The organism is Acidimicrobiia bacterium (assembly GCA_035651955.1).
Lineage (GTDB): Bacteria > Actinomycetota > Acidimicrobiia > IMCC26256 > JAMXLJ01 > JAMXLJ01.
The window spans coordinates 1-82314 of the sequence record DASRES010000077.1 but is presented as its reverse complement, the minus strand read 5'-3'; the positions used below and the strand labels follow the sequence as shown (position 1 = coordinate 82314).

The following is an 82314-nucleotide window of genomic DNA, read 5'->3' as shown; positions in this document are numbered from 1 at the left end:
GCTTGGTGCTCGCCCACGGTTCGCGGTGGTCGAACTCGATGCGGGTCCGGGTGCAGCCCTCGACGCTGCAACAGGGTGACTGCCACAGGAGCGCGATCTTCTGGGCGACCTTCGGCCCGCGGCCGAGATGGGTCACGTTGGCGACGTCGTCGCCTTTGGTGACGACGAGCTTGAGGACGCTCTCGCCCAGCAGGTCGCGTGCCGTGGGGATCGGGACGGGTCCGAGCCCGGCGACCTCGCACAGCTCGTCACCCTCGACCCGGCCGCGCAACAGCGCCTGGTAGTCGACCCGGAGGATCGACAGGTACGACGGGCAGCGGTGCCCCTTCTTCGGGTTCTCGTCGGCTCGCCGGTCGTGGTCCCGGAACACGCGGACGAACGCGTCGAACGCGTACGCCTCACGCTCCTCACGCCGACCTTCCCGGCGGGCGTTGGTGAACTCCTCGTTCACGAGGCGCTCCAGCACGCGAGCCACATGGCTGCCGTCGCGCACCGTGCCGGTCGCGTTGAAGTGCCAGCGGCCTTCCTCGTCGGTCCACGACCGGGCCCGCCGCTCCTCGTGCATGCGCCGTTCGGTCTCCTCGGGGTCCGGGTCCGCCTTGGCGCGCTCGCGGGCCGCCTCCTGGCGCAGCGCCGCGACCGTCGAGCTCCTCGCCGTGTCCAGCAGGCGCCGTTCCGCGGCGGCGTTGCCGTTCGCGCCCGCGGCGACGAGCGCGGCCTGCGCGGGTGAGATCTCACCCCTGCGCATCGCGGTCTCGGTCGCCGGATGCGCGTCGAGCCGCTTGGACAGCGCGAGCTGCCGCTTCGCCGCGCCGCGCGTGGTGCCTGACTGCTTCGCCATCCCCTCGGCGGTGTCGCGATGGCCGCGCTGGCGCCACGCGGCGGCTTCTTCGACGCGCTGGGCGAGCAGCGTCTTGGCGTTCGCGGCGAGCCGTTCGATCCTCTCGAACGCGTTCCACATCGGCTCCGCATCCGCGAGCGCGGCCGCGTCCGGCGCACCAACGCGGCGACTCGATCCCGTTCCGCCCGCACCTCCGCCACGCCAGCATGCATTCAGTATGAACGAGGGGTGTGTCACTGAACGCCGTGCGAGCGGCGAAGAGGGCGAGAATTCTCTGCTTCTCGTCAGCGCATCCGCGCCATGCTTGCTCTCGTGCACGACGAATCGCTCGCGAGGATCTGCACCGATCTCGACGCGACGACCCGGGCGGTGGCTGGCACTGCTCTTCACACCCGCGCCCGGGTTCGAAGCGGGGCTGGTCGCGAGTTCGCCTCGACGTCGACGGGAGCTTCGTCGGCGAGGTCGGCCTGCCGCTTCCGCGGGATGACGAGCGCGCGCTGGTCGCGCTCGTCGACAAGCTCTGCGAGGAGTGGCTCGACGAGGACGTCGTCTGGGGGTGGCTGGCCGATGTGCCCCGACCACCCGAACCACCCGCTGCGCGCGGACCTGGACCGTGACGGGCGCGCCACCTGGTTCTGCCCGCGTGGCCGGCCCGTCGCTCCGGTCGGAAGTCTCGGCGCCGTCGGCGGGTAGCGGTCCGAGCGGTTGTGCGTCGCTCGTTGTCGTAGAGCGACATTGAGCGACGCACAAAGCGGTAACGACGAGCGCGATGCTCGCTACGCGGGGCGCAGCTCGTTCAGCTCGCGGGTGTTGTCGCGCATGATGAGGCGGCGCGTGTCGTCGTCGAAGTCCTTGAGCTCACGGACGTAGTCGAGCGGCTCGGGCATGCCCTCGATGTGCGGCCAGTCCGACCCGAAGATGACGCGGTCGGCCCCCATCAGCTCGACCGTCTCGTACGGGTCGTCCTCCCAGAACGGGTTGATCCAGATGTTGCGTCGGAACGTCTCGACCGGGTCCTCGGGGAAGAACCCGGGGATCTTGCGCGACACCGAGTGCAGCTTGCGGAACAGGTCGGGCAGGAACTCCGAGCCGTTCTCGACCGACGCGACGCGCACGTTCGGGAAGCGCGTGAACAGGCGGTCGAAGATCAGCGACGCGAGGAAGTCGTAGATCGCGCGCTCGATCGCGAGCATCTTGATCGACGGCCGGCCGCTGCCGCCGAAGGTCGCGGAGAACCCGTCACGCGCGTAGCCCTGCGACGAGTAACCGCTGTCCCCCGCGTGCACCACGACGGTGATGCCCGTCTCGTTCACGCGCGACCAGAACGGATCGAACCACGGGTCGGCCGGCGGCAGCTGCCCGAAGACCGTCGTCGGCGCCGCGGGCCGCATGCACACGACGCGCGCACCACGTTCCAGCGCCCAGTCGAGCTCGCGCACCGCCGCGTTGACGTCGGCGAGCGAGATGTACGGCGCGGCGAAGATCCGGTCCCGGTACGCGAAGCCCCAGTCCTCCTCGACCCACTGGTTGAACGAGCGGAAGACGAGTGCGACCGCCTCCGGGTCCTCCTTCAGCAGCTCCTCGTAGAGGATCCCCAGCGTCGGGAAGAGCCAGATCTGCGCGACGCCCTGCTCGTCCATCACCGCGAGCCGCGCGTCGCGGTCGCGGTACTCGGGCCGGATCGGCTCGCGCTCGCGCAGGAACTCGAGCGGGTTGCGGCCGTCGGGGTTGCCCCGGAAGTAGTCGTGCATCGCGCCGGCCTTGGCGATGGGATCGAAGGTCGGGTTGACGACGGCGTGGGACACCCGCCCCGCGACGACGTGGTACTTGCGCCCGTCGATCTCGGCCCACTGCACGGTGCGGGGCCCGAGCGCGGGGTCGAGGTGACGGGTGAACGCGTCGAGGGCCTCGTAGTAGTGGTTGTCGGCGTCGAACGCCGCGTAGCCGAGCTCGCCGGACATCGGTCGTCGCTCCCTCTCGTGCCGATCGCGGACCTTCCAGCGTAAGCGCGCGTCACACGACCGGACCTCAAGACGCGCCCCGCCGGAACCGATGCAACGACGGCTGGTTCGGCGAGGGAGGGCCCCGGGTGGCGCGACGTTGGCTGGTCGTCGGTTCGTTGGCGGCCGTCCTCGGCCTCGTCATGGTCGTCAGCCCCGTCGCGACGACGAACGGGCCGTCACGACCGCCCACGACCGAGTCGCGTGTCGCGCTCGCCGCGCAGGCGGTCGGCGGCGGCTGGCGCGCCGACGCGGACGTCCACGCCGACCTCGTCGGCGTGAAGTGGTCGGGCGACCCGCACGCGCAGTTCACGGTCTCGACCCGCGACACGCACGGTCGCTGGTCGGCACCCGCGCCGCTCGACACGGTCGACACCGGCCCCGATCCCGGCACCGCGGAGGCCGCGCACGCCGTGACCAACGCGACCGAGCCGGTCTGGGTGCGCGGCTCGACCGGCGTGCGCGTGCAGCTCGCGAGCGGCGGTGCGACGCACGTCGACCTGCACACGGTGGACGCACCGAACCCGACGCACCCGTCGTCCAGCGCGGACGCCGCGGTCGCGTACCCCGGCATCATCTCGCGCGCGCAATGGGGCGCCGACGAGAGCCTTCGCTACCGCAACTGCAACGGCGCGCCGCAGTACAGCGATCGTCTGCGCTTTGCCGTCGTGCACCACACCGCCGACGGCAACACGTACTCGCCCGCCGACAGCTTCTCGATCGTGCGCGGCATCTACACGTACTCGGTCGTCACGCTCGGGTACTGCGACATGATGTACAACTTCCTCGTCGACAAGTACGGCCAGATCTTCGAGGGCCGTTACGGCGGGGTCGACAAGCCCGTCCTCGGTGCGCACGCGATCGGGTTCAACACCGAGAGCGTCGGCATCGCGATGATCGGCAACTACATGACGACGCAGCCGTCGGCCGTCGCGGTCGACGCGCTCGAGCGTCTCATCGCGTGGAAGTTCTGGGTCGACCACGTCGACCCGCGCGCGCCCGTCGCGTACACGACGTCCGGCAACGACAAGTTCGCCGCGGGCACGACCGTCACGATCCCGACGATCGTCGGTCACCGCGACACCTGGTTCACGGCATGTCCCGGTGACGACCTCTACGCGTTGCTGCCCGCGATCCGCGCGAGCGTCACGTCGCGGGTGAGCGACTCGCCGCCCGTCTTCCCCAGCTGGGTTCCGCAGTCGGGTGCGGCGCGCCTGCTCGCGCTCGACGCGTGGGGCGGGCTCTATCCCGCGGGCGGCCAGGCCGCGGTCACGCCGACCGGCTACTGGCCCGGGTGGGGCATGGCACGTGGCGCCGCGGAGCTGCCCGGCGGCGCCGGCGGGTACGTGCTCGACGGCTACGGCGCGCTGCACCCGTACGGTGCCGCGCCCCCGCTCAGGACGACGGGCTACTGGCCCGGCTGGGACATCGCGCGTGATGTCGCGCTGCTCCCGGGCGGGGCGGGCGGCTACGTGCTCGACGGGTTCGGCGGGCTGCACCCGTTCGGGAGCGCGCCCGCGGTCGCGGTCTCGGGCTACTGGCCGGGCTGGGACATCGCGCGGCGGCTCGTCGTCCTCCCGAGCGGGACCGGCGGCTACGTGCTCGACGGCTGGGGCTCGTTGCACCGGTTCGGCACGGCGCCCGCGCTCGCGACGCACGGCTACTGGCCGGGCTGGGACATCGCGCGCGACGTCGCGGTGCGCCCCGGCACGAGCTTCGTGTACGTGCTCGACGGCTTCGGCGGCATCTGGCCCGCGACCGGCGCGCCCGCCGTCCCGGCGCCCTACTTCGGGCGTGACGCCGCGCGCGGCCTCGTGTTGACGAGCGCCGGCGGCGGCTACGCGTTGCGCGACGACGGTGGGATCGCGGCGTTCGGCGGCGCGCCCGCGGTCCTCCAGGCGCAGTCGGTGCTGTCACCGCCCAACGCGGTCGCGCTCACGACGGGCTGAGGCGCCGCGGTTCTCGGAAGCGTCAGCCACAACATGTGTGCATGACGCTTCACAGAACGGTCGGGTGGTGGGCGGTCGAGAGCTCCACGAACGCGCGTGCCGCGGGTGACAGCGGGCCGGGCCGGTGCAGCAGCCCGATCGTGCGCGTCACGGCCGGCGTCAACGGGGCGACGACCGCGCCTTGGTCCGCGGCGACGCGCGCGAGTGGTGCGGGCAGGAGCGCGACGCCCGCGCCCGCGAGGACGAGCGGCACGATCGCCTCGCGCTGGTTCGTCTCCACCGCGACCGTCGGCTCGACGCGCCGCGACCGCAGCGCGTCCTCCAGCAGGTCGCGCGTCGAGGTGCCAGGCGGCGACGTGACGATCGGCGTGTCGCGGAAGCGTGTGACGGGGAACCGGTCGCGCACGTCGGTCCCCGGCGGGCACACCGCGAGGAGCTCCTGGCGGTGCAGGCGGACGGTCTGCAGCTCGGCGCGGCGCGCGGGAAGGTCCGCGAGCCCGAGCTCGCACCGGCCGTCGGCGACCATGTCCGCGACCGCGCCTGCGTCCTCGGGGTCGGCGACGCGCACGCTCACCCCGGGGTGCGCGACCCGGAAGCGGCCGACGAGCGGCGCGAGTGGATCGGCCGCGAGCGTCGGCAGCGAGACGAGGTCGAGCGTGCCCGCCGTCATGCCGGCAACGGCGGCGACGGCCTCCTCGAGCGACGCGACCTCGCGCAGGACCCGACGCGCCGGCCCGACGAAGGCCTCTCCCGCCTCGGTCAGCACGACCCGGCGGCCCGCCCGCTCGAACAGCGACACGCCCAGCTCGGCCTCGAGGCGCCGGACGCCCTGTGACAGGGACGGCTGGGCAACGTGGAGCGCGGTGGCGGCCCGGGTGAACCCGCGGTGGTCGACGACCGCGAGCACGTACTCGACCTGGCGCAGATCCATAGGTGAGGACTATGCCATACCGAGGAACAATGTCTTGGACGAATCGGTTGGCGAGGCGTTCACTGGACCGGTGAGCATCGGTGGTCTCGCCCTCGTCGTGCTGGTCGGCCTCGGTGTCGGCTTCCTCGGCGGCCTGTTCGGCAAGGGCGGGTCGGCGGTCGGCACGCCCCTGCTCGCGGCCGTCGGGGTCTCGGCGATCGCAGCCGTCGCCTCCCCCCTGCCCGCGACGATCCCGGGCACGCTGCTCGCAGCGCGCGAATACGCGCGCCACGATCTCGTCGACCGGCGCATCGTCCGCTGGGGCCTCGCGCTCGGCCTACCCGCGACCGTCGTCGGCGCCTACGTCACGCGGTTCACGGGCGGCGGCCCGCTCCTCGTCGCGACCGAGGTCCTCCTCGTCGTCCTCGGCCTCCGCTTCCTGCTCGTGCCGGGCGAGCCGACCGAGGTCGCCGAGCCACGTGCCCACGAGACGCTCTGGCTGTGCGCGGTCGCGCTGATCGTCGGGTTCGTCTCCGGTCTCCTCGCCAACAGCGGCGGGTTCCTTCTCGCGCCGTTGTTCGTCGCGGTGCTCCGCCGCCCGCTGAAGGTCGCGTTCGCGACGTCGCTCGTCGTCGCGTGCGGCCTCGCGGTCCCCGGCACGCTCGTCCACATGGCGTTGGGGCACGTCGACTGGTCCGTGACCGCCGCGTTCGCGATCGGGTCGATCCCCGGTGCGACCACCGGCGCGCGGGTCGCGCTCCGCACCCACGCGGCCGTGCTCGAGCGCGTCTACGGCGGCTCGCTCGCGCTCCTCGGCATCGTCTTCCTGGTCACGGGCGTCTGACTCCCGGACCGCCCGCGTACGATGCAGGTGCATCGCTGCGCCCTTCCGGGCGTGACGGCCTCGAAGGGAGCGACGGATGGCGGGCGACGACCGCGATCGCAAGCGCGACGACGACGACTTCCCGACGCTCCACGAGGACGAGCGCGACCCGTCGTTCGACAAGTACCGCGTCGCCGCGCCCGAGGGCCCACCCCCCGAAGGGCAGCGCAGCAAGGACGACCTCGAGGCGCAGACGCTGGGCGGCCGTCCGAGGCTCGACGGCCGGGACACGCTGCGCGAGGACGAGCGCGATCCCGCGTACGACCGCATGCCGGTCGAGAACCCGGACGCGCCGCCGCCCGATCGAGACCGCGCCGGGGACTGAGGCCTCCGTCCGGCGCGCCGTTCAGGCGGCGTCGGCCTGGACCTCGAAGGGCAGGAACCAGCGGGCCGGGTTGAGGTTGCGCACCTCGAACGACGCGAGCAGCCGGTCGGGGTCGTCGCAGTCGGCGAGCCGCTCGTCGAACAGGAGCAGCACGTCCTCGTCGACGAGCGCCTCCTCGAGGAACGTGAAGTCGCCGTCGTAGGGCGTTTCGGGCAGCCGGCGGTACGCGTCGGACGTGCGCCAGAAGCCGTGGCTCACGAAGACGTGGGCCCAGGCCAGCATGAGGTGGAGAGCCATCGTCTCGCCCGTGCACTCGGGCGGCGTCGTCCCGCGGCCGGCGGCGAGCAGCTCCCGGTACGCGTCGAAGCACGCCGAGAAGCGCGCGACCCACGCGGGCTGCAGGTACCGCAGGACGATGGGCGGGAGCTCGACCTGACCGGCGACCGCGTCGGCCAGCTCGGCCTCGTCGTCGTCCGCTCGCTCGAGCACCTCCCGCATGGCCGCGAGGTAGTGCGACGCCGCCGCCCACAGGGCGTACGCGCGCCGGGGCGGCAGGAGCGCGAGCTGCGCGCATCCCGCGCACCGCACCCACCCGAGGCCGGCGGCCTCGTCCAGTTCGCCGTCGCACGCGTCGACGTCCGGCGGCTCGCCGTCGTAGCCGTGCAGCGGGCACGGCGGGTACCGGCGGGCGAAGTCCGGGACGCCGGCGCCGAAGATCGTCGCCATCACGTTCCCTCGTGTCTGTCGGGGTCCTCCGTGACCCCCACGGGAACATCGGAGCGATCGGGCGCCGGTGAAGGCTTTGCGCGCACCGGTGTTCAGGGCAGCAGGGCCGCCTCGTTAGGCTTCTCCGACACATCGGCGGCCGCACGGCCGAGGGCACCTGGGGGACCCGATGCGCGGGATCACTCACACCGCGGCTCGTTCGCGCCGGGCGTCGGCCGGTGTGGTCGTGCTCGCGCTGTTCGTGCTCGCACTCAGCGCGTGCGACTGGACGATGTTCCACTCGGACTCCACCCAGTCGGGCGTGGGGGTCGACCCCGGGTTCACCGTCGCCCAGGCCGCGAACCTGAAGGTGCTCTGGCGCTACCACCCGGGGTGGAGCATCTACTCGACGCCCGTCACCTACCAGGGCCGCGTCTACCTCGGCGGCGGTGACGGCACGCTCTACTCGGTCGACGGCACGACCGGGACGGTGCAGTGGTCACGCGCGTACGGGACGATCCCCGACCACGGCTGCGGCTCGCCGGCCGGGTTCGTGTCCTCGCCCGCGGTGCGCGCCGACGCGAACGGGAACCCGTTCGTCTACGTCTCCACTCCGCAGGGAACCCTCCAGGAGCTCGACGGCACGAACGGGAACGTGGTGTGGACTGCACCCGTCTTCACGCCGGGCTACTTCGGGACCAACGGCGTGAGCGACTACTTCCCGTGGAGCAGCCCGATCGTCCGCAACGGGATCGTCTACATCGGGGTGTCGTCGAACTGCGACCGGCCGTTCGTGCGCGGGGCGCTCATGTCGTTCGACGCCGTTACGGGCGCGCCGATCGCGACGCTGTACACGATGCCGACCGGGACTGACCCGAACTACGCGTCGCGCGACCCGAAGCCGCCGACGACCAACTGGGTCGGTGCGGGGATCTGGACGTCCCCCGCGGTCGACGACCACTTCGTGTACGTGACGACGGGGTCGACGTACGACGACACCGACACCGCGCACCCGCCGACCGACACGAACCAGTTCGACCAGTACTCGGTCTTGAAGCTCGACGCCAAGACGCTCCAGGTCGTCGGGAAGTTCGCGGTGCCGCAGCCGCAGAGCGTCAACGACCCCGACTGGGGATCGACGCCGACCCTGTTCACCGCGACGATCGGCGGTCAGACCGTGCCGATGGTCGGCGCGTGCAACAAGGACGGTCACTACTACGCGCTACGGGCCGACACCATGCGTCCGGTGTGGTCCGTGTCGGTGGGCGTCGGGACGCCCGCGGGCCAGCAGGCCTGCCTCACGAGCGCGATCTGGGACGGCGCGCACCTGTTCGTCACGAGCAACCAGACGACCGTCGGCGGCAGGTGGACGAGCTCGACGACCACGTCGCCGCAGGGATACTCGTGGCCGACCTGGACGGCATCGGGCGGCACGACCGCGAACGCCGCGGTCCGCATGCTCGATCCCGCGACCGGCATCTCGACCGCGACGAACGCGCCGCTGTGGGAGAGCGCGATCCAACAGCTCGTGCTCGGCTCGTGCTCGATGAACGGCCAGAAGACGCTCATCGCGTGCCAGACCATGGACTGGTCCGACACCTGGAACCGGACGGTCGTCATCGACGCGTCGAACGGGAACCACGTCAACGAGCTGCAGGACGGGACGGGCAACTGGGCCGGCTTCTCGAGCCCGATCTGGGCCGACGGGAAGCTGATCGTCTGCGACTTCGACGCGATGCGCGCGTACGTGCCCGCGTAGCCGGGTAGGACGTCTCCCGTCGAGCACGGGGGTGACTCAATGGGGCTTCGTGGTCGCGCGTTCGCCGTCGCGTGCGCGCTCGTCTCGTCGTTCGCGCTGATCGCCGTCGCCGCGGCACCGGCCGGCGCGACCTCCTACCCGGTGCCGTACGACTTCGGCGCCGGGATCCTCGCCGAGACGCTGCACCCGGGCTCGTCGCCGCCGGGATCGAACGACTGGACATGCCGGCCGAGCGCGGCGCACCCCTATCCCGTCGTGCTCGTCCACGGGACGTTCGGCGACATGACGGACAGCTGGCAGGCGCTGTCCCCACTGCTGAAGAACGCGGGCTACTGCGTCTTCGCGCTGAACTACGGCGGCGCGCCGGGCAACCCGATCCAGGCGACGGGTGACATCCCGACGTCGGCCGCGCAGCTCGGCGCGTTCGTGTCCCAGGTGCTTGCCGCGACGGGCGCGCCGCAGGTCGACCTGGTCGGGCACTCGCAGGGCGGGATGATGCCGCGCTGGTACATCAAGTTCGACGGCGGCAACCGGACGGTGCACGCGCTCGTCGGGCTCGCGCCGAGCAACCACGGCACGACGCTCGACGGCCTCGCCACGCTCGCGAACGCGTTCCCGGGCGGATCGTCGTTCCTCGGCGCGCAGTGCACCGCGTGCGCCCAGCAGATCGCGGGATCGTCGTTCCTGCAGACGCTCAACGCCGGCGGCGACACGGTGCCGGGGCCGCGCTACACCGTCATCGAGACCGAGTACGACGAGGTCGTCACGCCGTACACGTCCGCGTTCCTGACCGGGCCGGCGGTCACGAACGTCACGCTGCAACACCAGTGCCCCACGGACTTCGGCGAGCACCTCGCGATCATCTACGACGAGGTCGCGTTGCACGACGTGCTGAACGCGCTCGATCCTGCGCACGCGACCCCGCCGCCGTGCGTGCTGGTGCTCCCGGGCGTCGGTGGTTGATCCGGCGCTCGGAGGTCAGCCGGTCAAGGTGCTCGACGACGACGAGCCCGAGGCCGGCGCGCTGAGGTCGTAGAGCGTGACGCCACCGACGGTCCGGGCGGTGAAGTTCTGCTCGACCCACGAGGTGATCTGGCTCGCGACGTCGGACGTGCCGCCGGCGCCGCCGAAGCCGCCCCGGAAGCCCCTGCCACCGAAACCGCCGCCACCGACGAAGTAGTGGATCTTGCCCGCGCGGACGTACTGCTCGAACTGGGCGAGCGTCGGCGCGGGATCGGTGCCGTTGAACCCGCCGATCGCCATCACCGGCTTGCCCGTCGCGAGCTGGTAGCCCGACGCGCGGTTCGAGCCGATCGCCGCGGCGACCCACCTGTACCGGCTCGCGTCCTGCTCCAGCAGCGAACGGACCTCACTGCTGACGGTGCTGCCGTCGAGCAGGCCTCCGAGGCCGCCGGCCCCGCCGCGCCGGAACCCCTGGCCGCCACCGAAGCCCGGGAACGCGCGCCCGCCGGGGTTCCCGCCGCCGAGGCCGCCGAGGCCGCCGCCGACGCCGGGTGGCAGGGCCGGGAGCGCCTGCCCGCCGCCGTTCCCGGCCTGTCCCCCGCCCGGCAACCCGCCCCGTGCGACGAACCCCGGGCGGAACCCGCCACCCGGCCCGAAGCCGGCGGCACTCGCCGGGCCGGCGGACGGGATCGCGCCGGCGTGGGGCGTGTTCACCGTCTCGAGCGTGTAGGCGATCGGCGCCGCGAGCGCGGCGACGATCGCGACCGACGCGACCGCGCCGCGCAGGTGGCGTGACAGGAGCGGCCACGCGAGGACCACGGCCGCGGCGCCGATGCCGAGGACGAGCACGAAGCCGCGCAGCTCGGGGTGCCACGTCGGCGTGCGGTGCAGCAGCGCGGCGGCCCACACGACGGTGACGACGAGCGCGAGCGCGAGCAGCGCGCGCGCCGCGATGTGGTCGCGGTGCCGCCATGCGACCGCGACACCGATGCCGACGAGCGCGCCGATCGCGGGCGCCAGCGCGACCGTGTAGTACGGATGGATGATCCCCTGGCCGAAGCTGATGGCCGCGCCGGTCACGAGCAGCCACCCGCCCCACACCAGCAACGACGCGCGCGTCCGGTCGGTACGCGCGCGGCGCCACGTGTACGCGAGGCCGGCCGCGAGCAGGATCAGCGCGGCGGGCAGCAACCACGACGCGTCGCCGCCGAACTGCGCGTTGAAGAGACGGCCCCATCCCGTCGGGCCCCACCGCCCGCCGGCCTGACCGAAGCCGCCGACGCTGCCCGACTCGTTGCCGCTGAGCCGGCCGAAGCCGTTGTAACCGAAGATCAGGTCGAAGATGCTGTTGTTGCTCGACCCGCCGACGTACGGGCGCATGGACGCCGGTGTGAGCGCGACGGCGGCCACCCACCACCCCGCCGACACGAGGAGCGCGACGCCCGCGATCGCGAGCTGACGGACGCGCCGCCACAGCGTCCCGGGCGCGGCGACGAGGTACGCGAGACCGAAGCCGGGCACGACGAGCAGTGCCTGCAGCATCTTGGCGAGGAACGCGAACCCCACGAACACGCCGACGAGCACGACCCAGCGCATCGAGCCGTGCTCGATCGCGCGCACGGTCGCGTACGCGGCGAGCGTCAGCAGGAGGACGAGCAGCGCGTCGGGGTTGTTGAACCGGAACATCAGCGCCGCGACGGGCGTCGCCGCCAGCACCGCGCCGGCGAGGAGTCCCGCGAACGGCGTCGACCAGCGGCGCACCGCGAGGTACAGCACGCCCACCGCCGCGACGCCCTCGAGCGCCTGCGGGACGAGGATGCTCCACGAGCTCACGCCGAAGATGCGCGCCGAGATCTCCATCGGCCAGAGGAACGCGGGCGACTTGTCGACGGTGATGAAGTTCGCGGCGTCCGACGAGCCGAAGAAGAACGCCTTCCAGCTCTTCGTCCCCGCCTGCACCGCGGCCGAGTAGAAGCTGTTCGCCCAGCCCGACGCACCCAGTCCCCAGACGTAGAGGACGGTGGTGGTGAGCAGCAGCGCGAGCAACGCGGGACGCACCCACGCGGGGTCGTCGGGCCGGCCACGCACGAACGCGGGCAGGTTGCGTCCGTGCGTGTCGACCGCGGACGGGTTCGCCGCCGACTCGCCTTCGGGCTCCGGCTCGGGCGGGACGGACCAGGTGTCGGGCGGTGCCGTCGTCGTCATCCGACCACCGCCCGCACGAGGCTCACGACCCCGTAGGCCGCGCAGGCCGTCACGCCGATCCGCACCGCGAGCGCCGACGCGTACCGCAGACGCGAACGCCGGGCGGGCGCGTGACGCGCGCACCCGCCCGGCGCCAGCGCTCCCGGGGGGAGGGATCCTTCGCCGCGCGCGAAGCGGCGCAGCATGCGGACGACGCCGCGCACGTCGCCCATCGCGGTCGGGACGATCGCGACGCTGGAGTGCGCGTCGTCGACCCAGTCGACCGGCAGCTCGGAGACGCGCAGCCCGTTGTGCGCCGCGAGCAGCAGCAGCTCGGTGTCGAAGAACCACTCGTCGTCGTGCACGAGGGGCAACAGCGCCTGCGCGACGTCCGTGCGCACCGCCTTGAACCCGCACTGGGCGTCGACGACCGGCGTGCGCGTGACGAGCCGCAACAGCGCGTTGTAGGTACGCGAGACGATCTCGCGGCGCGGTCCCCGCTCGACGTGCGCGCCCTGCGCGAGCCGTGACCCGACCGCGACGTCGCTGTGACCCGTCAGCACGGACGCGACGAGCGGCAACAGTGCGTCCAGGTCGGTGGACAGGTCGACGTCCGTGTACGCGACCGTGCGCGCCGCGCTCGCGCCCCATGCCGCGCGCAGCGCGCGTCCTCGGCCCTTCTCGTCGAGGTGCAGCGCGCGCACGCCGTCGAGCTCGGAGGCGAGCCGGCACGCGATCGGCCACGTGCGGTCGCGGCTCGCGTTGTCGACGATCGTGACGACCCACGACAGCGGGAAGCTGCGGGTCAGGTAGCGGTGGAGCCGCCGGACGGAGCATTCGAGGTCGCGTTGCTCGTCGTGGACGGGGACCACGAGCTCGACGTCGGGGATGGCCGTGGCGACGGCGGGTCGGTCGTCGGCGGTCGGGACCGGGACGGTGGCCGCCGATGTGGTCGTGGTCATGCCGGGCAGCGTGACGGACCGACCTGAAGCGGCCCTGAGCGGAGCCCAAGACGTCCCTGAGACTCCCCACGCCCTCGTTCCGTGAAGGCGGGATCGAGCGGTGGCGTCAGACGAGATGCGTCTCGGGGAGGGAGCGCAGCGTGCCGTCGCTCTCCAGCTCGCGGACCGCGGCGACGGGGTCGGCGTCCGCGAAGAGGCGGCGGTCCGAGTAGTCGGTCTCGCCCGCGGTGCCGTCGACGACCCACCAGGACGCCTCGAGCGCGATGCCGTTCGGGTCCGTGAAGTAGATCGACCGGATGAAGCCGTGGTCGACGACATCGGTGACCTCGCAGTGCGCGGCCTTCAGGCGCCGTTGCAGCGCATGCAACGCCTCCTCGTCCGCGACGTCCAGCGAGAGATGGTCGAACTGCGCGGCGCGCGCGTCAGGGATGCCCGCCGGCTTGGCGAACGGCGTCGCGGGCGCGTTCGTGTACTCGAAGAACGCGATCGTGTTCTTCGAGCCGATCTGGAAGAAGTAGTGACGGAACTGCGGATGCCCGATCGTCGCGACGAGCCGCGCGCCGAGCACGCCGTGGTAGAAGCGCACGGTCGCGTCCATGTCGTTCGTGACGAGCGCGAGGTGGTTCACGCCCCGCCACGTGACGTTCGGGACGGTCGAGTCGTTCGTCGCCATGCGAGGCCCCCTTCGACGCGCGAGCCTCCAGGCTACCGGTCGCCGGTGTCAGCGGCTCGTGGTCGTCGGCGCAGCCGTCGTCGCGGTCGTGGAGCTCGTGCTCGACCGCGCCGTCGTCGACGTCGTCGGCGTGCGCGCCTCCACCTGGCCCTGGCCGTTCTTCACGACCCAGCGGCCGTAGCGTGCCGCGACCTCCACCTTCGCGGCGGCCATCCGCTTCACGAGCGCCTGCATGCCCTGCGGGCTCTGCTCGACGAGGTCGACCCGGATCTCGTCTGCGACGGAGGCCAGCGGCACTGCGGTCCGCACGTTGTCGACCTTGATGACGTGCCAGCCGTACTGCGTGTGGACGGGCGCCGAGACCTTCCCGACCGGGGTCGCGTTCGCCGCCGCGGTGAACGTCGCGTCGAGCTGCTGGTTGTCGATGCACCCGAGCGCGCCACCGCGCGATGCCGACGCCGTGTCCGTGGACTCCTTCTGCGCGAGCTGGCTGAAGTTCGCGCCCGCGGCGAGCTGCGCTTCCACCTGCTGGGCGGCCTGCTGCGTGGCCACGAGGATGTGCGACACGAGCCGTCCCGACGGACAGTTCTGCGCGAGCGACTGCTCGTAGTCGGCCTGGACGTCGGCGTCGGTGGGCTTCTTCGCGTGCGTGCGCACGATGGCGGGGACGTTGGCGTAGCGCGCCAGCACTTCGTCCCGGAACCACTTCGGGAACGCCGCGAACACGCTCGCGTCGCCGAAGTACCCGTCGGCCCACGTCTGGGCGGCGGCCCGGTCGTCGCTCGTGACGTGCACGTGCTCGCGCGCGACGGCCTGCGCGGCGACCTCCGTCTCGACCACTGCGGTCATCCACGTCGCGTCGATCGTGGCCGACGCGCCGGGCGCGGCGAGCTGTGACTGCAGCTGCGGGTTGGCGCGGATCGCACCGAGCTCGCGGTCGACCGTCTTCTGCGAGACCGGCTGGCCGTCGACCGTGACCGCCGCTGCCTCGCTCGCCGAGCACGCGGCCGCCGCGAACAGGACGAGCGCGACCGCGGCGGCGAGCAGCGCACGCGCGACGGGGCGCGCGCGAGCGGTGCGGAACGTCGATGCCATGGAGGGCAGCATCGCGCGGCCGCCCGTGGCGGCAACGTCGCCTCCGTCGGGCGCGCCGCGCCGCGGCGGGCGGGTCAGTCGGCGGACAGCGAGGCGATCGTCAAGCCGAGCGCGGGACCGAACAGGACCACGGTCGACGCGACCCACGACACGACGACGGTGCGGTCGAGGCGCCGCGCCGTGCGCGGGTGGCGCGCCTCGAAGTCGCGACGGCCGACCACCAACAGGGCACCGAGCCCGACCAACCATCCGGTGAACGCGACGACCGCCGCGATCACGGCTGCGAGCGTCAGCGACGACGCTGCCAACATCTGCTGCTCCTCCTCGACGCGGCGTGACGGGTGGCGCGCGCGCACCCGGCCGGGACTTGCATGGAGACGCTCAGGCTAGCGGTGATGCGATCACGCGCCGGTGCCGACCGGATCCGCCGTGAACGACTCGACCGGTACCGGCCGGCCCGTGAGGTAGCCCTGGACGTGGTCGCACCCGAGCGCGCGCACGAGCGCGAGCTGCTCCGCGGTCTCGATCCCTTCGGCCACCACGACCGTGCCGAGCGCGTGCGCGGTGCCGACGACGAGCTCGAGGATCTGCGTCGCGGCGGGGTTCCCGTCCGCGGCGACGATGAGCGAGCGGTCGATCTTGATGATGTCGGCAGGCAGGTGCCGCAGGTGGGCGAGGGACGTGTAGCCGGTGCCGAAGTCGTCGATCGCGATGCGGACACCGAGGGCGCGGAGCCGTCCGAGATGGTCGGCCGCCAGCGCGAAGTCGTCGACGAGCGCGGTCTCGGTGATCTCGACGACGAGGCGCGACGGGTCGACACCCCGTTCGCGCAGCGCGCGCTGCACGTCGTCGACGACGGTCAGGCTCGTCAGGTGACGGCCCGACAGGTTCACCGAGACGTGGAACGCGTCGTGCCCACCGGGCTCGTGCGCGCCCCACGACGCGAGCTGCTCGCACGCGCGCTGCAGCGCCCAGCGGCCGATGTCGATCACGAGGTCGCTGGTCTCCGCGATCGGGATGAACGACCCGGGCGGGACGAGCTCGCCGTCGGGACGCTGCCAGCGCACGAGCGCCTCCGCGCCGACACGCAGGCACGCGGTCGTCACGACGGGCTGGTAGTGCAGGACGAGCTCGCCGTTGGCGAGCGCGGCGCGGACCTGGTCCTCGACGTCGGCGCAGCGGACGAGCTCGGTGAGCATCGCGTCGTCGAACCACCCCACGCGCCCGCTGCCGCTCGCGCTCGCGAGCTCGGCGGCGAGCCCGGCGTCGCGCAGGAGCGCGTCGGGGTCCGCGGTGCAGTCGACGCCGAGCGCGACACCGACGCACGCACTCACGCGCGTCACCGCCGCGCCGAGTGCCACCGGCTCGCGGACGACGTCGAGCAGCCGCGTCGCGAGGTGCTCGACGTCGCGCGGGTCGTCGATCCCCTCGCTGACGACCGCGAGCTCGTCGCCGCCGACGCGGGCCACGACGTCCCCGGCGCGCACTGCTGCGAGGATCCGCTCGGCGACGACGCACAGCGTGCGGTCGCCCGCGTCGTGGCCGTAGCGGTCGCTGACGCGCTTCACCCCGTCGACGTGGACGTGGAGCACCGCGACACCCCGTCCGGCGCGGCGGCACCGGGCGACCGCATGCGCGATCACGCCGAGGGCGCTCGTCCGGTTGGGGAGGCCGGTGAGCGCGTCGTGGGTCGCCTCGAACGCCAGTCGACGGGCGAGCTCCTCGCGCTCCTCCATCGAGTGCGAGAGCCGCGCGACCGACGCGTGGAGCAGCGCGCCGAGCCGGCCCGGGACGGGCTGCGCGAGCGTCTCGTCGTCGAAGCGACCTTCGGACAGCGCGCCGACCTGCGACTCGACGAGGCGCAGGTTCGCGACGACCTCGTCCATGGTGGCCGACACCGCGACCAGCTCGCGCGGACCGCGCCCGGACGGAGGCGTACCGGACAGGTCCCCCTCGCTCACGCGCGTCGCGCGGTTCGCGAGCTCGAGGAGCGGGCGCCCGATGGAGCGCGCGACCGCGACCGCGAGCGCGAACGCGAGGACGACGAGCGCGCCGGCGACCCCCACCGTCAAGCGGAGGTTCGCGATCGCGTCGTCGTACAACCGCGCCGCTTCGGTGCGGGCCTGGCCGGCGACCTGCTCGGTCAGCCCGTCGTAGAGGTCGAGACGGCGCATCCCGTCGGTGAAGATCTGACCCAGCCGGGCGAGGTCGAAGCTCGGCAGGTCCGGCGGCGCGAGCGACGCGAGGAGGTCGGCCTCGGCCGCGGTGCGCGTCGACGCGGGATCGTGCGCCGCCGCGTGCCAACGCGCGAGCACCGGCTTCGTCGCGAGGCCGTCGATCCCGGTCTCGGCGGCGTTCAGGATGCCGATCCCCTCGCGCAGGTACGCGAGCGACGCGGCACGGTCCTTCGGGGCGCTCGGCGCGAGGAGCCGCCCGAACGCGTCGAGCTGCACACCGACGCCGATCGCGGCCTGGTCGGCGCGGCGGAGGACGGTCAGGTCGCGGCGGAGCGCGACGGACGAGGCGTCGCCGAACGACGCGTCGTCGGCGTCCTGGAGCGCCGCCGTCGACGCGTTCGTCACGTCGGTCTGGATCGACGACATGCCCGCGAGGAGCGCGTCGACGTCGCCCGGATCCCGGTCGAGGTGGGCCCGCAGCGCGCGGAGACGGGCGAACGTCGTGGTCAGCCGGCCGGGGTCGCGCAACGTGCGGACGAGGCGGTCCAGTGTCCGGCGGTCGCGATCGCGGCGGGCGACGAGGTCCGTGTGGAAGAGGTGGCTCATCACGTCCGCCCCGACGCCGTACTGGCTGCCGGTCGCGAGCACACCGGCGGCGAACGCCTCGTCGGCGAGCGTGATCCGCAGCTCGAGCAGGTCCGACGCGCGAGTCACTCGCTGCTCGACCTCGTGGGCGCGTGACGCCATGACCGCGCGCTCGTACGCCTCGTACCCCCCGAACAGCGCCAGGCCGAGCGCGGGGACGAGCACGAGCGCGACGAGCCGCGTGCGGACGCGCGACGGTCGGCGGCGAGGTGTGATACCGGCCACGGCGCAATGATCGGCGGGCCGCGCAGGCGGGCAAGTGATTCGTGACGCGAGCATGACGTGGGTCACGGCGTCACCGGCGCGCGCGTTCCGCTCGAGCGGGCGGGACGACGCGCCGATGAACACGGTCATGAGCGAGGCGGTGGTGACGGGCGACACGACGACGGGGACCACGAACGGCACGACCGCACCGGGGACCGCGGGCGGCGGCGGGGTCACGGGGTTCCTGCGTGACGCCGGCGTCCTCCTCGTCGGCCCGGTGCTGTGGCTGGTGTCGACGGTGGTCTTCGTCCTCGTGCACGGCGCGCACGGCTGGGAGCACCAGGCGCTGCGCAACGGCCTGATGTACGGCGTCGGCGTCGGTGGGCTCGTCGCCGCGATCGGTCACACCGTGTTCGCCGACCAGGTCGCCGAGTCGATCGGCTGGCCGACGCACAGCGGGTTCCAGTTCGAGGTCGCGATGGCGAACCTCGGCCTCGGGGTCCTCGGCATGTGGTGCGAGTTCACGCACAGTCGCAGCTTCTGGCTGGCGACCATCGTCATGACCACCGTGTACCTCGTCGGCGCGGCGGCCGGGCACGTCCGCGACATGGTCGTGGAGCACAACTTCTCGGTGAACAACGCCGGCTTCATCTTCTACTGGGACTGGATGATGCCGGCGGCGCTGATCGCCCTGTACGCCGCCACGCGCTGAGCTCACTTCCCCCGCATGCGCCGCCGGGCGACCTCTGCCTGAGCCGTCGGCGCGCGCGTTGTCCCCGGTGCGGAGACCGCATACCGTGCAGAAGGGGCACGGCCCGGGGTCGGCCGGCTCCACGGGCAGCGCGGCGAGGGTACGTAACCAGGCACGCCGGACGCGCCGGCTGCGGCGCGGGCAGGACAGCACGGCTTCCTGTGGGCGAGGGGGAAGCATGGTCGCCGACGACCAGGACGTCGCCGCAACGGACCACGGCCGCACGCCGTGACGGGGCTGCCCACGCTGCCTCGCCCGGCATTGCGCGCCGGGCGCCGGGACGTCGTCGTGGTCGCGGCGTTGGTCCTGTGCGTCTTCACGCCGCTGCTGGTCGCGCTCGACGTCCCCGCGACCGTCCGCGGCCCGGTGGGCGTGGGCTTCTTCCTCGTCGTACCCGGCCTCGCGCTGACGTCGTTGCTCCGCCTCGAGGACCCCGTCACCGAGATGGGCCTCGTGTTCGGCGTCGGGCTCGCGCTGCTGACGCTCGGCGCGGAGGTCATGGTCAACCTCCGCACCTGGAACCCGGCTGTCGCGACGGACGTGGTCGCCGCGCTGAGCTTCGTCGCGCTGGGCGGCGTCCTCGTGTCGCGGGTGCGGCGGACCGCCGGGTCGGTGCATCCGGGGCCGGGCAGCACAACATCCGGCGACGTGGGCCGTGGCGACGCGCCCGCATTGCGGCCGACCGGCGCGTCGCGGGTGCACGACGACACCCGCGACGCGGTGGTCGGGAACCTCGCGCGCAGCGCCGAGCCGCAGCCCGCGCTCGCGGCGGTGTCGCCGTCGCCACCTGAGGGTCCGGCCCGGCGTCTGGACGCGGAGCTCGTCGTGCACACCGTGCTGCTCGCGGACGCCGCCGTCCTCTGGGCGGCGTCGCTCGGCCGCATGCACGTCGGTGGCGAGTCGGGCGTCGGCCTCGTGTCGGCGCTGCCGTGGACCTACTTCCTCGCGCTCGCGACGCTCGCCGTCGGGTTCGGATGGGCGATCGCATCACGACGCGACGACGGTCACAACACGCTCGTCCTCGCCGCGTACACGGTGCTGCTCGTGCTCGTCCTCCACGCGACGACTGCCGCGCTCTATCCCGAGCCGCGCTACGCGTGGGTGTACAAGCATCTCGGCGTCATCCGGTACATCTCCGTGCACGGCAGCGTGGACCGGGACGTCGACATCTACCAGAACTGGCCCGGGTTCTTCGCGCTCGCCGCGTGGTTCAGCCGCGTGACGGGGTGGAGCCCGATCTCGTTCGCGGCATGGGCGCAACCCGCGTTCGAGCTGCTGAACGTGGCGGCGTTGGTGTTCTGCTTCCGCGGCCTCACCCGTGACCGGCGCGTCATCTGGTGCGCGGTGTGGATCTTCCTCGCCGCGAACTGGCTCGGGCAGGACTACCTCTCGCCACAGGCCTTCGCGTTCTTCGAAGGGATGATCGTCGTCGGCATCGTGCTGCGCTGCGCGCGGCGGGACTGGGCGGCGACGACGCGCGCCGGGCAGCGATGGGCGCGCGCCGCGGACTGGGGGTTCGCCCGTCTCCACGGCGCGACGTCGACCCGCGCGCGCTTCGGCGCGCCGCTCGGTCCGCCCGCCGCGCTCCTCTGCGGCGCGCTCTGCTTCGCCGCGGTCGTCGTCAGCCACCAGCTGACCCCGTTCGTGATCGTGGTGCTCGTCGCCGTGCTCGTCGCGCTGCGCCAGGCCCGGCCGGTCTGGCTCCCGCTCGTGATGCTCGCGGCGACGTTCGCGTGGCTCGCCTTCGCGTGGCCGTTCGTGTCGAACCACTTCGCGCTGTTCAACCCGGGCGCCGTGTCCACCGCGCACCCGTCCGGGTTCCGCGCCGGCCACGCGCTACCCGGCGTCCACGTGGTCGACCTCGCGAAGGTCGCGCTCGTCGCGGGCGTCGTCGTGCTCGCCGCGGTCGGGCTCCTGCTCCGCATGCGCGAGCGGCGGGCCGATCTCACGGTCGCCGCACTCGCCGCCGCGCCGATCGTGCCGGCCGCGTTGCAGTCGTACGGCGGCGAGGGCTGGCTGCGGGCGCTCCTCTTCGCGCTCCCCTGGTTGGCGTTCCTCGCCGCGCCCGTCTGCCTGCGCCTCCCACGCGCGACGGGCCTGCGCGCGTCGTGGTCGCGGCTCGCGTCCGTGACTGTCATCAGCGCGGTGCTCCTCCCGCTGCTGCTGTTCGCGTACTTCGGGCAGGAGACGGTCGACTACATGAGCCGGTCCGACGTCGCGGTGAACCGGTGGTACCTGCAGCACGCCCCGGACGGGTCGGTCGTCGCGTTCGTGGCGGGCAACTCGCCGGCCCGCCTCGACGCCCGGTACGCCGCCATGTCCGTCGGCGACGGCGCGACGACCGTGACGGACCTGCCCGGCATGGACGGCCGGACGTTCCGGACCGCCGATCTCGCGCGCATCGTCGACATGTTGTCCTCGCAACGCGGCACCGCGCGGTACCTCGTGTCGAGCCCGAGCCAGACTCGATTCCTCGCGTACTACGGGATCGTCCCCGACGGGTGGGTCCGACAGCTGGACGACGCGCTCGCGTTCTCGCCGCGCTTCAAGCTGGTGGCCCGCGACGGTGACGCACTCGTGTACCAGCTCGTCCCGGGACCGCGTTCGTGACGACGAGCCGGCAGACACCGATGCGCGCCGTGCTGCGACGCGCGCATCTTCGCGTCGCGGGGTCGCGGTTCGGGCGCGTGTGCGACGTGCGCGTGGTCGCGCGCGTCACGGACACGCTGTACACGATGACGGTCGAGGACGTGCTGGCGATGCTCGACGCGCTCGCGGCGGCCGGCGTGCACGCGTGGCTCGCGGGCGGCTGGGGTGTGGACGCGCTGCTCGGTCGCCAGACGCGCCCGCACACCGACCTCGACCTCATGGTGGACGACGCGCCGGCGACGGTCGCCGCCGCGACGCGCGCGCTCGTCGCGGGCGGGCTGCGCCGCGTGACCGAGCGCCCGGCCAGCGGGCCGATGCCCGCTCACGTGCTGTTCGCCGACCTCACCGGCCGCAGTGTCGACCTCCTCGCCGTCGCGAGCGCCGATGACGCGCTTGCGCCCGTCACCGGCGTGCTCGCGGGCCGTCCGGTGCCGTGCCTGCCCGCGCCCGCGCAGGTGCGGCTCCACCAGGGGATCCCGCTCTCCCGAGCGGCGCGCGCGGACATCGCCGCGCTCATGCGGGCCCCGGCTCCTGGAACCGGATTGCCCGCTTCACCGCCGTCCGCAGCGCGCGATCGACACGGCTGATCGGCAGGCGCTCGTACCGGTAGTCGGCATAGTCGTGCGGGGTCGCGCCGAACTGCTCCTTGAAGCGCGCCAGCGAGCTCGACGCGCCGGACTCGCCCATGTGGTACGCCGACGCCCCGCTCGCTGCCGCGGCGCGGATCTCGTGCCAGTGCAACGCGTAGTTCGCGTAGCAGCGTGCGGCCGTCTCCTTGTGCATCGCGCCGTGCGTGTAGTGCGCGTTCGGCCCGGTGAGGACGATCGTCCCCGCGACCGGCTCGCCCTGCCACGACGCGAGCGAGACGCGGCACCGCCCCGAGAGCGCGTCCACCGTCCGCTGCCACGCGCCCACCGAGTCACGACGCGCGCGCCAACGTGCCATCCACGCGGGCTCGTGACCACCGCGCGCCCAGCGCTCGCGCGACTCGTCGAGCAGCTCGAAGAACGCGGGCAGCAGCGCACCCGAGCAGTCGGTCTCGATGTGGACCTCGGCGCGCTCGGCGCGCCGCACACCGCGCCGGCCGTTCCCGGGCATGCGGGCCCACAGCGCGTCGACACCGTCGCGCAGGTCGACGACGTGCGCGCGCCGGCGGGTACGGGCCCAGCCCGGCGGGCAGGCACGCTCCCAGTGCTCGCCCTGCAGCGGATTGGGCCAGATGGCGAGGGCGAGGAGACCACCGGTGGTGGCCGCGAGGTCGGCGACGATCGCCGCGACGACGTCCGCGGTGGTCCCACCCTCGGCGACGACGCCGCCGAACCCGTACGTCGCCGGGTACGAGCCCTCGACGCCCGCGAACCGGGGGAAGCGCCGGTCGCGCACGAGCGGGAGCACCGCGAGCCGGCCTGTACCCGTCTCGTAGAGCCGGCTCGCGTCCACGAGATGGGCGGGCAGCGTGCCGAGCCACTCGGGCGTCTGGCTCGGCATCGCCTGCGGATCGGCGGACGCGACGCGCGCCCAGACGTCGCGTGGGACGGGCGTGGTGACGAACCGCACGCGCGAGCTCTACCCGAACCGGCGCCGGACGGGATCCGTGAACCGGTGCAGCGCGTCTCGCACATCCCCCGCGCGCGCCGCGGCGCGCGACTCGATGGCGAGCTCGAGCTTGCGGTGCTCGACCGCGCCGAACCGGCGCTTGAAGTGCTCGAGCGACTCGACGCCACTGGACTCGCCCATGTCGTACCAGCGGCACCCGATCGCACACGCGTGCTCGATCATCCGGCACTGCAGCAGCTCGTTCGCGCGCGTCCGCCGAACCGCGTCGCGGTCGCTCGCACCACGGAAGTACATCGCGTGCTCCCCGTTCGCCACCTCGATCGTCGCGGCGATGACGCGGCCTTCGTGGCGCGCGATCCAGGTCCGCCACCGGTCACCGAGGTGCGTGGCCAGCGCGGCGAGCTTCCGGCGCGGGTCGCGCCGCATCCCGAGCGCGCGGATCAACCGCCGGGGCAGGTGCCGTCGGTCGGCGCGCTCGTCGAGCCAGCGGAGATACACGTCGTAGAACAGCTCGATCCCCCGGGCGGACGGCTCGCACACGACCTCGACACCGGCACGCTCGGCGCGGCGCACCTTGGCGCGCATCGAGCTGTCGAGGATCTTGGACCAGAAGTGGTCGAAGCCCTCGGCGAGGTCGACGACGTGCGTGACACGCTCCTCGAGGCGCACCGACAGGTCCGCGCCGTGCGACGACACCGCTGCACGCCAGGCGTCGGCCCGCATCGGGTCGGCCGTCACGCTGACCCGCGCGAGGCCGAGACCGGCGAGATCGGCGAGGCACGCGGCGACGTCCTCCGGGCGCTCGGGCTCGCGCCCGAGGAAGCCGCCCGCACCCCATCCGTGAGGCATCGACGCCGCGACGGGCGCGACGCGGTGGCGCGCGAGGGGCAGCACGAGCAGCCGTCCGTCCGGTGCACGGTAGAGACGGCTCGCGTCGCGGTACGGCGCGGCCGTGCACAGCGCCCGCATCCACGCCGGTGTCTGGAACACACGTGCGTAGCGGTTCGTGTCGACGAGCGAGCACCACACGTCCCGGGGGACCGCGCTCGCGACCGCGTAGCCCGACGGATCCGCCGCGCTGGTTCCCGTGAGCGGGACGAGCCCCGTCGCATCCATGCGAACCCCCCGAGCGATCGGCGCGGCGATGCTAGCGACGGCCCCCGGCCGAGGTGCCGTCGGTAGCCTGTGCCGCGGGATGAGGCTCGGCTGGCGCACGCCGGTTGCGGAGCGGATGGGGGCATGGCGCGGTGCCTTCACCGACCCGCTGTACCGCACGGCCTACAGCCTCATGGCGAACACCGTGCTGACGGCGGTCCTCGGTGTCGCGTTCTGGCTCGCCGCCGCGCGGCTGTTCTCGCGCAACGAGGTGGGACAGGACAGCGCGCTGATCAGCGCCATGATGGGCATCTCGGTCTTCTGCCAGCTGAACCTCAACAACGCGCTGACCCGGTTCCTGCCGGTGACACGGCGGTACACGGCCGGGATCGTCGGGCTCGCGTACGGGGCCAGCGCGCTCGTCTCGCTCGCGGTCGCGGTCGGGTTCGTGGTGCTCGTGCCCCGCTGGTCGTCGCAACTGCGCTTCCTCGCGCACGACCACGTGCTCGCGGCCGCGTTCTGCATCGTGCTGCCGTTGTGGGCCGTCTTCACCCTGCAGGACAGCGCGCTGACGGCGCTGCGCCGGGCGCCGTGGGTCGCGGTCGAGAACACGGTGTTCGGCGTCCTCAAGCTCGCCGCGCTCCCGGTGCTCCTCGCCCTCGGGACCGGCCACGGGATCTTCCTCGGGTGGACCGCGCCGCTCGTGCTCATCGTCGCCGTCGTCAACCTCCTCCTGTTCGCGCGGGTCGTACCGGTGCACCTGCGTGCCGCGCCCGACCGCGCCGCGAACGCGGACGCGATCGAACGTCCCGCGCTCGCGCGCTTCCTCGCGCTCGACTATCTCGCGTGGGCGCTGAGCAACGGCTTCGCGTACCTCCTGCCGCTGCTCGTCGTCGCGATGCTCGGGAGCCGCACGAACGCGTCGTTCTACATCGCGTACACCGTGAGCGCGTCGCTCAACATGTTGTTCCTCAACGCGGCGACCTCGCTCACGGTCGAGGGCGCGATGGCGGAGCAGCAGCTGGCCGAGTTGACGCGCCGCCTCGTCCGCAAGATGCTGCCGTTGCTGCTCGCGGGCGTCATCGTGTTGACCCTCGCCGCGCCGCTCGTGCTGCTGCCGTTCGGCGGCTCGTACGCGCGCCAGGGCGCGACCGTGCTGCGCCTGCTCGCCGTCGCGACGTTGTTCCGCTCCGTCGTCATCCTCTACTCGGCGGTCGCGCGCGTACGCGGCAGCGGCGGGCGCATCCTCGTGGCGAACGTCGCGCTCGTCGCGCTGCTCGTCGTCGCGACCGTCGCGTTCGGCGAGCGCTACGGGCTCACCGGGATCGGCGTCGGGTGGCTCGGCGCGCACGTCGTCGTCGCGGTGGCGCTCCTGCCGTCGCTCTCACGCCTCCTGCGCCAGTCGGCGGCCCCCGCGTTCAGCGCCGCCGGTACGCCACGACCCAGTCGATCTGCATCGTGACCCGCCGGGGGGTCCGCGCGTCCGGGCACGGCTGGTCCGGGTCGCCGCACGTGCCGGCCTGCGTCTGCGCGTCCAGCTCCATCGGCGTCGCGGGCACGCCGCTCGAGCGCACCACGGCCCACGTCCGGCCGTCGAGCGTGTAGGCGACGCGTCCCGGTGTCCACTCGACCCCGGCGACGTGCCAACGCGTGAAGTCGGCGTCCACGCTGCGCTGGATCTGGCGGCCCGAGCCGTAGTGCAGCGTCGCGGAGACGTGGTCGCGGTTCCCGCCGCCGTTCTCGGCGAAGTCGATCTCGGCGCCGGAGCTGGTGTCGTACGACGGCCACAGCAGCAGGATCGCCTGGACGCCGTCGCCGCGGTCGACGCGGAAGCGCACGAGGTACTTGCCGTAGGTCTGGCGCAGCCCGTGCGCGCTCGACATTCCCCCGGACACCCACCGGTTGCCGAAGCGGCGATCGCGATACGTCTCGAGGTTCGCGACGCCGTCGCGTACGACGACGTGCGACGGATCCCACCACCCGCCCGGGTCGCCCCCGGGCTCGCCCTCGTACGCACCCCATCTCGCGGTGTCGAGCGACCGACCGGTGAAGTCGTCGGCGAGCACGCGACGCCAGCCCGGCGGGTCGTCGCGCGGCATCGCGCGCGACGGTGGCGACGTGCGGAGCACGGACCACGCACCGAGCGCGACCGCGACCGCGGCGACCACCGCGATCGCTGCGGCCACCCGCCGGCGCGCCCGTTCGCGTCGCGCCTTGCGGCGCGCGTCGCCGCGCGGCCGGCGGCGGCGGTCCGTGCGTGGTCGGCGGCGGGGCCCGTGGTGACCGCCGGCAGGCCGCCGCGCCGGGAGGATCGTCTCGGGTGACTCGATGGGCGCGAACCCGCCGTCAGCGTCACCGTCGGGTCCGACCGACGAGCCGTTGCCTCGGTGCCACGGCCCGGGCGCGTCGCGACGGTCGCGCGTGGTCTCGCGGTCGGTCACGGAGCCGGGCGGGACGTCATACCGGTGTCCGGGCGAACGTACCGGAGCCGTCCAGGTCGTGCCGCGCGCGAATGACACACGGTGACCAGCCGATCGCGCTCAAGGCGCACACCGTCGCCGGTCGACACACGAACGACCGCCCGTCGACCGAAGCGAGCCCATGCCCCTGCCCGCGCGCCCGCGCCGTCAACTTCTCGGCTGTGTCGCCCTGCTGGTCCTCGTCGGCGCGTGCGCGGCGTGGTCGCCGGCCTCACCGGCGAGGAAGCCCGTGAGCGGGCCGTCGCCGGCACCGTCGGGCGAGACGATGCCCGGCGACGCGGGTCCCGGTTGGCGACGCGTCTTCGCCGACGACTTCACCGTCACGGTGCCGACCGGCAGCTTCCCCGCCGCGGTGGCGACCCGGTGGACGGCGTACCGCGACGGGTGGACCGACACGTCGGGCAACGGGACGTACACGCCGTCGAGCGTGCTGAGCCAGCACGACGGGGTGCTGGACTACTTCGTCCACACCGAGCACGGTGTCCACATGGTGTCGGCCCCGCTGCCGATCGTCCCGGGCGCGCCCGGACCCGAGGGCGGTCTGGTCGCGGGCCGGTACACGGTGCGGTTCCGTTCGGACGTCCTTCCGGGGTACAAGACGGCGTGGCTCCTGTGGCCCGACTCCGAGCGCTGGCCGACCGACGGCGAGATCGACTTCCCGGAGGCGCGCCTGGACGGCGCGGACACGACCACCGCGTTCATGCACCGCCAGGGGGGTTCGGGTCAGGACGCGTACGACTCCGGCATCGTCGAGGCAGGGACGGGATGGCACACGGCGACGATCGAGTGGATCCCGGGCTCGTGCCGGTTCACGCTCGACGGCCGGGTCCTCGGGACCTCCACCGCGCAGGTCCCCGACACGCCGATGCACCTCGTCCTGCAGACGGAGACGTACACGTCGGGTCCGCCGCCGTCGGACGCGGTCGCAGGCCACGTGCTCGTCGACTGGGTGACGGTGGACGTCCCCGCGAGCTGATCGCGCGGTCGCGGCACTGCGCTCGTGAAGGATGCGCGCGGTCGTGACGCGCGCCGACGCGCGAGAGCGGCACACGCGTGACCTCCGGGGCGGCCGCGAGCGCGAGCTCGTGCTCGTCACCACGCCCGCGCCGCGCGACGTCTGGCGTGCCGTGCTCGCGAGCGATCCCACCGCGATGCCGTCGCAGACGCCGGAGTGGCTCGACTGCGTGTGCGCCGCGGGTCCGTGGACGGACGCGAGCCGGCTGTACGAACGGGCCGGGGACCGGCCGGTCGTGCTGCCCGCGGTCCGTCGGGAATGGGCGCATGGTGCGCTGACGGTCGAGGCGTCGCTGCCCGCGGGGTGGGGACCGGGCGGCCCGCTGGCGCCCGGCGGTGCGGACGTCGACGACGTGGCCCTGGTCGCCGACGACGTCGCGCGGGTCGCGGCGTCGGGCGTGCTCGTGGCGAGCGTCCGCCCCGCGTTCGGCGCTGCCGCGACGTGGCGGGCGGCGCGCGTCGACGGGCTGGCGGTCGTGCCGCGCGTCGTGCACGTGCTCGACCTGGAGGGTGGCATCGACCAGGTGTGGGCGGAGCGCTTCACACCCCAGACGTGCCAGAGCCTGCGTCGCGCCGCCCGGCGCGCGGAGGACGCCGGTGTGACGATCGAGCGGGGGAACTCACCGCAGCTCGTCGACGAGCTCTACGACGTCTACCTCCGCTGGCTCGACGCGAGCGCGCGCCGGCGCGGCCTGCCGCGGTGGCTGGTACGCCAGGGCGGGATGCACGCCGATCCGCTGCGCAAGTTCCAGCTCGTCGCGCGCGCGCTCGGCGACGCGTGCACCGTGTACGTCGCGCGCGTCGGCGGCGTCGCCGCCGCGGCCGACCTCTGTGTGCGCCAGGGCGCGATCGCGATGGGGTGGCGTGGGATGAGCGACCGCGCGCTCGCCGGATCACTTCGGCTCAACGAGCTCCTGCACGAGCAGTCGATCCGCGACGCATGCGAGGCCGGGTGCCGGTGGTTCGACATGGGCGAGTCCGGGGGCGTCGACTCGCTCGTGAGCTTCAAGATTCGCCTGGGCGGCCGACCCTGCGCGCTGGCCGAGTACCGCGCGGAGCGCGTGCCGATCAGCGCGCTGCGCCGCATGGCGGCTCGAGAACGCGCGCGCGTCGAGTCCCTGCTCGCACGGGCGACGCCGACCCGCGGACGTACGACTCACGCCGGGTAGACGTCGATCTCCGTCGCCTTGAGCGACAGCCACACGCGCTCGCCCGGGCGGAGCGCGAGCGCGCGCACCGATGCCGCGGTCACCTCGGCGACGACGGGCAACGGCGCGGCGACGCGGACGCGCGCGCGGTCGCCGAGAGGCTCGACGGCGTCGATGGTGCCGGGCCACACGTTGCGCGGCGTGCCGGCCGGGCGCTCGCGGTGGAGCGCGACCGCGCGCGGTGCGACGACCGCGAGCACGTCGCCACGCGCGGCTGCCGCGGTCGTCAACGTGACGTCGTGGTCGCGCAGCACGACGCCGGTCCCGGTCGCGCGACCGCGATAGAGGTTCGTCCCGACGAGGCGCGCGACATACTCAGTTCGCGGGCGCGCCGTGATCTCGTCGGGCGTGCCGTGCTGCACGACGCGGCCGTCCTCGACGACGACGAGACGCTCGGCGAGGGTCATGGCCTCGAGCGCGTCGTGGGTCACGAGGATCCGCACGCCCGGGAACGTCGCGAGATGCCGCGCCAGGTCACGCCGCAGCGTGGTCGCCGTCGCTACGTCTGCCGCGGCGAGCGGTTCGTCGAGGAGCAACAGCGCGGGTTCGGTCACGAGCGCGCGCGCCAGCGCGACTCGTTGTGCCTGACCGCCCGACAGCTCGGCGGGCCGCGCGGCGGCGCGGTCCGCGAGCCCGACCCGCTCCAGCCACTCCCCCGCGCGCCGGCGTGCCTCCGCGCGGCGCGCGCCGCGGGCGCGCAGTCCGAACGCCACGTTGTCGAGCGCGCTCAGGTGCGGGAACAACAGGTACCGCTGGAACACGACGCCGACCGGCCGCGTCTCGGCGGGCACGAAGAGGTCGCGTCCCGGATCGTCGAGCACGACGTCGTCGAGCGTGACGTGCCCGTGGTCGAGCGCGACGAGCCCGGCCAGCGCACGGAGCAGCGTCGTCTTGCCGGCACCGTTCGGGCCGACGACCGCGACGGTCGTCCCGCTCGCGACGTCGAGCGACACGTCGAGCGCGAAGTCGCCCGCGTGTGCACCGACACGGGCGGTCAAGGCCATGACGAGCGGGAGCTCAACGCCCCAGCGCGCCGAGCCAGCGGTCGCGCAGGGCGACGATGACGATCACCGACACCGCGAGGAGCAACAGGCTCAGCACGATCGCGGCGTCGGGGTTCGGGCTCTCGAGCCGGACGTACACGAACAGCGGCAGCGTCTGCGTGTGTCCGGGCAGGTTGCCGGCGAACGTGATCGTCGCCCCGAACTCGCCGAGCGCGCGCGCCCAGCACAGCACCGCACCCGCGACGAGCGCCGGGCGCGCGAGGGGCAGCGTGACCTGGCGGAAGACGCGACCGCGCCGCGCGCCGAGCGTGCGCGCCGCCTCCTCGAGGTCGCGATCCGACGAGCGGAAGGCCGCCTCCGCGGTGAGCACCAGGAACGGCATGGCGACGAACGCCTCCGCGACCACCGCACCGGCGGTGCTGAACGGGAGGTGCACCCCGACCGCATCGAGCGCGCGACCCGCGAGCCCGCGACGCCCGAGGCCGTACAGGAGCGCGGTGCCGCCGACGACCGGCGGCAGCACCATGGGGAGAAGCGTGAGCGCGCGCACGAGCCCCTTGCCCCGGTACGGCACGCGCGCCTGGACCCACGCGAGCGGCACGCCGAGGACCACCGCGACGGCCGTCGCGCCGAGCGAGGTCACGAGCGACAGGCGCAGCGCGGTGAGCGCGTCGTGGCTCGTGAGCTCGTCCCACGCGGTGCGCCACGGGGCCTTCCACACGAGACCCGCGAGCGGGACCGCGAAGAACACGACGGCGACACCCGCGACCGCGATCGCGGCGACGGGGACGCGCTCGCGCTCGCGCTGCTTGCGCGCCGCGACGTCGGTCATGGGGCGTCGGCCGGGAGCTCGACGATGACGTTCGTCGCCTTGACGACCGCGACCGCGAGGACCCCGGGCGCGAGCTCGAGGTCGTCGGCCGCCTCACGAGTGAGCAGCGACACGATGCGGTGCCGACCGGCCTGCATCTCGACCTGCGCGGTCACCTTGTCGCGCACCACGCGTGTCACGATGCCGGTGAGCCGGTTGCGGGCCGACTGCCCGACGGCCGACCCGCCGAGGTCCTCCTCCCCGAGCGCCGTGGCGAACCGGGCCAGGTCCGCGCCGTCGATGACCCGGTGACCGCCCGCGGTTCGGGTCGCGTGAAGGCGGCCCTCGTCGGCCCAGCGCCGGACGGTGTCCGGGCTGACACCGAGCAACTCCGCGGCCACGCCGATCCGGTACGAGGGCACGGCGCCATCATAATCTCGCAGTTGCGAGGATCGATCTGGACCGACGCCGTCTGCTCGTCGGGCAGGTCACGCGGCCGGGAGGAAACCCGACGCGGTGAGCGCCGCCCGGCCCTCGGTAGACAGCACGGCGGCGACGAACGCACGCGCGGCCGCCGCGTGCCGGGCGTGCTTCACGACCGCGATCGGGTACGTCGCCACGACGTTCTGCGCGTCCGGGATCGTCACGCCCTGCACCTTCGGGCCGGCCGTGCGGACGTCGCTCGCGTAGACGATCGCGGCGTCCGCCTCGCCCGACGTCACCTTCGCGAGCGTCGACTGGACGTCGAGCTCGAGCGACTTGGGGTGCACCGTGACGTGCGCCTTCGCCAACGCCTGCCGGGCATAGTTCCCCGCCGGGACCGACGGGTCGGCGAGCACCACCGTGAGGTCGGGCCGCGCGAGGTCGGCGAGCCCCGTGACGTGCTTGGGGTTCCCGGCCGCGACGACGATCTCCAGCCGGTTGCGGGCGAACACCGACGGCGTGCCGACGACACCCGCGCGCTGCGCGGCGCGCATGGTCACCTCGTCCGCGGCCGCGAACACGTCGGCCGGTGCGCCCTGCTCGATCTGACGCTCGAGCGTCTGCGAGCCCGCGAACGAGAAGGTCACGTCGAGGCCGGGATCGCGCGTGCGCAGCTCGCGTTGCAGGGCACGGAACGGCGGCGCGAGTGACGCGGCCGCGAACACGGTCACCGGCCCGAGCGTGGGCGCGTCCTTCGCCCGTGCGGTGCTCGAGCTCGTCCCGCCGCATCCTGCCAGCACGAGGAGCAGCGTGACGAGCCCGACGACGAACCTGCGTGGATGCCGGTGCATGGCCGCAACGTATCTCGCTCGTGCGAGGTCTTGCTGGCGGTCACCGCCAGTCGGGCCGGCGGTACGGTGCGCCCATGACCACGACCGCCCCGACGTTGGCGGAGATCGACCTCACGGACCTCGACAACTTCGCCCACGGGTTCCCGCACGACCTCTTCGTGGTGCACCGTCGCGAGGCCCCCGTGTGGTGGCACGAGCCGACCGAGCACACGCCGGACGGCGAGGGGTTCTGGTCCGTCGCGACGTACGCGGAGACACTCGCCGTGCAGAACGACGCGACCACGTACTCGTCCGAGCGCGGCGGCGACCGCGAGTACGGCGGGACGCTGTTGCAGGACCTCCCGATCGCGGGCGTGGTCCTGAACATGATGGACGACCCCCGCCACGCACGGATCCGGCGTCTCGTGAGCTCGGGGCTCACCCCGCGAATGGTGACGCGCCTCGAGGACGAGCTGCGGCGACGGACGCGCGCGCTGCTCGGACGCGTCCGCGAGCGCGAGCCGTTCGACTTCCTCGTCGACGTCGCGGCCGAGCTGCCGATGCAGATGATCTGCATCCTCCTCGGCGTCCCCGAACGCGACCGGCACGCGCTCTGGGAGGCGGTGGACCCCGGGTTCGACGTCCGCACCGGCGACCGCCCGTTCAGCAGCGGCGACACGTCGGCCCAGGCGGGCATGCTCGAGTACGGGACCGAGCTCATCGCGTCGAAGCGCGCGCACCCGACCGACGACATGCTGTCGATCGTCGTGCACGCGACGCTCGACGACGTCGATCCGCCCGCCCTGTCGGACGGCGAGCTGTACGCCTTCTTCTCGCTCCTGTTCGCGGCCGGGTCGGAGACGACACGCAACGCGATCGCGGGCGGTCTGCTCGCGCTGATCGACCGTCCCGATCAGCTCGACGCGCTGCGCGCCGACCCCTCGGCGCTGTCCGGCGCGATCGAGGAGATGTTGCGCTGGACGACACCGTCACCGTCGAAGCGCCGCACCGCGACGCGCCGCACCGAGCTCGCCGGGCACACGATCGAGGCCGGCGACAAGGTGCTGTTCTGGGAGGCGTCGGCCAACCGCGACGAGCGCGTCTTCGAGCGGTCGATGACCTTCGACGTGCGGCGCGGCCCGAACCCGCACGTGACGTTCGGCCACGGGATCCACTACTGCCTCGGCGCGAGCCTCGCTCGCCTGGAGATGCGCGTGCTGTTCGAGGAGCTGCTGCCCACGTTCGCGGGCTACGAGCTCGTCGAGCCGGTCGAGTGGACCCGCAGCAACCGCCACACCGGCATCCGCCACATGAAGCTGCAGGTGACGCGGGCGTAGCCGGCCGGGCCCCGAGCACGCCGTTGGTACACAAGTCGCGCCTCTGACCGCGACTTGTGTACCAACCGGGTGGGGCTACTCGCCGCGGTAGCTGCCGAAGGACCAGATGTTGCCCTCGCGGTCGCGCACGCCGAAGCCGCGGCCGCCGTAGTCCTCGTCCCTGATCGCCTGGACGACGGGCAGGCCGGCGGCGGTGGCGCGCGCGTAGACCGCGTCGGGATCGTCGGTGACGACGTACACCGAGCCCGTGCCGACGGGCCGGTCCGAGAAGACGTTGCCCTCCCGGTGGGCGGTCGACAGCATGACGCCCCCGCCCTCGGGCCAGCGGAGCTGCGCGTGCACGATCACGGTGTCGTCGCCGTCGCTCGGCACGGTGATGCGCTCCTCGAACCCGAACACGTCGACGAGGAACCGGATCGCGGCCCGGGCGTCCTCGTAGACGAGCGACGGCCAGACCGTCTTCTGCTGGGTCGTGGTCGGTGTGCGTGTGGTCATGCCGTCAGGATGCGCCCGCGTCACCGTCCGCGCCTTGGACGAATGGGAGACGTTCCGCCGCGAGCCACGCGCTCGGGCTCGCGCCCGCGAGGTCGCGCCAGTCGCGTGCCATGTGGGCCTGGTCCGCGTAGCCGCACTCGGCGGCCACGCGCGCGAGGACCGCGCCCGGTCGCATGACGCGCAGGCGCGACCGCTCGAAGCGCATCACCCGGGCGATCGACTTCGGCGGATGACCGAACTCCGCGCCGAACTGGTCCGCGAGGTGGCGCCGGCTCCAGCCGACGTCACGCGCGACCGAGCCGATGTCGACACGGCCGCCCGTCGCCGCGATGCAGTCCCACGCGCGCACGACCTCGGGCCGCGCCGCGCGCGCCTCCCGCACGGCGCGCGACAGCACGTCGTCCAGGATCGCGAACCGGCAGTCCCACGAGCGTGCCGCGTGCAGGCGGTCCCGCAACTCCTCCGCGGCTGAGGCGCCGAGCACGTCGCCGAGCGTGACGATCGTCGAGGCGAGCGCGGCCGCCGGCATCCCGAACAGCGCGCGCGAGCCGGCCGGCGTGATCTTGAGCTGGACACCGTGCTGGTTCCCGTCGTGGCGGATCATCGCCGGCGCCACGTGCAGCCCGCCCACGAGCGCGCCGAAGCGGTCCGGACGCTGCGCGCGGTCGGGCATCGCGACGAGGTCGACGGGTTCGTCGACGCTGACGACGAACGTCAGGTGGCGGGACGGCAGGCCCGCATGCACGCCGGCCGGGAAGCCCTCCATCCGGTAGCCGACGTACGAGGCGACGAACGGGCGCAAATGTGGCGCCGGCAGCGCCGTGACCTGCTCCGAGACGCACGGTGAGACGGGGTCCGCCGCAGAATTCGTCATCCGTGGAAGCGTACGCGGCCTCCGCGGGGTCCTCCGCGCCCTAACGTGCGGAGCCGTGCCGCCCGATGCCTCCCCGACGTCCACCGCCGCGCCGCCGGCGTCCGTTCCCGCGTCGCCCGTCGTCGAGGTGCAGTCGCTGTCGAAGCGCTTCGACCAGAACGTCCTCGCCGTCGACGACCTCACGTTCACCGTCGAGCGCGGCGACGTGTGCGGGCTGCTCGGCCCGAACGGGGCCGGGAAGACGACGACGCTCCGGATGTTGCTCGGGCTGATCCGGCCGACGGGCGGCGGGACGCGCGTCTTCGGCGAGGCGATCGTGCCGAGCGCGCGTGTGCTGGCGCGCGTCGGGGCGATGATCGAGCAGGCCGCCTTCGTCCCGTACCTCACGGGGCTGACGAACCTGCGTCTCCACTGGGAGGCGGGAGGCGGCGACTTCGAGAAGGCCGACGTCGAGGGCGCGCTCGCCGTCGCCGCGCTCGGCGACGCGATCCACCGCAAGGTGCGCACCTACTCACAGGGCATGCGCCAACGGCTCGGTCTGGCGCGCGCGTTGCTCGGGCAGCCGGAGCTCCTCGTGCTCGACGAGCCGACGAACGGGCTCGACCCGCAGGAGATGCGCGCGGTGCGCGGGTTGCTGCGGCGTGTCGCGGACGGCGGCACGACCGTCCTGCTGTCGAGCCACCTCTTGAGCGAGGTCGAGCAGGTGTGCACGACCGCGGTCGTGATGGATCGCGGGCGTCTCGTCGCGTCCGGCACCGTCGCCGACCTCATGCAGGCCGCGGTCTCGGCGTACCTGGAGGTCGACGACGGCGAGCGCGCCGCGCGCGTGCTGCGCGAGGTCCCGGGCGTGGAGGGCGTGGCGCCCGAGCCACCCGGGCTGTCGGTCGCGATGGACGGCGTCGAGCGCTGGCAGCTCGTCGACGCGCTCGTGCACGCGGGCGTGAAGGTGACGACGGTGACGTCGCGCCACCGCCTCGAGGACGCCTTCCTCGGCCTCCTCGGCGAGGAGACGGAGAGAACCTCGTGAGTCTCGTTGGTACGGAGGTCGTCAAGCAGGGGCGGCGGCTGCGGACGTGGGTCGTGTTCGGGTTGATGGTCGCGATCCCCGTGATCATCACGTTCGCGCTGTGGGCGAACCCGCCGAGCCAACCGGGCGGTGAGGGAGGCGGCGGAGGCGACTTCTTCTTCCTGTCGCGGAGCAGTGGCCTGCTGCTCCCCGCCGCCGTGCTGCTCGTCGCGAGCCGGTTCCTGCTCATCGGCGTCGCCGCGCTGTTCGGCGGCGACACGATCGCGGCCGAGGCCTCCTGGGGCAACCTCCGCTCGCTCCTGGTGCGACCGGTCCAGCGCGGGCGGCTCGTACTGGTGAAGCTCGGCGCGGCGACCGTCCTCACCGCGCTGTCGACGCTGATCCTCGTGCTCACGGCCCTGATCGCCGGCGTCATCGTCTGGGGCTGGCACGGCATCGCCGGCGTCAGCCTCGGCTTCGGGTTCTTCCGTGTCCCGTCCCAGTCGGCGGGCCTGTTGCTGTGGCACCTCGTGATCGCGACGGCGTATGTGACGTGGAGCCTCGCCGCGGCGGTCGCGTTCGGGTTCATGGTGTCGACGATGAGCGACTCGCCGATCGGCGCGGCCGCGGCGGCGTTCGGGCTCTACGTGGTGTCCGCCATCCTCGACGCCGTCAGCGCGATCGGTTCGATCCGCAACGGCTTCCCGACGCACTACTCGGACGCGTGGCAGGACTTGTTCATCCACAACCACGCGAGCTTCGAGATGGTGCTCGGCTCGCTGGTCCAGCTCGGCTACGTGGTGGCGTTCTGCGCGATCGGCGTGTGGTGGTTCCGGCGCAAGGACGTCATGTCCTGACCCCGCGTCGCTGCCGGGCGAGGTACGTCGCGCGGCTGAGCATGTTCGACGCGGGCGGCGACGTCAGGACCTGCGCGAGCGCGGCGAGCGCGACGGACGTGACGTCGTTCGCGCTGTGGAGGCTCACCGCGGCGCCGGCGAGCAGGAGCAGCACGCCGAGTGTCGACGCCTTGGCGAGCGCGTGCATGCGCGCGAGGACGTCGTCGAAGCGGACCACGCCGATCGCGGCGATCAGCACCAGCACCGAGCCGGCGAGCGCGAGCACCTCACCGGTCACCGTCACGCCCCTCGATGTAGCGGGCCACCATCGCGGTGCTGACGGGTCCGACGAGCGCGACGACGACGAGCGTCGGCAGGTACGCGCCCGCGTGTGTGCGGATCGCGTCGGTCGCGAGCGCGCCCATGCCGGCGACGACGAGGCCGCTCAACCCGATGGCGCGGTCCGCGATCGACGGGCCCGCGCACAGGCGGAACATGAACGCGCCGGCCGCGACGCCGAGGATCACGAACGTCGCGAGCGTCACGCGTCGCCTCGCGAGACCGTCCCACCGACCGCGGCGGTGACGAGCCGCTCGAGGCGGGCGAGCCCGCGCCGCGCGGCGTCGGGATCATCGAGCAGCAGGAAGTGGACCTCGATCGTGGGCGGGAAGCGCGTCGAGTCGACCGTCATCGTCCCCGGTGTGAGCGCGATCGTGTTCGCGACGACGGTCATCACCCACGGCGACGCCGTCGCCAGCTCGTGGACCACGACACCGGTGCGGACCCGCGCGCGGCGGCTGAGGATCGTGCGCGCGACGACGACGTTCGACGTGACGAGCTGCCACGCGAGGTACGCGAGCAGGCGCGCGACCGCGAACGGCCGGACCCCGCGGCGCAGTGGTGCCGCACCACGTGCGGGCGGGAAGGCGACGAGCAGGACGATGCTCGACGCGACCCCGGCCACGACGGTCTCCGGGCGCGCGCTCCCCCACGCGAGCAGCCAGATGCCGGTGAGGAGCGCGACGCGCGCGAGCAGGCTCATCGGCCGACGACCGCGTGGACGTAGCGGGCCGGCTCCATCAGGTCGTGCGCGGTCCGCACGCTCAACCCGTACAGCGGTCCGGCCGCGAGCGCAGCCGCGACACCGCACGCGACGAGCGCGCCGGTCGGGACCACCATCCACACCGGTCCGCCGAGCCGGCCGACCCGCGCGACGGCCTCCTCGCCGCCGTCGGGTTCGGCGGGTTCGCCGGCTGCACCCCAGAACGCGCCCGACCAGATGCGGGCCATGACGGAGAGCGTCAACAACGAGACGGCCAGGCTCACGGCCACGATCGCGGCCGCGTGCGACTGGAACCCCGCCTCCACGAGCGCGAGCTTCCCCACGAACCCCGACAGCGGGGGGACGCCCGCGAGGCTGAGCGCCGACAGCAGGAACAGGACCGCGAGCACCGGCGCCGTGCGCAACAGGCCGCGTAGTCGCGGGAGCTCTCCCGTCCCCGCGGCGTGCTCGACGAGCCCGGCGGTCATGAACAACGACGTCTTCACGACGATGTGCTGGACCATGTAGAAGACGGCAGCCGCGACGCCCGCGACCGTGAAGAAGCCGAGGCCCATGACCATGTAGCCGACCTGGCTGACGATGTCGAACGACAGGATGCGCTTGACGTCGTCCTGCGCGATCGCACCCGCGACGCCGATCACCATCGTCGCACCGGCCAGGACCAGCAGCAGTGTGCCCGGGCGGCTGCCCGCCGGGAACAGCAGCGTCTGCGTACGGATGAGCGCATAGATCCCGACCTTCGTGAGCAATCCGGCGAACACCGCGGTGATCGGTGACGGCGCGATCGGATAGCTGTCGGGCAGCCAGAAGAAGAACGGGAACAGCGCGGCCTTGATCCCGAACACGACGACGAGCAAGGCCGCGAACGCGCTCGCCGTGCCCGACGGCAGCGTGTGGATCCGCTGCGCGAGGACGGCCATGTTCACGGTGCCGGTCGCGGAGTACAGGAGCGCGACCGCAGTCACGAACAGGGTCGACGAGAGCAGGCTCAACACGACGTACGTCGTCCCCGACCGCACCTGCTCGCGGCGGCCACCGAGCGTCAGGAGCACATAGCTCGCGGTGAGCATCATCTCGAACGCGACGAACAGGTCGAACAGGTCGCCCGTGAGGAAGGCGAGCGCCACACCCGCGGCGAGGACGAGGTAGACGGACTGGAAGCCGACGTGGTTGCGCTCGGCGCCGGGCTCGCCGATCGCGTACACGAGGACGGCGAGCAGCGTGACCGAGGCGACCACGAGCATCAGGGCCGCGAACCGGTCGGCGACGAGCGCGATCCCGATGCGCGCCGGCCATCCGCCCGCGTGGGCGACGACCGGCCCGCTCCGGTCGACGTGCACGAGCAGGACCACCGCGATCGCGGTCGTCGTCGCGAGCACGACGACGCCGACGGTGCGCTGCGCGACACGCGACCGGCCGGCCAGGATGGACACCGCCGCGCCCACCAGTGGCAGCACGACGGGGACGGCGACGAGCCAGGTCATCGGCCCGCGCCCGTGTCGTCGTGCACGAGCGCGCGCTCGTCGTCGCCCGGCCCCGGCCGCGGGCCCGCGGCGCGCGCGATCGCGCGGTCACCGACGTCGTCCTCGACCGCGTCGTCCCGGGTGAGGATCCAGCTCCGGTACGCGAGCGCGAGGAGCAGCGCGGTCACCGCGAACGAGATGACGATCGACGTCAGCGCGAGCGCCTGCGGGATCGGGTCGCTGAACGAGCGCGCACGACCGGTGCCCGCGATCGGTGCTCTCCCCCAACGTCCGGCCGCGATCAGGAGGACGTTGCCGCCGTGGGTCAGCAGCGCGAGCCCGATGACGATGCGGCTGAGCGTGCGCTGGAGCACCAGGTACGTGCCCGAGGCGAACAGGATCGCAGCCGTAGCCGCGAGGACGATGCTCACGGCACCTCCTCGGGCGCGGCGTGGGGAGGGTCGCCGAACGCCTCGAACACCATGAGCACCACACCGACGACCGTGACGTAGACGCCGACGTCGAACAGCAGCGCGGAGCTCAGCTTCAGCGCGCCTGCGAGCGGCAGGTGCACCGTCGCGGTGGCGACCTCGAGCACCGGATGGCCGAACGCGACGGGCAGCGCCGCCGTCAGGAAGGACACGAGGAGCCCGGCGCCGAGCACGGTCCAGGGCCGGAACCGGGACAGGGAGCGCACCTCGCGGATGCCGCCCGCGACGTAGCGCAGCGCGATCGCGGCGCCGGCGAGGAGGCCGCCGACGAACCCGCCGCCCGGTTGGTTGTGGCCCGCGAACAGCAGCCACAGCGAGCCCATCATCACGGCGTGGAACACCACCTGCGCCGAGACGTCGACGAACGGGACACGCACGACGCGCGCCACCCGCTCCACGGGCTCCGTACGCTGGGCCGCCGGACTCGACTCGCCGCGTGCCCGGGGCCGTCGCCCGGCGCGTGCGAGCGCGACCGCACCGATCGACGCGGCTGCGAGCACCGTGATCTCACCGAGCGTGTCGAGCCCGCGGAAGTCGACGAGGATCACGTTCACGACGTTGTGACCGCCGCCGTCGGGCACCGCACGCGCGATCGTCTCCGTGGTCGCGGTCGTGGGGTGCGGCGGCGCGGCGGCGACGAGCGCGAAGACGAACACGACCACGCCGACGAGCGCCGAGACCACGAGTCGCACCGTGCGACGCCGCGGCGTCGACGAGCGGACGAACCGGGTGGGGAGCCGGCGCAGGACGAGCACGAACAGCACGGTCGACAGCGTCTCGACCGCCGCCTGCGTCAGCGCGAGGTCGGGCGCGCCGTGCACGACGAACAGGCCGGCCATGCCGTACCCGACCGCGCCGAGGAGGAGCGCGGCAGCGAAGCGCCGCCGGATGATCGCGGCGCCGAGCGCGGCGACCACGACCAGTCCGGCGAGCGGCAGGTTCCCCGCCGGCCCGATCGCAGCCGGCCAGCCGGGCCAGTGCACCGACGAGAGCATCACGATTCCCGGGATCGCCGCCGCGGCGGCGAGCACGACGCCGGCATAGATCGGCAACGAGCCGTTCTGCACGACCCCCGTGACGACGCGCGACCCAGCGCGCACGCCACGCAGCAGCCCGACGTAGGCGCGGTCCGCCCCGAACCGACGTCCGCCCGCGCGCAGCACCCGCTGGACCCGGCCGTCGAGCGCGGCGACCGTCGCGCCACCCGCGAGCGTGAGCGCGGACAGCGCGAGCGTCACGGTCCACCCGTGCCAGAACGCGAGATGCACCGTCGCCGACGGCTCGCCCAGCGCGCGCGCCGTCGCGGTCACGAGCGGGTCCGCGAGTGACGGTGCCACACCGAGGACGAGACCCGCGAGCGCGAGCAGCGCGGCAGGCGCGACGAACGGCAAGGAAGGGACGCCCGGTCCTCCGGGGCCGACTGGCCGCCGCTCGCGCCGGGGCCGGACGAACGTCGCGACGTAGAACCTGGCGCCGTACGCGACGGTGAGCATCGACCCGACGATCACTACGGCCAGCAGCACGTGCGCGCCGGCGAACGGCGCGCGACCGAGCGCGTCGTACGCCGACTCCTTGGCCACGAACCCCATCCCGAGCGGCACGCCGACCATCGAGACCAGCGCGAGGAGCGTGACGGCCTCGACCACGCGCCAGCGCCCGTCGAGCGCGGGCATCCGGCGGACGTCACGCGTCCCGGCGCACCGGTCGAGGATGCCGACGACCATGAACAGCGCCGCCTTGAACGCGGCGTGCGCGACGAGCAGCACCCAGCCCGCGGTCGAGGCCGCGGGCGTCGCCGCGCCGAACAGCACGACCATCAGTCCGAGCTGGCTGACCGTCCCGAAGGCGAGCAGGAGCTTGAGATCGTCCTGGCGCAGCGCGCGGAGCGCGCCGGCGAGGAGCGTGACGGCGCCGACCGTCAGCACGAGTGATCGCCAGACGCCGGCGCCGGCGACCACCGGCGCGAGGCGTGCGATCAGGTAGACGCCCGCCGTCACCATCGTCGCCGAGTGGAGGTACGCGCTGACGGGCGTCGGTGCCGCCATCGCGCCGGGCAGCCACGCGTGGAACGGGTACTGCGCCGACTTCGTGAACGCGCCGGCGAGGACGAGCACGAGCGCGGCCGTCGTCGCGCCGCCGCCCGGCACGCCGTGCGCGGCGAGGCCGCTGATCGTCGACGTGCCGGTGTGCTGCGCGAGGACGACCAACCCGGCGAGCATCGCGAGCCCGCCCGCCCCGGTGACGAGCAGCGCCTGCAGTGCGGCGGCGCGCGCCTCGGCGTCGCGGTGATCGGTGCCGATCAGCAGGTACGACGTGACGGACGTGATCTCCCAGAACGCGTACAACGCGAACAGGTCGTCGGCGAGGACGAGCCCCACCATGGCTCCCGCGAACAGCAGCAGCAGCGCGGCGAGCCGGCCCGTGTCGGGCGTCTCGCGACGCGCGTAGCAGGCGGCGTAGGCGAGGACGAGCACACCGATCGCCGCGACGACGAGCGTCATCGTCGCGGAGAGCCCGTCGAGGCGCAGGTCCATCGACAGGTCGAGCCCGGCGACCCACGTGACGCGCTGGGTCACCGGGTGCCCGTCGAGCACGCGTCCGAGACACGTGGCGATCCATCCGATCGTCACCGCGGGCGCGACGACGGCGACTGGGAACACGCCGCGCCGCCACCGCGACCCGAGCGGCAGGACGACGACGGCGACGACGCCGTAGAGAGCGACGACGCCGATCAGCGGGTGACCGCCGCGTCTGCGGACCGGGCGCGCACCGAGCGGACCCTACCTGGCGCTCCTTCGCGCCGCGCCGGCGCGCAATCGCTTCGCGGCGTGCATCACGGGCGCGGGCCGGTGGGTACTTCGCGCGGCGAAGGAACGTCGCAAGGAGTCGCCATGACCATCACCCAGTTCGATCCGTTCTCGCGACTCGACCGGATGTTCGAACGGCTCGTCGGCGACGGCGGGACGCGCCGCATGACGATGCCGATGGACGTCTACCGGACCGGCGACACCTACGTCGTGGAGCTCGACCTCCCCGGCGTGTCGCCGGACGACATCGACGTGAGCATCGACCGGAACGTCATCTCCGTGCGGGCCGAGCGCGGCTCGGGTCACCGTGAGGGCGACGACGTCGTCGTGTGCGAGCGCGCGCACATGCGCTTCGAGCGCCAGATCTACGTGGGCGACAACCTCGACACGGACCGGCTCGAGGCGAGCTACGACAACGGCGTCCTGACGCTGCGCGTGCCGGCCAGCCAGGCCAGCCAGCCCCGTCACGTCGCGGTCGGCGGCGCGCACCCGAGGCCGGTCGAGGCGAGCGGGGCGCACCAGGAGGGCGAGCAGTCCGAGCAGGCCGGCATGGGGTCCACGACGCCGGGCGCGACACCGAACGGCTGAGCGCGCGCGGCCCCTCGGGTCATCCCTCCTGGATGTTGTTCGCCACGGTCACGTCGGAGAGCGCGGAGCCGCGGTCGCAGCGGTTGTCGTAGCCCGTCGCGCACACGAACCCGACGGACGGGTCGAAGAACCGGTTGTTCGTGATGACGACCCCGCGCACCGGTGTCGACGGGTACGGCTCGAGGTCGACGGCGAAGCGTCGCGCGCGCGTCACGACGTTCCCGTCGAACGTGATGTGCGACCCACCGACCACGGCCAGTCCCTGCCTCCCGGCCTCGGTGAGCTGGTTGTCGGTGATGCGCACGCCGTCGGTGCGGTTCGAGATCCGGAAGAAGTCACCCCAGACGTTGCTGACGACGCCGTGCTCGAACGTCACGTTCGTGCTGCTGTCGATGGCGACGCCCGGCTGGCCCTCGTAGTCGTGGTCGAAGCCCGCGCCCTGCGGCTTCGGTCCGACGATGTCCAGACCGGTGAGCGTGATCCCGGACGACGTCTGCACCAGCCACTGGGGTGAGAAGGCACCTGACTGCGCGGTCGTGCGGACGAACATCGCGCCGTTGCCGTCGATCGTGATGCCGTGACGGCCGACGACGTTCACGGTGCCGTCGACACGGAGGCAGATGCCCGCGGGAAACCGCAGGGTCGCGCCGTCACGCGTCTCGGCGATGAACGTGTTGACGGCCGCGGTGCGGTCGGGACCGCGTGTGCAGGCGTTGCCGGCCGCGGGCGCGGCCGTCGTCGGCGGGAGGCTCGACGCGGGCGTGGTGCTCGACGGCACGCTGAACGGGATCGAGCTGGACGTGGGTGCCGCGCTCGCGTGCCGGGCGTGCTTGCCCGACCCGCCGTGACACGCCGTGAGCGCGCACGCGAACGCGGCGACGACGGCCGCGACGACAGCCGGCCGACGCGCCTGGCCTCCCCGCACGGGGGACATGTTCGCGGGCCGGGCCGCGCTCGTGGGTGTCGCGCGTGCAGTCGGCGCCGTTCGGTGCCATCGTGCGGGCGATGTCGCCGCTCACGCCCGCGCTCCAGGCCCTCGCGGACACCTGGGAGCGGCACACCGCGGCCGAGTTCGAGCTGAAGGACGCCGACGCGGCGATCGCGACGATGACGGACGATCCCGTCCTCGTGCACGTCCCCGCCGGCACCGGGGCGACGGGCCGTGAGCCGTTGCGCCGGTTCTACGCGGAGATCTTCATCCCGCAGACACCCCCGGACGCGACGCTCACGCTCCTCACGCGGACCGTGACGCCGGAGCGTCTCGTCGACGAGTTCGTGTTCGAGTTCACCCACAGCCTGCAGGTCGACTGGCTCGTGCCCGGCATCCCCGCGACGGGTCGGCGCGTCGCGCTCCCCCACGTCGCGGTCATCGGGTTCGAGGGCGACAGGATCGCGTCGGAGCACATCTACTGGGACCAGGCGTCGATGCTGCGGCAGCTCGGGGTGCTCGACGGCCCGCTGCCCGTGCTCGGCGCGGACGAGCAGGCGCGCCTGCTCGACCGCGACGCGCCCGCGAACCAGCTCATCTCGCGGCGGTCGTGAAGGGCGCGGCCACGGGCGCGCACGTTCGCCGAACGTGCCGCGCCATGCGGATGCGTCTCGGGACCGTCGTGGCGTGCGTGGCGCTCGTGGGTGTGGCGGCCTGCTCGGGTGGCAGCAGGAAGACGTCCAACAAGAGCTCGTCCTCGACGACCGTCGCGCGCGCCCAGGCCACGCGCGGGCCGGCGGCGACCATGTCGACCCAGCTGACCGGCGGGCGCGGCGTGTACCTCGGCGAGGGCACGCCGCCGGACCTCGCCCGTGACGGCTACGTCCAGCGCGAGTACCTCGCGGCCGGCACCGCGACGTCGTACCGCGCGACGACACCGTTCACGCACGACGGCCGGTGGACGTTCGTCCCCGACGCGACGGCGCCGTACCGCACGCGCGTGCTCGTGCGGGCACCGGCCAAGACGTCACGGTTCAGCGGGACGGTCGTGGTCGAGTGGCTGAACGTCAGCGGAGGCGTGGACGCGAACCCGGAGTGGGTGAGCACCGCGGAGGAGATCGTCCGGCGCGGCGACATCTGGGTCGGCGTGTCCGCGCAGCGCATCGGCGTGGAGGGTGGCCCCGTCCTCGTCAAGGTGACGGGTGTCGCGGGCGCGGAGGACGCCGGGAAGGGCCTCAAGGCCATCGACCCGCCGCGCTACGGCACGCTGGAGCACCCCGGCGACGGGTACTCGTTCGACATCTTCACGCAGGTCGCGCGCGCCGTGCGCGACGGCGCCGGTCTCGACGGTGTCCGGCCGCAGCGCGTCATCGCGGCGGGTGAGTCGCAATCCGCGTTCGCGTTGGTCACCTACGACAACGGCGTGCAACCGCTGTCGCACGCGTTCGACGGCTTCTTCGTGCACAGCCGCGGTGCCATCGGGCTGCCCCTCGTCGCGCCGGGCAAGTACGCGGACCTGGCCGGCGCGCTGAACGGGACGCCCACGATCTTCCGCACGGACCAGGACGCGCCCGTGATGGACATCCAGACCGAGACCGACGTGTCGAGCATCCTGGACTCCGTCGCGGCGCGCCAGCCCGACACCGACCACTTCCGCCTCTGGGAGGTCCCCGGCACCGCGCACGCCGACGTGCACCTCGTCGGGGCCGCGAACGCGAAGGTCCTGAACTGCGGCGTGCCGATCAACGACGGGCCCATGCACATCGTCGCCAAGGCGGCGCTGCGCGCGTTGACCACGTGGCTCACGACCGGCGCGGCGCCGCCCGTCGCGCCCCGCATCGAGGTCACCGACAGCCCGAAGCCCGTTGTCCGGCGGAACGCGGACGGCATCGCGCTCGGCGGCGTCCGCACGCCGCCCGTCGACGTGCCGGTCGCGGTCCTCTCGGGTGCACCGGGCCCGAACCCGTCGACGATCTGCCTGCTCCTCGGGTCGACGACACCGCTGCCGGCGTCACGGCTCGCGCAGCTGTACCCGTCGCGCGCCGTGTACGAGCAGCGCTACGCCGCTGCGGCCGACGCCGCGATCAAGGCCGGGTTCGTGCTGCCCGAGGACCGCGCCGCGCTGCTCGCGTACGCGGACCCGTCGCGCATCCCCGCGTAGGAGAGAGCGTCACACGCGGTCACGGAGCTCCCGTTTGAGGACCTTGCCTGACGGGTTGCGCGGCAGCGCGTCGACGAACACGACGTCCTTGGGCACCTTGAAGCGCGCGAGCTGCGCGCGGCAGTGATCGACGAGGTCGTCGGCGGTCGCGTCCGCTCCGTCGCGGAGGGCGACGAACGCGACCGGCACCTCTCCCCACCGGCCGTCGCGACGGCCGACGACGGCGGCCTCGAGCACGGCCTCGTGCTCGTACAGCACGCGCTCGACCTCGGAGCCCGCGATGTTCTCGCCGCCGGAGACGATCATGTCCTTCAGCCGGTCGACGACCCAGACGTACCCGTCGTCGTCGCGCACACCGATGTCGCCCGTGTGGAACCACCCGCCCGCGAACGCGGCTGCGGTCGCGTCCGGGTCGCGCCAGTAGCCCTTGAACACCTTCGGGCCCCGCAGCACGATCTCGCCCCGCTCTCCCGCGGGGAGCGACCGGCCCTGGTCGTCCCAGATGTCGAGGTCGAGGTACAGGCAGGGACGGCCGACGCTGCCGAGCTTCGTGATCAGGCTCTCGCGGTCGAGGAACGTGTCGCCCGAGACTGTCTCGGTGAGCCCGTACGCGTCGGCGAACCACGCGGACGGGAACGTCCGCTGCAGCCGCTCGATCAGCGGGATGGGCATCTTCTCGCCGCCGTTGACGACGACGCGGACCGACGACAGGTCGCGGCGCTCGACGTCGGGCAACGCCATGATCGCGTTGATCATCGCCGGCGCGAGCCACACCGTCGTCACGCGCGACCGTTCGATCTCGTCGACGACGGACGCGGCGTCGAACACGCGGTGGACGATCGTCGTCGCGCCGGCGGCGATCAGCGTCGTCGTCGTCAGGTCGAGCGCGCCGACGTGGTACAGCGGACCGCACGCGAGGCCGACGTCGTCGCGGGTGATCCCGAGCTCGACGAGGTGCGCGAGGTTCTTCCACGCCAGGTTGGCGTGCGTGATCATCACGCCCTTGGGGCGGCCGGTCGTCCCCGACGTGTACATCAGCCGGTGGACGTCGTCGCCCGCGGCACACACGCGCGGCGGGATCGTCCCGCGCGTGCGAAGGTCGGCGAGGCGCGTCCAACCGGTGGGGACGTCCGCGCCGATGACCACGCGCGTCGGCGCGTCCTCGGTCTCCTTGGTCGCGTCGTCGGCGAGCGGCGCGAGCTCGGCGTCGCACACGAGGACCCGCGCGCCGGAGTGCTGCAGGATGTACCGCACCTCGGCCGCCGCCAGCCGCCAGTTGATCGGCATCGCGATCGCGCCGAGATGGTTCGCCGCGAAGATCGTCTCCAGGAACTCGGTGCAGTTGTACGAGAGGAGCGCGACGACGTCGCCCTCACCGACGCCGTGGTCGTGGAGCCCGCCGGCGAGCGCGGCCGCGCGTGCGGCCATCTCCGCGTAGGTGACGCTGCCGTCGGCGGCGCGGGCGAGCACACGGTCGGGGGTGGTCGTCGCGTGGTGCGCGAGCACCGCGCACCAGTTCGCGTCGCCCTCCATCGCCCCCTCCCGGCGCTGTTGTACCGACTGTTCAGTATATTGAGGCGGCCATGCCCGACCCCGTCGTGTTCTCCGCGTGCGAGCCGAGCGACGCGTCACGCGCGTACGGCCTCGGGCTCGTGAGCCTTCCCGTCGAACTCGGGCGCGAGGAGCGCGCGCCGCGCTGGAAGGGGCGCTGATGACCGGACGAGGAGCGTCCGCGGCAATGCCGCAGGCCCACGCGAACGAGGTGCCGCGCCGGAGCGAGAAGTGGCAGGCCCGCCGCGAGGCGATCGTCGACACCTCGGCGCGCGTCTTCGCGCAGCAGGGCTACCACGCGACGAGCCTCACCGAGCTGTGCGAGGCGAACGGTCTCGGCAAGGGAGCGCTCTACCACTACATCCGCTCGAAGGAGGAGCTGCTCGCCGCGATCCACGACCGCGTCATGGACGAGGTGATGACGGGTGCCGATCGCGTCGCGGCGACGGGCGGGTCACCGTCGGAGCAGCTGCGGTTGCTCGGCGACGAGCTGCTCGACGTGATCCACCGCTACCCCGACCACGTCTGGGTCTTCCTGCACGAGTTCCCGGCCCTCACCGGTGAGCGTGCGGAGCAGTTCCGCGCCCGGCGGCGCGAGTACGAGCGGCGGGTCGAGGCCGTGTTGCGGGCCGGGATCGAGACGGGCGAGTTCCGCGACGTCGACGCGCGGCTCACCGCGCTCGCCTGGCTCGGCATGCACAACTACACGTACCTCTGGCTCAAGCCGGGTGGCCGGCTGTCCGCGCGCGACGTCGCGAGGCCGTTCGCCGACGTGTTCATCCGCGGCATCGGCCGGGCTCAGGGCACCGAGTAGCCACCGTCGACGACGAGGGCGGAGCCGGTCGTCCAGCGGGACGCGTCGCTCGCGAGGTAGGAGTACGCGCCCACGAGCTCGTCGGCCGACCCGAGGCCGAGCGGATGACGGGCCGCGATCGCGTCGAGCGCTTCACGCGGGAGCCCGTCGTGGATCGCGGAGAGGAAGGTGCCCGGGCACACGCAGTTGACGCGGATGCCGTCGCGCGCGTACTCGACCGCGGCGACCTTCGCGAGCTGGATCACGCCGGCCTTCGTGACGCAGTACGGCGCCGCGTGCGACCACGCGGTGAGTCCCGACACGGACGCGGTCAGCACGATCGAACCGGACTGCTGCGCGCGCATGACGGGAACAGCAGCGCGGATGCCGTTGACCGCGCCCAGCACGTTGACCCGGAACGCGCGCTCCCAGTCCTCGATCGCGAGGTTGTGGATGCGTCCGTTGGGCGACAACACGCCCGCGTTGCTGACGAGCACGTCGAGGCGGCCGAACCGCTCGACGGCCAGCGCGACGACGGCGTCGACCTGCGCGGGATCGGCGACGTCGGCGATCCGCGTCTCGACGCCGCCGCGCTGCTCCGGCAGCCGTGCGAGCGTCGCGTCGAGGGACTGCTCGCTCACGTCGCTGAGCACGACGTCGGTGCCGGGCTCCGCCACGAACGTGCGCGACAGCGCGGCACCGAGCGACCCGCCCGCGCCGGTGATCACGACGACCCGGTTCACGACAGGAGGTAGCCGCCGTCCACGGTGAGGACGGTCCCGGTCACGAAGGCGGCGGCGTCGGACGCGAGGAACTGGTACGCGCCCGCGAGGTCGGTGGCGCTCCCCCAGCGTCGCTGGGCGGTGTGGCCGACGATGCCCGCGGCCAGGTCCGGGTTGCTCTTCCACCCGTCGGCGAGCGGCGAGTCGAACCACCCCGGCGCGACGACGTTCACCGTGATCCCCGCGGGCGCGAGGTCGAGCGCGAGCCCCTTCGCCATGCCGACCAGGCCCGCCTTGGAGGCGCTGTACGCGGTCAGTCCCTCGCGGGGTCGCTCGCCGAGCACCGAACCCGTGAAGATCAACCGCCCGCCCTCGCGCATCACTCGCGCCGCCGCGCGCGCGCCGAGGAACGCGCCCGTCAGGTTGACGTCGATCACCTCGCGCCACACGGAGGGGTCCGTCGTGCGCGGTCCCGCGACGATCGGCGAGATCCCCGCGTTGCAGATCCAGACGTCGACGCCGCCCCACTCGGCGACGGTCGCGTCCGCGACGGCCTCGTTGAACTCGCCGTCGGTCACGTCGCCGCAGCACACGAGCGCCGGGCCCGGGACCTCTTGGGCGACCGCCTTCAGGTCCGTCTCCGTGCGCGCGACGAGCGTGACGCGGGCGCCCGCGGCCGAGAACGCGTGCGCGAGCAGGCGACCGAGCCCGCGGCTGGCGCCGGTGACGACGACACGCCGGTCGCGCACGTCGGCGCCGGACGGGAACGAGGCCGGGATGTCGATGTCGTCTCGCACGCGACCCTCGCCCACCGTGCTCCGCCGCCCTCAACCGGATGCTTTGTACCGGTCAGTACAATAGTCTCTCGGCGTGCTCAGCGAGGCCGACCGGCTCGAGCTGCACCGCCGAATGCTCCTGATCCGCGGGTTCGAGGAGCGCGTCGCCGCGCTCTACCGCGACGGCGAGGTTCCCGGCTTCGTGCACCTGTCGATCGGCCAGGAGGCCGCCGCGGTCGGCGCGTGCTGGCCGCTGCGGGACGACGACGTCATCACGTCGACCCATCGGGGCCACGGCCACTGCCTCGCGAAGGGACTGGACCCGCGCGGGATGTTCGCCGAGCTCATGGCGCGTGCCGACGGCACCAACCGCGGTCGGGGCGGGTCGATGCACATCGCGGACCCGGGTCGCGGCGTCTTCGGCGCCAACGGGATCGTCGCGGCCGGGCTGCCGATCGCGGTCGGCGCGGCAGTCGCGGCGCAGCTGCGCGAACGCGACGCGGTTGCCGTGGCGTTCTTCGGTGACGGCGCCGTCGCCGCGGGCGCGTTCCACGAGGCGGTGAACCTCGCCGCGGTGTGGCGGCTCCCCGTGGTCTTCTTCTGCGAGAACAACGGCTACGCGGAGTTCTCCCCGGCGTCGAGCCAGCACGCCGCGCCGCTCGAGCGAAGGGCCGCGGGATACGGCGTCGACTACGTCGCCGTCGACGGCAACGACGTCGTCGCGACCGCGCGCGCGATGCGCGACATCGTGTCGGCGGCGCGCGACGGCCGCGGGCCGTCGATCGTCGAGGCGACGACGTACCGCCGCCACGGCCACTACGAGGGCGACCCGCAGCGGTACCGGTCGGCCGACGAGGTGCGCGAGTGGGAGACGCGCGACCCGATCGTCGTCCACGCGGACCAGCTGCGCGCCGCCGGGATCGGGGACGACACGATCGGTGCGATCGAGCGGTCGGTCGCGTGCGAGCTCGACGGCGCGCTCGACGCGGCCCGTCGATCCGCCGCGCCGGACGTCGCGACGCTCCACGACTTCGTCGTGCGTGCACGCCCCCCGACCACCGAGCCGCCACCACTGCCCGCCGACGGGCCCGTCTTCCGCACGATGGACGCGATCCGCGGCGCGCTCGAGGTCGAGCTCGACCACGACGAGCGCGTCTTCGTCGCCGGCATCGACGTCGGCGAGGGCGGCAACGTCTTCGGCCTGACCCGCGGGCTGCGCGACCGGTTCGGGGACCGGGTCCGCGACACGCCGATCTCGGAGACCGCGATCGCCGGGCTCGGGGTCGGCGCGGCGATGGCGGGGATGCGGCCCGTCGTCGAGATCATGTATCTCGACTTCGTCGGCGTGTGCCTCGACCAGCTCCTGAACCAGGCGGCGAAGCTGCCGTTCATGACGGGCGGCGGCGCGCGCATGGCGTTGACGGTGCGCACGCAGTTCGGCGCAGGGCGCTCGTCGGGCAGCCAGCACTCGCAGAGCCTCGAGGCGCTGCTCGCGCACATCCCGGGGCTCACCGTCGTCATGCCGTCGACACCGGCCGACACGTACGGCCTCCTGCGCGCCGCGATCCAGGATCCGAACCCGGTCGTGTTCGTCGAGAACCGGTTGCTGTACGGCACGAAGGGGCCGCAGCCGCCCGACGACCACGTCGTGCCGATCGGGAAGGCGTCGGTGGTCCGCGAGGGCACGGACGTCACGGTCGTGTCGGTGTCGCGCATGGTCCACGAGGCAGTCGCGGCCGCGGACGCCGTCGCCCGTGACGGGATCGCGGCGGAGGTCGTCGACCTGCGTACCGTCGCGCCGCTCGACACCGCCACCATCCTCGAGTCCGTCGCCAGGACGAGCCGGCTGCTGATCGCGCACGAGGCCGTCGTCCCGTTCGGCATCGGCGCCGAGATCGCCGCGACCGTCGCGCGCGACGCGTTCTGGGACCTCGACGCGCCGATCGCGCGCGTCGGTGCGGCCGCGACGCCCCCGCCGTACGCGCCGGAGCTCGAGCGCGCCTGGCTCCCCGACCGCGACGACATCGCCGACGCGATCCGGCGGCTGGCGCGCGTCTAACTGCCGCGAACGACGGCCGCTCCTCTCGCAGTCTCACGTTCGTTGATACGTGACTACCGAAGAGGTACAGGATTCACTCAATGAGGCTCCGCTGCGCCGTCCTTCACACAACAGATGCCGTCAGCAGCCGAGGGCTCTCGCGATCACGGTGTGCTGGATCTCGTTGGTGCCCTCGCCGATCTCGAGCACCTTGGCATCGCAGTAGAAGCGCGCGACGGGCGAGTCGAGCATGTAGCCGAGGCCGCCGTGGACCTGCACGGCCTCCGACGCCGCCCACACCGCGAGACGGCTCGCCTTCAGCTTCGCCATCGACGCCTCCTTGAGGAACGGCTCCCCCGTGTCGCGCAGGTACGCGGCGCGGTACGTGAGCCAGCGCGCGGCTTCGAGCTCGGTCGCGATGTCAGCGAGCTTGAATTGGATCGCCTGGAACCTCGCGATCGGCTGCCCGAACTGCTCGCGCTGCTTCGCGTGGTCGAGCGCCAGGTCGAGGACGGCCTGCGTCAGGCTGAGCGACAGCGCGGCGATCGAGATGCGACCGACCTCCAGCGTGCGCAGGAACTGTCCGAGCCCCATGGCGGGATCACCGACGAGGTGGTCGTCGGGGATCCACACGTCGTCGAAGGACAGCTCTCGTGTGTCGAGGCCGCGCCAGCCGATGCCGCGCAGCTTCGGGCCCATCGTGAAGCCGGGTGTGTCCTTCTCGACGACGAAGCTCGCGAACGCGTCGTCGGTGCGTGCGAGCAGCGTCACGCCGAAGGACATGTCCGTGCCCGCGTTCGAGATGAACGTCTTGCGCCCGTTGATCAGCCAGCCGCCGTCGCGCCGCGCGGCACGGGTGCGGATCCCGCGCGCGTCGGAGCCGGCGTCGGGTTCGGTCAGCCCGAACGCGCCCAGCGCCCGTCCCTCGGCCAACGGGCGCAGCCAGCGCTCGCGCTGCGCGTCGGTGCCGAACAGGAGCAGCGGCAGCGAACCGATCGTCACGTGGGCCTGCCACGCCGCCGCGACCGACTGGTCGGCCAGCCCGATCTGCTCCATCGCGGCCACGAACCCGACCGTCGACATGCCGATCCCGCCCCACTCCTCCGGGACGAGCACGCCGAGGAGGCCGAGCGCGCCCATCTCGCGCAGCAGGTCCGTGGGACACCGCCCTTCGTGCCACGCCTGCGGTGCGCGGCGCGCGATCTCCTGCTGCGCGAAGTCGCGACACAGGCCGGCGAGGTCGCGCTCCGCCTCGGTGAGCGACAGGTCCACTACCGGTCCAGGTGCTTCATGAACGTCGACGACCAGTCGCCGAGGTCGGTCGGGACCGAGTACGGGCGCTCGCGGTTGATCTCGGCCCAATGGCGTGCGACGTCCTCGATCGTCGGCTCGCACGCGTCGTCGACCCAACCCTCGGTCGACGCGAGGAAGATCCGCGCGAAGCGACCGAACCCCGCCGCGTAGATCTCGCCGTTCACCGGGCAGTCCTCGTGCGCGAGGAACGCGACGATCGGCGCGACCAGGTCGGGCGACATCTCGGGCGAGCCGGACCCGCCCGCCATGCGCGTGAACGCACCCGGCGCGATCGCGTTGACCGTGATGCCGTGTCGCGACGCGGCCGTCGCGAGGCTGCGGGTCAGGCCGACGATGCCCGCCTTGGCCGTCGCGTAGGCGAGGTTGTTCGGCAGGCCGAACAACCCGGTCGACGTCGTCATGACGACGCGCCCGTAGCCGTGCTCGACCATGTGGGGCCATGCGGCGCGCGTCGTGTTGAACGATCCGCCCACGTGCACCGCGAGGTGCCGCGCGAGATTGTCCTCGTCGGCCTCGGGGAAGCCCGCCCATCGCACGATGCCCGCGTTGTTCACGACGACGTCGACGCGACCGAACTGCTCGAGCGCGGTGTCGATCAGCGTCTGCGCGCCGTGCGCGCTCGCGACGTCGTTCGTGTCGGCGATCGCGTCACCACCCGTGCGCGTGATCTCGTCGACGACCGCGGCCGCGACGTCGCTGTCCGCGCCATCGCCGCCGATCGAGCCGCCCAGGTCGTTCACGACGACGCGTGCGCCTCGGGACGCGAGCAGCAGCGCGTACGCGCGCCCGAGGCCGCGCCCCGCGCCGGTGACGATCGCGACCCGTCCGTCGAACCGGTAGGCGTTCAGGTCTCCGCTCATGGCGCCTGCGGCGCCGGGCGATCCCCGTGGTCGCGCTCGCTACTCGCGCGGGATACCCGGCTCGCGAATGCTCGCCGCTCCTGGGCCCCCGCGTCCGCTCCGCTCACGCCTCGCTCGCTCAGGCCGCCACTCTCGCGTCGAAGCCGAGCAGGCGCGCGAGGGTGCCGCCGACCATCGCGGCGCGCTCGTCCGCGGGGACGTCGGCCATGAGGCGCGCCAGCAGCTCGCGGCTGCCGCGGAACGTGCCCTCGGCGTGCGGGTAGTCGTTGCCCCACACGATCGACGACACGCCGGTGATGTGCCGGGTCGCGACCGCGACGGGGTCGTCCTGGAACGACACGTGGAACTGGCGCGCCACGTACTCGCTCGGCTTCAGCGGGTACGGCCACTTCTCGTTGAGCCGGAACAGCTGGGCCATGTTCGGCTGGTCGTTCGCCGGTCTCGTGTCGTCCCAGTAGCCGAGCCACCAGTCGGCGTCCTGTCCGATCCCCGTGACCCAGCACTTGTCCATCGCGCCGACGAGCGACCCGAGCCAGTGCGCGTTGAACTCGATGAGCGCGAAGTGGAGATCGGGGTACCGCTCGGGCACGCCCCCGCCGATCAGCTCGCAGATGACCTGCTGGGGCACGAACGTGCTGTAGATGCACTGCGTGATCATCCGCTTCGACGCGGTCTTCTCGGTCATCGGCTGGTTGACCTGCGCGGCCGACTCCATCACGACCTTCAGCGTCGTCGACGCGGGATCGTTCACCTTGACGCCACCGGTCTGGGTGTGGATGAAGACGTGCACGCCGTTGGCCTGCGCGGCGGCCCACACCGGATCGAAGTCGCGCGACCAATACGGCTTCGGCGGCACCGCGGGCAGGAGGACGGCGCGGAAGCCGGCGGCCGCGACGCGCTCGATCTCCGCGACCGCGTCACCGATGTGGGTGATGGGGACGGGCGCGGTCGGCGCGAGCCGGTCGAAGTGCTCGCTGAAGCGCTCGACGACGTAGTCGTTGTAGACGCGCGCGTGCGCCATCGACAGCTCGTGGTCGTCGGAGTACAGGCCGAACAGGGACAGGTTCGGGTGCATGACCTGGACGTCGACGCCGTCCAGATCCATGTCCTCGAGGATCGTCGCCGGGTCCCCCTCCGGCATGCGCCCGCCGGTCTGGCGGTACCGCGAGATCGTCCACCCCTCGAACCCGGGCGTGTGGAGGCGCCGGAAGATCCGCGCGCCCCCCTCGACGAGGGGCTCGATCTCGAAGTCCTCCTCCCACACCGCGCGATCGCGCAGGTGCTTCGGGAGACGGGTGACGAACAGGTCGGTCGGCTCGAGCAGGTGCCCGTCGGCCGAGACGACGAAGTCCTTCGCGGTCATGTCTTCGCAACCCATGTCTTCGCAACCCATGTGCGGTCCTGCTGCGCGAAGCTACGGCCGGCAGCGTAGACCAACCGGTCGGTACAGGAAATGGGGGATCATCCGGTGACCAAGCGCTGGACCCGCCGGCCCGAAGGGTCGACCTGGGGCGACTGGGGCGACGACGACGAGCTCGGGCGCGTCAACCTCCTCACCCCCGCCAAGGTGCTCGAGGGCGTCCGCGAGGTCGAGGCCGGGATCAGCTTCTGCCTCAGCCTCCCCCTCGACTTCCCCGGCGGCACCGCGCTCAACCAGCGCCGCCATCCGCCCGTCCTCGCGCCGACCGAGGACATGGAGGGCAACCCCGCCACCTTCTACAACGTCCACCAGAGCCGGATGGAGCGGTGGGGGCACCCCAAGTACGTCGACGTCTGGGCCGACGACGTCGTCACGCTCTCGCTGCAGTACTCGACCCAGTGGGACTCGCTCGCGCACGCGGGTGCCGAGTTCGACGTCGACGGCGACGGCGAGGAGGAGGCCGTCTTCTACAACGGGTACCGCGCGGGCATCGACCTCGTCGGACCGAAGGAGGACGCGCGTGGCGACGGCGGCGCGCACCGGTGCTTCGCGCACCATCTGGGCCTCGAGCACATGGCGTTCCACGGCGTCCAGGGACGCGGCGTGCTCGTCGACCTCGCGCACCATCTCGGGCACGACTGGCGCGCGGTGGACCGCGCGACGCTCCAGGAGATCATGCACGCCGACGGCGTCGTCGTGGAGCCGGGCGACATGCTGCTGCTGCACACGGGCTTCGCGACGAAGGTCCTCGAGTGGGACCGCAGACCCGATCCGGTGAAGATCCACGCGATGTGCACGTACCTCGACGCGCGCGACCCGACGTTGCTCGAGTGGATCGCGGAGTCGCAGATCGCCGCGCTCGTCGCCGACAACTACGCGGTCGAGGGTCTCGTCGGTCGCGACCGCGACGAGAGCCGGCACTCGTTGCTGCCGATCCACCATCTGTGTCTCTTCCGCCTCGGCGTCCCGCTCGGCGAGATGTGGTACCTCCACGAGCTCGCGTCGTGGTTGCGCGAGCACGGGCGCAGCCGGTTCCTGCTGACCGCCCCGCCGCTGCGCCTCCCCGGGGCCGTCGGCTCACCGGTCACCCCCGTCGCGACCGTCTGACGAAGATGCGGCACTCACGCCCGGAATACGAACGTCAGTGCCGCATCTTCGTGGTCGTGAAGTCGAACGACGCGTAGCCGTTGGCGCGCAGCTCGGCGATCTCGGCGAACAGCTTCGGACGGCCAGCCGAGTTCAACAGGTACTTGCGCGGCTTCCCCGGGATGTTGCTGCCGAAGTAGTAGCTGCTCTCGCCGAACGACGGCGCGCGCTTCGCGGCGCGGTCGACCATGTCGGTCCACTGCTTCTCCGCCGCCGCGTCGACCTCGATCGTGTCGCACCCGCGCTCGCGCGCGTGCACCAGCAGCTCGGTGACGAAGTCCACCTGGTCCCCGTTGTACCGGGGGTTGTTGCCCGCGGCGGCGTGCGGGCCGCCCGGGAAGAAGAGGTTCGGGAACCCCGCGGTCTGGATGCCGAGGAACGTGCGCGGACCGTCGGCCCAGTGATCGGTGAGCGCGACGCCGTCACGGCCGCGGATCCCCATGCGCGCGAGCGCGCCCGTGCCGAAGTCGAAGCCCGTCGCCCACACGACCATGTCGAGCTCCCGGACGCCGTCGGCCGTCTCGATGCCGTCGGCGGTCATCCGCAGGATCGGCGTCTCGTGCAGGTCGACGAGCGCGACGTTCGGCCGGTTGTACGTCTCGTAGTAGCCCGTCACGAAGGGGGGCCGCTTCTCGCCGAAGCGTTGGCCCTTCGGGACGAGCTTCTCCGCGGTCGCAGGGTCGTCGACGATCGTGCGGATCTTCTCGGCCACGAACTCGCACCACTGCGCGTTCGCGGCGGGGTCGAGGAGGAGGTCGGTGTAGTTGCTCGTAAGCTTCGAGAAGCCGGGGCTGTTCCACATCTTCTCGAAGAACGCGAGCCGCTCCTCCTCCGTGTCGTCGAACGTGGCCCGGTCGTGTGCGCGGTGGAGGAAGCCGTGGGGTGACGAGTTGAGCGTCGCACAGATGTCGTCGAACTCCGCGCGCAAGCGCGCCTGCTCGTCGGAGGTGATCGGCGCGTTGTTCAGCGGTGTGCACCAGTTCGCGCTGCGTTGGTACACGGTGAGCGACGCCGCCTCGGTGGCGACGATCGGGATGATCTGCACCCCGCTCGACCCCGTGCCGACGACGGCGACGTGCTTGCCGGCGAAGTCGACGGGCGTCGCGGGCCAGAGGCCGGTGTGGTACTGCTCACCCGCGAAGTCGTCGCGCCCGGGCACGTCGGGGAAGTACGGCACGGACAGCACACCGGTCGTGGCGACGAGGAACCGTGCCCGGGCGATGGCGCCGTCGCCGGTCGTCACGCTCCACACCGCGGAGTGCTCGTCGAAGCGCGCGGAGGTGACGCGCGCGTCGAAGCGGATGTGGCGACGGAGGTCGAAGCGGTCGACGACGTAGTTCAGGTAGCGCTCGATCTCCGGCTGTTGGGCGAAGTGCTCCTGCCACTCCCACTCCTGGAAGAGCTCGCGGGAGAACAGGTAGCCGTAGGTGTAGCTCTCGGAGTCGAAGCGCGCACCCGGGTACCGGTTCCAGTACCAGGTGCCGCCGACGCCGGCCCCCGCCTCGACGAGCTGCACCGAGAAGCCGGCCTCGCGGGCGCGATAGAGCTGGTAGATCCCGGTGATGCCCGCGCCGACGACGAGCACGTCGACGTCGGCGACCGCGTCGACCGCGTTCTCGCGCGCTGCCATGGCCCTCCCCGCCGACGGTTTTGTACCGACCGGTTAGTCTAATCCTGTGTTGACGGACGCCCGCCGCGCCGTGCCCTACGCGGTCGACGTGCCGGACCGGATCGCGAAGCAGCGCTACTACGATGCCGACTTCTACGCGCTCGAGGCCGAGCGGCTCTGGCCGCGCGTCTGGCAGATGGCGTGCCGCCTGGAGGAGATCCCCGAGCCGCGCGACTACGTCGAGTACGAGATCCTCGACCAGTCGATCGTCGTCGTCCGGACCGACGACATGGGTGTGCGCGCGTTCCAGAACTCGTGCCGTCACCGCGGCGTGAAGATCGTCGAGGGACGCGGGACGTGCCGGAGCGGGTTCGTGTGCCCGTTCCACGGTTGGTGCTACGGCGCGGACGGCGCGAACACGTTCGTGCCGCGTGCGCGGACGTTCGCCGAGCACAACCTCGCCGCGGGTGACATCGATCTCGTGCCGGTGCGGTGCGAGACGTGGGGTGGGTGCGCGTGGATCAACCTGGACGACACCGCGCCGCCGCTGCGCGAGTCGCTCGAACCAGCCGCGACGATCCTCGACGCGTGGAAGGTCGAGTCGCTGCGCACCGAGCGGTGGTACGCGTGCCGGCTGCCCGTCAACTGGAAGCTCGCCATCGAGGCGTTCGTCGAGAGCTACCACGTCGTGCAGACGCATCCGCAGCTCGTCATCCCGACGCGCTACGGCCTGCGTGACGGCGCGCCGTTCGACGCGCGCGCGTTCGTCGACGCCGACATCCGCTACCTGCGCGCGATGTGCGACGGCATGGACGGCATGGTGCACGCGGACGACGTCCGCATCGCGGAGGGATTGCGCGACGTCGAGCTGCCGGCGGAGCCCGAAGCCGCGCGCGCGGCGTGGAACCGGATGCTGAACGAGGCCGTGACCGCGTGGCACCGCGAGCGCGGCGACGACATGCCCGACCTCAACCGGCTCGCCGCGCAGGGCGTGCAGCTCGAGTTCTTCCAGTGCTTCCCGCACTGGTTCGTGCTGCCGATGTACAGCAGCGCGTCGTCATACCGGTTCCGCCCGCTCGGGCCCGAGGAGACGCTCATGGAGCTGTGGTCGCTGGCGCGGGTCCCGGAGGAGACCGAGACGCTGCGTCCCGCGCCGCCCGAGCTGTGGGAGTGCGACGACCCGCGCTGGCCGCCGATCCCGGCGCAGGACTTCTCGAACCTGCCGCGCCAGCAGAAGGGGCTCCACGCGCGCGGCTTCGAGTACATGCGGTTGTCGGCCGGGATGGAGGGGCACGTCTCGAACTTCGAGCGGACGATCGACGGGTTCCTCGCCGGCCTGCCCCACGACGCGCTCGCCGGCGCGTTGCACGCCGTCAACGTGTATCCGTTCGACCGGCCCGTCGCCGACCTCGGGATCTGACGACCGTGACGACCTTCGCGGACGTCGACGCCGGAGTGCGCGCCGCGCTCGCGGCGTACACGCAGGCCCTCGACGACGGCCGCACCGACGACGTCGTCGCGACGTTCTGCCCGGACGGCGCGTGCGCCATCCCCGGGCTCGGCGACCACGAGGGTCACGACGCGTTGCACGCCGCGTACGAGCGTGTGAAGCCGCGACGGCCGCAGCGTCACCTCGTCCTCAACACGCTGGTCACGGACTGGGACGAGCACGAGGCGCGGGCCACGAGCGACGTCGTCTTCCTGCTCCAGACGCACGACGGCTGGTCGGTGCAGCTCGTCGGGCGCTACCACGACACGCTGCATCGTGGCGGCGACGGCCGTTGGCGGTTCCATCGCCGAACGGCGGAGTTCCGCCCTTAGCTAGCCGACGATCTCCGGCATCACGTCGCGGGCGAAGCGCTCGACCTGCGCGCGTCCGGCGCCAGGCCACATGCACACGAGGTACCCGTAGCCTTCGTCACGCCACTTCGCGGCGTGCTTGCGCGCGGTGTCGAGGTCGTCGAGCGAGATCGACGTCGCGCGCATGATCGACGACGGGTCCCGTCCCGCTTGCGTCGCGAGCTCGTCGATGCGGTCGTTCGCAAGGCGCAACGAGCTCGGCGTCCCCCAGGTGTGCCACACGTCCGCGTAGCGCGCGACGAGCGGCAGCGTGCGGCGCGGGCCGCTGCCCCCGATCCAGATCGGCGGGTGCGGCCGCTGCACCGGCACTGGACGCAGCTGCGCGTCCTGCAACGACACGACGCGACCGCGGTACGAGACCACCTCACCGGTGAACAGCCGGGTGACGATCTCGAGCGCGTCCTCCAGGAGGTCGAACCGCTCCCCCGTCGGCGGGAACGGGATGCCGAGCTCGGCGTGCTCCTTGTCGAACCAGGCCGCGCCGAGCGAGAGCTCGAGCCGCCCGTGGGACGCATGGTCGACGGTGACCGCCTGCGCGGCGAACACCGACGGGTGGCGGTACGTCACCCCGGTCACGAGGAGTCCGAGGCGGATGCGTGACGTCACGCCCGTCAGCGCGGCGAGCGTCGTCATCCCGTCGAACACCTCGCCCGGCCCTTCGCCGTACATCGGCTGGAAGTGGTCGAAGCCCCATGCGCCGTCGAAGCCGAGGTCCTCGGCGAAGCGCACGCGCGCCACGACCTCGTCCCACGACATGCGTTGCTGCGCGACGTCGAGTCCGAGGCGCACGGCTCAGTCCTCGAGCAGATCGGGCTCGGTCGCCACGATCCAGTCGTACAGCGGTTGGAACCCGCGCCAACCCGCCATCGGCGGCCCGACCTGGCCCGCGGTCTTGGCGGCCTGCTCGGGGTCGATCGGGACCGGTGTGCCGGCCGCTTCGGCGAGCAGTTGCGCCTGGCACGTCCGCTCCATCGTGATGAACCACCACGCGGCCTCGTCGACCGACGTCTGCCCGACGGTGAGCAGTCCGTGGTTCGAGAGGATGACGGCCTTGCCGTCGCCGAGGGCCTGGGCGATCCGCTTCCCCTCCTCGAGGTCGAGGACGACGCCCGTGTAGTCGTCGAAGACCGCGTGGTCGCCGTAGAACGCGCACGCATCCTGCGTGAGCGGATCGAGCGGGCGGCGCAACGACGACCACGCCTTCCCGTGCACCGAGTGCGCGTGCGCGGCGGCGACGACGTCGGGCCGCGCCGCGTGGATCTGCGAGTGGATCGCGAACGCGGCCTGGTTGACCGGCCACGTGCCGTCGACGACCTCCCCGCGCGCGTTCACGAGGATGAGGTCCCTCACCCGGATCTGCCGGAAGCTCATGCCGAACGGGTTGACCCAGAAGTGGTCGAGGCGCTCCGGGTCGCGCGCGGTGATGTGGCCGGCGATGCCTTCGTCGAAGCCGAACCGGCCGAACAGACGGAACGCGGCGGCGAGGCGCCGCTTGCGGTGGCGGCGCTCGTCCTCGACGGTGTCGAAGGTCGGGAACCGCAGCGGGACTCGATCCGAGGCCATGACGGGATCTTACGGAACGACGCGCTCGGGACGGCGCCCGCGTCGGTGACGGACGTAGAGGATGACCGCGACGACGTTGGCGCCGAACAGCACGGCGAGGACCGCGAGGTCGACGTCGCTGACGTCGAGAACGCGGGCCCGGACGTCTCTCGCGACGTTGATCGTGCGGGTGAGCACCATCGACCCGCCGACACCGGACACCGCGTAGCGGCCGGCCGCGACGCAACGGAGCAGAGCTCGGCCATGGCCGTCGAGCACGACGCGTCGCGTCGTCCCGCCGGGATAGCGCAGCCTGAGCGAGTCGACGCGGTCGCCGAAGAACGAGCGCGACGCGGTGAGGCGCACGTCGAAGCACCGGAGCACGACGGTCGTCTGGTGTTGCGACGCGGGGTCGAGCGTCGACGGCCGCGCGACGGGCACCACGTAGCCGTCGGCACGCGCCCGCGACGCGGTGTAGCGGATCGGCACGCTGACCGCGTTCCCTGCTGCGGTGACGACGACCCGGCTGGTTGGAAGCCACGCGCCACCGACGTCGTCGATCGTCGACCAGGTACCAACGCTGCTGCGCAGCACGACGCGTGCGCGCGCGCTCGGCTCGATCACGCGACCGTGCGCGTCGACGAACCGGAACGTCGTGAACGTCTCGACCTCGAACATCGCGGTGCGCGTCACGACGTCGGCGGTCTGGGCGACGTCCGACCAGCCCGTGAAGCGCGCCCGGAGCCCGGGGCCGAGGACGATCGTGGCCGCAGCGGTACTCACGAGACGGCCCGCGCGATCGGCGGCGAGCGCGCGACCTTCACCGTCGGTGACGAGCAACCATGCGTTCCCGGTCGCCGGATCGGTCGTGAACCGCGTCCCCGCGAACGTGAACGACGCCTGCGCGACCGGAGGGACGGTGCGCACGTCGAGCAGCTCGGTGCCGCGGGGGAGCGTCGCGGCGGCCGGTGGCGACGTCGCCGCCGCGGCGCGCGGGACGGCGGTCGTCAGGAGCGGGACGCCCAGGAGCAACGAGCTCGTGACCCGGGCCGCGCGGACCGCCCAGGGGCGACGCATCGTGGCCAGCGTGCCGCTACGAAGCCTTCGTGTCGAGTCTGTCGCGCTCGTCGCCGGGGCGATCGGCGACACGATCTGGAGCCGTGCTCGTGATCGCGACCGTGCAGGTCGTGGTCACGCGCCCGCGCGGTTCGTCGTCCGGTGAGACGGACGACGGCGAGGTCGTCATCGACCTCGCCGAGGCGTTCGACGACGTGCCCGAGCGAGCACGTTGACGACGTGCGTCAGACGCGGTCGAGCTCGAGCATCCGGATCGCGTTGCCGCGCAGGATGTTGTAGCGCTGCTGCTCGTCGTCCACGCCGGCGAGCATCTTCTCGCAGTACTCCTTCGAGTTCGGCCACGTCGTGTCGGTGTGCGGGTAGTCGGTCTCGAAGCAGATCTGGTGCTCACCGACCTCGTCGAGCGAGCGCACGCCGTGCCGGTCCCACGTGAAGCACCCGAAGACCCGGCCGTAGTAGTAGGTCGACGGGGGCTCGGGACACAGCCGCTTGGAGTTCTGCCACGCGTTGTGCTCCTCCCACACCGTGTCGGCCCGCTCGAGAGCGTAGGGGATCCACCCGATCTGGCCCTCGGAGTACGCGATCTTCAGCTTCGGGAAGCGGTGCATGATCCCGCCGAAGAGGTAGTCGCCGAGCGATGCCATCGAGTTGTTGAACGCGACCATGCTGCCGACGCCCTTCGGGGCGTCGGGCGACGAGAACGGGTCGGTCGACGACGACCCGACGTGCATGCACACGGTCGTGCCGGTGTCGGCGCACACCTGGAACATCGGGTCCCAGTAGCCGGTGTGGATGCTCGGCAGGTCGAGCTTCGTCGGCAGCTCCGAGAAGCACACCGCGCGCACGCCACGCGCCGCGTTCCGCTCGATCTCCGCGGCGGCGAGCTGCACGTCCCACAGCGGGATGATGCACAGCGGGATGTTGACGCCGATCGACGGGTCGCACCACTCCTCGACCATCCAGTCGTTGTACGCGCGCACGCACGCCAGCGCGAGGTCCTTGTCGTCGGCCTCGTAGAACGTCTGCCCGCAGAACCGCGGGAACGTCGGGAACGGCAGCGAGGCGTCGACCCAGTTGAGCTCGAAGTCCTTCTTGCGCTCCTTGGCGTCGTAGCAGCCGGGACGCATGTCGTCGTACGTCGTCGCGGTCATCGTCATGACCGTCTTGTCGAACTTCGAGAGGTCGTCGCCGGGCGTCGCCGACTTCGGGATCGCGACGAACTTCTTCTGGACGTAGATGACCTTGTCCTCGTAGATCCAGGCGTCGCCCCACTCGCCGTCGGGGTCCTCGGTCATCTCGTACTTCGCGCCGCGCCGGAGCCGGAACGCTCCCCAGCGCTTGCGCTCGACGCGCGGCCCCTTCTCCCGGTGCTTCGCCGGCAGCCAGGTCTGCCAGACGTGCGGCGGCTCCACGACGTGGTCGTCGACGCTGATGATCTTCGGCAGCTCCACTCGGCACCTCTTCCGCGGGGGGGTCGTTCCTGACGTGAACGTCAGCTCGCAGGCTACCGCTCCCCGGTCCCGTGGACGACGGGCCCTGTCCTCGAGGGGCGTTCCGGGCGCCAGAATCTCGGCGTGCGGACAAGGGTCGCGGCCGGTGCCCTCGCGGTCGCGTCGATCGTGCTCGTGTCGGCGTGCACGTCGGCCGGAGGCCGCCGCGCGTCCGACCGACCTCCGTCGCGGACGACCCCGCACACGGTGCCGGTCACGCGCGCGCCGGTGACGGTCGCGTCGACGACGACGACCACGCTGCCGCCGGGCCCGCGGGCACCCGTCGTCAGCCGGGTCGCGGTGCACGCGCCCGTCGTGTTCATCACGATCGACGACGGCTACACGCGCGATCCGCGCGTGCTCGCGCTCGTGAAGCTGCTGCACCTGCCGATCACCGCGTTCGTGATCCGCGGCCCCGCGCTCGCCGGTCTTGCATACTGGCGCGCCCTCCAGGCTGCGGGCGCGCGCATCGAGGACCACACGATCACGCACCCGCATCTCCAGCAGCTGGACCTCGCGGACCAGGAGCACGAGATCTGCGGCCCGTTGGACGAGTTCGCGACCTGGTTCGGGACGCGTCCGACGCTGTTCCGGCCGCCGTACGGCGACTACGACGAAGCGACGCGCTACGCGGCCGCGACGTGCGGGATCCACGCCGTCGTCCTGTGGCGGGCGACGTTGAGCGACGGCAAGCTCGCCGCGCAGGGCGGTCGCCTCCAACCCGGCGACATCATCCTGATGCACTGGCGCCCGACGCTCTACGACGACCTCGTCCATCTGCTCGCGCTGTTGCGGGCCCAGCATCTCGGCGTCGGGCAACTGGAGGGCGCGCTCGCCGCGGCCGGTGATTGATCGCGCGTCCCGCGCGACGCCGGCTCGTGTCGGAGGGGGGACTTGAACCCCCACGCCCTTGCGGGCACTAGCCCCTCAAGCTAGCGCGTCTGCCGATTCCGCCACTCCGACGTGACCCGCCACGATACCCGCGCCGCGAGCGCGCCGGTCACCCCTTGCTGGGCCGCGGCGCGAGCCAGACCGCGCCGCCGTCGAACGCGCCGTACGGGTCGAGCCGCATCCCGCGCACCCGGGGCCCGACGACCATGCGGGTCTCGAACTGCGCGACCGGCGCGGTCACGTACTGGTCGAGGACCGCGGCCTCCGCGCGCGCGAAGTCGGCGACGCGGCGACGCCCGTCCTGCTCCCCTTCCGCCGCGCGCAACGCGTCCGCGAATGCGGTGCTCCGGAACCCGAACACGTTCGTCGGCGACCCGGCCGTGAACAGCGGGCCGAGGAACGCCTCGCTGCTCGGGTAGTCCGCCACCCAGCCGAGGCGGAACAGCTCGACACCGCCGTACACGACGAACGCGCTGTAGTCCGCGACGGCATGCGGACGCGCGACCGCGGGGATGCCGACCGCCCCGAGCTGCTGCTGCACCTCGGTCGCGACCGCGCGCTGGATCGGGTCGTCGTCGAAGTCGATCCCGATCCCGGGCACCTTGCCGTCGGGGAACGCCGCAGCGAGCAGACGGCGCGACTCGGCCGGGTCGTAGTCGCAACGGCCGCGACACGCGTTCGTCGGTCCGGCGGGCACTCCGAGCGGGATCAGACCGCCCGCGACCTGCGCGGTCGCGCCGTACCCCGCGCGCACCAGCGAACGTGCGTCGAGCGCGCGCACGATCGCCTCACGGAAGCGCACGTCGGCGAGCTTCGGGTCGCGCAGGTTCAACGCGTAGAAGCTGACCGCGAGGTATGGGCCCGCGACGAGTCGCTCACCACGACGGTCGGCGTCCTCCGACTCCGCACGCGTGAGCGGCGCGACGTCGAGCTTCCGAGCCTGGTACGCGGCGTACGCGGCAGCGACGGTCGGGAACGGGACGAGGTCGATCTCGTCCAGCCACGGCGACGACCTCGGTGCCGTCCGCACCGCGCGCAGCACGATCGTCGATGCGTTCCGTTCGACGAACCGGAACGGCCCGGAGCCGATCGGCGACGCCGCGAGACGGGCGGGGTTCGCGGCGAGCGCGCGCGGCTCGATGCCCAGGCCCGGTTGCGAGAAGACGGCGGGCAGCACCGCGAACGGGCGTGTCGTCGTCACGACGACGGTGTGCGCGTCGGGAGCGGCCACGTCGTGGACGACCGCGAGGATGCCGGCGAACGGCGAACCGCTGCCCGGCGCGCGCACGCGATCGATCGTGGCCTTCACGTCGGCCGCGGTGACGGGCGTGCCGTCGTGGAAGCGCGCGTCGGCGCGCAGGTCGAACGTGAACACCGTTGCGGTCGGGTTCGCGTGCCACGCGCGTGCCAGCCCGGGAACCGGGTTCGACGTGACCGGGTCGAGGCCGACGAGCGGCTGGAACAGCAACGACGCCGCGAGCGCGCTCGCGGGGTTCTCGCCCCGCGTCGGGTCGAGGCTCGCGAGCCCGACCACACCGACGCGCAGCACGCCGCCGTGAAGCGGCTTCGTGGCCGCGGTGTCGCGGCTGCTCCCTCCCGAGCACGCCGTCAACAGCGCGCCCGTGAGCAGCACGACGACGAGCGCGGGGGTCAGACGGCGTCGCGGTGGCGGCATCGGAGCACCCGCGCTACGGGCGGATCCCCCACTCGTTCATGTTGACGAACATCGAGTAGATCGGGTTGTCGTCGACCGGCCCGACGATCCGCTTGCTCCACAGCAGGATGTTCGGGAGCGGGTCCAGCGGCAACGCGATCATGTTCGCAGCCTCGATCTTGGCGGCCTGCTTGCCCGCGTTCTGCCGCGCCGCCTCGTCGAGGCTGCTCTCGACGGTCTGCAGCAGCGGGTCGAGGTCGGGGATGTTCACGCGCTGCCAGTTCTGGCCCGAGTTGCCGTTGGCCGGCGTCGGGATGTTGGCTGAGCAGAAGATCGAGCAGTCGGCCGGGTCGAGCTGCGTGAGCACCTGCGCGTAGAGCGCGACCTGGAAGTCGCCCGACGCGACGACGCTGCCGAGGTCGTTCGAGCTCACGGTGCGCAGCGTCGACGCGAACCCGGCTCTCCGCAGCTGGTCCTGCACGAGCTGCATCGTGAGCGATCGGCGCTGGTTGTTCGCGTTCGTCAGCAGCTGCAGCGAGATCGGCTTCCCGGCCTTCGCCCACACACCGTCCGCACCCTTGGCCCATCCCGCGCCGGTCATCAGGGTGTCGACCTTCGTGAGGTCGAGCCGGTACCCCGCGAACGCGTTCGTGTCCGTGTAGGGCGCGAGCGTGGGCGCGTCGAGCGTCTGCATCGGGTGATGGACGCCGAGCATGCCGAACAGGCGCTCGACGATCTGGTCACGGTCGAGCGAGTACGCGATCGCCTGGCGGACGGGCAACGAGTCGAGCGGCGGGCTCGCGTTGTTGAACCAGAGCGCCTCGAGGTTGCCGGTGTCGGCGGTGAACTTCGAGCTCGCGCCGGCCAACCCCTGCTGGATCGCGCTGACGACGTCGAGCTCGGGCTGCGGGTACAACGCCTGAACCGTTCCGGCCTTGAACGCGTCGAACTCGGACGTCGTCGTCGCGAGGAACTGGAACACGACGCGGTCGAGGTGCGGCTTCGGTCCCCAGTACTGCTCGTTCGGGACGAGCGTCATGCTCGTCCCCCGCTGCCAGCTCTCGAGCCGCCACGGGCCGCCCGACCACGTGTAGCCGTTCTTCATCGCGGCGTCGCGGTCCGTCCCCTGCAGGAGATGGGACGGGAAGATGCCGTACAGGCCGCCGAAGAGCCCCTTCCACGCCGCGTACGACCGGGCGAACGTGACCACCGCGGTGCGCGGGTCGGGCGTGTCGACGCTCGCGATGTTCTGGTAGCCGGTCTGGTCGTAGATGTTCTCGCCGTGCGCGACCTGATCCCACGTGTACCGGAAGTCGGCCGACGTGATCGGCTGCCCGTCGGACCACCGCGCCTGCGGGTCGATGTGGTACGTCACGACCTGCTTCGGGGAGGTCTGCACGTCGGGCTCGCCGGTGAGCAGGTTGCTCGGCTGGTACACCCAGTCGCCGCCCTTGCGCACGACGTCGAACGCGCGCGGCATCGTCTGGGCCTCGAGGATCCACGAGCCCCAGATCTGGCTCGAGCACGCGTCGATCCAGTCGGTGCACCTCGGCTCCTGCTCGGCGCCGACCGTCAGCGTCCCGCCGTTCGGGACGGTCGTCGACGGCGTGGACGTCCCGGACGACTTCGACTTCGAGCCGCCGCCCGAGCACGCGGACGCCACGAACGCGAGGACCGCGACGGTCGCGACGGCCGCGAGCCACCGTCGCGACGAGCCGCGTTGGGAACCGCGCACCACCCTCGACAACCTCCCGACGAGCTGCATCTCCGGTCCGGGCACGCCGCGCGAGCCGCCCGGCGGACGCGGCGCTACTTCAGCCGCAGGGCGAGCAGGATCGTCGTGAACGCGAAGATCACCGACATCACGACCGTGATCCGGTCCAGGTTGCGCTCGACGACGGTGGACCCGGCCATCGACCCACCCATGGACCCGCCGAACATGTCGGAGAGCCCGCCGCCGCGACCGGAGTGGAGCAGGATCAGGACGATCAGCGCGATCGACACGATGACCTGGATCACGACGAGGATCGCGTTGATCACGCGGCCTGCTCCTTTCCGACGAGCCGGAGGACGGTAACACGGCGAGCACGCGGGACGGCGCCTTGCGCCCTCACCCGTCGGCTCGCGGCGGCGAATCGCCCGGCGAATCGCCGCGAGGCGACGCGACGAACGCCCCGGCCGCTGCGGGCTAGACCCAGAATCGTACTATCCGGGCGAACTCGTCCGGGTCAAGGGACGCTCCGCCGACGAGCGCGCCGTCGATCTCGGGCCGGGCCATGAGCTCGCCGATGTTGCCGGGCTTCACGCTCCCGCCGTACTGGATGCGGACCGCGTCGGCGACGTCGCCGCCGAACCGCTCCCGGATGGCCGTCCGGATCGCGCCGATGGTCTCGTTCGCGTCGTCGGGCGTCGCGTTGTGGCCCGTCCCGATGGCCCAGATCGGCTCGTACGCGACGACCGAGCCCGCCACCTGCTCGGCCTTCACGCCGTCGAACCCCGTCAGCACCTGGGTGCGGACCTTGTCCTCGGTGATGCCGGCCTGCCGCTCGTCGAGGGTCTCGCCGCAGCACAGTGTCGGCGTCATGCCGGCGCCGAGCACGGCCCGCACCTTCTTGTTGACGATCTCGTCGGTTTCGCCGAAGAGCTGCCGGCGCTCCGAGTGCCCGACGATCACGTACGACACGTCGAGCTTGGCGAGCATCGGACAGCTCACCTCGCCCGTGAACGCGCCCTGCGGCTCCCAGTGGCAGTCCTGCGCGCCGAGGCCGATCGGGAGCTTGTCCGCCTGGATGAGCGTCTGGAGCGTGCGCAGATCGGTGAACGGCGGTGCGACGACGACGTCGGTGCGCTCGTAGTCGCTCTCGTCGAGCCGGTAGGAGAGCTTCTGCACGACTTGGATCGCGACGTAGTGGTCGTGGTGCATCTTCCAGTTGCCGGTGATCAGCGGCCGGCGGCCGGGTGACGTCATGCAGTTCCCTTCGCAGTGCGGGCGCGGCTCTCGCGCAGTGCCTCGAGGCCGGGCAGGTCGCCCCGCTCGATGAGCTCGAGCGACGCGCCGCCGCCGGTGCTCACGTGGTCGACGCGATCGGCCAGGCCCATCTGGCGGATCGCGGCCGCGCTGTCGCCGCCGCCGACGACCGTGAAGCCCCGGCATTCGGCGACGGCATCGGCGACGGTGTGCGTGCCCGCCGCGAACGGCTCGACCTCGAACACGCCCATTGGGCCGTTCCACAGGACGGTGCCCGCGGCCGCGATCGCGTCGGCGAAGATCGCCGCGGTCTCGGGCCCGATGTCGAGACCCTTCCATCCGTCGGGCATCGCCGACGCCGGTACGACACGCGTCTCCGTGTCGGCTGTGGTCTCGCGCGCGACGACGACGTCGACGGGCACGCGGACGCGATCGGTCGCGAGGAGACGGCGACAGTCGTCGGCGCGCTCGGGCTCGACGAGCGAGTCGCCGACGGCGAACCCCTGCGCGAGCAGGAACGTGAACGCCATCGCGCCGCCGACGAGGATCGTGTCGCAGCGGTCGAGCAGCGCGTCGATCACACCGAGCTTGTCGCTGACCTTCGCGCCGCCGAGCACCGCGAGGAACGGCCGTCTCGGGTCGTGCAGGAGACCGGTCAGCACGTCGACCTCGCGCGCGAGCAGCCGACCGGCCGCGCTCGGCAGCCATTGCGGCGGGCCGACGATCGACGCGTGCGCGCGGTGCGACGCGCCGAACGCGTCGTTCACGTACACATCACCGAGCGCGCTCAACGCGGCCGCGAACGCGGGGTCGTTCGCCTTCTCCCCCGGCTCGAACCGCAGGTTCTCGAGGAGGAGCACGTCACCGGGCCCGAGCGCGTCCGCGCGCGTCTGCACCGTCGGGCCGACGACGGCCGGCGCGAGCACGATGCGCCGCTGGAGCAGGTCGCCCAGGCGCGCCGCGACCGGACGCATCGACAGGCCCGGATCGGGCTCGCCCTTCGGACGGCCCAGGTGCGAGCACGCGACGACCGCGGCGCCGTGGTCGAGCAGCCATCGCAGCGTCGGCAGGGCGCTCACGATGCGCAGGTCGTCGTCGACCTCGCCGTCACGCAACGGGACGTTGAAGTCGAAGCGGGCGAGGACGCGCCGCCCGTCCAGGGGCGGCAGGTCCTCCAGACGCGGGAGGTCCACCGGTCCGGGGTGCGCGCTACTGCGCGACGAAGGCGACCACGTCGACGAGGCGGTTCGAGTAGCCCCACTCGTTGTCGTACCAGCCGAGCACCTTCGCCATCCCGCCGTTCACCATCGTGTCGCGCGCCGAGAAGATGCACGACGACGGGTTGCCGACGATGTCGGCCGACACGAGTGGCTCGTCGTTGTACTCGAGCACGCCGCGGTAGCTCGCGTCGGAGGACGCCTCCGCGAACGCGCCGTTGACGTCGTCGAGGCTCGCGGGGTTCTCGAGCTCGACGACGAGATCCGTGATGGAGCCCGTCGGCACGGGGACGCGCAACGCCATCCCGTCGAGACGGCCGTTCAGCTCGGGCAGCACCTGACCGATCGCGCGTGCCGCACCGGTCGTGTTCGGGACGATCGACAGCGCCGCGGCGCGCATCCGGCGCAGGTCGACCTTGCCGCTGCGCGACGCCTGCGCCTGGTCCTGGAGCTGCTGGTCGCTCGTGTACGCGTGGACGGTCGTGATGAGCCCGTGCGCGATCCCGAAGCGGTCGTTCATCACCTTGGCGAGCGGCGCGAGACAGTTCGTCGTGCATGACGCGTTCGAGATGACCGTGTGCTTCGACGGGTCGTACACCTCGTCGTTGACACCCATGCAGATCGTCACGTCGGCGTCGCTGCTCGGCGCCGAGATCACGACCCGCTTCGCGCCGCCCTGCAGGTGGCCGGCGGCCTTCGCGCGCGCGGTGAACAGGCCGGTCGACTCGATCACGACGTCGACGCCGTTGTCGCCCCAGGGAATCTCGGCGGGGTCCTTCTCGTCCAGCTTCTTGACGTCGCGCCCGTCGACCGAGAACCCGCCGTTGCTCGCCTTCACCTCGTTCGGCAGGAGCCCGCCGACCGAGTCGTGCTTGAGCAGGAACGCCATGGTGTCGGCGTCGCCGAACGGGTCGTTGACCGCGACGAGCTCGACGCCCGCGTCGTCGCCCCGGGCCAGCAGCGCCCGGTAGAACGACCGGCCGATCCGGCCGAACCCGTTGATCCCGACTCGTACCGCCATTGGTCGCCTCCGGGTTAAGGAACCGTTGACTACAGCAGAGCGCGGAGCGCGGTCGCCAGTCGTTCGGGCACGTGACCGGGGGTTCCGGGCTCGGTCAGGTCGGCACCGACGGGGACGGCCCCCAGGGCCTCGATCTCGGTGTCGTCCGCGCGCAGGATGCCCCCGCGCTGGTAGAGAAACACGTCGACGCGCGCACCGTGGTCGAGCACGGCACGGAGATGGTCGGTCGCGTCGAGCCCGTCGGTCTCGGGGACCTGCGGGTGGAGGTTGCACACCTGCACGACACGGCCCCGGGCCTGCGCGACCGCGTCGCGCAGCTCGCCGATGCACAGCACGGGGATGACGCTCGTGAACAGCGAGCCCGGCGCGACCACGATCTGATCGGCCTCGCGGATCGCGGCGACGGCGTCCGGGCAGGCGGCGGCGTCCGTCGGCACGAGCTCGACCCGGCGGACCCGGCCCCGCGAGTTCTGCACGGCGACCTGGCCCTCGACCTGCACGCCCTCGACGTCGGCCTTCAGCACGACGGGGTCCGTCGTCGCGGGCAGCACGCGGCCCGTGGCGCCGAGGACGCGGCCCGCCTCGTCGAGCGCCCGCGTGAAGTCGCCGAGCACCTCGGTGAGCCCGACGATCATCAGGTTGCCGAGCGCGTGACCGTGGAGGTCGCCGGCGTCGAAGCGGTACTCGAACGCCTCCGCCCACGGCGACCCGTCGGGCGCGAGCGCGACCAGGCACTTGCGCAGATCGCCGGGCGCGGGGACGCCGTAGTCCCGGCGGAGGCGGCCCGACGACCCGCCGTCGTCGGCGACGCTCGCGACCGCCGTGACCGTCCCGGCGTACCTGCGGATGGCGCGCAGCGCGACCCCGAGACCGTGCCCGCCCCCGAGCGCGACGACGCGCGGCGCGTCACCCACGGCTCACGTCCCGGTGGGTGACGCGCACGGGATAGCCCTGCGCGCGCAGTCGCTTCGCGAGCTCCTCCGCGATGACGACGCTGCGGTGGTGGCCGCCCGTGCAGCCGATCCCGATCGTCAGGTACGACTTGCCCTCCCGGACGAACGCGGGGAGCAGGAGGTCGAGGAGCCGGTCGAGCTCGTCGAGGAACGGCCCCGTCTCGGGCTGCTCCAGCACGTACGTGCGGACGGGCTCCTCGCGCCCGGTGAGCGGGCGGAGCTCCTCGACCCAGTGCGGGTTGGGCAGGAACCGGCAGTCGAACAGCAGGTCGACGTCGAGCGGCAGCCCGTGCTTGTAGCCGAACGACACGATGTTCGGCTGGAGCGAGCCCTCGGGCGCGGCGTCGGCGAACAGCTCGTGGAGGCGGTCGCGCAGCTGGTGGACGTTCAGGTCCGACGTGTCGACGACCACGTCCGCGTGGCCCTTCAGCTCCTCGAGCAGCTCGCGCTCCTTCGCGATCCCCTCCAGCACGCGGTCGCCCTCCGCGAGCGGGTGACGCCGGCGTGTCGCCTCGAACCTCCGGACGAGCGCCTCGTCCGACGCGTCGAGGAAGAGGATGCGCGTGCGCGCACCGGTCTCACTGAGCTCGTCGAGCGCGGCGGTGAGCGCGTCCATGAACGCGCCCGACCGCACGTCGACGACGAGCGCGTACCGCTGCGGTCGGTCGCCGCCCTTCGCGAGCTCGGCGACCTTCGTGATCAGCGCGGGCGGCAGGTTGTCGATGACGAAGTACGCGAGGTCCTCGAGCACGTTGGCGGCCTCGGAACGCCCCGCACCCGACATCCCCGTGATGATCGTCACGTCGAGGTTGCTCACGACGCGCGCACCCCCTCGTTCGGGTGGAGACGCGCGTAGACCGCGTCGGCGACCTTGTCGGGGAGCCACGTGAGCGCGTGCAGGTCGTCGGACGACAGCTCGCGGATCCGCTTCACCGAGCCGAGCTCCTTGAGCAGCCGCGCGCGGCGCGTCGGGCCGAGCCCGGGCACGTCGTCGAGGATCGAACGCGTCATCGACTTGCCGCGCAGGCTGCGGTGGTACGTGATCGCGAACCGGTGGGCCTCGTCGCGCACCTGCTGCAACAGGTAGAGCGCCTCGGAGTCGCGCGGGATGCGCACCGGCTCGGCCTCCCGTGGCAGGTAGACCTCCTCGAAGCGCTTCGCGAGCGACGCGACGCAGATGTCCTCGAGCCCGAGCTCCTCGAGGACGCGCACGGCGACGTTGAGCTGGCCCTTGCCGCCGTCGATGAGCAGCAGGTTCGGTGGGTACGAGAACCGCTTCCCGGCGCGGGCACCTTCGTCGCGCTCACGCAGGTAGTTGCGGAAGCGGCGCGTGAGCGCCTCCTCCATCGCGGCGAAGTCGTCCTGCCCCTCCTGCTGGCGGATCTTGAACCGCCGGTAGTCGGACCGCTTCGGGAGGCCGTCCTCCATCACCACCATCGACGCGACGATCTCGGTGCCCTGCAGGTTCGAGATGTCGAAGCACTCGATGCGCAGCGGCGCCTCCGGCAGGCCGAGCGCGCCCTGCAGCGCGGTCAGCGCGCGGGCGCGCGCGTTGTGGTCCGAGGCGCGCTTCAGCTTGTGGCGGACGAAGGCCTCGTCGGCGTTCTTCGTGACGGTCTCGAGCAGCGCGCGCTTCTCGCCCCGCTGCGGGACGCGTACGTGGACCTTCGAGCCGCGCGCGAGCGCGAGGAACTCCTCGTACAGCTCGCGGTCCTCCGGCTCGACGGGGACGAGCACCTCCTTCGGCACGTCCTCGGTATCGGCGCCTCCGTAGAGCTGCTCGAGGATCCTTCCGACGAGGGCGTGGTCGTCGAGCTCCTCGACCTTGTCGATGACGATCCCCTTGCGGCCCACGACCCGGCCCCGCCGCACGAGGAAGAGCTGCACGCTCGCCTCGAGTGGGTCCTGTGCGATGCCGATGACGTCGATGTCCTCCTCGCGCGCCGCGACCATCTGCTGGCGCTCGATGGCCTTGCGGACCGACGTGAGCTGGTCGCGCAGGCGCGCGGCGCGCTCGAACTCGAGCTCGTCGGCGGCCTCGTGCATCTGCTTGTCGAGCCGGTCGAGGATCGGCGCGTGGTTGCCGTCGAGGAAGTCGAGCAGCTCGCCGACGAGCACGCCGTACTCCTCGTGCGTCACCGCGTCGACGCACGGCGCGACGCACTTCTCGATGTGCGCGTACAGGCACGGGCGACCGAGCCGGTGGTGCCGGTCGAACTTCCCGCGCGTGCACGTGCGGATCGGGAAGGTGCGCAGCAGGAGGTCGAGCGTCTCGCGGATCGCGTACGCGTGCGCGAACGGGCCGAAGTAGCGGACCCCCTTGCGCTTCGCGCCCCGCATCACCATCGCCCGCGGCCACTCCTCGTCGAGGGTCACCGCGAGGAACGGGTACGACTTGTCGTCCTTCAGCCGGATGTTGAAGCGCGGCTTGTGCTTCTGGATCAGGTTGAACTCGAGGAAGAACGCCTCGACCTCGTTGCGGACCTCGATCCACTCGACCGCCTCCGCGGCCGCGACCATCTGCCGGGTGCGCTCCGGCAGCGTGGCCGGCGGCGCGAAGTAGTTCGACAGGCGGCTGCGCAGGCTCTTCGCCTTGCCGACGTAGATCACCCGGCCGTGGGCGTCCTTGAACTGGTACGAGCCGGGGGCGTCGGGGATCGAGCCGGCCGGCGGACGGGTCAGCACCACTCCATTGTCGCGGGCCGGGACGGCCGCGACGGCCCTCATCCCCGGTCGGCGTCGATCAGGCCGGGAGCCGGAGGGCCTGCTCGGCGGGCCGGTGCGGCACCGGCGTGGCGGCCGCCGCGGCCTCGCTGCGGCGGCGAGCGAGCATCACGAGGCCCACGACGAACAGGGCGACGACCAGGCCGTTGCGCACGAGCAGCATCGCCATGGCGCCGTCCTCGCCCCAGATGACCTCCTTGATGAGGTACAGCAGCATCGCCGACAGCGCGACGACCGCGCCGACCATCCGCGCGAGCGAGGGCACCCCCTCGACGGCTGCCAGCGCGCCGAACGGGAGCAACCAGCACACGTACTGGGGCGACAGGATCGGCGAGAAGGCGAGGAATGCGGCGACGGCCGCGATCGGCGCGACGGCCTCGACCATGCGCGGCTCGTCGCGGTGGCGCCACGCGAGCGCCCACACCGCGAGCACGGCCACCGCGAGCACTGCACCGAGCGGGCGACTCCACGACACCGCCGACGCGCCGACGCGCCACGCGCCCGACTCGACGCCGACGACGTCGTGTGTCACGCCACGGACGAGCGCGCCCACGACGCTCTCGATCTGCCAACCGCGCGCACCCCGGAACGAGAGCACCTGGTTGACGCCGTCGGTCCCGGCGACCGCGACCCAGGCGACGAGGCCGACAGTCCCCGTCGCGACGGTCACGACGAGCGCGCGCCACCGGCGCTGCAGCACGAGCAACGGCACGATCCCGACGGGCCAGAACTTCGCGAAGCACGACACCGCGAGCGTGATCCCGCCGGCGACGGGCTTGTCGCGCCGGACGAGCGCGAGTCCCCAGACCGCGAGCGCGACCGACAGCAGGTCGAGGCGGAGGTAGATGAACGGGAACACCACGAGCGGCAGCCCGAGCACGAGGTACGCGAGCGCCGCCTCCTTCCGCCACCCGTACGCGAGCGCCGCCGCGACGGCGACGTCGCAGACGAGCTGCGACCACGCGACGCGCGTCGCGGAACCGTGCTCGCTCCTCCCGTCGAGCACCTTGATGGCCGCCCACGTGACCGGCGGGTACTCGACCGCGAAGTCGCGCCACGGGATACCCGGGCTCTGCGCGATCCGTTGGTAGCGGCGGACGTCGCCGGTGAGCATCGCGTTGTGCTTCGTCGTCATCGGGTCGTGCAGAAGCAGCGGGACGACGACGACCCGGACGGCGACGAGCGCGGCGATCGCGAACAGCACTCGTCGCGCCGGCATGCCGCGGATCGTACGCAAGGGGCGGCGTCGCGCCTGGTCAACCCGGCCCGGACGAACCAGGGCCGGCGGCACGGTTAACATCGGGTGCAGGCCGGCCTGGCATTCCGGCCACATACCAGCTCCGAGGCCGACATCCCCGCGGTGGGCGACCAGGCTGTCCCCGCCGGCCACATCGGAGCTTCCCCTCGTGGGAGGAACAATCGATGTTGCGACTGCAGGCGCCGCTGCCCGACCGCTACACGACCGCGTCCGCGGACCAGTTGGCCGCCTGGATCGCCGAGGCCAAGGCCGAGCTCGGCGCGCGGCTGCTGATCCTCGGGCACCACTACCAGCGCGACGAGGTCATCCGCTGGGCCGACGCGCGGGGTGACTCGTTCAAGCTCGCCCGCTTCGCGGCGGACAACGAGCAGGCGACCGACATCGTCTTCTGCGGCGTGCACTTCATGGCCGAGTCGGCCGACGTGCTCACGGGCGACCACCAGCGCGTCGTGCTCCCCGACCTCAACGCGGGCTGCTCGATGGCCGACATGGCGGACCTCGACCAGGTCGAGGAGTGCTGGGAGGCGCTGGCCGAGGTGACCGACACGGGTCGCATCGTGCCGATCACGTACATGAACTCGTCGGCCGCGCTGAAGGCCTTCGTCGGCGAGCACGGCGGCGCGGTCTGCACGTCGTCGAACGCGCGCGCCGTGCTGGAGTGGTCCCTCGCGCGCGGCGACAAGGTGCTGTTCTTCCCGGACCAGCACCTCGGCCGGAACACCGGCTACGACATGGGCTTCGGCGAAGCGGACATGCGCGTGTGGGATCCGCGCCATGAGCTCGGCGGCATGGAGGAGCGCGACGTCAAGGACGCGACGTTCCTGCTGTGGAAGGGCCACTGCTCCGTGCACCAGCGCTTCCGCCCCGAGCACGTCGACGCCTTCCGCGCCGAGCATCCGACCGGCCGCGTGATCGTGCACCCCGAGTGCGCCCATGACGTGGTCGCGCTCGCGGACCAGGTGGGGTCGACCGAGCGGATCCTCGACTGGGTCGAGTCGGCGCCGGCCGGCGCGGTGCTCGGGATCGGCACCGAGATCCACATGGTCCAGCGCATGGCGAACGAGCACCCCGACAAGACGATCGTGTCGCTCGACCCGCTCGTGTGCCCGTGCTCGACGATGTTCCGCATCGACGCGCCGCACCTCGCGTGGTGCCTCGACGCGCTGCGCCGCGGCGAGGTCGTGAATCAGATCGTCGTCGACGCGGCAACCGCCGAATGGGCGCGCGTCGCGCTGCAGCGGATGCTCGACATCACGTAGCGCGACGGGGCGCGCGGTCGCGCGCCCGGCCCGGCAGACCCGCGAGCAGGACAAGGCCGAACGCGCACAGCGGCAGCAGCGGACGCCCGAAGTCGTCCCAGCGTCGCCACACCTGCGGACCCATCACGATCGCGAGCAACACGGACCCGAGCACCACGAGCGCCAGCGGATCGCGGCGCCGCGTCCGCAGCGCCGGCACCGCGAGCACGACGCACACGAGCGCGGCCACCACGTCGACGGGGTTCCGCCAGCCGGGAACCTGGTGCACGAGCCCCGCGAACGGCGCACCGAACGTCCCGGGGGGCGAGGACGCGAACGGCCAGCTGCCGACGCGCGCGAACACGAACGTGTACCACCCCGCGAGCGCGGCGACGGGCACTCCGGCGATCAGCACCGAGCGTCGCGCGCGCCCGGAGCGCGCGTCGCAGAGCGCGAGTGCGAGCGGCACGATGACCATCGTCTCGCGCGTCAACACTGCCGCCGTCCCCAGCGCGACCACCACCGCGGTCGCGCGCTGTGCGCGCTCCCACATGACGACTGCCCACCCCGCGAAGGCGAGCGCGAGGAGCTCCGGTGTGAGGCCGCGCGTCGCGGCGATCGCGCCCGGCAGCAACGGGACGAGGACGGCGAGGATCGGTTTGGCGCCGCGCGACGCGAACAACGTCGCGACCGCCGCCGCGGCGAATGCGGCCGCGACGACGCACAGCACCGCCATCGCGAGTGGCACACGCGCCCCGTCCCCCGCGGTCGCGAGCCAGGTGAGCTCGCCGAAGAGCGGCCGCCCGAAGCGGTAGGCGGCGTCACCCGGGCGGCGGAACACGTCGGGGTGCGCGAGCGTCGGGTCGCGCGCGACGGCGGCGAACGCCTGGCCGTCGCCGAGGTCGAGCGCCTTCTCGAGCGAGTTGGCCGGCCGGTCGTACAGGTGGACGTACGGCGGCCCGACGATCGTCGTGCCCTGCAGGTCACGCAGGTGCACGAGCAGGACGCCGGTCGCGACGCACGCACCGAGGGCGGCGATCGCCACCAGCCGTTTCACGCCTCTTTGGTCGGTCGCTCCCGGCGCCGGGTTGAGAGGAACAGGAGCCGCGGGATCGTCGCGGCATCCGCGTACTCGGGTGCCCGGGCCAGGAAGCCCGGAGGCGGCGGCGGTTCCTCCATCCGCTCGATCACCAGGCCGCACTCCACCAGCGCGTTCACGTACGCGTGGAGCGGCCGGTGGACGAACGGCAGCACGACGCCCGGCGCGACCTCCTCCGTCGTGTGGTCCTCGGGGAGGTACGGCCCGATGCGCCAGTACTGCTCGTCGAGGATGTGGTCGTCGATCCAGCCGCTGCCCGGCGCCTGCAGCAACGGGTGGTTGAGGAACAGCAGGAATCGACCGTCCGGCTCGAGCACGCGCGCGATCTCCGCGATCGCGGCGCGGTGGTCGTCGACGTGCTCGAGCACCAGGCACACGACGACCGCGTCGAACGACGCGTCGCGCACCGGCAGCGCGGTCGCCGTCGCTCGCGCGTACAACGGGCCGCCGGCACGTTCGCGGGCGACCCGGACCTGCGCAGCCGTCGGATCGACGCCGACGACCACGTCGCGTCGCTGCGTGCGGGACGCGAGTCGCGCGAGCTGCCCCTCACCCGCCCCGATGTCGAGGACGCGACGCGCGCCCGCGAGGTGCTCGTGGGCGAGCGGCACGATCTGCTCCTCGTACTCGGGATCCGCGCCCTCGGTGAACCCGTCCTGCCACCAGCGGGCGTGCTCCTCCCAGGGATCGCTCACACGCCGAGCAGTGGTGCGAGGAACTGGCCGGTGTAGCTGTCCGGGCTCTTCGCGACCTGCTCCGGGGTGCCCTCGGCGACGACGCGCCCTCCCCCGTCGCCGCCCTCGGGCCCGAGGTCCACGATCCAGTCGGCCGACTTGATCACGTCGAGGTTGTGCTCGATCACGAGCACGGTGTTGCCCGCGTCGACGAGGCGCGAGAGCACACCGAGCAGCCTCCGCACGTCCTCGAAGTGGAGGCCGGTCGTCGGCTCGTCGAGGATGTAGATCGTCCGGCCCGTCGCGCGCTTGCCGAGCTCCGATGCGAGCTTCACGCGTTGCGCCTCGCCACCCGACAGCGTCGGCGCGGGCTGCCCGAGTCGCACGTACCCGAGGCCGACGTCGTACAGCGTCTGCAGCTGACGCGCGATCGACGGCTGGTTCGCGAAGAACGCGACCGCGTCCTCGATCGAGAGGTCGAGCACCTCCGCGATGTTCCTGCCCTTCCACGTCACGTCGAGCGTGTCGCGGTTGTAGCGCGCGCCCTTGCACACCTCGCACGGCACGTACACGTCGGGCAGGAAGTGCATCTCGATCTTGATCGTGCCGTCCCCCGCGCACGCCTCGCAGCGCCCGCCCTTCACGTTGAACGAGAAGCGGCCCTGCTGGTAGCCGCGCACCTTCGCCTCGGGCGTCGCGGCGAACAGCGCGCGGATCTTGTCGAACACGCCGGTGTACGTCGCGGGGTTCGAGCGGGGCGTGCGGCCGATGGGCGACTGGTCGATGTTGATGACCTTGTCGAGCGCGTCGGTGCCGTCGATCGCCTTGTGCCGGCCGGGCACGGTCTTCGACCGGTACACCTTCTGCATCAGCGCGTGGAACAGGATGTCGTTGACGAGCGTGCTCTTGCCGCTGCCGCTCACACCCGTCACCGCGACCAGGCACCCGAGCGGGAGCTCGACGTCGATGTCCTTCAGGTTGTGCTCGCGCGCGCCGCGGATCGTGAGCCACGCGTCGCCGGGCTTGCGCCGGAGATCGGGCACGTCGATGGTGCGCTTGCCCGCGAGGTACTGACCGGTGATCGAGCCGCGCGACTTGATCACGTCGTCGACGGTGCCGTTCACGACGATCTCGCCGCCGTGCTCGCCGGCGCCGGGGCCGATGTCGACGACGTGGTCGGCGACGCGGATCGTCTCCTCGTCGTGCTCGACGACGATCACGGTGTTCCCGAGGTCGCGCAGGCGCACCATCGTGTCGATGAGGCGCTGGTTGTCGCGCTGGTGCAGGCCGATCGACGGCTCGTCGAGCACGTACAGCACGCCGGTCAGCCCGCTCCCGATCTGCGACGCGAGCCGGATGCGCTGCGCCTCGCCGCCCGCGAGCGTGCCCGACGCGCGGTTGAGGCTGAGGTAGTCGAGGCCGACGTCGAGCAGGAACCGCAGCCGCTCGTTGACCTCCTTGAGGACGCGCTCCGCGATGAGCCGGTCGCGCTCCGACAGCTCCATCGCGCCGAGGAACTCGGCAGCCTTGCGGATCGACAGCTCGCCGACCTCGAAGATGTTCTTCCCGCCGACCGTCACCGCGAGCGACGCGGGGCGCAGGCGCGCGCCACCGCACGCCGGGCACGGCACCTCGCGCATGTACCCCTCGATCTGCTCGCGGCTGCGGTCGCTCTCCGCCTCGGTGTGACGGCGCGACAGCCACGGGATCACACCCTCGTAGCGCGTGGTGTACGACCGCTGCCGCCCGTAGCGGTTGCGGTACGAGACGGTGACCTGCTTCGACCCCGAGCCGAAGAGCACGACCTTCTTGTCGGACTTCTTCAGCTTCCGCCACGGCGTGTCGAGCCGGAACCCGTACTCCTTGCCGACCGCCTGCAGCACGCGCGTGAAGTACTCGCCGCGGAAGCCGGACCACGGCGCGATCGCGCCGTCGTCGATGCTGAGGTCGTCGTTCGGGACGACCAGCTCGGGGTCGACCTCGTAGCGCGTGCCGAGCCCGTCGCACCGCTCGCACGCGCCGTACGGCGAGTTGAACGAGAAGTTGCGCGGCGCGAGCTCGTCGAAGCTCAATCCGCAGCGCGCGCACGCGAGGTGCTCCGAGAACGTCAGGGTCTCCGGTCCCGCGTCGTCGGTCGCGATCAGCTGCGGCTCGCGCGGGACGATCTCGACCTCGGCGACGCCGTCCGCGAGACGCAGCGCGGTCTCGAGCGAGTCGGTGAGCCGTCGCTCGATGCCCGGCCGGCGCACGAGCCGGTCGACGACGACCTCGAT

The 82314-nt window shown here is 72.4% G+C and carries 76 protein-coding genes and 1 tRNA gene; 26 read left to right on the top strand and 51 right to left on the bottom strand.

The features are described 5' to 3' along the window. The coding region (locus tag VFC33_16770) for a DUF222 domain-containing protein (GenBank protein ID HZR14894.1) at positions 1–961 on the bottom strand (961 nt) is incomplete at its 3' end. 656 nt (positions 962–1617) lie between these two features. Further along, positions 1618–2802 carry an amidohydrolase family protein gene (locus VFC33_16765; protein ID HZR14893.1) on the bottom strand — a complete coding sequence of 395 codons (1185 nt, stop codon included), beginning with the start codon at positions 2800–2802 and terminating at the stop codon, positions 1618–1620. Positions 2803–2930: 128 nt separating this feature from the next. On the opposite strand from VFC33_16765, the gene VFC33_16760 reads away from it, so the two are divergent. Beyond that, on the top strand, positions 2931–4790 hold the full coding sequence (locus tag VFC33_16760; GenBank protein HZR14892.1) for an N-acetylmuramoyl-L-alanine amidase: 1860 nt from the start codon (positions 2931–2933) through the stop codon (positions 4788–4790). A 49-nt stretch (positions 4791–4839) separates the two neighbouring features. Here the strand turns inward: VFC33_16760 and VFC33_16755 are convergent, their stop codons facing one another. Beyond that, positions 4840–5721: a LysR substrate-binding domain-containing protein gene (locus VFC33_16755; protein ID HZR14891.1), complete on the bottom strand. Its 882-nt coding sequence runs from the start codon at positions 5719–5721 to the stop codon at positions 4840–4842. 70 nt (positions 5722–5791) lie between these two features. Between VFC33_16755 and VFC33_16750 the strand changes: the two genes are divergently transcribed. Further along, entirely contained in the window at positions 5792–6544 is a 753-nt protein-coding gene (locus tag VFC33_16750) for a sulfite exporter TauE/SafE family protein (GenBank protein HZR14890.1), read from the top strand. A gap of 76 nt (positions 6545–6620) precedes the next feature. Beyond that, positions 6621–6908: a hypothetical protein gene (locus VFC33_16745; GenBank protein ID HZR14889.1), complete on the top strand. Its 288-nt coding sequence runs from the start codon at positions 6621–6623 to the stop codon at positions 6906–6908. Positions 6909–6929: 21 nt separating this feature from the next. Here the strand turns inward: VFC33_16745 and VFC33_16740 are convergent, their stop codons facing one another. Then, the gene (locus tag VFC33_16740) at positions 6930–7634 is read right to left on the bottom strand and encodes a hypothetical protein (protein HZR14888.1); all 705 of its coding nucleotides are present in this window, start codon (positions 7632–7634) and stop codon (positions 6930–6932) included. A gap of 169 nt (positions 7635–7803) precedes the next feature. Here VFC33_16740 and VFC33_16735 point away from each other — a divergent pair, with 169 nt between their 5' ends. Continuing rightward, complete coding sequence (locus VFC33_16735; GenBank protein HZR14887.1) at positions 7804–9372, top strand: PQQ-binding-like beta-propeller repeat protein; 1569 nt, start codon at positions 7804–7806, stop codon at positions 9370–9372. Between the two features lie 39 nt (positions 9373–9411). Next, complete coding sequence (locus VFC33_16730; protein ID HZR14886.1) at positions 9412–10335, top strand: alpha/beta fold hydrolase; 924 nt, start codon at positions 9412–9414, stop codon at positions 10333–10335. 15 nt (positions 10336–10350) lie between these two features. Here VFC33_16730 and VFC33_16725 read toward each other — a convergent pair whose 3' ends face one another. From VFC33_16725 to VFC33_16700, 6 genes are all read right to left on the bottom strand, one after another. Continuing rightward, complete coding sequence (locus VFC33_16725; GenBank protein HZR14885.1) at positions 10351–12540, bottom strand: glycosyltransferase family 39 protein; 2190 nt, start codon at positions 12538–12540, stop codon at positions 10351–10353. Then, positions 12537–13481 (bottom strand): glycosyltransferase, encoded by a 945-nt coding sequence (locus tag VFC33_16720; GenBank protein ID HZR14884.1) that lies wholly within the window; start codon positions 13479–13481, stop codon positions 12537–12539. Before VFC33_16720 ends, VFC33_16725 begins: the two co-directional genes overlap by 4 nt. Positions 13482–13587: 106 nt before the next feature. Then, on the bottom strand, positions 13588–14154 hold the full coding sequence (locus VFC33_16715) for a VOC family protein (GenBank protein ID HZR14883.1): 567 nt from the start codon (positions 14152–14154) through the stop codon (positions 13588–13590). A 48-nt stretch (positions 14155–14202) separates the two neighbouring features. Next, positions 14203–15249: a peptidylprolyl isomerase gene (locus tag VFC33_16710; GenBank protein HZR14882.1), complete on the bottom strand. Its 1047-nt coding sequence runs from the start codon at positions 15247–15249 to the stop codon at positions 14203–14205. 74 nt (positions 15250–15323) lie between these two features. Further along, the gene (locus tag VFC33_16705) at positions 15324–15560 is read right to left on the bottom strand and encodes a hypothetical protein (GenBank protein ID HZR14881.1); all 237 of its coding nucleotides are present in this window, start codon (positions 15558–15560) and stop codon (positions 15324–15326) included. A 90-nt stretch (positions 15561–15650) separates the two neighbouring features. Then, on the bottom strand, positions 15651–18296 hold the full coding sequence (locus VFC33_16700) for a bifunctional diguanylate cyclase/phosphodiesterase (protein HZR14880.1): 2646 nt from the start codon (positions 18294–18296) through the stop codon (positions 15651–15653). 52 nt (positions 18297–18348) lie between these two features. Here VFC33_16700 and VFC33_16695 point away from each other — a divergent pair, with 52 nt between their 5' ends. From VFC33_16695 to VFC33_16685, 3 genes are all read left to right on the top strand, one after another. Then, on the top strand, positions 18349–18987 hold the full coding sequence (locus VFC33_16695; GenBank protein ID HZR14879.1) for a DUF6790 family protein: 639 nt from the start codon (positions 18349–18351) through the stop codon (positions 18985–18987). A 267-nt stretch (positions 18988–19254) separates the two neighbouring features. Continuing rightward, on the top strand, positions 19255–21636 hold the full coding sequence (locus VFC33_16690; protein HZR14878.1) for a hypothetical protein: 2382 nt from the start codon (positions 19255–19257) through the stop codon (positions 21634–21636). Continuing rightward, complete coding sequence (locus VFC33_16685) at positions 21633–22262, top strand: hypothetical protein (protein ID HZR14877.1); 630 nt, start codon at positions 21633–21635, stop codon at positions 22260–22262. Before VFC33_16690 ends, VFC33_16685 begins: the two co-directional genes overlap by 4 nt. Here the strand turns inward: VFC33_16685 and VFC33_16680 are convergent. Together VFC33_16680 and VFC33_16675 are read right to left on the bottom strand one after the other, a co-directional pair. Continuing rightward, positions 22189–23232: a GNAT family N-acetyltransferase gene (locus tag VFC33_16680; GenBank protein ID HZR14876.1), complete on the bottom strand. Its 1044-nt coding sequence runs from the start codon at positions 23230–23232 to the stop codon at positions 22189–22191. The genes VFC33_16685 and VFC33_16680 overlap by 74 nt on opposite strands. Before the next feature lie 9 nt (positions 23233–23241). Beyond that, positions 23242–24348, bottom strand: coding sequence for a GNAT family N-acetyltransferase (locus VFC33_16675; protein HZR14875.1), 1107 nt, complete (start codon positions 24346–24348; stop codon positions 23242–23244). Positions 24349–24427: 79 nt separating this feature from the next. Here VFC33_16675 and VFC33_16670 point away from each other — a divergent pair, with 79 nt between their 5' ends. Further along, entirely contained in the window at positions 24428–25789 is a 1362-nt protein-coding gene (locus tag VFC33_16670) for a hypothetical protein (protein HZR14874.1), read from the top strand. Here the strand turns inward: VFC33_16670 and VFC33_16665 are convergent. After that, a complete protein-coding gene (locus VFC33_16665; GenBank protein HZR14873.1) occupies positions 25746–26768 on the bottom strand; it encodes a glycoside hydrolase family 16 protein in 1023 nt (340 codons plus the stop codon). The two genes, VFC33_16670 and VFC33_16665, sit on opposite strands and share 44 nt — an antisense overlap. Positions 26769–27036: 268 nt before the next feature. On the opposite strand from VFC33_16665, the gene VFC33_16660 reads away from it, so the two are divergent. Continuing rightward, positions 27037–27783 (top strand): glycoside hydrolase family 16 protein, encoded by a 747-nt coding sequence (locus VFC33_16660; GenBank protein ID HZR14872.1) that lies wholly within the window; start codon positions 27037–27039, stop codon positions 27781–27783. Positions 27784–27826: 43 nt separating this feature from the next. Then, positions 27827–28990, top strand: a complete 1164-nt coding sequence (locus tag VFC33_16655; GenBank protein ID HZR14871.1) for a GNAT family N-acetyltransferase — start codon at positions 27827–27829, stop codon at positions 28988–28990. On the opposite strand, the gene VFC33_16650 is transcribed toward VFC33_16655, so the two are convergent. The 4 genes from VFC33_16650 to modA all read right to left on the bottom strand — a co-directional run bounded on the left by VFC33_16650 (position 28978) and on the right by modA (position 32118). Next, entirely contained in the window at positions 28978–30033 is a 1056-nt protein-coding gene (locus VFC33_16650) for an ABC transporter ATP-binding protein (protein ID HZR14870.1), read from the bottom strand. The genes VFC33_16655 and VFC33_16650 overlap by 13 nt on opposite strands. Positions 30034–30046: 13 nt before the next feature. After that, positions 30047–30865: an ABC transporter permease gene (locus VFC33_16645; GenBank protein HZR14869.1), complete on the bottom strand. Its 819-nt coding sequence runs from the start codon at positions 30863–30865 to the stop codon at positions 30047–30049. Beyond that, complete coding sequence (locus VFC33_16640; GenBank protein ID HZR14868.1) at positions 30862–31266, bottom strand: TOBE domain-containing protein; 405 nt, start codon at positions 31264–31266, stop codon at positions 30862–30864. The genes VFC33_16645 and VFC33_16640 overlap by 4 nt, the downstream gene beginning before the upstream one ends. A 66-nt stretch (positions 31267–31332) precedes the next feature. After that, on the bottom strand, positions 31333–32118 hold the full coding sequence (gene modA / locus VFC33_16635; GenBank protein ID HZR14867.1) for a molybdate ABC transporter substrate-binding protein: 786 nt from the start codon (positions 32116–32118) through the stop codon (positions 31333–31335). Positions 32119–32192: 74 nt separating this feature from the next. Here modA and VFC33_16630 point away from each other — a divergent pair, with 74 nt between their 5' ends. Further along, positions 32193–33434 (top strand): cytochrome P450, encoded by a 1242-nt coding sequence (locus VFC33_16630; protein HZR14866.1) that lies wholly within the window; start codon positions 32193–32195, stop codon positions 33432–33434. A 75-nt stretch (positions 33435–33509) separates the two neighbouring features. Here VFC33_16630 and VFC33_16625 read toward each other — a convergent pair whose 3' ends face one another. Both VFC33_16625 and VFC33_16620 read right to left on the bottom strand, forming a co-directional pair. Beyond that, on the bottom strand, positions 33510–33929 hold the full coding sequence (locus VFC33_16625) for a VOC family protein (protein ID HZR14865.1): 420 nt from the start codon (positions 33927–33929) through the stop codon (positions 33510–33512). A gap of 4 nt (positions 33930–33933) precedes the next feature. Then, positions 33934–34803 carry a helix-turn-helix domain-containing protein gene (locus VFC33_16620; GenBank protein ID HZR14864.1) on the bottom strand — a complete coding sequence of 290 codons (870 nt, stop codon included), beginning with the start codon at positions 34801–34803 and terminating at the stop codon, positions 33934–33936. A gap of 55 nt (positions 34804–34858) precedes the next feature. On the opposite strand from VFC33_16620, the gene VFC33_16615 reads away from it, so the two are divergent. Next, positions 34859–35830, top strand: coding sequence for an ABC transporter ATP-binding protein (locus tag VFC33_16615; GenBank protein HZR14863.1), 972 nt, complete (start codon positions 34859–34861; stop codon positions 35828–35830). Beyond that, entirely contained in the window at positions 35827–36666 is an 840-nt protein-coding gene (locus VFC33_16610; protein HZR14862.1) for an ABC transporter permease subunit, read from the top strand. Before VFC33_16615 ends, VFC33_16610 begins: the two co-directional genes overlap by 4 nt. On the opposite strand, the gene VFC33_16605 is transcribed toward VFC33_16610, so the two are convergent. Genes VFC33_16605 through mbhE form a run of 6 tightly spaced genes read right to left on the bottom strand, consistent with a single transcriptional unit; the run spans position 36656 to position 42322 of the window. Beyond that, positions 36656–36949: a monovalent cation/H(+) antiporter subunit G gene (locus tag VFC33_16605; protein ID HZR14861.1), complete on the bottom strand. Its 294-nt coding sequence runs from the start codon at positions 36947–36949 to the stop codon at positions 36656–36658. The genes VFC33_16610 and VFC33_16605 overlap by 11 nt on opposite strands. Beyond that, entirely contained in the window at positions 36933–37190 is a 258-nt protein-coding gene (locus VFC33_16600) for a monovalent cation/H+ antiporter complex subunit F (protein HZR14860.1), read from the bottom strand. Before VFC33_16600 ends, VFC33_16605 begins: the two co-directional genes overlap by 17 nt. Further along, positions 37187–37687 (bottom strand): Na+/H+ antiporter subunit E, encoded by a 501-nt coding sequence (locus VFC33_16595; protein HZR14859.1) that lies wholly within the window; start codon positions 37685–37687, stop codon positions 37187–37189. The genes VFC33_16600 and VFC33_16595 overlap by 4 nt, the downstream gene beginning before the upstream one ends. Continuing rightward, complete coding sequence (locus tag VFC33_16590) at positions 37684–39192, bottom strand: Na+/H+ antiporter subunit D (protein HZR14858.1); 1509 nt, start codon at positions 39190–39192, stop codon at positions 37684–37686. The genes VFC33_16595 and VFC33_16590 overlap by 4 nt, the downstream gene beginning before the upstream one ends. Next, positions 39189–39602 (bottom strand): NADH-quinone oxidoreductase subunit K, encoded by a 414-nt coding sequence (locus VFC33_16585; GenBank protein ID HZR14857.1) that lies wholly within the window; start codon positions 39600–39602, stop codon positions 39189–39191. Before VFC33_16585 ends, VFC33_16590 begins: the two co-directional genes overlap by 4 nt. Beyond that, positions 39599–42322: a hydrogen gas-evolving membrane-bound hydrogenase subunit E gene (gene mbhE, locus VFC33_16580; GenBank protein ID HZR14856.1), complete on the bottom strand. Its 2724-nt coding sequence runs from the start codon at positions 42320–42322 to the stop codon at positions 39599–39601. Before mbhE ends, VFC33_16585 begins: the two co-directional genes overlap by 4 nt. A gap of 231 nt (positions 42323–42553) precedes the next feature. On the opposite strand from mbhE, the gene VFC33_16575 reads away from it, so the two are divergent. Beyond that, positions 42554–43057 carry an Hsp20/alpha crystallin family protein gene (locus VFC33_16575; GenBank protein ID HZR14855.1) on the top strand — a complete coding sequence of 168 codons (504 nt, stop codon included), beginning with the start codon at positions 42554–42556 and terminating at the stop codon, positions 43055–43057. A gap of 19 nt (positions 43058–43076) precedes the next feature. Here the strand turns inward: VFC33_16575 and VFC33_16570 are convergent, their stop codons facing one another. Further along, positions 43077–43982, bottom strand: coding sequence for a right-handed parallel beta-helix repeat-containing protein (locus tag VFC33_16570; protein ID HZR14854.1), 906 nt, complete (start codon positions 43980–43982; stop codon positions 43077–43079). Between the two features lie 44 nt (positions 43983–44026). On the opposite strand from VFC33_16570, the gene VFC33_16565 reads away from it, so the two are divergent. Next, positions 44027–44599, top strand: coding sequence for a nuclear transport factor 2 family protein (locus VFC33_16565; GenBank protein HZR14853.1), 573 nt, complete (start codon positions 44027–44029; stop codon positions 44597–44599). Positions 44600–44643: 44 nt separating this feature from the next. Further along, positions 44644–46146, top strand: coding sequence for an alpha/beta hydrolase domain-containing protein (locus tag VFC33_16560; protein ID HZR14852.1), 1503 nt, complete (start codon positions 44644–44646; stop codon positions 46144–46146). A gap of 9 nt (positions 46147–46155) precedes the next feature. On the opposite strand, the gene VFC33_16555 is transcribed toward VFC33_16560, so the two are convergent. Continuing rightward, complete coding sequence (locus tag VFC33_16555) at positions 46156–47679, bottom strand: long-chain fatty acid--CoA ligase (GenBank protein ID HZR14851.1); 1524 nt, start codon at positions 47677–47679, stop codon at positions 46156–46158. Between the two features lie 50 nt (positions 47680–47729). On the opposite strand from VFC33_16555, the gene VFC33_16550 reads away from it, so the two are divergent. Together VFC33_16550 and VFC33_16545 are read left to right on the top strand one after the other, a co-directional pair. Then, a complete protein-coding gene (locus tag VFC33_16550; protein ID HZR14850.1) occupies positions 47730–47858 on the top strand; it encodes a hypothetical protein in 129 nt (42 codons plus the stop codon). Between the two features lie 26 nt (positions 47859–47884). Then, positions 47885–48511 (top strand): TetR/AcrR family transcriptional regulator, encoded by a 627-nt coding sequence (locus VFC33_16545; GenBank protein HZR14849.1) that lies wholly within the window; start codon positions 47885–47887, stop codon positions 48509–48511. Here the strand turns inward: VFC33_16545 and VFC33_16540 are convergent. Together VFC33_16540 and VFC33_16535 are read right to left on the bottom strand one after the other, a co-directional pair. After that, positions 48496–49233 carry an SDR family NAD(P)-dependent oxidoreductase gene (locus tag VFC33_16540; GenBank protein HZR14848.1) on the bottom strand — a complete coding sequence of 246 codons (738 nt, stop codon included), beginning with the start codon at positions 49231–49233 and terminating at the stop codon, positions 48496–48498. The two genes, VFC33_16545 and VFC33_16540, sit on opposite strands and share 16 nt — an antisense overlap. Continuing rightward, positions 49230–50009 (bottom strand): SDR family NAD(P)-dependent oxidoreductase, encoded by a 780-nt coding sequence (locus tag VFC33_16535; protein ID HZR14847.1) that lies wholly within the window; start codon positions 50007–50009, stop codon positions 49230–49232. Before VFC33_16535 ends, VFC33_16540 begins: the two co-directional genes overlap by 4 nt. A 112-nt stretch (positions 50010–50121) precedes the next feature. On the opposite strand from VFC33_16535, the gene VFC33_16530 reads away from it, so the two are divergent. After that, on the top strand, positions 50122–52047 hold the full coding sequence (locus tag VFC33_16530; GenBank protein ID HZR14846.1) for a dehydrogenase E1 component subunit alpha/beta: 1926 nt from the start codon (positions 50122–50124) through the stop codon (positions 52045–52047). 120 nt (positions 52048–52167) lie between these two features. Here the strand turns inward: VFC33_16530 and VFC33_16525 are convergent, their stop codons facing one another. From VFC33_16525 to VFC33_16515, 3 genes are all read right to left on the bottom strand, one after another. Then, positions 52168–53298 (bottom strand): acyl-CoA dehydrogenase family protein, encoded by a 1131-nt coding sequence (locus VFC33_16525; GenBank protein HZR14845.1) that lies wholly within the window; start codon positions 53296–53298, stop codon positions 52168–52170. After that, positions 53298–54200, bottom strand: coding sequence for an SDR family NAD(P)-dependent oxidoreductase (locus tag VFC33_16520; GenBank protein ID HZR14844.1), 903 nt, complete (start codon positions 54198–54200; stop codon positions 53298–53300). Before VFC33_16520 ends, VFC33_16525 begins: the two co-directional genes overlap by 1 nt. Before the next feature lie 118 nt (positions 54201–54318). After that, complete coding sequence (locus tag VFC33_16515) at positions 54319–55563, bottom strand: amidohydrolase family protein (protein HZR14843.1); 1245 nt, start codon at positions 55561–55563, stop codon at positions 54319–54321. A gap of 105 nt (positions 55564–55668) precedes the next feature. Between VFC33_16515 and VFC33_16510 the strand changes: the two genes are divergently transcribed. Next, the gene (locus VFC33_16510; protein ID HZR14842.1) at positions 55669–56727 is read left to right on the top strand and encodes a cyclase family protein; all 1059 of its coding nucleotides are present in this window, start codon (positions 55669–55671) and stop codon (positions 56725–56727) included. Between the two features lie 34 nt (positions 56728–56761). Here the strand turns inward: VFC33_16510 and VFC33_16505 are convergent, their stop codons facing one another. Next, positions 56762–58396, bottom strand: coding sequence for an NAD(P)/FAD-dependent oxidoreductase (locus VFC33_16505; GenBank protein ID HZR14841.1), 1635 nt, complete (start codon positions 58394–58396; stop codon positions 56762–56764). A gap of 49 nt (positions 58397–58445) precedes the next feature. On the opposite strand from VFC33_16505, the gene VFC33_16500 reads away from it, so the two are divergent. Beyond that, entirely contained in the window at positions 58446–59795 is a 1350-nt protein-coding gene (locus tag VFC33_16500) for an aromatic ring-hydroxylating dioxygenase subunit alpha (GenBank protein ID HZR14840.1), read from the top strand. A 5-nt stretch (positions 59796–59800) separates the two neighbouring features. Further along, a complete protein-coding gene (locus VFC33_16495) occupies positions 59801–60196 on the top strand; it encodes a nuclear transport factor 2 family protein (GenBank protein ID HZR14839.1) in 396 nt (131 codons plus the stop codon). Here the strand turns inward: VFC33_16495 and VFC33_16490 are convergent, their stop codons facing one another. Genes VFC33_16490 through VFC33_16480 form a run of 3 tightly spaced genes read right to left on the bottom strand, consistent with a single transcriptional unit; the run spans position 60197 to position 62854 of the window. Then, the gene (locus VFC33_16490) at positions 60197–61024 is read right to left on the bottom strand and encodes an LLM class flavin-dependent oxidoreductase (protein ID HZR14838.1); all 828 of its coding nucleotides are present in this window, start codon (positions 61022–61024) and stop codon (positions 60197–60199) included. A 3-nt stretch (positions 61025–61027) separates the two neighbouring features. Then, on the bottom strand, positions 61028–61798 hold the full coding sequence (locus VFC33_16485) for a class II aldolase/adducin family protein (GenBank protein ID HZR14837.1): 771 nt from the start codon (positions 61796–61798) through the stop codon (positions 61028–61030). A 9-nt stretch (positions 61799–61807) separates the two neighbouring features. Then, positions 61808–62854, bottom strand: a complete 1047-nt coding sequence (locus tag VFC33_16480) for a hypothetical protein (protein HZR14836.1) — start codon at positions 62852–62854, stop codon at positions 61808–61810. Between the two features lie 83 nt (positions 62855–62937). On the opposite strand from VFC33_16480, the gene VFC33_16475 reads away from it, so the two are divergent. Beyond that, positions 62938–63069 (top strand): hypothetical protein, encoded by a 132-nt coding sequence (locus tag VFC33_16475; protein ID HZR14835.1) that lies wholly within the window; start codon positions 62938–62940, stop codon positions 63067–63069. Positions 63070–63078: 9 nt separating this feature from the next. Here the strand turns inward: VFC33_16475 and VFC33_16470 are convergent, their stop codons facing one another. Next, positions 63079–64305: an amidohydrolase family protein gene (locus VFC33_16470; protein HZR14834.1), complete on the bottom strand. Its 1227-nt coding sequence runs from the start codon at positions 64303–64305 to the stop codon at positions 63079–63081. A gap of 123 nt (positions 64306–64428) precedes the next feature. Between VFC33_16470 and VFC33_16465 the strand changes: the two genes are divergently transcribed. After that, positions 64429–65196, top strand: coding sequence for a polysaccharide deacetylase family protein (locus VFC33_16465; protein HZR14833.1), 768 nt, complete (start codon positions 64429–64431; stop codon positions 65194–65196). A gap of 27 nt (positions 65197–65223) precedes the next feature. Here VFC33_16465 and VFC33_16460 read toward each other — a convergent pair. From VFC33_16460 to VFC33_16410, 11 genes are all read right to left on the bottom strand, one after another. Continuing rightward, positions 65224–65307: transfer RNA gene (locus tag VFC33_16460), tRNA-Leu, on the bottom strand. A 37-nt stretch (positions 65308–65344) separates the two neighbouring features. Further along, entirely contained in the window at positions 65345–66910 is a 1566-nt protein-coding gene (locus VFC33_16455; protein HZR14832.1) for an ABC transporter substrate-binding protein, read from the bottom strand. A gap of 13 nt (positions 66911–66923) precedes the next feature. After that, a complete protein-coding gene (locus VFC33_16450; protein HZR14831.1) occupies positions 66924–68624 on the bottom strand; it encodes a peptide ABC transporter substrate-binding protein in 1701 nt (566 codons plus the stop codon). A 74-nt stretch (positions 68625–68698) separates the two neighbouring features. Next, complete coding sequence (gene secG, locus VFC33_16445) at positions 68699–68929, bottom strand: preprotein translocase subunit SecG (protein ID HZR14830.1); 231 nt, start codon at positions 68927–68929, stop codon at positions 68699–68701. A 148-nt stretch (positions 68930–69077) separates the two neighbouring features. Then, a complete protein-coding gene (gene tpiA / locus VFC33_16440) occupies positions 69078–69857 on the bottom strand; it encodes a triose-phosphate isomerase (protein ID HZR14829.1) in 780 nt (259 codons plus the stop codon). Next, positions 69854–71050, bottom strand: a complete 1197-nt coding sequence (locus VFC33_16435) for a phosphoglycerate kinase (protein ID HZR14828.1) — start codon at positions 71048–71050, stop codon at positions 69854–69856. Before VFC33_16435 ends, tpiA begins: the two co-directional genes overlap by 4 nt. Positions 71051–71066: 16 nt before the next feature. Beyond that, the gene (gap, locus tag VFC33_16430; GenBank protein HZR14827.1) at positions 71067–72095 is read right to left on the bottom strand and encodes a type I glyceraldehyde-3-phosphate dehydrogenase; all 1029 of its coding nucleotides are present in this window, start codon (positions 72093–72095) and stop codon (positions 71067–71069) included. A 29-nt stretch (positions 72096–72124) separates the two neighbouring features. Beyond that, positions 72125–73009, bottom strand: coding sequence for a gluconeogenesis factor YvcK family protein (locus tag VFC33_16425; protein ID HZR14826.1), 885 nt, complete (start codon positions 73007–73009; stop codon positions 72125–72127). Continuing rightward, positions 73002–73865, bottom strand: a complete 864-nt coding sequence (gene rapZ, locus VFC33_16420; protein HZR14825.1) for an RNase adapter RapZ — start codon at positions 73863–73865, stop codon at positions 73002–73004. The genes VFC33_16425 and rapZ overlap by 8 nt, the downstream gene beginning before the upstream one ends. Continuing rightward, the gene (gene uvrC, locus VFC33_16415) at positions 73862–75733 is read right to left on the bottom strand and encodes an excinuclease ABC subunit UvrC (protein ID HZR14824.1); all 1872 of its coding nucleotides are present in this window, start codon (positions 75731–75733) and stop codon (positions 73862–73864) included. Before uvrC ends, rapZ begins: the two co-directional genes overlap by 4 nt. A 58-nt stretch (positions 75734–75791) precedes the next feature. Beyond that, the gene (locus VFC33_16410) at positions 75792–76991 is read right to left on the bottom strand and encodes a glycosyltransferase family 87 protein (protein HZR14823.1); all 1200 of its coding nucleotides are present in this window, start codon (positions 76989–76991) and stop codon (positions 75792–75794) included. Positions 76992–77194: 203 nt separating this feature from the next. Between VFC33_16410 and nadA the strand changes: the two genes are divergently transcribed. Then, positions 77195–78289, top strand: coding sequence for a quinolinate synthase NadA (nadA, locus tag VFC33_16405; protein ID HZR14822.1), 1095 nt, complete (start codon positions 77195–77197; stop codon positions 78287–78289). On the opposite strand, the gene VFC33_16400 is transcribed toward nadA, so the two are convergent. From VFC33_16400 to uvrA, 3 genes are all read right to left on the bottom strand, one after another. Then, a complete protein-coding gene (locus VFC33_16400) occupies positions 78282–79313 on the bottom strand; it encodes a hypothetical protein (GenBank protein ID HZR14821.1) in 1032 nt (343 codons plus the stop codon). The genes nadA and VFC33_16400 overlap by 8 nt on opposite strands. 8 nt (positions 79314–79321) lie before the next feature. Further along, positions 79322–80062, bottom strand: coding sequence for a class I SAM-dependent methyltransferase (locus VFC33_16395; GenBank protein HZR14820.1), 741 nt, complete (start codon positions 80060–80062; stop codon positions 79322–79324). Continuing rightward, the coding region (uvrA, locus tag VFC33_16390; GenBank protein ID HZR14819.1) for an excinuclease ABC subunit UvrA at positions 80059–82314 on the bottom strand (2256 nt) is incomplete at its 5' end. The genes VFC33_16395 and uvrA, both read right to left, overlap by 4 nt.

Coding starts and splice junctions, on each gene's coding strand:
- VFC33_16725 (HZR14885.1), bottom strand. CDS start 12,540: ATGACGACGACGGCACCGCCCGACACCTGGTCCGTCCCGCCCGAGCCG.
- VFC33_16740 (HZR14888.1), bottom strand. CDS start 7,634: ATGGCGACGATCTTCGGCGCCGGCGTCCCGGACTTCGCCCGCCGGTAC.
- VFC33_16480 (HZR14836.1), bottom strand. CDS start 62,854: ATGCGTCGCCCCTGGGCGGTCCGCGCGGCCCGGGTCACGAGCTCGTTG.
- gap (HZR14827.1), bottom strand. CDS start 72,095: ATGGCGGTACGAGTCGGGATCAACGGGTTCGGCCGGATCGGCCGGTCG.
- VFC33_16530 (HZR14846.1), top strand. CDS start 50,122: ATGCTCCTGATCCGCGGGTTCGAGGAGCGCGTCGCCGCGCTCTACCGC.
- nadA (HZR14822.1), top strand. CDS start 77,195: ATGTTGCGACTGCAGGCGCCGCTGCCCGACCGCTACACGACCGCGTCC.
- VFC33_16620 (HZR14864.1), bottom strand. CDS start 34,803: ATGACGAATTCTGCGGCGGACCCCGTCTCACCGTGCGTCTCGGAGCAG.
- VFC33_16670 (HZR14874.1), top strand. CDS start 24,428: ATGAGGCTCGGCTGGCGCACGCCGGTTGCGGAGCGGATGGGGGCATGG.
- VFC33_16590 (HZR14858.1), bottom strand. CDS start 39,192: ATGACCTGGCTCGTCGCCGTCCCCGTCGTGCTGCCACTGGTGGGCGCG.
- VFC33_16520 (HZR14844.1), bottom strand. CDS start 54,200: ATGAGCGGAGACCTGAACGCCTACCGGTTCGACGGACGGGTCGCGATC.
- VFC33_16550 (HZR14850.1), top strand. CDS start 47,730: ATGCCCGACCCCGTCGTGTTCTCCGCGTGCGAGCCGAGCGACGCGTCA.
- VFC33_16560 (HZR14852.1), top strand. CDS start 44,644: ATGCGGATGCGTCTCGGGACCGTCGTGGCGTGCGTGGCGCTCGTGGGT.
- VFC33_16595 (HZR14859.1), bottom strand. CDS start 37,687: ATGAGCCTGCTCGCGCGCGTCGCGCTCCTCACCGGCATCTGGCTGCTC.
- modA (HZR14867.1), bottom strand. CDS start 32,118: ATGCACCGGCATCCACGCAGGTTCGTCGTCGGGCTCGTCACGCTGCTC.
- VFC33_16575 (HZR14855.1), top strand. CDS start 42,554: ATGACCATCACCCAGTTCGATCCGTTCTCGCGACTCGACCGGATGTTC.
- VFC33_16710 (HZR14882.1), bottom strand. CDS start 15,249: ATGGCATCGACGTTCCGCACCGCTCGCGCGCGCCCCGTCGCGCGTGCG.
- VFC33_16545 (HZR14849.1), top strand. CDS start 47,885: ATGCCGCAGGCCCACGCGAACGAGGTGCCGCGCCGGAGCGAGAAGTGG.
- tpiA (HZR14829.1), bottom strand. CDS start 69,857: ATGACGTCACCCGGCCGCCGGCCGCTGATCACCGGCAACTGGAAGATG.
- VFC33_16485 (HZR14837.1), bottom strand. CDS start 61,798: ATGGCCTCGGATCGAGTCCCGCTGCGGTTCCCGACCTTCGACACCGTC.
- VFC33_16625 (HZR14865.1), bottom strand. CDS start 33,929: ATGACCACACGCACACCGACCACGACCCAGCAGAAGACGGTCTGGCCG.
- VFC33_16730 (HZR14886.1), top strand. CDS start 9,412: ATGGGGCTTCGTGGTCGCGCGTTCGCCGTCGCGTGCGCGCTCGTCTCG.
- VFC33_16515 (HZR14843.1), bottom strand. CDS start 55,563: ATGACCGCGAAGGACTTCGTCGTCTCGGCCGACGGGCACCTGCTCGAG.
- VFC33_16630 (HZR14866.1), top strand. CDS start 32,193: ATGACCACGACCGCCCCGACGTTGGCGGAGATCGACCTCACGGACCTC.
- VFC33_16765 (HZR14893.1), bottom strand. CDS start 2,802: ATGTCCGGCGAGCTCGGCTACGCGGCGTTCGACGCCGACAACCACTAC.
- VFC33_16645 (HZR14869.1), bottom strand. CDS start 30,865: ATGACCGACGTCGCGGCGCGCAAGCAGCGCGAGCGCGAGCGCGTCCCC.
- VFC33_16555 (HZR14851.1), bottom strand. CDS start 47,679: ATGGAGGGCGACGCGAACTGGTGCGCGGTGCTCGCGCACCACGCGACG.
- VFC33_16695 (HZR14879.1), top strand. CDS start 18,349: ATGACGTGGGTCACGGCGTCACCGGCGCGCGCGTTCCGCTCGAGCGGG.
- VFC33_16650 (HZR14870.1), bottom strand. CDS start 30,033: ATGGCCTTGACCGCCCGTGTCGGTGCACACGCGGGCGACTTCGCGCTC.
- VFC33_16755 (HZR14891.1), bottom strand. CDS start 5,721: ATGGATCTGCGCCAGGTCGAGTACGTGCTCGCGGTCGTCGACCACCGC.
- VFC33_16675 (HZR14875.1), bottom strand. CDS start 24,348: ATGGATGCGACGGGGCTCGTCCCGCTCACGGGAACCAGCGCGGCGGAT.
- VFC33_16735 (HZR14887.1), top strand. CDS start 7,804: ATGCGCGGGATCACTCACACCGCGGCTCGTTCGCGCCGGGCGTCGGCC.
- VFC33_16705 (HZR14881.1), bottom strand. CDS start 15,560: ATGTTGGCAGCGTCGTCGCTGACGCTCGCAGCCGTGATCGCGGCGGTC.
- VFC33_16745 (HZR14889.1), top strand. CDS start 6,621: ATGGCGGGCGACGACCGCGATCGCAAGCGCGACGACGACGACTTCCCG.
- VFC33_16720 (HZR14884.1), bottom strand. CDS start 13,481: ATGACCACGACCACATCGGCGGCCACCGTCCCGGTCCCGACCGCCGAC.
- VFC33_16505 (HZR14841.1), bottom strand. CDS start 58,396: ATGGCAGCGCGCGAGAACGCGGTCGACGCGGTCGCCGACGTCGACGTG.
- VFC33_16455 (HZR14832.1), bottom strand. CDS start 66,910: ATGCCGCCACCGCGACGCCGTCTGACCCCCGCGCTCGTCGTCGTGCTG.
- VFC33_16410 (HZR14823.1), bottom strand. CDS start 76,991: ATGCCGGCGCGACGAGTGCTGTTCGCGATCGCCGCGCTCGTCGCCGTC.
- VFC33_16715 (HZR14883.1), bottom strand. CDS start 14,154: ATGGCGACGAACGACTCGACCGTCCCGAACGTCACGTGGCGGGGCGTG.